Genomic DNA, 110,885 nt, shown 5'->3' on the forward strand with positions numbered 1-110,885 from the left:
GAATGTTTTCTAAGAGCCGCATCAACGAGCCGGGCCCGAAGGCCGAGGCCGAGAAGCCCAAAGCCCCGGAGACCCAGATGACCAAGCCCTCGATGGACTTCACCCCTTCGGCGCCGAAGGGCAAGGCCGCGGCCTCGGTCCTGTCCTCGGACCTGACGGTGGTGGGCAACCTGCGGACCACGGGCGACATCCAGGTCGAAGGCACGGTCGAGGGCGACATCCGCGCGCATCTGTTGACCGTCGGCGAAAGCGCGACAATCCGCGGCGAGATCGTGGCCGATGACATCGTGGTCAACGGCCGGGTGATCGGCCGGGTGCGCGGGCTGAAGGTCCGCCTCACCTCCACCGCCCGGGTCGAGGGCGACATCATCCACAAGACCATCGCGATCGAGAGCGGCGCGCATTTCGAAGGCTCGGTGCAGCGCCAGGAAGACCCGCTGGCGAACGGCCGTCCCACTCCGGCCGCCCCCGCGATGCCCGGCGTCGGCGACGGCGTCTGAGTTCACCGGACATGACCATTGCACGGGCATCGGGGCAAACCTCGGTGCCCGTTTCCTTTTGCGCCGAGGCTGACCGGCGCGTGATCCTCTGGGCGGCGATCCTGGCCTCCTCCATGGGGTTCATCGACAGTTCGGTCACGGCCATCGCCATGCCCGCGATGCGGGCCGCGCTGCACGCCAGCCTGGCCGAGGCGCAATGGATCAACACGGCCTATCTGCTGGCGCTCTCGGCGCTGGTGCTGGTCGGCGGCGCGGCGGGCGACCGATTCGGCATCGCACGGGTCTTCGTCGCCGGGATCTGGATCTTCGTCGCCGGATCGCTCGCCTGTGCCTTCGCACAGGACGCGGGCCAGATGATCGCGGCGCGTACGGTCAAGGGGATCGGCGCGGCGCTGATGGTGCCGGGCTCGATGGCCATGGTCTCGCGCGCCTGGCCGAGACAGCAGCGCGGGCAGGCCTTGGGGATGTGGGCGGCGGCCTCGACCATGACCACGGCGCTGGGGCCGGTCCTGGGCGGCGCGCTGATCACCTGGGGCGGAGAGTTGGGCTGGCGGCTGATCTTCGCGCTGAACCTGCCCTTGGGCCTGGCGGCGGTCTGGCTGATCCGGGGCCGCACGCCGGGCGACATCGGGCGGCCGGGGGTGCGGGTGGATGCGACGGGGGCGGTGCTGGCCTCGGTCGGGCTGGGGCTGCTGGCCTGGGCGCTGATCGCGCCGGGGGCGGGCTGGCCGGTCTGGACGCTGGCGCTGGCGGCGCTGGCCGGCTTCCTCGCCTGGGAGCGGGTGGCCCCTGCCCCGATGCTGCGGCTGGGCCTGTTCCGCAACCGGGTGCTGGCGGTGACCAACCTGGTCACTCTGGTCCTTTATTTCGCGCTGAACGGGGTGATGTTCTACCTGCCGATGGCCGCCGTCTCGGCCTGGGGGGTGAGCGAGCTGGAGGTGACCGCGGCCTTCCTGCCGATCTCGGTGCTGATCGGCCTTCTGTCGGCCCCGGCGGGGCGGATGGCGGACCGCTGGGGCGCGGGGGTGATGATGGCGGCGGGCTCGGGTCTGGTGGCCTGCGCCTATGCGGGGCTGTGGCTGGCGGCGCCGGGGGGCGCGTTCTGGGCGCATGTCGTGCCGCTGACGGCGCTGGCGGGGCTGGGCCTGGGGCTGGTCGTCGCCCCCCTGACCGCCGCCGCGATGCAGGGGGCCGAGGATGGCGAGCAGGGCGCGGCCTCGGGCATCAACAACGCGGTGGCGCGGGTCGCGGGGATGGTGGCGGTGGCGCTTCTGGGGCGGGTGGCGGCGCGGGCCTACGGGCCGGGCGCGCCGGGCTTTGGCCTGGAGGGAGATACGGCCACGCATCTGGCGGCGACGGGGGCGGCCTTTGGCAGCATTGCGCTGATCGCCAGCCTTGCAGCCGCGACTGCCGCCGTGCTGGCGCTGCTGGTGGCCCGTCCCGTCAGCTGATTGCGCGGCGGTAGAGATGCCAGCTGGCGTGCCCGAAAAGCGGCAGCACGACGAACAATCCCAGGAAGGCCGGGACCATGCCCGCAAAGAGGCAGACCGCGATCAACGCGCCCCAGCCCAGCATGATCCGCGGATTGGCCTGCACCAGCGCGAAGCTGGTCAGCATCGCGGTCACGAAATCCACCTCGCGGTCCAGCAGCATCGGCAGGCTGACCACGGTGAGGCAGAACAGCAGCGTCGCGAAAGCCGCCCCGACCGCCGTGCCGAAAGCCAGCATCGTCAGCCCCTCGGGCGTCAGGAACACCGCCAGCGAGGAGGAGACGTTGGTCATCGTCGCATTGCCGAGGAACAGCGCGAAGATCATGTGCGACAGGAAGTTCCAGAACAGGAAGTAGACCACGATCACCGCCGCGATGGCCGGGATCTGCCGGTCCTTCTGGCGCAGGATCACGCCGAAGACCTCGGCCGCGGTCAGGGGCTCCCCCGCCTCCAGCCGGCGCGAGATCTCGTAGAAGCCGCAGGCGATGAACGGGCCGAGGATCGGGAAGCCGGCGCTGGCGGGCAGGGTCCACCAGATCTGGCCGCTGGAGGTCATCGCCCAGGTGATCAGCCAGCCCCCCAGCACATAGACCGCCGCGAAGGCGAGGCCGTAAAGCGGCGCGCGGCGGAAGTCCTGCCAGCCAAGCGCGAGGCTGGCGCGCAGGTCCGATGGGTCGACCTCGTTGATTTCGGGCGTGGCGGGGGGATGGGTGGTGCTCATGCCGGAAGGTTAAGCGCGACAGGTTGTCGCAGGCAAGACAATTGCGGCGCTCCCCGCCCCGGCACTCAGCCGGGACTCCGGCCCGTATCGCCGACAAGGCGGCAGACGGACGCTCCCCGCAAGGGGGACGGACGCGCTCAGTCGACGTCGGCGAAATCGCCGCGTTTCTTGCCGGAGGCGTTCAGCGCCAGCGTCGCCGCCATGAACCCGTCAAGGTCGCCGTTCAGCACCCCTTGCGTGTCCGAGGTCTCATAGCCGGTGCGCAGGTCCTTCACCATCTGGTAGGGCTGCAGGACGTAAGAGCGGATCTGGTTGCCCCAGCCCGCGTCGCCCTTGTTCTCGTGCGCCTCGTTGATGGCCGCGTTCCGGCGGTCCAGTTCCTGCTGGTAGAGGCGCGACTTCAGCGCCTTCATCGCGATGTCGCGGTTCTGGTGCTGCGATTTCAGCGAGGAGGTGACCACGATGCCGGAGGGGAAGTGGGTGATCCGCACGGCGGAGTCGGTCTTGTTGACGTGCTGCCCGCCCGCGCCGGAGGACCGGAAGGTGTCGATGCGGATGTCCTTGTCCTGCACGTCGATCTCGATGTTGTCGTCGACCACCGGATAGACCCAGACCGAGCAGAAGCTGGTGTGGCGGCGGGCGGCGCTGTCATAGGGCGAGATGCGGACCAGGCGGTGCACCCCGGCCTCGGTCTTCAGCCAGCCATAGGCGTTCTTCCCGGAGATCTTGTAGGAAGCCGACTTGATCCCCGCGCCGTCGCCTTCGGATTCCGACTGCAGTTCCACGGTGAAGCCATGCGCCTCGGCCCAGCGGACATACATCCGCGCCAGCATCGAGGCCCAGTCGCAGCTTTCGGTGCCACCCGCGCCCGCGTTGATCTCGAGGAAGGTGTCGTTGCCGTCGGCCTCGCCGTCCAGCAGCGCCTCAAGCTCCTTCGCCTCGGCGACCTTGACCAGATCGGTCAGCGCGCCCTCGGCCTCGCGCACGATCTCGGCGTCGCCTTCCATCTCGCCCAGCTCGATCAGCTCGACATTGTCCTTCAGCCCGCCCGAGATCAGCTTGTAGGCGTTCACGGCGTCCAGCAGCGCCTGGCGGTCGCGCATCAGCTTCTGCGCCTTGGCGGGATCGTTCCACAGGTCTGGGGATTCGATCATCGCGTCGAATTCCTCAAGCCGGTGCGGCGCGGTTTCCCAGTCCATCCGCTGGGCGAGAAGCTTCAGCGTCTTCTCGATCGCCTCGATATTGGACTGGGTTTCGGCACGCATGGGTCGGTCCTGCTGGGTTGGTGCGGGCGGTCATAAGGGTTTGACCGCCGCACGGCAAGGTCAGTAGAGGCCGCCCGAGGAGACGGTGCCGAAATCGGCCTTCTTCGGCACCACCACGGTCTCGCCCTCGGAATTGGTGACGGTGGTGCCGCTGTCCGAGCCCTCGCCCTCGCCATAGGCGAACAAGGGCAGGTTGGAGCCCATGGCGAAACCGCCGTCCACCATCGCGCCAAGGCCGAAGATCGGCTCTTCGCCGTCGCGGAAATATTCGGCCACGACGTTGGGACCAGAGGCGTCGGGCGGCAGTTGCGCCCCGGTGAAACGGTCGATGTTGATGAAGTGGCCGCCGGGCGGGACCTGGAACTTGCCGCCGCCGTATTTCTTCACCGCATCTTCCATGAAGTCCTGGAAGACCGGAACGCAGAGCGTGCCGCCGAAGGCGCTTTCGCCCAGCGTCCGGGGCTGGTCGAAGCCGATGTAGCAGCCCGCCACAATGTTCGAGGAATAGCCGATGAACCACACATCCTTGGCGTCGTTCGTCGTCCCCGTCTTGCCCGCGATCGGCACCGGCAGGTCCAGACGGCTGGCCGAGCCGCGCTGCACCACGCCTTCCATCATGCTGGTCAGCTGATAGGCGGTGATCGCGTTCATCACCCGCTCGCGGTTCGAGGTGATGCGGACCCCCTGCCCCTCGGGCAGCATCGGGTCGGCGCAATCCTCGCAGGTGCGCTGGTCGTGGCGATAGATCGTGCGGCCATAGCGGTCCTGCACCCGGTCGACGAGGGTCGGCTCCACCCGCTCGCCGCCATTGGCGAACATGGCGTAGGCGGCGACCATCTTGAACAGCGTCGTCTCCTGCGCGCCCAGCGAGTTTGCCAGGAACGGCCCCATCCGGTCATAGACCCCGAAGCGTTCGGCATAACCCGCCACGGTCTGCATCCCGATCTCCTGCGCGATCCGGATCGTCATCAGGTTCCGGCTCTGCTCGATGCCGGTGCGCAGGGGCGTGGGCCCATAGTATTTGTTCGAGGCGTTCTTCGGCGTCCACAGACCTTGCGGCGTCTCGATCTCGATCGGGGCGTCGACGACGATGGTGGCCGGGGTGAACCCGCTGTCCAGCGCGGCGGCATAGACGAAGGGCTTGAAGCTGGAGCCCGGCTGGCGCGTCGCCTGGGTGGTGCGGTTGAAGACCGAATCCTGGTAGGAGAAGCCGCCCTGCATCGCGAGGACCCGGCCGGTGTTCACGTCCATGGCCATGAAGGCGCCCTGCACCTCGGGAATCTGGCGCAGCGACCAGCGTTTGAAAGTCCCATCTTCGTTCGTCACGGCGCGGACCAGCACCACATCGCCGACCGACAGCAGGTCGCCCGCGACCTTGGCCTTCGGGCCGCGCTTGCCGTCGGCCTGGAGCTTGCGCGCCCAGGTCACATCCTCGGCCGGGATGAAATGGCCGTCCTCGTCCTCGGCCACGCCCTCGATGCCGATGCGGGCGTCGTTCTCGCCGACCGACAGCACCACGGCCGGGAACCAGCTGGGAATGTCGCGCGGCACTTCCAGCGCGGCAAGTGCGGCACGCCAGTCGGCCTCGGAGCCCAGCTGCTCGGCCGGAAGGGTCTTGCCGGTGCCGCGCCAGAGGCCCTGGTTGCGGTCGTATTGCTCCAGCCCCTTGCGCAGCGCGGCGGCGGCATCATCCTGCAGGTCGGGATCGACGGTGGCGCGGATCGTCAGGCCGCCGGAGAAGAACTCCTCCTCGCCGAAGGTGCCCGAGAGCTGGCGGCGGATCTCGTCGGTGAAATAGCCGCGCGGGGGCAGAGATTCCCGGAACGCCTCGAAATCGCCGTTCTGCACCGTCTCCAGCGGGGCCGCGATCGAGGTGTCGTAGGTCGGCTGGTCGATGAACCCGTTGTCCAGCATCTCGCCAAGGACATAGTTGCGCCGGGCGATGGCGTCCTCTTTCTGGCGCACCGGATGCAGGTTGCCGGGACGCTGGGCGAGGGCCGCCAGATAGGCGACCTCGGCCGGGGAAAGCTGCGAGAGGGTCTTGTTGAAATAGGTCTGCGCCGCCGCCGCGACGCCATAGGAGTTCTGCCCGAGGAAGATCTCGTTCAGGTAGAGCTCCAGGATCTTCTCCTTGCTCATCGCGGTCTCGACCCGCGCGGCCAGGATGATCTCCTTGATCTTGCGCTCGGCCGTCCGGTCCGAGGACAGAAGGAAGTTCTTCATCACCTGCTGCGTGATGGTCGAGGCGCCCCTGACCCGCTCGCCCCGGGTGCGCACCGCCTCGACCAGGGCCGCGACCATGCCGCGGGTGTCATAGCCGTGGTGGGTGTAGAAGTTCTTGTCCTCGGCCGAGATGAAAGCCTGCTTCACCAGGTCGGGAATATCCTCGGCCGGGGCGAACAGGCGGCGTTCGCGGGCGAATTCGTCGATGATCTCGCCCTCGCCCGAGTAGATCCGGCTGATCGTGGCGGGGGTGTATTGCGCCAGGCTCTCGTGGCTGGGCAGGTCGCGGGAATACATGTAGAAGATGCCGCCGACCGTCAGCGCGGCAAAGACCATGCCCAGGGTCAGCGCGGTGAAGATGCCACCCAGTACATTGCCGACGAAACGTAGCACCCGCCACTCCCCTTGATTGCCGGTCCCGCAGTATACCAGACGCGCCCCAAGGTCAAAACCTTGGCCGGTCACATCCGGGTGCGGCAGCGGCCTTCCGCAATGGTCACGGCGCGGCGGCGGCGCGCAGGGTGGCGTCCTCCTCCGCCCAGGCCAGGATCGCCTGGCGCAGCGCCCCCACCATACGGGCGCGCCATTCGGGATCGTTCAGCCGGGCGTGATCGCGCTCGGAGGACAGGAACCCGACCTCGAGCAGGATCGAGGGGATGTCGGGCGATTTCAGCACTGAAAAACCGCCGGTCTGCGAGGGGTTGCGGTGCATGCGGATGTCGGCGCCCTTGATCGCGGCGACCATGGCCTGCGCCAGCCGGTCGTTCCGGGGCATGGTCTCGGTCCGCGCCATGTCCATCAGGACCTGCGCCACCACGTCGTCCTGGTCGGAGAGATCCACCCCGGCCAGAAGGTCGTCGCGGTCGTGCCGCTCGGCCAGGGCTTCGCTCGCGGCATCGCTGGCCTCCGCAGCCAGGGTGTAGACCGTCGCCCCCTGCGCCTCGCCCTCGGCCAGCGCGTCGGCGTGCAGCGAGAGAAAGAGATCGGCCCCGGCGGCGCGGGCGATCGAGGTGCGGGTCTCGAGCGGCACGAAGACATCCTCCTCGCGCGTCATCGCCACCGAGAAGCGGCCGTCGCGCAAGAGCGCCTCCTTCAGCTCGCGCGCGAAGGTCAGCATGAGCCCGGCCTCGGTCTGCCCGTCGCGTTCGGCGCCGGGGTCGATGCCGCCATGGCCGGGGTCGAGGACCACGGTGATCGGCCCGCCGCCCTGGGGCAGCGGGATCGGCAGCACGGCCGGATCGGGGGCGGCCCATTCCGGCAGGTCGGTACGCGCGGCCTCGGCGGCAAAACCGGCGGGATCGGTCGGGACCAGCGCCAGCCGGATCGCCGCGCCGCTGTCCCCGGTGACCATCTCGGCCGCCTCCAGCCGGCGCGGGCCGTCCAGTTCGACCACCAGCCGCGACCAGCCGGGGCGGAAGCCGCCCGCCCGCAGAGCGGCGACGCCGGGCGGCAGGGCCAGCGCCGCGGCCCCGGTCCAGTCGATCTCGCGCGCATCCAGCACCAGGCGCGGCGGCGCATCGAGAAAGCGGATGCGCCAGGGCGCGGGCTGGCTGAGGGCGAAGTCCAGCGTCAGCCGGTCGCCCTCGGCCGTGAGCGCCGAGGCGCCCGCGTCCAGCCGGGACAGCACCGACAACTCCTGCGCGGGGGCGGGCGTGGCAAGGGCAAGCAGGACGGAAAGAAGAAGCGCGCGCATGGGCCGCTTCATGCCCGCAGACGGCGGAGATGTAAATTCCGCGGCATCACAAACCGGCGAACTGCGGCGGGGCGGGTTGATCTTCCAGCCGCCCCGGCCCATCCTCGCGCCCGCATTCCAGAGGAGACCCCGATGCCCCCCATGCGCCGCCTTGCCGCGACGGCCCTTCTGACCACGGGCCTCGCGCTCCCCGCCCAGGCCGAGATGACGCCCGAGGAGCGCGCGGCCTTCCGTGAGGAGGTGCGGGCCTATCTCCTTGAAAATCCCGAGGTCCTGGTCGAGGCGATGGATGTCCTCCAGTCGCGCGAGAACGAGGCCGCCGCCAACCGCGACCTGCAGATGCTGGCCGACAACAAGGCCGCGATCTTCGAAAGCGCCGACGACTGGGTCGGCGGCAACCCGGAAGGCGACGTGGTGCTGGTCGAATTCATGGACTACCGCTGCGGCTATTGCCGCAAGGCCTATTCCGAGGTCGAGGAACTGGTGAAGTCGGACGGCAACATCCGCTTTGTCGTCAAGGAATTCCCGATCCTGGGCGAGGCCTCGCTCATGTCGTCGCAATTCGCCATCGCGGTGCGGCAGCTGCATGGCGACGCGGCCTACAAGTCGGTGCATGACGCGCTGATCGAGCTACGCGGCGAGCCGACAGTCGAAACGCTGACCCGGCTCGCGCAGGACCTCGGGCACGAGCCGCAGCCGATCCTCGACCGGATGAACGCGCCCGAGGTGATGTCGGTGATCCAGGCCAACCATGCGCTGGCCGACACGATGGAGATTTCCGGCACGCCGACCTTCGTGCTGAAGTCGATGATGCTGCGCGGCTATGTGCCGCTCGACTCGATGCGGCAGATCGTGGCCGAGGTCCGGGCTGAAGGCTGAGGGCTGGCCGCCCTCAGGCCTCGGCGAAGGCGGGTTCCGGGCGCAGCACATGCAGCGCCCAGAGCCCGCCCCCCAGCGCGATCAGCGCGCCGCCCACCACCGCGAAGGTCCCGGCCAGACCAAAGGCCGCCACCAGCGGCGCCGACGCCAGCGGCGAGGCGAACTGGCCCAGGAAGAAGGCCGTGGTCAGCAGGCCCGACGCCCTTCCCCGCATGGTCGCAGGCACCCGCGCCATGAACCAGGTCGTGTAGTTCGGCATCGATATCCCCATGCCCAGCCCCCCGATCATCGAGCCGGCCAGCACGCCCTGCCAGCCGCTTGCCGTGGCATGGGCCAGGAATCCGAGTCCGATCAGTGCGAAGCTCAGCCCGAAGATCACCATGGCCGACAGCCGCGCCCGGATCCGCCCGTACATCAGCGACATCGGCGCCGAGACTGCGACCAGCGCCGCCATCAGCGCCCCCACGACAAACGGGCTGGTGACCCCCAGCGCCTCGAGATGGAATGGGAGCCGGGTGGGTGTGACGTAGAAGGCGGTCTGGAACAGGAAGGCCAGGGGCGCGATGAAGGCATAGGCGGCCCAGGGGAAACGCGCGCTCGAGGTGCTGCGGTCGGCCGGGCGCCCCCGCGCGGCCTGCATCTGCCGGGCGCGGGGACCAAGGACGACGAAGGCCAGGGCCGCGATCGGCAGGATCAGCGCATAGACCGCGAAGGCCCCGCGCCAGTGCAGGCTGGCCAGCGCGCCTCCCGCCAGCATGAAGACGATCCCGGCGGCCGAGATCGCCGCTCCCTGCATCCCCAGGAACCGCGCCCGCGCCGGGCCATGCCAGAGGTCGCCGGCCCAGGTCATGCCCAGGTTCATCGTCCCCGCCACCCCCAGCCCCAGCGCCAGCCGCCCGGCCAGCATCCCCCACAGGCTTTCCGCCCAAAGGCCCGAGGTGCCCCCGATGCAATACAGCGCCGCCGTCAGGACCAGAAGCTTCTGCCGGTCCCAACGGTCGATCAACACGCCCATGACACCCGCGCTCAGCACGATGGCCAGCGACGGCAGCGTCACGATCAGCCCGGCCAGCGTGTCGATATGCGGCACGCCTGCGTAATGCTCACGCAGGCCCGGCAGCGACGAGGCCACCGTGGCATTCGCCATGATCGTCATCGACGCAAGGCCCAGAACGGCCGCTGTCACCGCCCCGCTGGGCGGCGTCTCTTGCGCATGGTCCATCTTCATTCCCCGAATTGCTTGCGGAAGGTGACAAAATCTATCAGGATGGACAAGACAGCCATTCATGCAAGGTGCGTCCAAAAATATGGACAAGGATCTCGACCTCTCCGCTTTGCGCGGCTTCCGCACCGTGCTGCGTGAAGGCTCGTTCTCGAGCGCGGCGCTGTCGTTGCGGATCCCGAAATCCACCCTCTCGAAACGCGTGGCCGACCTCGAGGCGGACCTTGGCGTCCGGCTGATCGAACGCTCGACCCGGACGCTGCGCCCGACGCAGGAGGGCGAGGTGCTCGCCGCCCGCGCCGACCGGCTTCTGGGCGAGGCCGAGGATATCCGCCGCGCGCTCGGCGAATCCGGCGGGACCCCGCGCGGGCATCTGCGGCTGGCGGTGCCGCAGGTGATCGGCAACCTCCTGATCGGCCCGGTCGCCGCCAGCTTCCGCGCCGCCCACCCCGAAGTGACGCTGGAGATCCACTTCCTCGACCGCGCCCCCGACCTTCTGGAGGAAGGTTTCGACGGCTGCATCCGGCTTGGCCCGCTGGAAGACAGCAGCCAGGTCGCCCGCCGTCTGCTGCATGGCCAGGGCTTTCTGGTCGCGGCGCCCGACTTGCCGGGGCTCGACCGGGTGCGCCAGCCGCAGGATCTGGCCGCCCTGCCCCAAGTCGGCCTCGCCGCGCCCTGGAACGGCGGGCTTGCCTTGCAGAATGGCGATGAGGAGGTGACGCTGATGCTGAACGCGCCCCTGCAGCTTGGCTCGCATATGGCGGTGCGGGATGCGGCGGTGGCGGGCGCGGGGGTCGCGATCCTGCCCCGGATGATCGCCCGGCCCGAGATCGCCTCCGGCAGGCTGGTGCGGGTCCTGCCCGACTGGGCCACGCCGCCCCGGGCGATTTCCTTCGTCTACCCTTCGGCGCAATCGGTCACCGCGCGGCTGCGCGCCTTCATCGACCATCTGGCGCGCGAGATCGGCGAGGATTAGCCCCCGGACCGCTCGTCGGGCACTTCGTGCACTCCTCGCCGACGAGTGCACGAAGTGCTCGAGGAGGGGCCGCCTATTCCGCCGCCAGCTTCTCGGCCGCCTCGATCTCCGCGGCCTTCTTCTCGACCAGTTCGACGATATGGTCGATCATCCGCTCATTGGACAGGGTATGGTCCTGCTTGCCGGCCATGTAGACCATGCCCTTGCCAGCCCCGCCGCCGGTAAAGCCGATATCGGTCATCAGCGCCTCGCCCGGGCCGTTCACCACGCAGCCGATGATCGACAGACTCATCGAGGTGGTGACATGCGCCAGCCGGTCCTCCAGCGCCGCGACGGTCTTGATCACGTCGAACCCCTGCCGTGCACAACTGGGGCAGGAAATGATCGTCACCCCCCGATGCCGCAGGCCCAAGGACTTCAGGATCTCGTAGCCGACCTTCACCTCCTCGACCGGATCGGCCGAGAGGCTGACCCGGATCGTGTCGCCGATCCCCATCCAGAGCAGGTTGCCGAGACCGATGGCCGATTTCACCGTGCCGGCCATCAGCCCGCCGGCCTCGGTGATCCCCAGGTGGATCGGCGCGTCGGTGGCCTCCGCCAGCTGCTGATAGGCCGCCGCCGCGAGGAAGACGTCCGACGCCTTCACGCTGATCTTGAATTCGTGGAAATCGTTGTCCTGCAACAGCTTGATATGGTCGAGGCCGGATTCCACCATCGCCTCCGGGCAGGGCTCGCCATATTTCTCCAGAAGGTGCCGCTCCAGCGAGCCCGCGTTCACCCCGATGCGGATGGAACAGCCGTGGTCCTTGGCCGCCCGCACCACCTCGGCCACGCGCCTGGCATCGCCGATGTTGCCGGGGTTGATCCGCAGGCAGGCCGCGCCCGCCTCGGCCGCCTCGATGGCGCGGCGGTAGTGGAAATGGATGTCGGCGACGATCGGGACCGGGCTTTCCGCCACGATCTCGCGCAGCGCCCGCGTCGAGTCCTCGTCCGGGGTCGAGACGCGGACGATATCCGCCCCGGCCACGGCGCAACGCTGGATCTGCTCGATGGTGGCGGTCACGTCGGTGGTCAGCGTGTTGGTCATCGTCTGCACGCTGATCGGCGCATCGCCGCCCACCAGCACCTTGCCGACCCGGACCTGCCGCGAAGGCCGGCGCTGGATGTTGCGCCAGGGGCGGACGGGGTTGTGGGTCATGGGTCAGGCTCCGCTGCGATGCGGCCACAAGAATAGGCGCCGCCAGGGACGGCGGCAACCTGCTGCGACGATTATTCCGTGACGGGGGTGTCCGGGGCCAGTCCCGCGGCATCCGCCGTGGCGAACCTGGCAAGGTCCGGGTCCTGCGTCAGGTCGGCCTGGGCGAATTTCTCCACCAGCGCCTCGGGCGAGAGCGCGATGTTCTTCACCACATTCGCCCCCGGCGCGGCCGGTCCGACCATGGCGCCATCGACCATGAAATAGACCGCGCCGGAATTGCCGGTGCGGAAGACGGCGGCCTCTTCCAGCGGCGGGACGGTGTAACGCTCGCCCGCGTCGAGGATCTTCTCGAACAGGACGGTGCCATCGGCCGCGTTGACCATGACCCAGGCCGGGCGCACCGCCAGCACCTCGACCCCCTGCTTGGCCTCGGCGACGACCTGGACCTCGGGCCCAAGCGCCGCGTCCAGCGCAAGATCCACCGCGGTGCCCGAGGGCGCATCCGCCAGAACCCCGGTCTCGCGCGGGTTGATCGCGGCGATCGGACCATCGCGCGAGGTCAGCACCGGCACGTCCAGCGCCTGCGGGCGATAGAGGCGGTCCATCACATCGGCGCCATCCGCCGTGTCGGCGGACCGGGTGCCGACCAGCGCCGGGGCGGCGCTGCCCGCATCCGACAGCGGGTCGATCTGGGCCACGACGCTGGGGGCCTCGTCCACCGGGGCCAGCTGGACGCGCTGCACCTCCTGCAGGACCGACCAGCCGCCATAGCCGATGGCCCCGATCAGCGCGACCAGCACCGCGATCGAGCCGATGGCCCCCGGCTCGACATGCGACCAGATCGCCTCGGCGCGCGGGATGAAGCTGGCGTTGGGATTGGCCAGCGGCTCGGCGAAGTCGGAGCGCCGCGATTTCACCGCCTGCTGCGGCGCCGAGATCGCAGAAAGACCATGCGCCACGGCATAGCCGGCCTCGTTGCAGAAGCGTTGGAAGGCCCATTCCGGGTCCATCCCCAGGTAACGGGAATAGGAGCGGACATAGCCGGCGACGAAACCGGGGGATTCGAAGGCCGAGAGATCCGCATTCTCGATCGCCGCGATATAGGTGGCCTTGATCTTCAGCTCTCGCTGGACGTCCAGCAGGGACTTGCCCAGCGTGGCGCGCTCGCCCCGCATCAGATCACCAAGCCGCAACTCGAAATCGTCAAAGCCTTTCGGCTTGTCTTCTTCGGTTGTCGAAGGTTTCGACCTCCAACCGATCATACTGGCCCCTGTCCCCTTCGGCGTATCCGCTGGCGTGAAGTCGCGCCACGCGCGACTCACCCTTCTTCGTGTTGGCGAAACGGTAACATACTTTCGTAGCGCCGAAACAGTGGCAGAGCGGGGGTCAGGCAACCGCCTCGGCGCGATTCAGCGCACACTGGCTCCACAGCCTGTCCATCGCCCGGACCAGCCGGTCGATCTCGCCCGGACCATGCACCGGCGAGGGGGTGAAGCGCAGCCGTTCCGTGCCACGCGGGACGGTCGGATAATTGATCGGCTGGACATAGATCCCGTGGTTTTCCAGAAGCATGTCCGACAGCATCTTGCAGTGCACCGGGTCGCCGACATGGACCGGGACGATGTGGCTGCCATGGTCGATGATCGGCAGGCCCATGGCCTTGAGCCGCGATTTCAGGATCCTGGCCTGGGTCTGGTGGCTTTCGCGCAGGCGCACGCCGCCTTCGCCCTTCAGGAAGCGAAGCGAGGCAGCCGCGCCGGCCGCCACCGCAGGGGGCAGCGAGGTGGTGAAGATGAAGCCCGGCGCATAGGAGCGGATCGCATCCACCATCTTGGCGCTGGCAGCGATATAGCCGCCGAAGACGCCGACGGCCTTGGCCAGCGTCGCGTTGATGATGTCCACCCGGTCCATCACCCCGTCGCGTTCCGCCACCCCTGCCCCGCGCGGGCCGTACATGCCGACGGCATGGACCTCGTCCAGATAGGTCAGCGCGTCGAATTCATCCGCAAGATCACAGATCTCCTTGATCGGGCCGAAGTCGCCGTCCATCGAATAGATCGATTCGAAGGCGATCAGCTTCGGCGCCTCGGGGTCGTCCTTGGCCAGAAGCTCGCGCAGATGCGCAAGGTCGTTGTGCCGGAAGATCCGCTTCTCGCCGCCGCCGCGCCGCACGCCCTCGATCATCGAGGCATGGTTCAGCGCGTCGGAATAGATGATCAGGCCGGGGAAGATCGCCCGCAGCGTCGAAAGCGTCGCGTCATTGGCGATATAGGCGCTGGTGAAGACGAGGGCGGCCTCTTTCCCGTGCAGGTCGGCCAGCTCGGCCTCCAGCCGCTTGTGCCAGACCGTCGTGCCCGAGATGTTCCGCGTCCCGCCCGAGCCCGCGCCGGTCGCGTCCAGCGCCTGATGCATCGCGCCCAGCACTTCGGGATGCTGACCCATGCCGAGGTAGTCGTTGCCGCACCAGACGGTGATTTCCTTCTGCGTCCCGTCCGGCCGGGTCCAGAGCGCATGGGGAAAATGGCCCTGCTGCCGCTCGATGTCGATGAAGGTGCGATAGCGGCCTTCGTCGTGCAGGCGTTTCAGGCTGGCGTCGAGCGCGCGTTCGTAATCCATGTCGTCGTCCTCGGTCCCTTTTGCGGCAGAATGACGATCTACCCGCATTGGTGCCTTGATTTCGGTCAAAGTCGCGGTTTTACCAAGGGGACGAATTGTCGCCCCGGCGTCTAGATAGCGCAGACCGGCTGCTCTGGACAGTCCCAAGCTGCCTGCTAGGTTGCATTTGATCACCTTTCCGGAGACTGCGATGACCCTCGATGCCGTCCTTGCCCGTATCGACGAGACCCTGCCCCAATCCATCGACCGGCTGATGGAGCTGTTGCGGATCCCCTCGATCTCGACCGACCCGGCCTATCGCGCCGATTGCGCCCGCGCAGCGGACTGGCTGGTCAAGGACCTGGAATCGCTCGGCTTCTCGGCCCGCGCCGCGGCGACTCCGGGTCATCCGATGGTCGTGGGCCATGGCGGCGAGGGTGGGCGGCACATCCTCTTCTATGGCCATTACGACGTGCAGCCGGTCGACCCGCTCGACCTCTGGGACCGCGACCCCTTCGATCCCGAGGTTCAGGACACGCCGAAAGGCCGGGTGATCCGGGCGCGGGGCTCGTCCGACGACAAGGGCCAGCTGATGACCTTCGTAGAGGCCTGCCGCGCCTGGAAATCCGTGCATGGCGCGCTGCCGGGCAAGCTGACGATCTTCCTGGAGGGCGAGGAGGAATCGGGCTCGCCCTCGCTGATCCCCTTCATGCGCGACAACGCGGCCGAGTTGACCGCCGAGCTGGCGCTGATCTGCGACACCTCGATGGTCTCGCCCGGCGTGCCTTCCATCGCCGGGCAGCTGCGGGGCATGCTGAAAGAGGAATTCACCCTGCACGGCCCGCGGATCGACCTGCATTCCGGCCATTACGGCGGCCCCGCGCTGAACCCGCTGCGCGAGATCGCGAGGATCATCGCCAGCTTCCACGACGAGACGGGCCGCGTCGCGGTGGAAGGCTTCTACGACGGCGTGCACGAGGTGCCCGAGGCGCTGAAGCGCCAGTGGGAGACCTGCGGCTTCGACGAGAAGGACTATCTGGAATCGGTCGGATTCACCCGCGCCCATGGCGAGGCGGGCTATTCCACGCTGGAGCAGCAATGGGCGCGCCCGACGCTGGAGATCAACGGCCTCTGGGGCGGCTACCAGGGCGCGGGGTCGAAGACCGTGATCCCGTCCGAGGCGCATTGCAAGATCACCTGCCGGCTGGTCGGCGACATGGACGCGGCCGATCTGCGCCGCAAGCTGCGCGCCCATGTCGAGGCACGCCTGCCGCAGGACGCCCGCATCACCTGGGATGGCCATCTCGACGGCGCGCCCGCCGCGGTGATGGACACCTCGCGCCCCGAGTTCGAGGCCGCGCGGCAGGCGCTGTCCGACGAATGGCAGCGCGAGGCGGTGATCGTCGGCATGGGCGGCTCGATCCCGATCGCGGGGTACTTCAAGGAAATCCTCGGCATGGACGCCATGTTGATCGGCTTTGCCAACGACGACGACGCCATCCACTCGCCGAACGAGAAATACGACGTGGAAAGCTTCCACAGGGGCATCCGCAGCTGGGCCCGCATCCTGGCCCGGATCGCATGACGGTAGAGCTTCGCGCCGCAACCCCTTCGGACCAAAGCGATTTCCGCCGCCTCTGGCAGGGCTTCTGCGACGGCTATGGCCTGACGCTGGCGCCGGAGGTTACGGATTTCACCTGGGGCCGCCTGATGGACCCGGGAAACGCGTTGACCCTGCGGCTGGCCTGCCTGGATGGCCGGCCGCAGGGCTTTGCCATCCACCAGCACCACCCCTCGACCTGGGTTCTGGGCGACGACGGCTATCTCGAGGACCTCTACGTCGCGCCCGAAGCGCGCGGCCGGGGCCTCGGGCGCGCGCTGATCGAGGATCTGGTGGCGATCGGCCGCGCCAGGGGCTGGCGGCGCCTCTACTGGCTGACCGAGATCGAGAACGCCGCCGCGCGGCGGCTTTATGACCAGTTCTGCGACAACGACGGCCATATCCGCTACCGGATGACGCTCTGACCGCTCCTCCCCGTTCGACTCCGTCTCCTCGTCGGCGGGCGAGGAGTGACGAAGTCATCGACGAGCCGCCCTACCCCCGCGTTGCCCGCATCCGCGCCAGTTTCCCCAGCAGCAGGACCCAGGGCGCGGCATGCAGCACGAGGTCGAAGATGTCGATCGGCCGCACCAGCCCGCCCGCGGCCAGGAGCTTCAGCTTCTCCCACAGATGCGGCTCGGGGGCGAACGGGGCCAGGCCCAGGGTCAGCGACGCGAGCACGAGCAACGCGAGCGGCAGCTTGTCGAGAAAGGACAGCATCGGCAACGCCTCCGGGCCGGATCCGCCAGGACGAAAGGCCATGATGTTCCCGCAGGCAAGCGACCCTATATGACCCGGCTTGGAAGAAATGGCGCGGTGGACGGGGCTCGAACCCGCGACCCCCGGCGTGACAGGCCGGTACTCTAACCGACTGAGCTACCACCGCGCATGGGCGACCGGGACTTGGGGAAGATCTGGCGCGGTGGACGGGGCTCGAACCCGCGACCCCCGGCGTGACAGGCCGGTACTCTAACCGACTGAGCTACCACCGCGCAATCTTCCATCCGGTCCCCCGGACGTGGGGGCCTGATACTGAACCCCTCGGCCGCCGTCAATGGCTACCGAGGGGAAAAATCACCGATCCGGTGCCGGGATGAATTCGGCGTCGTCGCCCGGCGGCAGGCGGAAGCGGCCGTGCTGCCAGTCGCCGGCGCGCCAGGCCTCTTTCGCGGCCTCGATCTTCTCGCGCGAGGAGGCGACGAAATTCCACCAGATGAAGCGCGGCCCCTCCATCGTCGCCCCGCCCAGGAGCATGATCCGCGCGCCCTGCGCCCCGGCCCGGACCGAGACCCGGTCGCCCGGCCGGAAGACCAGCATCCGCCCGGCCTCGAAGTTTTGGCCGCCGCTGGCGACCTCGCCATCCAGCACATAGACGCCGCGATCCTCATGATCGTCGGGCAGGGGAATCGCCGCGCCGGGTGCCAGGCGGGCATCGGCGTAGAAGACCTCGGAGGGCATATCGAGCCCCACCCGCTCGCCCCAGGCATTGCCCAGGATCAGCCGGACCTCCTTGCCCTCGCCCTGCAGTTCGGGCAGGTCCTCGCGCCCGAGATGCGCGAAGGCCGCGGCCTCCTCCTCGCGCCGTTCCGGCAGCGCAAGCCAGGTCTGCAGCCCGAAGAGCGCATGCGGTGCGCGGCGCACCTCGCCGTCGGTGCGCTCGGAGTGGGTGATCCCCTGCCCTGCCAGCATCCAGTTCACGGCGCCGGGCTCGATCCACTGGTCGGTGCCGAGGGAATCGCGGTGATGCAGCCGCCCCTTCATGAGATAGGTGACCGTCCCCAGCCCGATATGCGGATGCGGCCGGACGTCGATACCCTCGCCGGTCAGGAACTCGGCCGGGCCCATCTGGTCGAAGAAGATGAAGGGCCCGACCATCTGCCGCTTGGCCGAAGGCAAGGCGCGGCGGACCTCGAAACCGCCGAGGTCGCGGGCGCGCGGGACGATGACGGTCTCGATCGCGTCCACCTGATCGCCGATCGGGACCTGCGGGTCCAGGATGGGATTCCAGCTCATGATGGTGCTCCTTTGCCGGAAAAGGTAGTCCTTCCCGCCCCGCGATGCACCCCGTTCCCGCCGCGCCGGGCCTGTGCGGTGGCGAACAGCCGCGCGGCGCGATTGCGCGCGGGCGGCGGGCGCGCTATCCCGGATCCCGAAGTGGTTTTCCAGGGGGCAAGCATGAGCCGCGCATTCGTCTTTCCGGGCCAGGGGGCCCAGGTGATCGGCATGGGCCGCGCCCTGGCCGAAGCCTATCCCGCCGCGAAGGCCGTCTTCGACGAGGTGGACGCCGCCCTTGGCGAAAAGCTCTCGGCCCTGATCTGGGAGGGCGACATCGCCGAGCTTACCCTGACCCAGAATGCCCAGCCCGCGCTGATGGCCACTTCCCTCGCCGCCTTCCGCGCGCTCGAGGCCGAGGGGATGGGCCTCGACCAGGTCGCCTTCGTCGCCGGGCACAGCCTTGGTGAATATTCCGCCCTCTGCGCCGCCGGGTCGCTGAGCCTCGCCGATACCGCGCGCCTCCTGCGCATCCGCGGCCAGGCGATGCAGGAGGCAGTGCCGGTGGGCGTGGGCGCCATGGCCGCCCTTCTGGGCCTCGATTTCGAGACCGCCATCGCGGTGGCGCAAGAGGCCGCCCAGGGCGAGGTCTGCCAGGCCGCGAACGACAACGACCCGGCGCAGGTGGTGGTCTCGGGCCACAAGGCGGCGGTGGAACGCGCGGTCGAGATCGCCAAGGCGAAGGGCGCGAAGCGGGCGCTCATGCTGCCGGTCAGCGCGCCCTTCCATTGCGCGCTGATGCAACCCGCCGCGCATGTGATGGCCGAGGCGCTGGCCGCCGTGCCGATCTCGAATCCCGCCGTCCCGGTGGTGGCCAACGTCCGCGCCGAGGCGGTGACAGAGGCCAACCGGATCGCCGACCTCCTGGTCGCGCAGGTCACCGGCTCGGTCCGCTGGCGGGAAAGCGTGCTCTGGATGGAGAAGGCCGGGGTCACGGAATTCTGGGAAATCGGCGCGGGCAAGGCGCTTTCGGGGATGATCAGGCGCATCGCCCCCGGTGCCGCGACCCGCGCCATCGGCACGCCCGAGGATGTGGCGGCGGCAAAGGCATAGGAGAGACGGATGTTCGACCTGACAGGCAAGACCGCGCTGGTGACCGGCGCTTCCGGCGGGATCGGCGCCGACATCGCCCGCACCCTGCATGCGGCGGGGGCGACGGTGGGGCTTTCGGGCACCAGGACCGAGCCGCTGCAGGCCCTGGCCGCGGAACTGGGCGCGCGGGCGCATGTCCTGCCCTGCAACCTCTCGGACCCGCAGGCGGTCGAGGGGCTGGTGAAGCAGGCGGCCGAGGCGATGGGCGCGGTTGACATCCTGGTGAACAACGCCGGCATCACCCGCGACGGGCTGGTGATGCGCATGTCGGACGAGGACTGGCAGGCGGTGATCGACGTGAACCTGACCGCGACCTTCCGGCTCTGCCGCGCGGCGATCCGGGGCATGATGAAGGCCCGCTGGGGCCGGATCGTCAACATCTCCTCGGTCGTGGGCCAGACCGGCAACGCGGGCCAGGTGAACTATGCCGCGTCGAAGGCCGGGATGGTGGGCCTGTCGAAATCGCTCGCGGCCGAGGTCGCAAGCCGCGGCATCACCGTGAACTGCGTCGCCCCCGGCTTCATCGAGACCGCGATGACCGGCAAGCTGAACGAGGCGCAGCGCGCCGGCATCCTGGGCGCGGTCCCGGCCGGACGCATGGGCCGGCCCGAGGAGATCGCGGCGGCGGTCCTCTACCTCGCCTCGCCCGAGGCGGGCTATGTCACCGGGGCCACGCTGCATGTCAACGGCGGCATGGCGATGGTCTGACCGCGCGCGCGGCGGCGAGGTTAAAGGGTTTGCCATGCGCCCCGACCCTTGCTATAGGCGCGTCAATTCCGCCCGGGGTGCGCTTCGTGCCCCCGGTTGGCAACCGGCCCGGCAACGGGCAGCTACAGAAAGGCCGGGGCCAATCCCTGCCAAGATAGAGGAACGGACATGAGCGACATCGCTGATCGCGTGAAGAAGATCGTCGTCGAGCACCTGGGCGTCGAAGAGGACAAGGTGACGGAATCGGCCTCGTTCATCGACGACCTGGGCGCGGATTCGCTCGACACCGTGGAACTGGTCATGGCCTTCGAGGAAGAGTTCGGCATCGAGATCCCGGACGATGCCGCCGAGACGATCCAGACCTTCGGCGACGCGGTCAAGTTCATCTCGGAAGCCGCCTGAGGCATTTCTTCCCTTGCGGGAACGCGGGGCATCTTTCGGGGTGCCCTTTGCTTTTGGACCAGCAAGGTGGGCGGATCGCCCACCCTACACCGCACTCCGGCGGCCAGCGGCACCCGACGCACGGCCCTTGGCACCCTCGCCCGGCCAGCACCGCGCCCCTGCCCGTCCTTGCTCTTCCAAATACTCCCGCCGGAGGCTCCGACCCCTCCCGCCCTTCGCACCTCCGGCTCGAAATCCTGGCGCAAGGTGGGCGATTCACCCACCCTGCCTTAAAGACACCCCCGCCTTGCGCCGCCGCCCGATATGTGTATAAGGCCGCATCCTTTCCGCTTATCCATGAACCGGCGATGCCTCTCGTGGACGGGCTGCGGAAAGGCTCTTGCCCGTCCTGTGAAGCCGCCCCGACACGAAGGAAGCCCGCATGCCTCTTTACGAGCATGTCTTCATCGCGCGCCAGGACCTGTCCAACGCGCAAGCCGAAGGCCTCATCGAGCACTTCTCCACCGTCCTCGCGGACAACGGCGGCAAGGTCGTTGAAAACGAGTACTGGGGCGTCAAGACGATGGCCTACAAGATCAACAAGAACCGCAAGGGCCACTATGCCTTCCTGAAGTCGGACGCGCCCGCCGCGGCCGTGCAGGAGATGGAGCGCCTGATGCGGCTGCATGACGACGTGATGCGCGTGCTGACCATCAAGGTCGACAAGCATGCCGAAGGCGTCTCGGTCCAGATGCAGAAGCGCGAAGAGCGTGACGGCGACCGCGGGGATCGCGGCGACCGTGGCGGCTTTGGCGGCGAACGCCGCGAGCGGCCGAGCTTTGGCGGCGACCGTGGCGAGCGCCCGTCGTTCGGCGCCCCGCGTCGTTGATCTGAGAAAGGACACATACCATGGCGAACAAGCCGTTTTTCCGCCGCCGCAAGGTCTGCCCGTTCTCGGGCGACAACGCTCCGGCGATCGACTACAAGGACACCCGCCTCCTGCAGCGCTACATCTCCGAGCGCGGCAAGATCGTCCCGTCCCGCATCACCGCAGTCTCGGCGAAGAAGCAGCGTGAACTGGCCCAGGCCATCAAGCGCGCCCGCTTCCTGGCCCTGCTGCCCTATGCCGTGAAATAAGGAGCGACGCAGATGCAAGTCATCCTTCTGGAACGTGTGGCCAAGCTTGGCCAGATGGGCGAGGTCGTGAACGTCAAGGACGGTTACGCCCGCAACTTCCTGCTGCCCCAGGGCAAGGCGCTGCGCGCGAACGACAACAACATCAAGTCGTTCGAGGCGAAGAAGGCCCAGCTGGAAGCCACCAACCTGGAAACCCGCAAGGAGGCCGAGTCGGTCGGCGCCAAGCTGGACGGCCAGGTCTTCATCGTGATCCGCTCGGCCTCGGACGCCGGTGCGCTTTACGGTTCGGTCACGCCCCGCGACGCCGCGGACGCCGCGACCGAGGCCGGCTTCACCGTGAATCGGGCCCAGGTCGTGCTGGACAAGCCGATCAAGGATCTCGGGCTGCACACCGTTTCGGTGAAGCTGCACCCGGAAGTCGCGGTCAAGATCAAGCTGAACGTCGCCCGTTCGGTGGAAGAGGCCGAGCTTCAGGCTTCGGGCAAGTCGATCCAGGAACTCGCCGCCGAGGCCGAAGCCCAGGCCGAGTTCGAGATCGCCGAGCTCTTCGACGAAGTCGGCGCGGCCGCTTCGGAAGAATAAGTCTTTCCCGTCAGGGAATTGCAAGCCGCGCCCGGGAGACCGGGCGCGGTTTTTCCATGCCGGGATGCGTACGCGCCCCTTGCCCGCCGCGCGAATTGCCGCGCGTTGACAAGGCGCTGTCGGGGGCAGGACAGCCGCCCCCCGCCCGATCGCTAGCCTCCCGGCCCATGCGCATGTCGTCCACCACCCAAGGTATCCTCGCCCTCGTCCTGGGGATCGCCGTCTTTTCGGTCCAGGACCTGATCCTGAAGCAGCTGTCGGGCGACTACCCGCTGCACCAGGCCATGGTCCTGCGCAGCCTGGTCGCCCTGCCCTTCCACCTGGCGATCGTCTGGTGGTTCGACGGCCGGCTCGGCACCATCGTCTCGCCGGGCTGGAAGAAGATGCTGGCGCGCGGGCTGCTCGGATTCGTGGCCTATACCGCCTATTACCTCGGCCTGGCCGCCCTTCCGATCGCCGATTCGGTGGCGCTGTTCTTCACCGGGCCGCTGTTCATCACCCTTGCCGCCGCGCTGTTCCTGGGCGAGACGGTGCGCCTTCCCGCCGGGCTGGCGGTGGCGGCCGGATTTCTGGGCGTCCTGCTGATCGTGAAGCCGGGGGCCGAGAGCTTCGACCTTGCCGCCATACTGCCGATCCTCGGCGCGTTGGGCTATGCCCTGTCCATGGTCGCCGCCCGGCCGCTCGGCCGGACCGAATCGGCCGCCGCGATGGCCTTCTGGAGCAATGTCTGCTTCCTGTTCTGCGCGCTCGCGCTTTCAGCCCTCTTCGGCAGCGGCGAATACGGCGGCGCGGCGCATCCCTCGCTGGCCTTCCTCACCCGCGGCTGGGTGATGCCGCCCATGACGGATGTGGCGCTGATGGCCGCCTGCGGCGTGATCGCGGCGGTGGGCCTCACGCTTCTGACCCAAGCCTACCGCATCGCGCCCGCGACTACGATCGCGCCCTTCGAATACAGCTTCATGTTCTGGGCCGTGCTCTGGGGCTGGCTCGGCTGGCGCGACCTGCCCGACATGCTGGGCTGGCTGGGGATCGCCGTCATCATCAGCGCCGGGATGATCGTGATCCGCGCGCCGCAGGAGCAACCGGCCGGCGCCTAGACCCGCCGGGGCGCCTTGTTCATCGGATGGCTCTCCAGCCAGCGCCCCATCGCCCGCGCAAGCACCGGGTCGCCGTCGATCTGCACCTTCCGGGCCGCCATCTCCTGCTGCAACCGGCTGAGCCCCATCCAGACCGACGTGACCGAGCGCAGCGACCCCGTGACCAGAAGGTCGATGTCATTGCCCGGATCGACCCGGCAAAGCTCCACATCGCTGCCCTCCAGCACCAGCCACCAGTTCCGGTCGGCCTGAGACAGCTCGGGATAAAGAAACTGCACCGTCCTCCGTGCGGGCAAGGGTGGATCGGGTCGGATGCCGCGGCGGATGTCCCACATCAGCAGCGAGGGGTCGAGCTGGCCCAGCGTCACCTCCTTGTCCACCCAGGCATGGCCCCACAGCATCATCGCCTCGACAAAGGGACGCAGGTCCTGCCCGGCGGCGGTCAGGCGATACTCCGGCCCGCCGTCCCCGCGCCGGACCTCGACCACGCCGGTCTCCTCCAGCTCCTTCAACCGCCGCGAGAGCAGCGCCGGCGACATCTTCGGCAGCCCCCGCCGCAGGTCGTTGAACCGGGTGCTGCCGCACAGAAGCTCGCGCAGGACAAGTGGCGTCCAGCGCGTGCATATGATCTCGGCCGCCATGGCCAGCGGACAGAACTGGCCGTAGCTCATGTTCGTCATTCGACCCTCCCCGCGATACAGTCCGTGAACTGGACCGACTCGGGCGCTTGCCCGACCCTGTGGCCACATTCAGCCCAAAGCCACAGGAGAGAACCCGATGTCACTGGCTACCGACATGATCGACCGGCCCGGCCGGCCCCCCAAGGAGACCCTGGCACAAGCAGCAGACCGCCTGGCCCGGGATTTCGCGGCGCGCGCCGACCGCCACGATACGGAAGGCTCATTCGTAGCAGAAAACTACGCAAAACTGAAGGACGCGGGCCTGGTCGAGGCCGGCGTGCCTGCCGAGCTTGGCGGCGGCGGGGCCGATGTGGCCGGGCTGGCCGACATGCTCCGCCGCCTGGCCCATGGCTGCGGCTCCTCGGCGCTGGCCTTCGCCATGCATAGCCATCAGGTCGCCATCCCCGCCTGGCGCTGGCAGAACCAGCCGGCCGCGAAGGCCGCCGTCGAACCGCTCCTGCGCCGCATCGCGACCGAGCGGATCGTGCTGATGTCCTCGGGCGGTTCCGACTGGGTCGGCGGCGCGGGCAAGGCCGAGCGGGTCGAGGGCGGCTACCGCATCCATGCGACGAAAAGCTTCGCCTCGGGGGCGCCCTTCGGCTCGCTCATCATGACCACCGCCGTCGCGGACGAGGCCGAGGGCCCCACGGTCCTGCACTTCGGCCTGCCACTGACCGGGCCAGGCGTACGGGTGGACGAGGTCTGGAATGCCATGGGCATGCGCGGCACCGGCTCGCAGCACCTGGTACTGGACGGCGTGGTCGTTCCCGACGACAAGGTCGCGCTGAAGCGCCCGGCGGGCCAGTGGCATCCGCTGTTCCAGATCATCGGCACCATCGCCATCCCGCTGATCTATTCCGTCTACCTGGGCCTCGCCGAATCCGCCCGCGACCGCGCGCTGGAACTGAACGCCGCCCGCCGCAACCCGCGCCTTGCCGGAGAGATGGAGACCCGCCTCCATGCCGCCCGCCTGGCCCATCGCGACATGGTGGCGGTGATTTCCGAGATGCCCCCTTCGGCGCAAAGCATCGACCGCGTGATGCGGGGCCGCGCGCTTCTGGTCGAGGCGGCGCTTGCCACCGCGTCGCTGGCGATGGACCTGGCGGGCGGAGAGGGCTTCCTGCGCAAGGCGGGACTGGAACGGATCTTCCGCGACGTCCAGGGCGCGCGCTACCATCCGATGCGGGCCGACCAGCAGCAGCTTTACACCGGCACGCTGGCGCTTGGCGGCGACGTCTCGCGCATCTTCTGAAACGAAAAGGCCGCACCCGAGGGTGCGGCCTGATCCTGTGCCTTGCGGCTGGATCACATCTCGTCCAGCGCCTCGACGGCCTTCTGCAGATCGTCCTTCGAGACTTCCTTCTCGGTCACCTTGGCCTGGGCCACGATGTGGTCGACGACCTTGTCCTCGAAGATCGGCGCGCGCAGCTGCTGCTGCATCTGGGCGTTCTTCTGCACGAATTCGAAGAACTGACGCTCCTGCCCCGGATACTGGCGGGCAGCGGCCAGGACGGCCTGGGTCATCTCGGCGTCGGTGACGGTCACCTCGGCCTTGCGGCCGATCTCGGCCAGCAGCAGGCCCAGGCGGACCCGGCGCTCGGCCAGCTTCTTGTGCTCGTCCGTCGGGTCGATCTGGCCATGGGCATGGCCATGATCGTCCGGGTGCTCCTCGTGGTAGAGCTGGTGCGCGATCTGGGCCGCCTCGGCCTCGACCAGGTTCTGGGGCAGGTCGAACTTGACCATCCCGTCCAGCTGGTCCAGCAGCGCACGCTTCAGCACGGCACGGGCAGCGCCCGAGTATTCGGCTTCCAGACGTTCGGAGATCTGGCCCTTCAGCGCGGCCAGGTCGTCCGCGCCGAACTTCTTGGCCAGCTCGTCGTCGATCTCGGCCGCCTTGGCCTCCTTCACCGCCTTGACGGTGCAGGCAAAGACCGCGGCCTTGCCGGCCAGGTGCTTGGCGCCATAGGTCTCGGGGAAGGACACGTTGACGCTGACTTCCTCGCCGACCTTCGCGCCGACCAGCTGCTCCTCGAAGCCCGGGATGAACGAGCCCGAGCCCAGCACCAGCGGGTAATCCTCGGCCGAGCCACCCTCGAACAGCTCGCCGTCGACCGAACCCTTGAAGTCGATCACGACCTGGTCGCCGTCCTTGGCTTTCGAGCCTTTCTTGCGGTCGTCATAGGATTTGGCGGTGCCGGCCAGGTTGTCCAGCGCCTCGGCCACGGCCTTGTCGTCGGCCTTGACGATCAGCCGCTCGAGCGTGACCTTCGAGGCATCGACCTCCGGGATCGGGGGCAGAGCGTCATAGCTCATCTCGACCACGACATCCTGGCCCTCTTTCCAGTCCTCGCCGCCGACCATCTTGACCTCGGGCTGCAGCGCCGGACGGTCGCCGGTCTTGTCGAAATGGTCGCGCATGGCGGCGTCGATGGCTTCCTGCATCGCATCGCCCAGGATGCGCTGGCCGAACTGCTTCTTCAGGATCGCCAGCGGCACCTTGCCCTTGCGGAAGCCCTTGATCTCGACCTCGGGCTGGGCCTCCAGCAGCTTTTCCTGGACCTTGGCATCCAGTTCGGCCGCCGTGACCGTGATGGTGTAGCCGCGCTTGAGGCCTTCGTTCAGGGTCTCGGTGACCTGCATTCTGGGATGTCCTTCCTCGATCGTTCTGGCGCCGGGGCGCAATAGTTCACGGACGCGAAGGCAAGGCCCCGCGCGGTATCGCGCGCCTTCTAGCAAAGCTTTCCCGCCGGTGTAAGGGGAAAATCGCCGCCGCTGCGGCCGGAACTGGTGCGGGTGAAGGGACTTGAACCCCCATGCCTTGCGGCGCCGGAACCTAAATCCGGTGCGTCTGCCAGTTTCGCCACACCCGCACGCAGCGCCTTCTAGCAAACCCCCGCCCCGGGCGCGAGGGCCAATCGCCGCATTGCTGACACAACCCCTGCGCGATCACGCCACATCTGCCGCGCATAAACCAAAGAGTAACCGCATGCCGGTCAAGATGCGATGCGACAAGACCCTGGGTGCAAGGCGGGTATGCGACCATGAATACGTCAGTGCGGATCGAAACCGGCAACAGCTCAGGGGTGCAGCCTTCGGGGCTGATGGCCGGGACCCTGGTCCGCACGCTGGACGGCATCCTGCCGGTCGAATTCCTCGAGCCCGGCGACCGGATCGTCACCCGCTCGGGCGCGCGGCGGCTGGGCTCGGTCTCGGTATCGAAGCGGCGGATGCTGCGCGTGGTGCGGATCTCGGCCTCCTCGCTTGGCCATGACCGGCCGGAACACGATCTCCTCCTCGCCCCCGGCCAGCCTGTCGTGATCCGCGACTGGCGCGCCACCGCCATCTACGGCACCCCCATCGCCGCGATCCCGGCCGAACGCCTGGTCGATGGCGACTTCATCCGCGAGGAGATCCTGCCCGAGGCCCGCCTTTTCACCCTCCGCTTCGCCGAGGATGAGGTGATCTGGGCCGAAGGCCTGGAAATCGGCTGCCCCGCGATGGAAACCGAACCCGTCCTCTAACGTCCCCAGGCCACGGCATTCTCGTGCCGCTTGATCAGGTGCTTCAGGTCCTCGAAGGCCGTGGTCAGGTGCAGCGCCAAACGCTCCGCCGCCTGCGACCGCGCCCGCCCGGTCCGGCGCAGGATGCCAAGTCTCCGGTTCGGCTGCGGCAGCTCCAGCGGCAGGGCGGCGATCCGGTTCTCCGTGCGCTGCGCAACGACCACCGAGAAGGGCAGCACCGCCAGCGCATTGGTCTCGGACATGTAGTTGATCACGCTCATCAGGCTGCCGCCGGAATAACGGATCGTGACCTCGGAGAGACCGATGGTCAGCAGGATCGAATGCAGGTCCGACCGCAGCGGCGATCCCGGCAATGGTGCCACCCAGGGCGATTCGGTCAGGTCCGACAGCTGCAACCGCCGCTTGCGCGTCAGCGCATGGCCGGTGCGGCAGGCCACGACATTGCGGCCGGGCAGAAGCTCCAGGAACTCGAACTCCGGCCCGGCCTCGATATGGCCGATCGGCACGATGGCAAGGTCGATCAGGTCATCCTCCAGCGCCGCCATCAGGTCGGGCAGGTTGCCATAACTCTGCTGCACCGAGACATCGGGCTCGACGTTCTGGAACCCCGCCACCATCCGGCTGATCATCGCATCCATGAAGAAGGGGACACCCCCCACCCGCACCAGCCCGCGCGTGCCGGTCAGGAAGCCCTTGACCGTATCCGTCGCCCGGCGCGAGGCGACCAGCATCGCGCGCCCATGCGCCGCCAGCGGCGTCGCCTGCAACGGCCGCTTGCCCTTGACGAACAAGGGCTGGCCGATCCGCGCCTCCAGCATCGCCAACGAGCGGCTCACCGCCGGCTGCGTCGCCCCAAAGCCTGCGCGCCGCCGCTGATCGTGCCCGCGTCCAGCACCGCCGCCAATTGCATGAGATGGGATTCGTTCAGTTTCATACCAACATGGTATGATACTCGGCGCAGATTTCATCGCCCTTCCTGCGCCGCCGCGTCATCTTTCCTTTCGCGGGAAGTGGAGGCCCGCGCCCACCATGCAGGCAAAGCCAGCCGACGATACCGTCTCCGGGGCCTTCGCCCGACGTCTCGGCCCCAGCCGCGAGGCGCGGCTTGGCGCGGCGGTGCTGGCCGTTGTCGGCCGGGCGCATGACCTCGTAGCCGAGCTGAAGCCCACCCCGGCCGAATTCCGCGCGCTGGTGGATTTCCTGACCGAGCTTGGCCATGCCTCGGATGCCCGGCGGCAGGAATGGGTGCTCCTGGCCGATGTGACCGGCCTCTCCACCCTGGTCGAGGAGCAGAACACCCCCTGCCCGCCCGGCACGACCCCTGCAACCCTGCCCGGCCCGTTCTACCGCGACGACGTGCCCGAGCTTCCCGCCGGCGCCAACCTGTCGCGCGATGGCCTGGGCGAGGCGCTGGCGGTCTCGCTCCGTGTCACCGATCTGGACGGCGGCCCGGTTCCGGACGCGCTGGTCGAGGTCTGGCAGGCCAATGCTTGCGGCCGCTACGAGAATCAGGACCCCGACCGCCAGCCCGAGTTCAACCTGCGCGGCCGGTTGCGCAGCGATGCCATGGGGCGGCTCTCCTTCCGCAGCGTGAAGCCGTGCGGCTATGCCCTGCCCGAGGATGGCCGCGTCGGCCGCCTGATGTCCGCGCTCGGCCTCAGGCTGGAACGCCCGGCGCACATCCATTTCAAGGTCACCGCCCCCGGTTTCCGCACCCTGGTCACCCATGTCTTCGACCGCGACGATCCCGCGATCCGCCGCGATGCGCTTTTCGGCGTCCGGCCCGAGCTTCTGGCCGAATTCTGTCGCCTGCCCCCCGGCGGCCCCGCCCGCCACGCGCTGGACCTGACCCTGGTCCTCGTTCCCGCCGCAGAGGAGATCCCCCGATGACCCGCGCCTTCACCTTTCCCGGCATCACCACCCGCGTCGTCTTCGGCGCCGGCACGCTCGCCCGGACCGGCGAGGAGCTTGCCCGCCTCGGCCATTCCCGCGCGCTGGTGCTCTCGACGCCGAACCAGCGCCAGGACGCGCAGGCCCTGGCCGAACGCCTGGGTGACAAGGCCGCCGGCGTCTTTGCCGGGGCCAGGATGCACACGCCGGTCGAGGTGACGGAAAAGGCGGTGCAGGCCTTTCTCGACACCGGCTCGGATTGCGTGATCTCGCTTGGCGGCGGCTCGACCACCGGGCTCGGCAAGGCTATCGCCGTGCGCACCGGCGCCGACCAGATCGCCATTCCCACCACCTATGCCGGCTCCGAGATGACCGACATCCTGGGCGAGACCGCGAGCGGCGAAAAGACCACCCGCCGCGAGGCCGCGATCCGGCCCGAGGTGGTGATCTACGACGTCGACCTCACCCTCTCGCTGCCGCTCGGCCTGACCGTGACCTCGGCGCTCAATGCCATCGCGCACGCGATGGAGGCCTTCTACGCCCCCGACCGCAACCCGGTGATCGAGGCGATGTGCCGCGACGCGATGCGCGCCTTCCAGAGCGCGATCCCCCGGCTGGTCCAGGACCCCGCCGACCGCGAGGCCCGGGGCGAGGCGCTTTATGCCGCCTGGTGCTGCTCGACCGCGCTTGGCCAGGTCTCCATGGCGCTGCACCACAAGCTTGCCCATGTCCTCGGCGGCAGCTTCGACCTGCCCCATGCCGAGACCCACGCCATCCTCTTGCCCCATACCACCGCCTTCAACGCCGCCGCCGTCCCCGACCTCCTTTCCCCGATCGCCGGGGTCTTCGGCGCGCCCGCCGGGGCGGGCCTGTGGGACTTCGCCAAGGCCTCGGGCGCACCGATGCGGCTGGCCGACCTCGGCCTTGCCAAGGCCGACCTGCCCCGCGCCGCCGCCATCGCGATGAAGAACAAGTATTGGAACCCCCGCCCCTTCGACGAGGCCGCGATCCTGACCCTGCTGCAGGCCGCCTGGGCAGGCACCCGCCCCGCAAGCTGATTCCCCCCCCGCGGGAGGCGGGGTCATCCATGACCGGGCGAAACGCCCGGCGAAACTCAAGGGAGAGAAGTGATGGCAGACATCACGACCGACGTTCTTGTGGTGGGCTCCGGGCCCGCAGGCTCGGCCACGGCGGCGCTTCTGGCGTCCTGCGTGGTCGAGGTCCTGGTGATCAACCGCTACCGCTGGCTGGCCAACACCCCACGCGCCCATATCACCAACCAGCGCACGATGGAGGTGCTGCGCGACCTTGGCCCCGAGGTGGAATCCGAGGCGATGAAGCACGCCACCCATCAGGAGCTGATGGGCAACAACGTCTTCTGCGAAAGCCTCACCGGCGAGGAACTGGGCCGGATGCAGTCCTGGGGCACCGCGCCCGCATCCAAGGCCCGCCACCAGCTCGCCAGCCCCTGCGAGATGAACGACCTGCCCCAGACCTTCATGGAGCCGATCCTCTTCGGCACGGCCTGCCGGCGCGGCGCGCAGTCGCGCATGTCCACCGAATACCTCTCCCACGTCCAGGATGACGAGGGCGTCACCACCACCTGCCGCGACCGGCTGACCGGCAAGGACTTCACCGTGCGGTCGAAATACCTGGTCGGCGCGGATGGCGGCAACAGCCTCGTCGCCGAACACCTCGGCCTGCCGTTCGAGGGCAGGATGGGCGTCGGCGGCAGCATGAACATCCTGTTCCGCGCCGACCTGTCGAAATACGTCGCGCACCGGCCTTCGGTCCTCAGCCCGGCGCCGATGTCGGCGGCATCGGCATGGGCCTCGTGCGTATGGTCCGACCCTGGAACGAATGGCTGATCGTCTGGGGCTATGACATCACCCGGCCCGCTCCGGTGGTGGACCATGCCCTCGCCATCCAGGTCGCGCGCCAGCTGGTCGGCGCCCCCGATCTCGAGATCGAGCTTCTGGTCGCCAATACCTGGACGGTGAACAACTGCTTCGCCACCCGGATGCAGAAGGGCCGCGCCTTCATCATGAGCGACGCCGCGCACCGGCATCCGCCCTCGAACGGGCTCGGCTCGAACACCTCGATCCAGGACGCCTTCAACCTCGCCTGGAAACTCGCCACCGTGATCAAGGGCCAGGCCAGCCCGAGACTCCTGGACAGCTACAGCGTGGAACGCGCGCCCGTCGCGCGCCAGATCGTCACCCGCGCCAACCAGTCGATCACCGAATTCGGCCCGATCTTCGAGGCGCTCGGCATGGACGGCGGCATCGACCACGAGAAGATCCAGCGCAACATGGCCGCCCGCTGCGACGCAACCCCCGCGGCCGAGGCGCAGCGCGAGGCGCTCCGCAAGGCCTTCGAGTTCAAGAAATACGAATTCGACGCACGGGGTCGAGATGAACCAGCGTTACGCCTCCGGCGCGATCCTGACCGACGGCCAGACCCCGCCCGCGCCAAACGCCGACATGCAGCTTTACTACCAGCCCACCACCTTCCCCGGCGCGCGCCTGCCGCATGTCTGGCTCTACGACCGGCAGGGCGGGAAACACTCCAGCCTCGACCTCACCGGCAAGGGCCGCTTCACCCTGCTGACCGGGATCGGCGGCGAGGGCTGGATCGCGGCCGCCGAACAGGTCGCGGCCGAACTCGGCCTGCCGATCCATTGCGTCAAGATCGGCCCGCGCTGCGCCTATGAGGACCACATGGGCGACTGGGCCCGCGCGCGTGAGGTGACCGACGCCGGCTGCGTCCTCGTCCGCCCCGACCACCACGTCGCCTGGCGCAGCCCCACCGCCAGCACCGACCCACGGGCCGAACTGACCCGCGCCCTGCGCGCCGTCCTCGGCCGCTGACCTCCCGGCCCGCGCGCACCTCTCCGCGCGGGTCCTCCCGAAGCCCCCTTCATACTGGCCGAATATCCCGCCGGAGGCCGCCCGAGGGCTTTTGCGTCCTTCACGCAAAAACCCGAGACAAAAGGAACGCGGAACGCGCTCATCTTGACAGACGTCCCGCACCCGCGCGCCGCGAGGCCCGGAATTCCTCTCCCTGTCACACAGCTTTTACATTCCCGATAAACAAGCGTCACAACCGACGACTAGAGCCGGACGCACGCTGCCACATTCGGCCGCACGTCAAGCAGGAGTGACCCAATGACCCCCGTCCACCTGACCGTCTCGGTCCTGGCCTTCGCCGCCGCCTCGGCGCTGCCCGCCATGGCCCGCGACCAGATCCAGATCACCGGCTCGTCCACCGTGCTGCCCTATGCCACCATCGTCGCCGAGGCCTTCGGCGAGAATTTCGACTTCCCCAGCCCGGTCGTGGAAGGTGGCGGTTCGGGTGCGGGCCGCAAGAAGCTCTGCGAAGGCGTCGGCGAGACCACCGTAGACATCGCCAACTCCTCCAGCCGCATCTCGCAGTCGGACATCGACCTCTGCGCCAAGAACGGCGTGGCCGAGGTGATGGAAGTCCGTTTCGGCTATGACGGCATCGTCTTCGCCTCGGACGTGAACGGCGCCGATTTCGCGCTGACCCCGGCCGATGTCTACAACGCGCTGGCCGCCAGGGTCGCCAAGGACGGCGCGCTGGCCGACAACGCCACCGCCCAATGGGTCGACGTGAACGCCGGACTGCCCGCCCAGGCCATCCTCGCCTACATCCCCGGCACCAAGCACGGCACCCGCGAAGTCTTCGACGTCAAGGTGCTCGAGGCGGGCTGCAAGGACAGCGGCGCCTATGACCTGTTCCTCGCCGCTGCCGAAGGCGCGGACGACAAGGAAAAGGACGGCAACGCCAAGAAGGCCTGCATCGAGCTGCGCAAGGACGGCAAGTCGGTCGACATCGACGGCGACTACACCGAGACCCTGGCCCGCCTCGACGCCGACAAGAACGCGGTCGGCATCTTCGGGCTGTCCTTCTACCAGAACAACACCGACAAGCTTAAGGTCGCCACCATGTCGGGCGTCGTCCCCTCCGTGGAGAGCATCGCCTCGGGCGACTATCCGGTGTCGCGCCCGCTCTACTTCTACGTCAAGAAGGCGCATATCGGCGTGATCCCCGGCCTGAAGGAATATATCGAGTTCTTCGTCTCCGACGACATGGCCGGCCCCGAGGGCCCGCTGGCGGAATACGGCCTCGTCTCCGACCCCGAGCTTGCCGCGACCCAGGCGGCCGTTGCCGCCGAGACCCCGATGGGGCCGCTGGAATAAGCCGACACCGGGCGGGGCCTTCCGGCCCCGCCTTTCCCTTCCCGACCGGAACCCCCCGATGTCCGTCCCGATGACCCTCGCCGCCGTCCTGGTCCTGGCCCTCGCCGGTTTCCTTCTGGCCCGGCACAGGGCGCTGGCCACCGCCGGCGGCAACCCCCGGCTCCTCCATTCGCTTCCGGCCTATTACGGCTGGTTCGGCGCGATCCGGGTCCTCGTCCCCGGTCTCGTCACGCTCTCGCTCTGGCTGGTACTCCAGCCCCTGGTGATCGAAAGCCGCATCGCCGCAACCCTCCCGCCGGCCCTGAGCGCCGATCCCGCCGTACGGGAACTCGCCCTCACCGACATCCGCCGCCTGGCCGAGGGCCTGGATATCGCCGTCGCCGCCGGCGCGCTGACCCCTGGCGCCGCCGCCGCCCTTTCCCCGCCCGAGGCCCGCGCCAGCCTCGCCGCCATCGGCGTCGCGCTCGGCTCGGACGTGACGCCCGAGGTCCTGGCCGCGGCCCAGGACTACCGCACCGCCGCCGCCCGGGGCGCGATGCTGCGCACCGCCCTCACCCTTGCCGCCGCCCTCGCCGGCCTCCTCTCCGCCTTCCGCCGCAGCCACAAGGACTTCCGCGCCCGCAACAGCGTCGAGCGTGTGGTCCTTTGGCTGCTGATCGCCGCCTCCTCCATCGCGGTCCTGACCACCGTGGGCATCGTCTGGTCCATGGTCTCCGAGACCTTCGACTTCTTCGCGAAATACCCCGCCAAGGACTTCTTCTTCAGCCTCACCTGGTCGCCGAACTTCCGCGGCGGCTCGGATCTCGGGATCGTCCCGCTGATCTGGGGCACGCTCTACATCACCCTGATCGCGATGCTGGTCGCCGTCCCGATCGGCCTTTTCGCCGCGATCTTCCTGGCCGAATATGCCACGCGCCGCACCCGCGCCTGGGTCAAGCCGCTGATCGAGATCATCGCCGGCATCCCCACCGTCGTCTTCGGCATCTTCGCCCTGATCACCGTCGGCCCCGCCTTGCGCGACTGGTTCGCCCAGCCGCTCGGCCTCGGCAATTCCGGTTCCTCGGTCATGACCGCCGGCATCGTCATCGGCATCCTGAACATCCCCTTCATCTCCTCGCTGTCCGACGACATCATCAACGCCGTGCCGCAATCCCTGCGCGACGGCAGCCTCGGCCTCGGCGCGACCCGGTCCGAGACGGTGAAACAGGTCATCCTTCCCGCCGCCCTCCCCGGCATCGTCGGCGCCGTCCTCATGGCCACCTCCCGCGCCATCGGCGAGACGATGATCGTCGTCATGGGCGCCGGCGCCGCCGCCAAGCTCTCGCTCAATCCGTTCGAGGCGATGACCACGATGACGGTCAAGATCGTCGGCCAGCTGACCGGCGACACCGATTTCGCCTCGCCCGAGACCCTGGTCGCCTTCGCCCTCGGCATGACGCTCTTCGTCATCACCCTCGGCCTCAATATCTTCGCCCTCTGGATCGTCCGCAAATACCGCGAGCAGTACGAATGACCGACCTTTCCGTCTCCCTGCCGCAGGCAAGGCCCTCGCTTCTCGCCCCCTCCGCGCGGATGCGCCGCCGCAACGCGGCCGAGCGGCGCTTCCGCCTCTACGGCCTGGCCGCGATTGCCGTCTCGCTGGCGATCCTCGCGATCATGTTGGCCACCATCCTGCGCGACGGGGTCTCCTCCTTCACCCAGGCCCGGCTTTCCTTCCCGGTCACCCTCCCGGCCGAGGTTCTCGACCCCAAGGGCAACCGCGACCCGGCCGAGATGGGCAAGGTCACCACCATCGGCTATGGCAAGGTCCTCACCGCCGCCTTCCTGGCCGAGCTCGAGCGTCGCGGCATCGCCGAAGACGGGGTCGGCGCCAAGAAGGTCGCCGAACTGATCTCGAAGGACGCCCCCGGCACGCTCCGCGCCCGCGTCCTTGCCGACCCCGCGCTGATCGGCGGCACCATCGACGCCAGCGTCTTCGCCTCGGGCCGGATCGACGGCTACCTCAAGGGCCGCGTCACGCTGGAAAGCGCCGAACGCGACAGCAACATCAGCCCCGGGCAGCTCCGCCTCGCGCAGAAACTGGTCGAGGCGGGGATGCTGACCTCCGGTTTCAACTGGTCCTTCCTGACCAACCCCGACGCCTCCGACCAGCGCCCCGAGGCCGCGGGCCTCGGCGTCGCGATCCTCGGCTCGCTCTACATGATGGTCCTCGTGCTGATCATGTGCGTGCCGGTCGGCATCGCGGCCAGCATCTATCTTGAGGAATTTGCCCCGAAGAACCGCTGGACCGACGCGATCGAGGTCAACATCTCCAACCTCGCCGCCGTCCCCTCCATCGTCTACGGCATCCTCGGCCTGGCGATCTTCATCAACTTCGCCGGCCTGCCGCAGTCCTCCTCGCTCGTCGGCGCGCTGGTCCTGTCGCTGATGACCCTGCCCACCATCATCATCGCCACCCGCGCGGCCATCCGCGCCGTGCCGCCCTCGATCCGCGACGCGGCCCTGGGCGTCGGCGCCTCGAAGATGCAGACCGTGTTCCACCACGTCCTGCCGCTGGCCATGCCCGGCATCCTGACCGGCACGATCCTCGGCCTTGCCAGCGCCCTGGGGGAAACCGCGCCGCTTCTCCTGATCGGCATGGTCGCCTTTGTCGACAACTATCCCGCCGCCCCGCCCGAAGGGATCCTCGACCCCGCCACCGCGCTGCCGGTGCAAGTCTACAGCTGGGCCAGCCGCTCGGACCCGGCCTTCATCGAGCGTTCGAACGGCGCGATCATCGTCCTCCTCGTCTTCCTCGTGGCGATGAACGTGGCCGCGATCCTGTTGCGCCGCCGCTTCGAGCGGCGCTGGTAAGGGGACCCGGCCCGGAAAGGCCAAAATCGCCGCGCTTCGCGTCGCTACCGATCTTTCGCCCTCCGGCCATTTCGGGCAGGGTTGCCGGATCAGTGACAAGAGGCCCCGATGACGCATTTCCGGCACCGCAAGTTCAACACGCGCGACACCTACCCCGAGCAGAAGCTCGACAACGACCTCGCGCAGGCCGTGGTCGCCCGCGGCCGCACCGTCTTTCTGCGCGGCCAGTGCCCGCAGGACCTGGACACCGCGCAGGACATCGGCAGCCACGACCCGGTCGAGCAGACCCACAAGGTTATGCAGAACATCCGGCAATTGCTGGAAGAAGTCGGCGGCAAGATGGAGCACCTGTGCAAGATCGTCGTCTACCTGACCGACGTCCGCCACCGCGAGGCCGTCTACCGGACCATGGGCGAATACATCAAGGGCGTGCATCCGGTCTCGACCGGAGTGGTGGTCAGCGCCCTTGCCCGCCCCTCCTGGCTGGTCGAGATCGACGGCACCGCGGTGATCCCGGACGACGAAGCATGACCTTCTCGCTCGTCGCCCGCTGCGCCCGGACCGGGCAGTTCGGCATGGCGATCTCCTCCTCCTCGCCCGCCGTCGCCGCGCGCTGCGTGCATCTGCGCCCCGGCGTCGGCGCGGTGGCCAGCCAGAACATCACCGACCCTGCCCTCGGGCCGCTGATTCTCGACCGGCTGGAATCCGGCCTCTCCGCCACCCAGGCGCTGGCCTCGGTGCGCGAGCGGCGGGCGCATATCGACTATCGCCAGCTTCTCGTCGTGGATGCGCGGGGCGAGACCGCCGTGCATTCCGGCCGTCAGGTCCTCGGCCTCTGGGGCGAGGCTCAGGGCAAGTACTGCGCCGCCGGAGGCAATCTTCTGGCCGACGCGGGGATTCCCGCCCTGATGGTCGCCGCCTTCGAGGCCGCCTCCGGCGACCTGGCCGAGCGGCTGATGCAGGCGCTCGAGGCCGGGCTTGCCGCCGGGGGCGAGGCCGGGCCGGTCCATTCCGCCGGCCTGCGTGTCGTCGACCGCCTCTCCTGGCCGATCGTGGACCTGCGCATCGACTGGGCCGAGGATCCGATCGGGATGCTCCGCGCCGCCTGGGACGTCTACGCCCCGCAGATCGCCGCCTATGTCCAGCGCGCCGAGGACCCGACCCGCGCCCCCTCCTACGGGGTGCCGGGCGATGAATGACGGGCCGGGAGTGATGAACGATCCGTTAAGGCCCGCAGGCAAGCCGTTGATTTCAAAAGCAGGGAAACATGGGCCACGCGTGGCCAGCACCCTTCTCCAGGACTTCCATCCATGACCCAGACCCTCCACACCCTCGTCATCGGCGGCGGCCAGGCCGGCATCGCCACCTCGACGCACCTGCAGAAGCAGGGCGTCCCCCACCTCCTCCTGGAACGCGCCCGCCTCGCCGAACGCTGGCGGAGCGAACGGTGGGACAGCCTCGTCGCCAACGGCCCCGCCTGGCACGACCGCTTCCCCGACGCCGAATTCCGGGACACGGCCCCCGACGCCTTCGCACCGAAAGAAAGCGTCGCCAGCTATTTCCAGACCTTCGCCGAGAGCCGCGACCTGCCGGTCCGCACCGGGGTGGAGGTCACCGGGCTGACCCGCGAGGGCGACCTGTTCCTTGCACAGACCTCGGACGGCCCGGTCGCGGCCCGCAACGTCGTCGTCGCGACCGGCCCATTCCAGAAGCCGGTGATCCCCACCACGATCTCCGACCCCGGCATCACCCAGCTCCATTCGAACGCCTACCGCAACCCCGCCCAGCTGCCCGAGGGCGCGATCCTCGTGGTCGGCGCCGGCTCCTCGGGCGCGCAGATCGCCGAGGAACTGGTCCGCGCCGGCCGCCGGGTCTACCTCTCGATCGGCCCCCACGACCGCCCGCCCCGCCGCTACCGGGGCCATGATTTCGTCTGGTGGCTGGGCAAGCTGGGCAAGTGGGACATGAAGACCCCCACCCCCGGCACCGAGCACGTCACCATCGCCGTCAGCGGCGCCTATGGCGGCCATACGATGGACTTCCGCCGCCTCGCGAGCCTGGGCGTCACCCTTCTGGGCCGGGCCGGTGAGTACCGCGACGGCGCGCTCCACTTCGCCCCGGACCTGGCCGCCAACATCGCGGCGGGGGACCGCAACTACCTCTCGGTCCTGGACGAGGCCGATGCCTTTGCCACCGCGCAGGGCCTGGACCTGCCGCCGGACCCCGGCGCGCGCGACCTCCTGCCCCTACCGCCTGAGGTCGCGGACCCGATCCTGACCCTCGACCTGCGCGCGGCGGGGATCAGCACGGTGATCTGGGCCACCGGCTTCAAGCTGGACTTCGACTGGATCGACCTGGACATCTTCCGCCCCGACGGCCGCCCCCGCCATGTCGAGGGAGTGGTCGAGGAGGTGCCGGGCCTCTACTTCGTCGGCCTGCCCTGGCTGTCGTGCCGGGGCTCCTCGTTCATCTGGGGCGCCTGGCGCGACGCCGAGCGGCTGGCCGCCCACATCGCCCGACGCTGAAAGGCGGCGGCGGGCGAGCTCAGGTTGTCTCTGAAGGCTCGCCCGCAGCTACCTGTTTCTCAAGCGTTCCGGGCGATCACGCCAGCCGCCGCCGCCAGAGCCCCCACGCCATGGGGGATGTCCAGCGCGACCAGCCCCGCCTCCATCACCGCCAGCGCGCCCAGCGTCATATGGGCGTTGACATGGCCCATATGTCCGACCCGCAGGAAGCCGTGATAGGCCGGCTCGGTCGAGGCGGCCATACCGAGGCCGATGCCAAGCGTCACGCCCGCCCTGGTCTCGCACCATTCCCGCAGCCGCGTGGCATGGGGCGCGCCGAAGCGGGCGGCGGTGACCGACCAGCCGCGATGGACGGGGTCGGCCACGTTCAACCCGATCTGCGGATTGCCCGCGCCCCAGGCGTCGAAGGCGGCCCAGACGGTGCGGGCCAGCGTGTGGTGGCGATGCCAGACCTGCGGCATCCCCTCCTCGCGCAGCATGTCCAGCGCCTCGCGCAGGCCGTAAAGGTGGTTCGTGGGCGCCGTGCCGTCCCAGTGCTGCCAGAAATCCTCGGGCTGGGCGCGGGGCCCCCAGGCCCAATAGGGCGTGGCAAGGTCGGAATGGCCGCAGCGCAGGCGGGCGGTCTCCGAGAACCAGACGAAGGCCAGGCCGGGCGGCGTCATCAGGCCCTTCTGGCAGGCCGCGACCATCACGTCGACGCCCCAGTCGTCCATCCGGAACTCGTCGCAGCCGAGGCTCGCGATACAGTCCACCGCCAGCAGCGCGGGGTGCCCGGCCGCATCCATCGCCGCCCGCAGCGCCGGAATGTCGGTCTTGATCGAGCTTGCGGTATCGACATGGGTGGTCAGGACCGCCTTGATCCGATGGCCCGCATCGTCCCGCAACGCCGCCTCGACCCGGTCGAAATCGACGGGGGAGGACCTGCCGAAATCCAGCACCTCGACCTCGATACCCATGGCGCGTGCGCTTTCGGCCCAGCTCAGCCCGAACCGGCCCGTGGCCAGAACCAGCGCCTTTTCGCCCCGGCTGAACAGGTTGGCATTGGCCGCCTCCCAGCCGCCATGGCCGTTGCCGATGTACATCGCCACATGCCCCGTGGTCCCCGCCACCATGCGCAGGTCGGGCCAGAGGCTTGCGACCATCTCGATCAGCGGACCCTCGTAGATGTTGGGCGAGCCGCGGTGCATGGCGCGGAGCACCCGGTCAGGGATCACCGAGGGGCCGGGGATGGCCAGATAGGGGCGGCCGCTGGCAAGGCTCATGCATCTCTCCATTGCTGTCGGACAATGGCTAGGCCGGGCCGTGCCATGCGTCAATCCGGCGCGGCTTGAGACGCCCGGCCTTTCCCGGTAAACCCCGGAAGGTCCGACCGAAAGGCCCCCAGCCCTTGCAGCCCACCCGCGCCTATCCGTCCCGCCAGCTTTTCACCCGGTTCTGGCGCGCCTATCTGCGGCCGCATCTTGGGCTGATGGCCCTGGCCTTCCTGATGATGGTGCTGGAAGGCTCGACGCTGGGTCTCCTCAGCTACATGATCGAGCCGCTGTTCGACCGCGTCTTCGCCCCCGGCGGCGCGGGGGCGCTGATCTGGGTGGGCGGGGGCATCCTGGCGCTGTTCCTGGCACGGGCGGTGACCTCGATCCTGGGGCGCTGGCTTCTGGCCAAGGTCAACCAGTCCAGCGCCGGGGCGATGCAGGGGGATCTCCTGGGCCACCTCCTGACGCTGGATTCGCGCTTCTTCCAGGAAAACTCTCCCGGCCAGCTGATCGAGCGGGTGCAAGGCGACACGCTGGCCGTGCAGGGCGCGGCGACGATGGTGATCGGCGGGATCGGGCGGGACGTGGTCTCGCTGGTTGGGCTGTTCGCGGTCACCCTGATGATCGACCCGGTCTGGACCCTGGCGGCGCTGGTCGGGGCCCCGCTTCTCCTCTTGCCGGCGCTGGTGCTGCGCCGCTACCTGCGCCGCAAGGCGATGCACACGAGGCAACAGGCGGGCCTGCGCGCCACCCGGCTGGACGAGATCTTCCACGGCATCCAGGCGGTCAAGCTGAACCGGATGGAGGGCTACCAGACCGCCCGCTTCCGGCGCATCGTCGACACGATCGTCCGGGCCGAGGTCAAGACGGTGGTCGGACGTTCGGCCATGCCCGCCCTGGTGGATGTGATCACCGGGCTTGGCTTCTTTGCCGTCCTGATGCTGGGCGGCAGCGAGGTGGCGGCGGGCGAGCGCACCACGGGCGAGTTCATGTCCTTCTTCACCGCCATGGCGCTGACCTTCCAGCCGATCCGTCGCCTTGGCGATCTGGCGGGCCAGTGGCAGGTGGCCGAGGCGAGCCTTGAGCGGGTCTACACGCTGTTCGACACCCGGCCCTCGGGCAGCCGCCCGGCGCTCAGCCGCGCCCGCCCCGCGCCCGGCGCACCGGAGATCCGGTTCGAGGGCGTCTCCTTCACCTATCCCGACCGGCCGGTGCTGGAGAATCTGAGCTTCACCGCCGAGGCCGGCAAGGTCACCGCGCTGGTCGGCGCCTCGGGCGCGGGGAAATCCACCGTGTTCCAGCTGATCGCCGCACTGGCCGAGCCGCAGGCGGGCCGCATCCTGATCGGCGGCGTGGATGTGCAGGAGATGAGCCTGGCCGACCAGCGGGCGCTGCTGGCCTCGGTCACGCAGGATTCGGCGCTGTTCGACGAGACGCTGCGCGAAAACCTGCTTCTGGGCCGGGCGGACGTGGACGAGGCCCGGCTGACGGCCGCCCTCGCCGATGCCGAGGTCGCGGGCTTCACCGACAGCCTGCCGCTGGGGCTGGAGACCCCGGCGGGTCCGCGCGGCTCGGCCCTGTCGGGGGGGCAGCGGCAGCGGATCGCGATCGCGCGGGCGCTATTGGCCGATGCGCCGGTGCTGCTGCTGGACGAGGCGACCTCAGCTCTGGACACGCGGACCGAGGCCGCCGTCTCGGCCGCGCTGGCCCGGGCGCAGGCGGGGCGGACGACGCTGGTGATCGCGCACCGGCTTTCGACGGTGAAGGGGGCGGACCGGATCCTGGTGCTGGACCATGGCCGCCTGATCGAGGAAGGCACCCATGACAGCCTGATGGCGCGGGGCGGGGCCTATGCGCAGCTGCAGCAGGCGCAGTTGCGCGACTGACCCTTTCCCCTTCCCGCGCCTCTGCCTATGTTTGACGGCATGATGGACCCGACCCTGGGCGAGGCCGCCCCGAACCGCACCGTGATCGCCCTGACCGGCAAGGACGCCCTGCGTTTCCTGCAGGGGCTGGTGTCGAACGACGTCCGCCCGCTGGAGCATGGCCCGGGCCTGGTCTGGGCGGCGCTCCTGACGCCGCAGGGCAAGTATCTGGCGGATTTCTTCATTGCCCGCGATGCCGAGGGGCAGCTTCTGCTGGACATCGCGACGCCGCTGGCCGCCGACACGCTGCGGCGGCTGGCGATGTACCGGCTGCGGGCGGATGTGCAGTTGCAGCCGACAGAGTTGCAGGTCCTGCGCGGGCTGGGCGATGCCCCGGAGGGCGCCCTGCCCGACCCGCGCCACCCCGCGCTTGGCTGGCGCGGGTTCAGCACCCTGCCGGGCCAGCCGCCGCGGATCGACTGGGACGCGATCCGGGTCGCGCATCTGATCCCCGAAAGCGGCATCGAACTGGTCCCCGACGACAGCTATATCCTGGAGCACGGGTTCGAGCGGCTGCATGGGGTGGACTTTCGCAAGGGCTGCTACGTCGGCCAGGAGGTCACTGCGCGGATGAAGCACAAGACCGAGTTGCGCAAGGGCCTCGTCCGGGTCGAGGTCGAGGGCTCGGCCCCGGTCGGCAGCGAGATCCTCGCCGACGGCAAGCCTGCCGGGGTGCTTTACACCCAGGCGGGCGGCCAGGGGATCGCCTATCTGCGCCACGACCGGGCCGGGGGCACATTGACCGCCGCAGCCGCGCGGCTGCGGCTGGCATGAGCCGGCTGCAAAGATCCTTGACGAAATCCTAACGCAAAGGTTGAAATCGGCGGACGGGCCCCTAAATCTCGTGATGGTCTGCCGGGGCCAACGACTAGATGCTGAGGGCGCAAATTCAGCCATGCACCAGGCGCATGGCAGTCATTCCAAACCGGAAGCCCCCGAATCGCATACAAATCGTTACAACCCCTCGGACGCGAGGAATTACAAGAGCAATAAAAAGGAAAGCCGATGCTCGACACCATCGACAGCACCGCCTTCAACTTCGAGCAGGGCCAGCGTGCGCGCAAGCTGTTCGCGGCCGTCGTGCTTGCCGCCTTGGACGATGCCATTGCCGACGACAAGAAGTATGGCAACGGTCCCGACCAGATCGCCCGCTGGGCCCGTTCGCGCGACGGGCGCGAAGTCCTGTCCTGCGCCGGGATCGACCCGAACGAGCGGGTGGTCAAGGGCCTGATGGAATTCGTGTCGAAGGGCATCCGCACCAGCGTCGCGCTCTCGCGCGAGGAATCCGAGCGTCGCCACGCGCTTGAGGCCGAACAGGCCGAAGCCGCCTGATCAGGTCCGGCAAGGACCTAGACGAAACGCGCCCCCAGTGGGCGCGTTGTCATTTCCGGGGTCGGTTTCCGGGGCTCAGTCCAGGGAGCGAGCGGCGAGTGCCCGGTTCACCTCGGCCCGGACCAGCTTGCGGACGTTGCGGGTGATCCTCTCGCCAAGGCTGCCCTGCAACTCCTGGCGGAGGATCTCGCGGACAAGATCGTGCAGCTCGGCCTCGTCCATCACCCGCAGGTTCTCGTCCTCCAGGACGGCGGCGGTCAGGACCTCGGCCACGTCGATCTCATCCTCATTCTCGGCCACAGGTTCGGCCTCGGCAGGAGCAGCGGCGGAGGGAAAGGCGACCACGGGACCCTCGCCCTGAAGGGCCTCCTCCTCCTCGACCTCGGGCCACATCGGCGCTTCGGCCACCAGTTCGGCCTCTTCCACGCCAAGCGCGATCTCGGCCAACGGGGCCTCGGGCGCGGACCAGATCGGCTCTTCCCAATCGGCATCGACCAGAACGGCTTCCTCCGGCGCCAGGTCGCTGCCGGTCAGGATCAGCGGCGCGACGGGCGCGGCCTCGGGGACCACGCGCAGCGAGGGAGTCAGGAGGAGCTTTTCCCCCGGTTCGGGGTCATGGGGGCATCGGTCGGCAGAGACCAGCCTGCGCACAGAGGACACCAGATCCTCGACCCCGTTCGATGTCAGCGATCCCGGCATATCCGGCCTTCCGTCCAAGCCACGCGAACCCGCCGGATGAGCCTACTCTGGCAAGCCCATGTCCGGCAACAGTTTTCGCGCCGGACGGCCCCTGCTCAATTGCCGATCTTTTCCAGAATCCGGTCCAGAGCCTTGCCCTGCGCGCTGTGCGCGGGCGCACGCTCGACCGATTTGTAATAGGCTTCGGGATCGTAGGTCGGGATGCCGAGCTGCAGATGCTCGACGGTCAGCAGGCCCATGGTCGAGAGCACGCGGTAGACGCTGACGTAACGCTGCGCCTCGGCCTGGAGGCGGGCGTTGCGGGCATCCAGAAGCTCCTGCTCGGCGTCCAGCACGTCCAGCGTGGTCCGCGCGCCCAGTTGCGCCTCTTCGCGCACGCCGTCGAAGGCGGTTTGCGCGGCGCGGATCTGGCGGTCGGAAGCCTCGATCGAGGCGTTGGAGACCAGAAGCCCGGCCCAGGCGACGCCGACCGATTGCAGCACGTTCACCGTGGTCTGCTGCAGGCCCGCCCGCGCCCGGTCATTGCCCGCGATCGCCTGGCGCAGCAGCGCCGCCAGCTTGCCGCCGGCATAGAGCGTCTGGTTCCACACCAGCCCGACCGAGGCGCTGTCCAGCCCGTCGTTGTCGGTCTCGAGGCTGGCCTGGGCGCCCAGCGTCGGCTTCATCCCGGCGCGGGCCAGATCGACCTGCAACCCGCCGATGGTCACGAGATGCTGCGCCTGGCGGATCAGCGGATGGGACTTGCGCGCGACCGACTGCGCCTCCTCCAGCGACTTCGGCAGGGCCGGAGCCCTGGGCGGGGCCGCAAGGTTGCCGGGATAGGCGCCGGTCGCGGCCTTGTAGGATTCGCGCGCGACCATCAGGTCGCCCTCGGCCGCCGAAAGCGCCGAGCGCGAGGCCGCCAGCCGCGCCTCGGCGATGGCTACGTCGGTGCGGGTGATCTCGCCCACGTCGAAACGGTCCTGGGCGGCGCGAAGCTCCTGGGTGATGAGCCGCAGGTTGCTTTGCCGCAGCGCCACGACATCCAGCGCCAGCCGCACATCGACATAGGCCTGGACGGCGGCAAGCAGCACCTCCTGCTCGACCTGGACCAGCGCCTGACGGGTGGCCAGCACGCTTTCGCGCGCGAGCTCGATCCCGAAATGGCGGCGGCCGAAATCCAGAAGCAGCAGGTCGGCCGACAGCGACAGCGAGGCCGAGGTGCCCTCGACCGTGGCCGGGACCGGCGAAGAGACATCTGCCCGCCGCCAGCCGGCGGTCGCGGTATAGGCGATCACCGGCCGCAACGACGAGACGGCGACCGCCACATCCTCATCCGCGGCGCGCAGCACCGCGCGGTTCTGGTCCAGGAGATTCGAGTTGCGATAGGCCGCGATCAGCGCATCCGTCAGCGTCTCGGCCCCTGCCCCGGCCGCCGACCCAAGCGCCGCCGCCGCCACCACCACCGCTCGAAGCCAGGACCGCATCCGTTCCGCCTTTCCCACGCGCGGCCATGGCCGCCCGCCTTGTTGCACCTTCGCCGGAAGCCCCGGCATGGCCCCGAGGGCCGCTACAGGACGAACCCGCGCGCGCGGGCGAAACCGTCCAGCACCGGGGCGGCCGCGTTGAACACCGGGCGCCAGCTGACGCGGCCCTCGCTCTTGACCCCGATCCGCGCGGTGCCGATCGCCCCGTCCATGAAGATCGCACCGATCCGGCCGCCGTCCTTGAGCTGCGCCAGCAGCGTCGCGGGCAGTTCCTCGACGCCGCCCTCGACGGTGATCACGTCATAGGGCGCATGGCGGGCCGCGCCGTCCTGCAGCGGGCCGGCGACGACGATGGCATTGTCCACGCCCTCCTCCGACAGAAGCCGCCCGGCCTCGGCGGCCAGGGTGGCATCCGCCTCGACCGCGACCACCGTTTCGGCCAGCCGGGCCAGGACCGCGGCCGAATAACCAAGCCCGCAGCCCAGATCCAGCACCATCTCGCCGGGCTGCACGTCCAGCACATCCAGAAGCTTGGCCAGCGTCCGCGGCTCCAGCAGGACACGGCCGGGGGCCAGGGGCAGGTTCTCGCCGATATAGGCCGTCTCGCGCCGGTCCTCGGGCACATAGACCTCACGCGGGACGGCAAGCATGGCGTCGATGATCGGGAATTTGGTCACATCCGAGGGGCGGACCTGCGTATCCACCATCATCTCGCGGCGGGTGGCGAATTCGCTCATTCTGAACTCATCGGTTTGCTTGCGTCACCCGGCAGTCTTGCCACAGAACCCCATGGCCCGCAACGGCCTTCGCCGCGATTTCGCCGGCGTGACGGCGCGGCCACGGACCGCTCTGCCCCATCCGGTAAAATTCGACTAAAATTGCGCTTCCTCTTGGCAAAAATACTCAAATCCGGAGGTTGCAGCGGGCGGCAGGCCGAAAGAGGGGAATGGTGGGCGGTGAGGGATTCGAACCCCCGACATTCTCGGTGTAAGCGAGACGCTCTACCAGCTGAGCTAACCGCCCCTGCCCCGGTCCCTACCCCGCCGGCTTTGCGCTGGCAAGGCGTCGCAATGACGAAAGCGCGCCGATGGGGCGCGCTTTCGGGAATGATGGTGGGCGATAACGGATTTGAACCGCTGACATCTTCGATGTGAACGAAGCGCTCTACCGCTGAGCTAATCGCCCGGTGAGGGGGCTTTTAGTCGTCCTCTCCGTCCTCCGCAAGGGGCTTCGCACCGGCTTTTTCGCTACCCTTTCCGGCCTCGCCGCGCCGCAGCTTCAGTGTCATGACCGCGCCCGCCGTCCGCGCGACGCGCAGCTTGCCCAAGGGCGGCAGCGCCAGCGTGGCGCCCGCCTGCAGCGCGGCGGAGATTGCGACCAGGGTAGCCTCGACCGACTTCTTCGCCTCGGGCTTCCTCGCCCCGGTGGCGCCGGCGACGCGATCGACGAGATCCCGCAGCCGGAGCACGGCCGCCTTTCCCTCGGCCGCCAAGGGCGCCGGCGGTTCGACCACCTTCAGCGTTGGCTTGAGGTTGACGGCCTTCGGCCCGGGTTTGGCTGCCCTGGTCCTTGCGGGCTTAACCGGGGAGGTGTCGCCGGGCGATTTCGGGGTCGTGGCCATGGTTACCCTTTGGAAATTGTCACGCATCGCCGCAACCATAATGCTGCGACCCAAGGCCCACCAGCGGTTTCCACTTTTCCTCGCCGGTTCCCGAAAGCCTGCCCGGCTGGGCAAATCAATGGTTTCGCCCGAATGAGGAAGGCGCGCCCCGAGGGGCGCGCCTTCGTGCTTGTGCTGCAGCTCAGTGCGCGGTCTGCACGGGCTTCTCGGCCTGGGCCGCGCGGGCGGCCGCCGCGGCCTCTTCCGCCGCCTCGTCCCATTCCACGGGTTCCGGCTGGCGCACCAGCGCCTGGGCCAGGACCTCGCGGACATGGGTCACGGGGATGATCTTCAGGCCCTGCTTCACGTTCTCGGGGATTTCCGCCAGGTCCTTGGCGTTCTCTTCCGGGATGAAGACGGTCTTGATCCCCCCACGCAGCGCGGCGAGCAGCTTCTCCTTGAGGCCGCCGATGGGCATGGCATTGCCGCGCAAGGAAACCTCGCCAGTCATGGCGATGTCCTTCCGCACCGGAATCCCGGTCAGGACCGAGACGATGGAGGTCACCATCGCCAGGCCCGCTGACGGCCCGTCCTTCGGCGTGGCACCATCCGGGACGTGGACGTGGATGTCGATCGCGTCGAACTTCGGCGGCTTCACCCCGATCTGGGGCGAGACCGAGCGGACATAGCTGGCCGCCGCGTCGATGGATTCCTTCATCACCTCGCCCAGTTTCCCGGTCGTCTTCATCCGGCCCTTGCCCGGCAGCTTCAGCGCCTCGATCTGCAACAGATCGCCACCGACACTGGTCCAGGCCAGGCCCGTCACCACGCCGACCTGGTCCTCCTTCTCGGCCAGGCCATAGCGGTGGCGCTGGACGCCCAGGTATTCCTCGACCTTGGCCGGGTCGATCTCCACCTTCTTCGTCTTGCCCTTCAGGATGTCGGTCACGGCCTTGCGGGCCAGCTTGGCGATCTCGCGCTCCAGGTTCCGCACCCCCGCCTCGCGGGTATAGTAGCGGATGACATGGTTCAGCGCGTCGTCGCTGACGCTGAATTCGCCCTTCTTCAACCCGTTCGCGGCGATCTGCTTCGGCAGCAGGTGGCCGCGCGCGATCTCGCGCTTTTCATCCTCGGTGTAGCCCGCCAGCGGAATGATCTCCATCCGGTCCATCAGCGGCCCCGGCATGTTGTAGGAGTTCGCCGTGGTGATGAACATCACGTTGGACAGGTCGTATTCCACCTCGAGATAGTGGTCGATGAAGGTGTTGTTCTGTTCGGGGTCCAGCACCTCGAGCAGCGCCGAGGCCGGGTCGCCGCGGAAGTCCTGGCCCATCTTGTCGATTTCATCCAAGAGGATCAGCGGGTTGGTGGTCTTGGCCTTCTTCAGCGACTGGATAATCTTGCCGGGCATCGAGCCGATATAGGTCCGCCGGTGGCCGCGGATCTCGGATTCGTCGCGAACCCCGCCCAGCGAGATGCGGATGAACTCGCGCCCCGTGGCCTTGGCCACCGACCGCCCCAGCGAGGTCTTGCCCACGCCCGGAGGGCCGACGAGGCAGAGGATCGGCCCCTTCAGCTTGGTCGAGCGCGCCTGCACCGCCAGATATTCGACGATCCGCTCCTTGACCTTCTCGAGGCCGTAGTGATCGGCGTCCAGCACCTTCTGCGCCGCGCCCAGATCCTTCTTGACGCGGGACTTGACGCCCCACGGCACGCCCAGCAGCCAGTCGAGATAGTTGCGCACGACGGTCGCTTCCGCCGACATCGGCGACATCGACTTCAGCTTCTTCAGCTCCGCCTCGGCCTTCTCGCGCGCTTCCTTGCTGAGTTCGGTCTTGCGGATGCGCTCTTCCAGCTCGGCGACCTCGTTCTGGCCGTCCTCGCCGTCGCCGAGCTCCTTCTGAATGGCCTTCATCTGCTCGTTCAGATAGTACTCGCGCTGGGTCTTCTCCATCTGCGTCTTCACGCGCGACTTGATCTTCTTCTCCACCTGAAGGACGGACAATTCGCCCTGCATGTGGCCATAGACCTTCTCCAGCCGCTCGGCGACGTCCAGCGTCTCCAGGATCGCCTGTTTCTGGCCCACGTCCACACCCAGATGGCCCGCCACCAGGTCGGCCAGCCGCGCCGGCTCGCGGGTATCCGAGACGGCGGCCAGAGCCTCCTCGGGGATGTTCTTCTTCACCTTGGAGTAACGGTCGAACTCCTCGGACACCGCGCGGACCAGCGCCTCGACGGCGGTCTCGTCGCCGGGGGTCTCGTCCAGCTGCTCGGCCGTGGCCTCGAAATAGGCGGGGTTGTCAAGGAAGCCGGTGATCTTCACCCGCGCCTTGCCCTCGACCAGCACCTTCACGGTGCCGTCGGGCAGTTTCAGAAGCTGCAGCACATTGGCCAGGACGCCGGTGCGGAAGATGCCATCGGCGTCGGGATCGTCGGCGGTGGGATCCTTCTGCGAGGACAGGAGGATCTGCTTGTCGTCCTGCATCACCTCTTCCAGGGCGCGGACCGATTTCTCGCGGCCGACGAAGAGCGGCACGATCATGTGGGGGAAGACCACGATGTCGCGCAGGGGCAGGACGGGATAGCTTTGGATGCTCATATGTCTACCTTCGTTCGCGGCCGCGTCGCGGGGTCCCGACCATCGGCAACCCTGCCCGCTCCGCCTTCAGTCCGTAATCTGTGGTCCCGGGTGAAGGGATTCAAGTTACAGGTTGGTTCGCCAGAATGAACCTCTGCGTGAAGCGGTGCAAGATGCGAAACGACGGCGGCGGACCCGGTGGGCGAGATCGGCGCGAGACAGAGACTCTGCCATCGGGGCCGGATCCTGCGGCACCGGCTTCGGCAGGCGACAGGACACCGGGAGAGCCGGGGGATCCCGGGCGGCGCGGGTTGCCGGGAGGGGACGGGCCTCGCCATGCCCGCCGAGATCAAGGCCCGACAGGCTGCGCAATCGCGGCTATTCCGTGCTGCGGACAGCAGTCGACGGACGCGTATTGTTCCTGCCGGGCCCGGTCAGGCCGTAATCGCTTGCGCTGGCCGGGCAATGCGGCGCCTCGCGTGACAGCTGGCGCATGAGGACCGCCGCTTCGGAGGATTTCAGCGTGGGCAGCGCGTCGGGGCGCGCCAGGATCGCCTCGGCCCCCAGCGCCTCCAGCGTCTGCAGCAGCGAATTCCGCACCGGCCCGGCCATCAGCCCGACCATCCGCCGCGCGGGCTGGAAGCTCTCCGCAGGCAGGCCCTCGGCCAGAAGGATCTCGTGCCGCTCGAGCAGGAGATGGACATAGCACACGCCCTCGCCTTCCTGCGGGACATGGGCGAGCGTGCCGAGAAGATGCCGGGCGGTCACGAACACGCGCGGTGCGCCGAAGAATAGGTCGCAGGCCGGATCCTCCAGCACGACGCGGTGCTGCGGCGAGAGGTCGAGGTCGCGTTCCGGCAGGCCGGGCGCGAAAGCATGGGCCGGGATGCGGACCGGGCGCAGCGCGGGATCGGCGGCAAGTGCGGCGGCGCTGTAGCTGGAGAAGCCGATCCAGGCGAGGGGCACGGCACGGCCGTCCTCGGTCAGGACCGTCTCGCCGGGACGCAGGGTCTCGACCGCGCGGCGGCCCGATGGGGTGTCGATCAGGGTGCCCGCGCAGAAGCAGATCGGCGGCGGATCCAGGTTCACGCCGCTCAGCGGGATCGCGCCGTTGCCGAACGCGTTCATCTCCGCCTGGGTCGCGGGCGGTTCGCCCAGAACGTAGAAATATTCGTGCGCCTTGCCGTTGATCACGACCTCGAGCAGCACCACACTGCGCCCGACCAGACCGCCGGGAACCTGCGAGTTCCCCGCCGGCAACGTGCCGGTCAGCCTGACCGTGAAATTGTAGGCCACATTGTTGATGATGACCTGGGTATCCGGGTCCGGCAGGCCGTTGCTGGCATCGAGAGAGAGATCGCCGGTGCCATTGTCGGTAAAGGTCAGCAGCGTGGCCGGTGCGTGGTTGGTGCCGATCGGGTTCAGCGACTGGTTGCCGGCAGTCGTCGAATCTTCCCGCGCCCAGACCGAAAACGTCGCCATACCCGCACTCACATCTTTAATAATTTGTTAAGGAATTCGACGTATCGGCGGATCTGTCAAGGCTAACCCGCGCCCTGCCCCCGATGGCGGAAGCGGGTGGCCTCCTTGTCACGGTCGCGACGGCAGGGGCCGCCCTCACACGGGGGGAATGTCGCCTTCCGCCCGCTTCGCATGGAACCCGGCCACGAACCCCGCCAGCCGCCCCGCTGCGATCGCCTCTCGCAGCCCCTGCATCAGCACCTGGTAGTAATGCAGGTTGTGCCAGGTCAGCAGCATCGAGCCGATGATCTCGTCCGCCTTCACCACATGATGCAGGTAGGCGCGGCTGTAGCCCCGGCAGGCCGGGCAGGCGCAGCCCTCCTCCAGCGGCCGGGGGTCGTCCTTGTGCCGCGCATTGCGCAGGTTGACCTGTCCCCGCGCCGTCCAGGCCTGCCCCGTCCGGCCCGAGCGCGAGGGCAGCACGCAATCCATCATGTCCACGCCCCGCTCCACCGCCCCCACGATGTCGTCGGGCTTGCCCACCCCCATCAGGTAGCGCGGCTTGTCCTGCGGCAGGAATCCCGGCGCATAGTCGAGGACGGAGAACATCGCCTCCTGCCCCTCGCCCACCGCTAGGCCGCCGATGGCATAGCCGTCGAAGCCGATGCCCTTCAGCGCCTCGGCGCTTTCCTGTCGCAACTCCCGCGTGACGCCGCCCTGCATGATGCCGAACAGCGCATGTCCCGGCCGGTCGCCGAAGGCATCGCGGCTGCGCTGCGCCCACCGCATCGACAGGCGCATGGATTTCGCCACCACCGCCTCGTCCGCCGGCAGCGCCGGACATTCGTCGAAGCACATCACGATGTCCGACCCCAAGAGGCGCTGGATCTCCATGCTGCGTTCCGGCGTCAGCATGTGGCGCGAACCGTCGAGATGCGAGGCGAAGCGCACCCCCTCCTCGGTCAGCTTGCGCAGGGGGCCAAGGCTCATCACCTGGAAACCGCCGGAATCGGTCAGGATCGGGCGCGGCCAGTTCATGAACCTGTGCAGCCCGCCAAGCGCCGCGATCCGCTCGGCCGTGGGGCGCAGCATCAGATGATAGGTGTTGCCCAGCAGGATGTCGGCCCCGGTCGCGCGCACGCTGTCGGGCAGCATCGCCTTGACCGTGGCTGCAGTGCCGACCGGCATGAAGGCAGGGGTGCGGATCTCGCCCCGTGGCGTCTGGATCACCCCGGTCCGCGCCGCCCCGTCCCTTGCCGATATCGTGAAGCCGAAGCCCGTCGCCATGGCGCATCCATCCCCTTGCCTGCCGCGTCTTTGGGCCAAATCGACGAAAAAGCCAAGCACCCGGCCTGCCCCGCCATCATTCTGCTTGACCTTTGCCGCGACCTCTCTATTTGCGCGAATGAACGTTCATTCGCATCCGGTATCCCATGCCCGCCATCCCCGCCCCCGCAGTCCCCGACCGCAGCCACGAGATCCTGGCCTCGATCCGGCAGTCCTTTGCCGAAAAGGGCTTCGACGGGGCCTCGATGCAGGACCTGGCCCGCGCGGCGGGGATGAGCGTGGGGAACTTCTACCGCTATTTCCCCTCGAAGATGGCGATCGTGCAGGCGATGTGCGGCTATGACCTGGCCGAGATCCAGGGCGAGTTCGCCGAGATCCAGAAGTCCGACACGCCCATGGCCTGCCTGCGCGCCCGTATCCTTGCGCATTTCGACGAAGAGCAGATGAAGGACGGCCAGCTCTGGGCCGAGATCACCGCCGCCGCGATCCGCAAGCCCGAGATCGGCGAGGCCGCCCGCGAGATGGAGGAGACCATCGTCCGGCTGCTGGCCACGATCTTCGCCCGCGTCACCGGCCGCGACCCCGAGGCGGCGCGCCAGCGCTATGAGGGCCAGGCGCAGATGCTGGTGATGCTGGTCAAGGCCATGGCGATGCGCACCGCGCAATTCGGACCGGCCAGCCCGGCGCTCGAACGACAGGTCCATGCGGTGATCGACGGCCTCCTCGCGGACATTTCCACCGATACGGCAGAAGGCTGACCCCGATGCGCGCGACCCCGACCCTGATGCTTGCGGCCGCCCTGGCGCTGGGGCCCGCCCTGCCCCTGCCCGCCGAAGAGACTGCCATTGCCCCAGCGGCCGAGGCGCTGCCCGCGATCACCGTCTCGCAGGTGGTTCCCCTGCCGCTGGCCGAGAGGATCATCGCCTCGGGCCTGGTCGCGGCGGTCGAGGAGGTGCAGGTCGCCCCCCTGATCGAGGGCCAGCCGCTCGAGGAGCTTCGCGCCGACGTCGGCGACATGGTGGCGGAGGGCCAGGTGCTTGCCGTCCTGTCGAAATCGACGCTGGAACTGCAGCGGGCCGAAGCCGTCGCCTCGCTGGCGGCGGCGCGGTCCGGCATCGCGCAGGGCGAGGCGCAACTGGTCGAGGCCGAGGCGGCGGCGGCCGAGGCGGGGCGGGTGGCGGAGCGGACGCTGAAGCTGCGCGAACAGGGGACGGCGGCGCAGGCCCAGGCTGATGCGGCCAGCGCCAATGCGACCTCGGCCACGGCGCGGGTGACGGTGGCGAAGCAGGCGCTGGAGGCGGCGCGTGCCCAACTCGCCCTGGCCGAGGCGCGGCTGGAGAATGTGGACCTCCAGCTCAGCCGGACCGAGGTGAAGGCCCCGGTCGCCGGCGAGATCGTGGCCCGCAACGCCCGGATCGGCGCGATTGCCACGGCGGCGGGCCAGCCGATGTTCGTCATCACCCGCGACGCCGCGCTGGAACTGCGCGCCGACGTGGCCGAGGCCGATATCCTGCGCCTTGCCCCCGGCCAGAAGGCCCGCCTCCGCGTGGTGGGCATGACCGAGCCGCTGGAGGGCGTCGTGCGCCTGGTCGAACCCGTGATCGACGCGGCCACCCGCCTTGGCCGCGCCCGGATCTCGGTCGAGGCCGAGGGCCTGCGCCCCGGGATGTTCGTCGAGGCCGAGATCCTGGTCGCCGAGCGCGAGGGGCTGGCGGTCCCGGTCTCGGCGCTCGGCTCGTCGCCAGAGGGGGCGGTGGTGATGCGCGTCCGGGACGGAGTGGTCGAGCGCGTGGTGGTGACGACCGGGATCCGCGACGGCGGGCTGGTCGAGATCGCCGAGGGCCTTGCCGCCGGCGACACGGTCGTCACCAAGGCCGGCGCCTTCGTGCGGGCGGGCGACCGGATCAACCCGGTCCCGGCCGTGACCGACTGAGGGGGGCCGGCGCATGAACTTTTCCGCCTGGTCGATCCGCAACCCGGTCGCGCCGCTGCTGGCCTTCTTCCTGCTGCTCGTTCTGGGCTGGCAAAGCTTCAACAGCCTGCCGATCACCCGTTTCCCGAACATCGACGTCCCCCTCGTCGCCGTCGCCGTCGCCCAGTCCGGCGCCGCCCCCGCCGAGATGGAGACCCAGATCACCAAGGAGATCGAGGATGCCGTCGCGGGCCTGACCGGGGCCAAGCGCGTGACCTCGAACGTGACCGACGGGCTGTCGACCACGGTGATCGAATTCCGCATGGAAGTGCCGACCGACAAGGCGGTGCAGGACGTGAAGGACGCCGTGGACCAGATCCGCGGCGACCTGCCGGGCGGGATCGAGGCCCCCATCGTCTCGCGCATCGACGTCGAGGGCCAGGCGATCATGACCTTTGCCGTCGCCGCGCCGAACCGCACGATGGAGGAGCTGAGCTGGTTCGTCGACGACACCGTGACCCGCGCCTTGCAGGGCAAGCCCGGCATCGGCCGCGTCACGCGCGTCGGCGGGGCCGACCGCGAGATCCGTGTCGAACTGGACCCGGTACGGCTGGACAGCCATGGAGTCACCGCCCAGGCGGTCAGCGCCCAGATCGCGGCGACGAACACCAACCTCGGCGCAGGCAAGGTCAACCTCGGCGAGGGCGAGCAGGTGATCCGCACGCTCGGCGACCAGGGCACGGTCGAAAGCCTTGCCGCGATGACCATCGCCCTGCCCTCGGGCCGCTTCGTCCGGCTTACGGACCTCGGGCAGGTGGTGGACAGCTATGAGGAGCTGAAGAGCTTTGCCCGGATCGACGGCGAGACCTCGGTTGCCTTCCTGGTCTTCCGCTCGAAAGGAGCCTCCGAGGTCAGCGTGGCCGAGACCACGAATGCCGTGGTCGACGCATTGCGGGCCGAGAACCCGGACGTCGCCATCACCATGGTCGACGATTCCGTCTTCTACACCTACGGCAATTACGAGGCCGCGATTCACACCCTGCTGGAAGGCGCACTGCTGGCCGTGCTGGTGGTGCTGGCCTTCCTGCGCAACTGGCGCGCGACGCTGATCGCGGCGGTCGCCCTGCCGCTGTCGGCGGTGCCGACCTTCTGGGTGATGCAGCAACTCGGCTTCTCGCTGAACCTGGTCAGCTTCCTGGCCCTGACGCTGGCCACCGGGATCCTGGTCGACGACGCCATCGTCGAGATCGAGAACATCGCCCGCCATATCCGCATGGGCAAGACCCCCTTCCGCGCGGCGATCGAGGCGGCGGACGAGATCGGCCTGGCGGTCATCGCCACCACCTTCACCATCGTCGCGGTCTTCGTCCCCGTCTCGTTCATGCCGGGCATCCCGGGCCAGTATTTCCGCCAGTTCGGCCTTACCGTGGCGATTGCCGTCCTCTTCTCGCTGCTGGTCGCCCGCCTGATCACCCCGATGATGGCGGCCTATTTCATGCGCGCCAAGGATGCCGTCGGCCATGACGAGGGCCACGGCGACGGCCTGATCATGCGGGGCTATCTGCGGGTGGTCCGCGCCACGACCAAGGTCCGCCGCTCGGCAAGACGGCGCTGGCTGGCGCTGCCGACCTATTACCTCACCCTCGTCGTCGCCATCGGCGTCGTGATCCTGTCGGTCCTCGCCATGCTGCAGGTGCCGGGCAGCCTGTTCCCGCCCGAGGATGAAAGCCGGATCGTGGTCTCGGTCGAACTGCCGCCGGGCGCGACGCTGGAGGACACCGTCGCCACCACCGACCGGATGCGCGAGGCGGTGCGCGGAATCAAAGGCGTGCAATCGGTGCTGGTGATCGGCGGCTCGACCCCGCTGGGCGACCGCGACATCCGGCGCGCGACGTTCACCATCATCCTCGACCGGCTGGACAATGGCCTGGCGCGCAAGCTTTCGGACCTGGGCCAGAACCTGCCGCTGGTCGGCCACCTCCTGCCCGAAGCCCCGGTCCAGGGCCGCATCCGCCCGCAGTCCGAGATCGAGACCGAGGTCTTCGCCGCCCTGCGCAAGGTTCCCGACCTGCGCGCCTACAAGGCGGCGGCGATGGGCGGCGGTGCGCGGCCCTTCAGCTATGACATCCTCTCGGCCGACGAGGGCGACCTTGACGCGGCGATCCGCAAGATCGACGCTGCGCTGCGCGACGAGCCGATGTTCCTGAACGCCTCGACAGAGGCCGCCCTGCCCCGGCCGGAAATCCAGATCACCCCCCGACCGGAAGAGGCCGCCCGGCTGGGCGTGACCGTCAGCCAGATCGCCACCCTGGTCCGCGTGGCGACCATCGGCGATGTCTCGGCGGCGCTGGGGAAGCTTTCGATCGACAACCGCCAGGTGCCGATCCGGGTGCAGCTGGACGCGGTCTCGCGCGATGACCTTGCCCGGATCGCAGCGCTGAAGGTGACGACCGCCGCCGGTCCGGTGCCCCTGTCCTCGGTGGCGCGGATCGAGGTGGCCGAGGGGCCGTCGGTCGTCAAGCGGCTGAACCGGCTGCGGGTGGCAACCCTGGGGGCCGACATCGCGCCGGGCTTCGTGCTGGACCAGGCGACCGCCCGCTTCCAGGAGATCCTGCCGGGACTGGATCTGCCGCCTTCGGTCCAGGTCACCCCCTCGGGCGACGCCGAGGTCCAGGCCGAGCTGCTGGGCAGTTTCCAGAATGCGATGATCCTGGGCGTGCTGCTGATGATGTTCGTCCTGATCCTGCTGTTCCATTCGGTCCTGCAGCCGGTGACGATCATCTTCTCGCTCCTGCTGTCGGTGGGCGGCGTCGCGGCGGCGCTGATCATCACGCAGAATCCGCTGTCGATGCCGGTGCTGATCGGCATCCTGATGCTGATGGGGATCGTGGCCAAGAACGCGATCCTGCTGATCGACTTCGCGATCGAGATGCGCACGCGCGGCTTCACGCGAATCGAGGCGGTGATCGAGGCCGGCCACAAGCGCGCCCGCCCGATCGTGATGACCTCGATCGCCATGTCGGCCGGCATGCTGCCCTCGGCGCTTGGCGTGGGCGAAGGCGGAGCGTTCCGCGCGCCGATGGCGACGGCGGTGATCGGCGGGATCATCGTCTCGACCGTGCTCAGCCTCGTGGTCGTGCCGTCGATGTATCTGGTGATGGACGACCTGTCGCGCGCGCTCTCCTGGGTGCTGCGCCGCTTCATCGGCCGCAAGGAAGCCGAGCCCGAAAGCCCCGAGGCCCATGTCCTGGCCGAACGGATCGAGGCGGGCCGCGCGGAGATCGCGCGGATGGAGAAGCGGCTGGCGGGGCTGGAGGCCGGTCTCGCCCTGCGCGCCGGGTCCCACGCGGCGGAATAGGCGCGACCTTGGGGCCGGGGCCAATTTTCTTGGAAGAAAATTGCAAAATTCTTCGAAGAATTTTGGCCCCCGGTTCAACAACCGCAGCGCAAACCTGCAGAATGAACCCCCTCGGGGCGCCCAGCCAAGGTGGACCCTTTCGAAACCTCCGGCCGCCGGGTGGCGGCGTTCGGTTCACACCCCGACATAGGTGCGGAAAGCCGGATCGTCCGCTGCCAGCCCCCTTGTGTCCCGCACCTCCTCGACCCGGCCCGCGACCATGAATGCCACCCGGTCGGCCAGCCGCAGCACCGCGTCCACCCGCTGCTCGACCAGCACGACCGCCACGCCCTGCCCTTTCAGCACCACCACCGCCTCCTGGATCAGCGCGATGATCGAGGGTTGCAACCCCTCGGTCGGTTCGTCCAGCAGCAGGACCTTCGGCTCCAGGCAGAGGGCGCGGGCGATGGCCAGCATCTGCTGCTCGCCGCCCGAGAGCGTGCCCGCGACCTGTGCGAGCCGGTCGCGCAGGCGGGGAAAGAGGTCCAGCACCCGCTCCAGCACCGCCGGATCGTTGCCGCGCACGAGGCCACCCACGGCAAGGTTCTCGGCGACCGTCAGCGGCCCGAACAACCGGCGGCCCTGCGGCACATAGGCCAGACCGCGCTTCGGCACCTGATGCGCGGGCAGGCCCTGCAGCGCCACGCCGTCCAGCGTGATCGTCCCCGTGCCGACGGGGATCAGCCCCATCAGCGCCTTGAGGAAGGTGGACTTACCCACCCCGTTCCGCCCCATCAGGCAGGTGATCCGCCCCGCCTCGGCCCGGAAACCGAGGCCGCGCAGCACGGTGACCGGGCCATAGCCCGCCGTCAGGCCCTGGACCTCAAGCGCCAAGATAGGCCTCCTGCACGGCCGGGTTGGCGCGGATCGCAGCGGGCGTCCCGCTGGCCAGCACCCGGCCGAAGGTGAGGACCGTGATCCGGCTGGCAAGGTCCATCACCACCTCCATGTTGTGCTCGATCAAGAGGACCGTGGTCTCCGGCACCAGGCTGCGGACCAGCGCCTTGAAGCCCTCGATCTCGCTGGCGGCGAGGCCCTGCGTCGGCTCGTCCAGGATCAGGAGACGCGGCTTCAGCGCCAGGCCCATGGCCAGTTCCAGTAGCCGCTGATGTCCGTAGGACAGCGTTCCGGCCTCCTGCTCCTCCAGCCCGTCCAGCCCGACGCGGGCCAGTGCCGCGCGGGTCCTGTTCTCCAGGTCGCGGGTGCCTTGCGCCTGCACGGCAAGGGCCACGTTGTCAAAGACGCTGAGGCGGGGGAATATGCTGGTGATCTGGAAGGTATAGGCGATGCCCTTCCTGACCCGCAGTTGGGCGGGCAGCCGGGTGATGTCCTCGCCCGCCAGCAGGATCCGGCCCGACTGCGGCAGGCGGCGGCCGGAAAGAAGGCTCACGAAGCTGGTCTTGCCCGCACCGTTCGGGCCGATAAGCGCATGGATCTCGCCCGCCTCCAGGGTGAAATCGACGCCATCCACCGCCTTCAGCCCGCCGTAATGCAGGGTCAGCCCCCGCGTCTCGATCAGGGGAGCCATCACGGCAGCCATTTGGCCCACCTTTCCCGGACCGTGCCCAGGATGCCCTTCGGCGCGAACAGGACCAGCGCCACCAGCGCCGCGCCGATGATGAACTGGTGCGCGGTGGTCAGGCCGGTCGCGGCCTCGACCAGCGCGAACATCAGAAGGGCGCCAAGGAAGGGGCCCAGCGTGGTCCCCGCGCCGCCCATCAGGACATAGAGCATCGGCAGGATCGAATACTGGATCGTGGCGAAACTGGCCCCGACATAGCCGAAAAGGAGCGCATAGGCCGCCCCGGCCGCGCCCGCGTAAAGGCCGGAGAGGGTCAGAGCCGCCAGTTTCACCGTGAAGGGATTGTAGCCGAGCATGCGGCTGCGCTCCTCGTTCTCGCGCATGGCGATCATGGTGCGGCCGAAGGGCGAGCGCATCAGGGCCAGGCTGACCAGAAGGCCCGTGGCGAAGATCGCGAAGGCGGCAAGAAAGCGCGGCGTGTCGGTCGAGAGGTCGAAGCCGAGAAAGCTCCGGCTGGCGGCGGCAACGGCAAATCCGTCGTTGCCGCGGGTGACCGGGGCGAAATAGAGCAGCGTCAGGAAACCGGCCTGGGCGAACATCAGCGTCACGATCATGAAGCTGACCCCGGCCGTGCGCAGCGCCAGAAGGCCAAGCACGGCGGCGACCAGACCGCCCCCGGCAAGCCCCGCGATGAAGGCGGGCCCCGCACTCCAGCCCCAGAGCAGCGCGGGCAGGCCCGCGGCATACATCCCCGCGGCGAGAAGGAGGGCGTGCCCGAGGCTCAGGAGCCCGGTATAGCCGAAGGCCAGGTTGTAGCCCATGGCGAAGACCGCCAGCACCATGATCCGGGCCAGATTGGTGGCCAGATAGGGCGAGAGCCAGAACTGCGCCGAGGCCAGCACCGCCAAAAGCGCCAGGTGCAGCGCCCAGACGCGCAGGCCGTTCCGCCTCATGCCCTGGCTCCGAACAGGCCCTGCGGGCGCAGGACCAGCACCATGGCGACCAGGAGCGTCGCCAGGATCTTTGCCAGCGTGGGCGAAAAGAACATCGAGATCACCCCGTCCGAAAGCCCGATCACCACCGCCGCAACCAGCGTGCCGCGCAAGGACCCGAGCCCGCCGATGATCACCACGATGAAGGACAGGAGCAGCGGGTCATGCCCCATCAGATATTGCGCCTGCTGGATCGGCACGACCAGGACTCCGGCCAGCGCGGCGAGGCCCGCGCCAAGCGCGAAGGTGCCCATGTAGACCCGGTCGACATTGATGCCGAAGGCTTGGGCGGTCATCCGGTCCACTTGCGTCGCGCGCATGATCAGCCCCGCCCTGGTGCGCGACAGGAAGGTCCAGAGCGCCAGAAGCACCGCCAGCGCGGCGAGGACGACGAAGAGCTTGTAGCCGGAATAGCCGAACCACGGCAGCTGGATGCGCCATTCGAAAGGAGCGGGCACGGGGTTGGCGTTCGGGCCGTAGAGGGACAGCGCGGCCTGCTGCAGGATGTAGAGAAGGCCGATGGTGGCGACGATCGTGGCCTCGGGGTCGTAGTTCAGCCGCTTCAGGATCAGCCCGTCGGCCACCGCCGCCAGGGCCGCGACCAGCACCGGCGCGATGATCAGTGCGGCAAGGAAGGTCAGCGCGGCGGGCCCCGGGATCATGCCGGTCACCGCCCAGGCAAGGACCGCGCCCAGCATGTAGAACTCGCCATGCGCGACGTTGACCACGCGCATGACCCCGAAGACGAGCGACAGCCCTGCCGCCGCCAGCGCCAGGACGGCGGCGGTCACGAGGCCCTCCATCAGGGCAAGAAGCAGGAAGGGTCCGAAAGCCATTGGGTTCCGTGGGTGAAGGAAAAGCTGGGTGAATCACCCACCCTACCTGTAGGGTGGGCAATCTGCCCACGCGGCTCAGAAGGACATCGTCGTGTAGTCGACCGCGTCCTCGTAAAGCCCCTCCTCGATCGTCGTGGTGTGCACTTTCACCAGCTTGCCGCCCTGCACCTGGCTGATCGACTGCGTGCCGAAGACCTGGTGCGTCTTGCCGTTGAAGCGCTTGGCCCCCTGCGGCCGTTCGATGCCATAGGGCAGGTCCGAGATCGCCTCCATCGCCTCGACCAGCTTCTGCCGGTCGGCCGGGCCGGCGTAGCCCGAGGCCTCCATCGCCTGCTTGATGAAATAGAGCGTCTCCCAGGTGCTGAACATGTGGCTGTAGGTCGAGATGTCCTTGGCGTCGCTGACAGATGCGCCGTTGTCGTCCACCCCCACCGCGGCGCGATAGGCGGCCTCATGCTCGCCCGCGTCGGCGGGTTTCACCCTTGGATGCGCCTCCCAGAAATGGCTGCCTTCCAGGAACTCCAGCCCCGGCGTCGCGGTGTCCACCGCCTCCAGGCTGTCGACGAAGCCGAAGAGCGCGGGCTTGGCGCCGGTGCCGTAGAACTCGCCCAGTTCCTTGACGAAGGTCAGGACGGCCGGTCCGACCATGACGTGATACAGGACCTCGGTCTCGGCCGGGATCTGCGGGAAATAGCGGGTGAAGCTGGTTTCCGTCGGGGGCACGGCGATCTGGGCGATGACCTCGCCGCCCTGCTCGGCAACCGCCTTGGTGAAGAAGTCGCGGTGGTCGTGGCCGAAGGCATAGTCCGGGAAGACCATGGTGACCTTCTTGCCAAGGTTCGCCGCCACCCACGGCGCCATGGTCGAGATCTGCGCCCGCACATCGGTGATGCCGGGCTGCAGCGTCCAGCGGTTCAGCGCGCCCGAGGCGACGTGATAGCCCTCGGAGCAGACGAGGTAGGGCACCTTCAACTCGCCCGCCCTTGGCGCGGAGCCCATGACGACATGCGAGAACAGCGTCCCCATCACCAGGTCGCAGCCATCCGCCTGGGTCAGCTTGTCCACCACTTCCGAGCCGCGCTTGGGGTCGGTCGCGTCATCCTCGAACAGGATCTCGACCGGCCGGCCCGCGATCCCGCCCGCGTCGTTGATCGCCTTCAGCGCGGCCTGGGTGGTCCGTTCGTACCAGCGTCCGTAGGCGGCGCCGATGCCGGTGCGGTGCAGCTGGAAGCCGATCCTGATCGGGGCGGCCTGCGCGGCGACATGGCCCGGCAGCGCCGCAGTCAGCAGCCCCGCGCCTCCGGCCAGAAGAAGGCCGCGGCGGGTAGGGTGAAGCAATCCGTTCGACATCTCCGTCTCTCCACTGTTGCGGCCTCTGGTTCGGGCCATTGCGTTCGATTAAGGGGGCGTAACCCCCGGTTTGTCCAGTCGTTTCACCCGGTCCTTGCGGTGGACAGCAGCCACAGCCCCAGCACCGTGTACCCCACCATCAAGGCCGTCATCGGCAGATGCGCGATTCCCCGTGCCCCCTGGCCCGCCAGTTTCAACCCCAGAAGCACCGCCAGAAGATGCGCCGCAAGGATCGCGGCGAACTGTGCGGCATAGATCAGCGGCATCACCCGCGGGTCGGTGAGAAAGCCGAAGGAGACGAAGAAGGGCGGCAGACCCAGCCAGCTATCGCCCCGCATCAGGGGATCGTTCAGCGCGGCGAGCGTATATTGCCCCGCCGTCAAGAGCATCACCAGGTAATGCGCCGCATGGTATCCCGCCGCGATGGCGAGGAACGAGAGCATCACCGGCCCGGTGGCGAAACCGCCGCCGATCCGGCGGCCAAGGGTGATCGCCGTCAGGATCAGGGCCAGCGTCAGCAGCCAGACCGCGACCAGACCCGCCGTGTTCTGCACCACCACCGCGCTGCGCCCGGTGGGCTCCAGCGGGTTCTCCCCGATCAGGGCCTGCCACCAGAAGGTCTCGACCAGCCCGTCGAAGGTCAGCGCCGCCAGCGAAAGGCTGACGAACACCACGGCCGAGGGTGTCAGCGGCGGCATCGCCAACACCTGCGTGCCGGGCCAGCCGAGCATCAGCCGGGTCCGGCTTCCTTGCGTCTCGTGCCAGAGCGGCGCGACCTTGGCGATGAGGCCGAAGAGGACGGTCAGGAACTCGCCCCGCTCCAGCCAGTCCTCGCCGTCCAGCACGGCAAGCAGGAAGATCGCCAGCCAGTAGGCCAGCGCGACCGCGGCCAGGACGGCAGGATCGTCGGGGTAGAGCGAGACCATCTGGAACCAGACGAAGCCCGCGTAGCCGGCAACGGCGGGCCAGTGGCCGAGGCGGGCAAGACCGATCCCGCCCTTTCGGCCCAAGAGCGTGCGGGCAATGCGGACGGGGCCGGTCCACGGGTTCAGTCCGCGCCAGAGGTTGCCGAAGAGCATCGAGCCAAGGGGCACGACAATCCAGACCCCGGTCCAGAACACCAGCGTCATCAGGTTGTGCATCGGGTCGCGTGCGCCGAACAAGCCGACGAAGACCAGGGCGAGGAAGGCAAGGAAGGACAGGTAGGAGGTCAGGCCGACCGGCAAGATGACCCGCCGCGCGCCGAGCAGGCGCGGCTCCATCGCGGGCAGGCGGTGGGCGGCGGCGCCCATCAGCGCGGTCAGGGCCACGGTCAGGGCGGCGGCGGTGATGTAATGCCCCGTGGGCAGGGTCAGGATGACCGAGGGCGGCAGGGCGCAGGCGAAGGCACGGCCGGGGGTCAGAAGCACGGCCAGCACGGCGAGCCCCGGAATCTTCGAAAATTCCGGACAAAATTCTTCGAGGAATTTTGGACCCCGCCGCAGCCTCACCGCTTGTCGTCCTCTCTTGCATCCCTGTCGGGGGCGCGCCTTGCGTAACCCTGCCGGAAAAGCGCCGTCCCTGCAATCGATGTGCCCATGGCTGCGGTGCGGCAGCGCGTCAGTCGCCGGCCCGGGCCGGGTGCCGGGCCTCGAAGGCGGCGATCTCGGCGGCGGTGGGGGCGACGCCGGAGAAGGTCAGCACATAGGCCGGGTTGCGCGCCATGCGGATGGCATGGCTTTCATCGGACCGAAGCGCGATATAGCCGACCTGGGTCAGATAGAGCGTGCGCGCGCGGGTGTCGGCCTCGGCCTCGCCATAGCCGAAGCGGCGGAAAAGCCGGGTGATGGCGGCAACCCTCGTGGCGTCGGCCTCGCCCATCGCCGCCGCGACGGCAGGGTCGGTCAGCGACCAGGTCCGCATCGCGAATTCCAGGCGGCTGTCGAACAGGTCGTCGTCATACCAGCAGTCGAAGAGGTTCAGCGTCGCCTCGGCGATCGTCGCGGCCGGAGCTTCACAGCGCGCCACCAGATTGCCGGTGTTCTTGGCCCGCCACCGCTCAACCAGCCCCGCAAGAAGCGCCTCGCGGTCGGGGAAATGCCAGTAGAAGCTGGTGCGCGACAGACCCACCCGCTCGGCCAGGGGCATGACCTTCACCGCCTCGACCCCGCCCTCGACCAGAAGGTCGTAGGCCGCATCCAGCCAGAGATCCGGCGTTCCCCGCCATCCGCGCTCGGTCTTTTGCCTGTTCATGCCGCCGACCTAACCATCCGCGCCGATCCGGCACAAGCAGATCGAAACAAAACTCGACACATGTGTCAAGTTTTGCGATACTGCGTCACAGAAGCGATTCACCCCAATAGCGATCCACCCCAACCAAGGTCCGGCCCCATGTCGAACGATCCGCTCCTCCAGCCCTACAAGTTGAAACACCTCACCCTCCGCAACCGGATCATGACGACCAGCCATGAACCGGCCTATGGCGATGACGGGATGCCCAAGGACCGCTACCGGCTTTACCACCTGGAACGCGCCAAGGCCGGGGTCGCCATGGTGATGACCGCGGGCTCGGCCAGCACCAGCCGCGACAGCCCGCCGGTCTTCTCGAACCTCCTGGTCTGGAAGGACGAGATCGTGCCGTGGATGAAGCGGCTGACCGACGACTGCCACGAGGCGGGGGCGGCGGTGATGATCCAGCTTTCGCACCTTGGCCGCCGCACACGCTCGGACAAGGGCGACTGGCTGCCGGTGGTCTCCTCCTCGGGGATACGCGAACCCGCGCACCGCGCCTTTCCGAAACAGGCCGAGGACTGGGACATCGCCCGCATCATCCGCGACTACGTGGACGCGGCCGAGCGGATGCATGCGGCGGGCGTCGACGGGATCGAGTTCCTCTGCCACGGCCACCTGCTTGACCAGTTCATGTCGCCGCTGACCAACACGATGGATGCCCCCTATGGCGGCAGCCTGGAAAACCGCGCCCGCCTGACGCTGGAGATCGTCGAGGCCGTGCGCAAGCGGATCGGCAACCACATCATCCTGGGCCTGCGCTACGGCGTGGACGAGATGGAGCCGGGCGGCATCGACATCGAGGAAGGCGTCGCCCTGGGCAAGATGTTCCGCGATTCGGGCATGGTCGACTACCTGAACATCAACCGCAGCCGGATCCATACCGATCCGGCGATGACCGACATGATCCCGATCCAGGGCATGCGGTCCGCGCCGCACCTGGATTTCGCCGGTCGCATCCGGGCCGAGGTCGGGATGCCCACGCTCCATGCCGCCCGCATCGCCGACGTTGCGACCGCGCGGCACGCGGTGGCGACGGGCCAGGTCGACATGGTGGGGATGACCCGCGCCCACATGGCCGACCCGCATATCGTCCGCAAGATCGTCGAGGGCCGCGAGGACGACATCCGTCCCTGCGTCGGCGCGACCTATTGCCTGGACCGGATCTACCAGGGCGGCATGGCGCTTTGCATCCACAACCCCTCCACGGGCCGCGAGCAGACGATGCCGCATGACATCGCCCCGGCCGGGGTGAAGAAGAAGGTCGTCGTGGTCGGCGCCGGCCCGGCCGGCCTGGAAGCCGCCCGCGTCGCGGCCGAGCGGGGGCATTCGGTCGTCGTGTTCGAGGTCGCCGACCAGCCCGGCGGCCAGGTCCGCCTGACCGCGCAGACCAAGCGCCGGGCCGAGATGATCGGCATCGTCGACTGGCGCATGGCGCAATGCACCGCGAAAGGGGTGGAATTCCGCTTCAACACCTGGGCGGAAGCCTCTGACGTCCTTGCAGAAAACCCAGATGTGGTGGTGATCGCGACGGGTGGCCTGCCCAACACGGAAGTGCTGGCCAAGGGCAACGACCTGGTGATCTCGACCTGGGACATCCTCTCGGGCGACGTGAAGCCGGGCGCCAACGTCCTTCTCTACGACGACGCGGGCGACCATGCCGCGCTGCAGGCCGCGCAGTTGATCGCCGAGGCGGGCTCGAAGGTCGAGGTGATGACCCCCGACCGCACCTTCGCGCCCGAAGTCATGGCGATGAACCTGGTGCCCTACATGCGGGCGATGCAGGACAAGGACGTGACCTTCACCGTGACCTACCGCCTCCTGGAGGTCGAGAAGGCCGGCAACCAGCTGAAGGCGACGATCGGCTCGGACTACATGAAACTCGACAAGACGGCGGTCTACGACCAGGTTGTGGTGAACCACGGCACCAAGCCGCTGGCCGAGATCTATTTCGAGCTGAAGCCGCTTTCCGCCAACAAGGGCGCGGTGGACTATGGGGCGATGATCGACGGCCGGCCCCAGCCCGCGGCCGAGGGCTTCCAGCTCTACCGCATCGGCGACGCGGTGGAGGCGCGGAACACCCATTCCGCGATCTATGACGCGCTGCGGCTGGTGCGGACGGTCTGAGGGGCAAGTTTGCGGTTGATTGTCATGGGCCTTGCCATATCTGGTGGGGCCCATGACATTGCCCGCCATGCCCGACGGAACCAGCGTGACCGAAACGACTTTTCTCCCCGCCGACCCGCGCGCCCTGCGCGATGCCTTCGGCCGCTTCGCGACCGGGGTGACGCTTGTCACCACCCTGGGGCCCGAGGGGCCGGTGGGTTTTGTGGCCAACAGCTTCGCCTCGGTCTCGCTCGACCCGCCGCTGGTGCTGTGGTCGCCCGCCCGCGCCTCGCGCCGGTTCGGGATCTTCGCGGAGGCGGCGCATTTCGCGATCCATGTGCTTGAGGCGGGTCAGCGCGAGTGGCTGGCCCGGTTCACGCGTGGTGGGGCGGGCTTCGACGGGCTGGACCATTCCGTCACCACCGAGGGCCTGCCCGCGCTGAGCGGAGCGCTGGCCCGTTTCGACTGCGCGTCCCACGCGGTGCATGACGGGGGCGACCATGCGATCGTGGTGGGCCGCGTCCTGCGGGTGACGGTGCGGGCGGGCGAGCCGCTGCTCTTCAGCCAGGGGCGCTATGGCCGCTTCGAGGGCTAGGTCTTCTTCCGGCAGTACAGTTCCATCCGGTGATGGACGATCTCGAAGCCCAGCTCGGCCGCAATCTCGCGTTGCAGCTGCTCGATCTTCTCGGATCGGAATTCGGTGATCTGGCCGCTGTCGAGGTCGACGATGTGGTCGTGGTGCGGGGCGTCCGCGACCTCGTAGCGGGCACCGCCGTTTTCCAGCGGCAGCCGCAGGACCACTCCTTCCCGCTCCAGCACCGAGAGGGTGCGATAGACGGTGGCCAGCGACAGGCTGTCGTCCAGGGCACGGGCGCGGCGGTGGAGTTCGGCGGCGTCGGGGTGATCGGCGGCCTCGGTCAGGACCTTCAAGAGCGCCTCGCGCTGGCGGGTCACGCGGACACCGCCGTCACGGAGGGCCTGGGTCATGCGGCGGGCGGGGTCGGAGGTCATGCGGCCATGGTAGACCAGGGCGGGCGGCGGGGTCAAATGCGGGCTGCTCGCGCGCGGGCAGAATGAGGGCTGCTGGAAATTCAAAGGCTTGGCCGTGGACGTTTACCAACAGGTAATCATGCTTGGCTGCAACGCGGAGGAAGCGGATTCCAGGCCGGAAGACCGAGCGGATCGGGCGCGGCTACCTTTCGGTCGCGCCCTTTCCGGCAAGGATCTTCGCGCGGCCTTTTTCGATCCGGGACAGCCGCGTCGCCGAGGTCTTGGCATCTCCAAGGAACAGCGCCCAGCTTTTCCGGCGCCCCGGCGTGAGCGCCTGGAAGGCCTCGGCCAGTTCGGGATCGGCATCCAGCGCCTCGACCAGTTCCTCGGTCAGGTCGGGCTGGCTGCTGTCCTTCGGCGGCAGGAGTCCTGCTTCGGCATAGCCCATCGCCTCGGCCAGATAGGCCTTGATCAGCGGGGCCATCTTGTCGGGCGCGGCATTGTCCGTGAAGCGCAGGCAGTCCGGGTGCCGGGTGTTGGGACCCTGGCGTTCCAGCACCCCTTCCGGGTCGTGCATCAGGGCGGCGTTGAAGAAGGTCAGACGGAAATCGCCCCGGAAAGCCCCCATGATCGCGATGTTGCGACCGGCGTGCATGTAGCAAGGATGGCCCCATTTCGCCACCTCCTCCAGCCCCACCTCGCGGCAGAGGCGGCGCAGCGTCATGAGGCCCTGAAGCCAGAGCCGTGTGGAGCAGTCGGGGGTCGCGAAGCGTTCGCACCGGCCGCAACCGAGGGAGAAGAAGTCCTCGACATCGGTGATCATGGCGGGGCCGGGCATGTCGGTTCCTTTCACAAGACCCTGGGGTTCTTCCCGCCCTCGCGCCAGATCGGGTTCGACCAGGCGCGTTTGCCGGCGGCGTCGATCGCCGCAACCCGGATCCAGGGCGAATTGTTCAACCGCTGCAGCGGGACGGCGGCGCGGGTCATCGAATGGCCGTGCACCGCCTTGGCCCCGGTGCCATGCCCCATCGCCACCACCGAGACCACGGCGGAGCTTTCGACGACGACATGGTCGCCCTCCAGCCGGACGTCGCGCAATTCGGGCCCCTGGCTGGAGTAGAAGGCCCCCGCCTTCAGGGCGGCAAGCAGCGCCCCGGGCGTGTTCTCGGGGGCCTTCACCATGACCCAGCCGCCGAAATGGTCGGGTTCAGAGAAATGCGCGTCGTCGGTGGCGATCAGCGAGAGCTTGCGGCCTTCGGTCAGGAGGAGATCGGCGATGGCCGCGCCGTCGGGCCGGTCGCAGCCGGCAGCGCAGCCGTGGTTGTAGATCTCGACCGCATGGGCGGCGGTGATGGCGCGGGCGTCGGCCAAAGTCAGGCCGGACCATTGCGGATGGGCGATGGCGACGAAGGCTCCGGCCGCGACCGCGCGGGCCGCGATCTGGGCGCCGGTCTCCTGCTCCGCCACGGGAACGAAGGTCGGCGCATTCGGGGGCGGGAAATCCGGCGGCAGGCCCACGGCGAGGATATGCCAGAGCTCGCCATTGGCCATGGCGCCGGAATGGAGCTCGGCCCCGAGGATGGTGGTGAAGCCCTCGGCGCGGAACGGCGTGGTGTCGACGATCGGATAGCCGTAGCTGCCGATGAAATGGTCGGTCAGCGCCAGGAAATCATAGCCTTCGGCCCGATAGCGGCGGCAGACCTCTTCGGGGGGCAGGACCCCATCGGAGCGGGTGGAATGCGTATGCAGATTGCCGCGCCAGAAGCGGCCAGGGGCGGTGAAGGCAAGCGGGCGGGTCATCTGGACAGGATCCTTTCGGGCGGTTCCCGGGGCAGCACGCGGTTTCCCGGCGGATCGGCAGGGTTGCGCCGAGGCGAAGGGACGAAGTGACACCGCTTCCGCCGATCCTTGCCCGGAGTCCGGGCCGGAGCAAGAGGGGCCTCGCCGACTTGCGCAAGTGCTGATATGTTGAATCAATCTAGCGTTGTATGGAGTGCCCCAGTGATGTCGCTCGACCGTTCCCCTACCGAGACCCCGTCCATTGCCGTCTGCGCCCCCGAGGCGGCGGCCTTCCTGAAGGCGCTTAGTCACGAAGGCCGTCTGACGATCCTGTGCCGCCTCGCCGAGGGCGAGCGGTCGGTGACCGAGCTGGAACGGCTGCTCGGCTCGCGGCAGGCGGCGGTAAGCCAGCAGCTCGCGCGGCTGCGGCTGGAGGGGATGGTCACCACCCGGCGCGAGGGCAAGGCGATCATCTACGCGATCCAGGACCCGAAGGTGCTGGAGACGATCCGCCTGCTGCAGGGGCTTTATCCCGACGCCGCCTGAGGTCAGCCGCGCCCGATGAAGGGCATGTCGCGCGCCATGATGGTGACGAAGGGGGTGTTCACCTCCAGGGGCAGGCTGGCCATGTGCAGCACCATGCGCGCGACGTGATCCACGTCCATCACCGGCTCGGCCCTTGTGCTGCCGTCGGCTTGGGGCACGCCTTTCGTGAAGCGGGCGGCCATGCCGGTCAGCGCGTTGCCGATGTCGACTTGCGCGCAGGCGATGTCGAAGGCGCGGCCGTCGAGGCCGAGGGTGCGGGTCAGGCCGGTCACGGCATGTTTCGACATGGTGTAGGGGGTCGAGCCGGGGCGCGGGACATGGGCCGAGATCGAGCCGTTGTTGATGATCCGGCCGCCGCGGGGCGACTGGCGGCGCATCAGGCCGAAGGCCGCGCGGGCGCAGAGGAACATGCCGGTGATGTTGGTGCGGCTGACCTCGAGCCATTGGTCGACCGGAATCTCGTCGATGGGCGCGGCGGGGGCCGAGATTCCGGCATTGTTGAACAGGACGTCGAGGCGGGTCAGTTGGGCGAAGGCGGCATCGACCCCGGCCGGATCGCCCACGTCGCAGGGGATGATCCGGGCGGCCTGCCCGGCGGCGGTCTCCTCCAGCGTCTCGCGGCGGCGGCCGAGGAGCGTGACCTCCCAGCCTTCGGAGAGAAACAGGCGCGCGGTGGCGCGGCCGATTCCGGCGCCGGCGCCAGTGATGAGGATGGATCTCATGGGGCTTCCTCCAGGAAGTGATATTTGAGCAGCCAGGCGGTGGCGCGGGCGATGCTGGCGGGGGCAAGGCCGGTGGCGGCGGCGACGGCCTCGGCTGTGGCCTCGGGCGCATAGGCGGCGAGGATCGCCCGCAGGCGGGCCGGGTCTTCAACGAAGCGGCGGGCGAAGCGGTAGTCGCGCAGCGCGAAGGTTCGGGGCAGGTCGGGACGGGTGCCGAGGGGCACGGGGCGCAGGCGGCGCGTGCCGGGCTGGAAGGCCGTCGGGTAGGCGGCGAACATCAGGTCCGGCGCGGGGCCGGTGGGGATCAGCGCGGCGTCGAGGGGCGCGTGGCGGGGATCGGGGCGGCGACGGGCATGGGCCAGCATCGCCACCTGCTCGGCCCAGAGCGCCTGGATCTGCGGGATCACCACACGCCAGTCGTAAAGCGCCCGCGCCCGCGCGCGGCCTGCCGCCCCCATCCGGGCGCGGAGATCGGGATCGGTGGCGAGGGCCGTCAGCGCCCCGGCCAGCGCGCCCACGTCCAGCCGGGTCAGCGCGGCCAGTTGCCCGACATATTGCACATAGTCGTCCGTCCCGCCGAGGTGCCGCTGGCTGAGATGGGTCAAGGCCCCCTGCCCCGGCAGCTCGGTCGGGATGCGGAAGCCGGTCTCGGGCGTCACCGTGTCCTTCAACCCGTCCCAGTCCGAGACCACCACCGGCAGGCCCGCCGCCATCGCCTCGACCGGGGCAAGGCCGAAGGTCTCCTGAACGTTGTCGATCGGGAAGACGAAGATGTCGGCGGCGGAAAGCGTGGCCCTGCGCTCGGCCGCGTTGCCGCCGTCAAGGAGGTGGTAGCCGCAGGAGGGCATCAGCTGCGCGGCGCCGTTCCGGAACACCTCGTTCCAGTGGCTGACGCGGAACTGGCCGCAGAGGATCAGGTGCATGCGGCCGCCCCCGGCTGCGCTCAGCCGGGATTGGGCTTCCTGCATGGCGAGGAACAGGGGGAAAGGGTCGAACTTCTCGTCCGGGGTCAGGCGGGCGATGGTCGCTGCGACCACATCCTCCGGCGCGATGCCGAGGCGGGCGCGCAGCCCGGTGCCTGCAGCGGGATCGGGGGCGAATTCGTCGCAATGGACGCCCAGCGGGATCACCGGCAAGAGCGGACGCGCGGGCAGGACCGCGCCGGGGAAGCGGCGGGCAAGCTGGTCCTCGCCCAGCTCCATCAGGCGGCGGACGGCGGCTTGCACGGCATGGGAGGTGCAGATCAGCGCGTCCCAGGGCATCTGCGGCGCGGAGCGCAGCTCGAAGAGGCATCGCATCACGGCGTTGGTCGAGATCGTGTGGGTGATCCCGGTCAGCGCCCAGGCCGCCCCGCCATGCGGCGCGCGACGCCAGCATTCCACCGGATCGAGCGGCGCGGGGTAGCTCACCACTTCGACCGGGCGCATCGCGGCGGGGGCGTCCAGCCGCACGGCGCGCAGGGGCCGCGTCACCCCGGCGGCGCGGGCCATGGCGGCAAAGGCGGCGTGATCGGCGCTGGCATGGGCGAGGCTGACAAACTCCTCGACCGCGCCATGGGCGAAGAAGCCCCGCAGGAAGCTCTCCCCCGCGACACGGCGGCCGTTGATCCCCCTGGCGGCGGGGTCGTAGCCATCGGCGGCGAACCAGATCGCGGCATTGGCAGGCATTCGGTGAGGGCTCCCAGGGCGCTGATGGCCTCATGGGTAGAGACTGGCCCGAGGTTCGGCAAGGGATCAGCGGGCGCGGCTCAGGGCGAGGCGGCGCAGGAAGGCAAGGAGGAAAAGCCCGGTCAGGATCAGGATGATCGTCGGCGCGGGGGCGCTGTCGAGATGGAAGCTGGTCCAGATCCCGGCAAGCATCGCGCCCGTGCAGATCAGCGTGGCGATGATCAGCATCGCGCCGAAGCTGCGGGTGAGAAGGAAGGCGATCGCCCCCGGCGCGATGAGAAGACCGATGGCGAGGATCAGGCCGACCGAGGAGAGCGTGGCGACGATGGTCAGCGCGAGGATAGTGAGGAGGCCGTAGTGCAGAAGCAACACCCGCAGGCCCGAGACCTGGGCCTGGGCCGGGTCGAAGGCATGGAGCATCAGGTCGCGCCATTTCAGCGCGAGGACAAGGGTCACGGGGATCGCGATAAGCGCGGCGGTGGTGAGGTCGCCCTGCCCCACCCCCAGCATGTTGCCGAAGAGGATATGGTCGAGGTGGACATCGGTCGGGAAGGCGGTGATCAGCACGACTCCGCTGGCGAACATCGCGGAAAAGACCACGCCCATCACCGTGTCGCGCTTGATGCGGCTGTTGTCGGCAAGCCAGCCGGTCAGGAGCGCCGAGCCGAGGCCCGCGACGAAGGCGCCGATCAGGAGCGGCAGGCCGGCCATATAGGCCAGCACGATGCCGGGCAGGACGGCATGGCTGACCGCGTCGCCCATCAGCGCCCAGCCCTTCAGCACCAGGAAGCAGGAGAGAAGCGCGCAAGGCGGAGCCACGATCAGCGCGATCAGGAAGGCGTTCTGCATGAAGGGGAACTGGAAGGGTTGCAGCAGGACCTCGGTCATGCGCTTGCCCTCCGCTTCGCTGCGAGGAGGCCGTGTTTCGGGGCGAAGACGAAGGCCAGAGCGAAAAGGGCAGTCTGGAGGAGGACGATGATGCCGCCGGTGGCGCCATCGAGAAAGTAGGAGAGATAGGCTCCGCTGAAGCCGGTGACGGCCCCTATGGTGGCGGCAAGCGTCAGGAGCCGGGGAAAGCGGTCGGTCAGAAGATAGGCGGTCGCGCCGGGGGTGACGACCATCGCGACGACGAGGAAGGCCCCCACGGTCTGCATGGCGGCCACGGTAGAGGCGGAGAGGAGGGTGAAGAAGACCACCTTCAGCAAGTCGGGGCGCAGGCCGATGGTGCGGGCATGGGCCTCGTCGAAGAAGGTGACCATCAGATCCTTCCAGAGAAGCAGCAGGACGGCGGCCGAGACCCCGCCGATGATCACCAGTTGAGCCGTGTCGCCGGGCGAGATGGCGAGGATATTGCCCATGGTGATGGTCTGGATCGAGACCGAGGTCGGGTAGATCGAGATCAGGAACAGGCCGAGGCCGAAGAAAGAGGTGAAGATCAGGCCGATCACCGTGTCGGTCTTGAGCCCGGTGCGGTTCGACAGGAACAGCATGGCGGCGGCGGCGAGGCCGCCCGACAGGAAGGCGCCAAGGGCGAAGGGCAAGCCGAGGATATAGGCGCCCGCCACGCCGGGGACGACGGAGTGCGAGAGCGCGTCGCCGATGAGGGACCAGCCTTTCAGCATCAGATAGGCCGAGAGAAAGCCGCAGACGCCACCGACCAGGGCCGAGACCCACATGGCGTTGGTCATGTAGCCGTAGGCGAAGGGCTCAAGCATGGGGGCGTACTCCCGGGCCGGCGCCCCCCCACCCCATCCCTCCCCCACGGCGGGGGGAGGGAGGCGCGGAACGGGATGCGTTGGCGCGCAACCGTGGGGCGGGTCGGTTTCCCTTCTGCGGCGTCGGGAGCGGGTGGACGGTGCAGGCGGTGATGGTGAGCGTGAATCTCCGGTGTCCGGTCGCCCCACCCCGGTCCTCTCCCACAGAGGGGGGAAGGAGGTGCTGAATGGTCCGCGTTGGCGCAGAACGGCGGGCCGGGACTATTTCCCTTCCGCAGCGCCGGGAGCGGGGGGAAGGTGCAGGCGGTGATGGTGGACGCGACTCTCCGGCGTCCGGCCCCCCCACCCCGGCCCTCCCCCACGGAGGGGGGAGGGAGGTGCCGGATGGCAGCCGGTGGCGCAACGGCATGGGTGGAGCGGCCCCCCTCCCCCGCGTGGGGAGGGGATGGGGGTGGGGGGCGGCGGGAAGGCTGAGAACCCGGGCGGCGCTGCGGGGGTCGGGGCGGTTTTCAGATTGAGCGGCTGCGCCGCAAGCCTTTTGTCTCGCCTCTGCGCGCGAAGGGCGCGCAACCGGCTCGGACGAAGGGCTCGCCGCGCGGTGGATATCTTGGCAGATGTGACTGGCGGGACGGGTCATCTGTCGCCCTTCCGGCCGTATTGCACGAAAGGGCGTTCGTCGTCGGTCAGGATGCTGATCTCGCGGGTATCGTCGTCCTCGTGCAGGTCGGGGCCGCCGAGGGTGAAGTGGCGCAAGACGCCGCCGAAGGCGCGTTCCAGGTTCTCGCGGGTGAAGGTGGTCTCGGTCGGGCCATAGGCGAGGACGGTGCCCTTCACCAGCACGGCGCGGTCGCAGAAATCGGGGACCGAGCCGAGGTTGTGGGTCGAGACCAGCATGACATGGCCCTCGTCGCGGAGCGTACGGAGAAGGGCGATGATCTGCTCCTCGGTCTTGACGTCGACGCCGGTGAAAGGCTCGTCGAGGAGGATGATCCGCCCCTCCTGCGCCAGCGCGCGGGCGAGGAAGACGCGCTTCTTCTGGCCGCCCGAAAGCTCGCCGATCTGGCGGTGGCGCAGGTCGGTCAGGCCCACCCGCCCCAGCGCCTCATCTACCTTGGCGCGGTCGGTGGCGGAGGGGCGGCGGAGCATCCCCATATGGCCGTAGCGGCCCATCATCACCACGTCCTCGACCAGGACGGGGAAGGACCAGTCCACCTCCTCGGCCTGGGGGACGTAAGCCACGAGATTCCGGCGCAGCGCCTCGCGCACCGGCAGGCCGAGCAGGCGGATCGTACCGCGGGCGACGGGGACGAAACCCATGATCGCCTTGAAGAGAGTGGACTTGCCCGCGCCGTTCACGCCGACAAGGGCGGTGATCGTGCCTTTCGGGATGGCGAAGCTGGCGTCGGTCAGCGCGGTCAGCCCGTTGCGGTAGGTGACGGTGACGCCTTCGGCGAAGATGCCTTCGGTTGCAGGGGCGTCGCGCATCGGGGCCTCACTTGGCCGGGGTCAGGCCCCGGGCGATGGTTTCGGTGGTGACCTTCAGAAGGTCGAGATAGGTGGGCACCGGGCCGTCCTCGGCCGAAAGGCTGTCGACGTAGAGGATTCCGCCGAAGGCCGCGCCGGTCTCGCGGGCGACCTGTTCGGCGGGGTCGGCGGATACGGTGCTTTCGCAGAAGACCGCGGGGATCTGATGCTCGCGCACCCCGTCGATCACGGCGCGGACCTGGCGGGGGCTGCCCTGCTGGTCGGCGTTGATCGGCCAGAGATACAGTTCCTGCAGCCCGAGGTCGCGGGCGAGGTAGGAGAAGGCGCCCTCGCAGGTGGCGAGCCAGCGGTTGCCTTCGGGCAGTGCCGCGATCTCGGCTTGCAGCGGGTCGAGGGCGGCGGCGAGCCGGGCCTTGTAGGCCTCGGCATTGGCGGCATAGGTCGCGGCATTGGCGGGATCGGCCTTCGCCAGCGCCGCCGCGATATTGTCGACATAGGTGAGCGCGTTGGAGATGCTCATCCAGGCGTGGGGGTTGGGCTTGCCGTCGTAATCGCCGCCGGTGATCGAGATCGGCTGGATCCCGTCGGTCAGCGTGGCCGAGGGCACCTCGCCCAGGTTGGCCAGGAACTGCTCGAACCAGCGTTCGAGGCCAAGGCCGTTGCGCAGGATCAGGTCGGCATCCGCGGCGGCGACGATGTCCTTGGGCGTGGGTTCGTAGCCATGGATCTCGGCGCCGGGCTTGGTGACCGAGACGACCTCCACCCCCTCTCCGGCCACATTGCGGGCCATGTCGGCGATCACGGTAAAGGTGGTGACGACCTTGAGCCGGTCCTGCGCCTGCGCCGGAAGCGCGGCCAGAAGGGGGACTAGCAGAAGGAGACGGCGGGTCAGATTCATGGGGACCTCGAAAGGCTTCGGATGCAGTAGAGTGTAAATGAGAAGCATTTGCAAGAAGGCAAGAGCCAAGGGCGCGATCCCGGCCGAAACCGCCCTGCCCCGCGCCTGCCGTTCAGTCCTGCGGCGGCAGGACCCGAGCCAGAATGGGCGCCAGGACGATGACGACCAGGATCCGCGCCACATGATGCAGCGCGACGAAGGCCACATCGGCATGGATCGCCAGCGCGATCAGCCCCATCTCGGTCAGCCCGCCCGGTGCCAGCGCCAGCAGGGCCTGGTCGAGCCCCACTCCCGCCCAGGCACGCATCGCCAGCCCCGCGACCAGCGCGAGCGCGAGCGTCAGGAGCGTGGAGCCGAGGCTGAGGAGCCCGGCCTTCCACAGCATCACCGGCCGGATCCCGAGGAAGCGGCAACCGAGGATCGTGCCAAGCGCGACCTGGGCCGCGATGATCAGGACCGTCGGCGGCGCCCCGGCGGTAAGGCCGGTCATATGCGCCAGGGCCGACAGGAGGAGCGGGCCAAGGAAACTGGGCGCGGGGAAGCGCGCCCAGGTGCCGAGGGCCGCCCCCAGCACCGCCGAGGCCATCAGGATCGCCGCGTCGATGATCCCGAGCGGCGGGCCGGAGGCGGAACTGGCCGCGGCCCCGACGTCGTGGCCCAGGACCACGCGAAAGAGGAAGGCCATCAGCGCGATGGTGACGACGATGCGCAGCGAATGGGCCAGCACGATCGCCGCGACATTGGCGCCGCGCGCCTCGCCGAACTCGATCATCTCGGACAGGCCGCCGGGCATCCCGGCGAAATAGGCGGTGGTCCAGTCCTGCCGTCCGGCGAAGCGGTAGAAGGGCACGACAACCGCGCCCACGGCCAGGAGATAGGCCAGCAGGATCGCCAGCGTCACCGCCGCCTCACCCGCCTGCCCCAGCACCTCGGGCGAGAAACGCGAGCCGAGCAGGACGCCGATCACCGCCACGATGGCGGGGCGCATCCGCGCCGGACCCGCAACCGGGAAACCGGCGACCGCGGCCACCATGGTCAGGAACAGGGGACCCAGCATCCAGGGCAGCGGCAGCGAGAGCGCGTGGAAGGCGACGCCTCCCAGCGTACCGAGCGTAAGGCCGGCCGCCAGTCGGGCCAGGGGCGGAAGGGATCGGTCCTGCATCATGCTTGCCCGAGGTATGGCGCGGGCTCCGGGGCAATGTCCAGAGGCACCGGCGCGCGGCAGGATGCCGTCTTGAGCCGGGCCGCGCCGCTGCTATCTTCTGCCGTGGGTGATACCTGCCGACTGGCGGCGGGCTGGCCATGGCCCGGGCGGCAATCGGGAAGGTCTGCGGATGAGCGAGCGGCAGCGGGAGATCGAGGCGGTGCTGGGCCTGGGGCGACCGCAGAGAGGCCGGATATGGTGGGCGCTGGCGGCGGTTCTGGCCCTGGGCGGGCTTGGCGCCTGGTATCTGGCGCAGAGGAGCGCGGGCGTGGGCATCGCCTATGCCACGCAGGCCGTCGTCCGCGGCGATCTGGTGGTCACGGTCACCGCCACGGGGTCGGTCGAGCCGACGAACATGGTCGATATCTCGAGCGAGCTGTCGGGGACGCTGAAAGAGGTTCTGGTGGATTTCAACGACCGGGTCGAGACCGGGCAGGTCCTGGCGCGGCTGGACACGGCGAATCTCGAGGCGAAGGTGGCGGTGCAGCGCGCCAACCTGCGCGCGGCCGATGCGCGTGTCGCAAGGGCACAGGCGACGCTGAACGAGGTCGAGACGAATTTCGACACCTCGCGCCAGCTGGACGAACGCGGTGTCACCAGCCGGCAAAGCCTGGACACCGCCCGCGCGGCGCTGGACCGGGCGCGGGCCGATCTGGAGATCGCCGAGGCGGATGTGGCGCTGTCCAGCGCCAACCTGCGGCTGGCCGAGACCGAACTGGCCAAGGCCTGCATCTGCTCGCCCATCACCGGCGTCGTGCTGGACCGGCAGGCGGATACGGGCCAGATTGTCGCGGCCTCGCTGTCGGCGCCGGTCCTGTTCACCGTGGCCGAGGATCTGACGCGGATGGAACTGCAGGTCGCGGTGGACGAGGCCGATATCGGCAGGCTGGAGATCGGCGATGCGGCGACCTTCACGGTCGATGCCTATGACACCCGCACCTTCCCCGCCGAGATCGCCCGGATCCGCTATGCGCCGCAGACGGCCGAGGGCGTAGTGACCTATCTCGCCACGCTGGACGTGGACAATTCGCATCTCGCGCTGCGGCCCGGCATGACCGCAACCGCCGAAATCGTGGTGAGCAAGGTGGGCGATGCGCTGCTGGTGCCCAATGCGGCGCTGCGGTTCCGTCCGGCGGTGACGGCGGCCGAGGAGGAGGAGGGCGGCGGCAGCGGGCTTCTCGGGCTGATCATGCCGCGCCGCCCCAGCCTTCCCGATGCGCCGCGTGCGGCGGATGCGGTCTGGGTCCTGCGCGCGGGCCAGCCGGTCGAGGTGGCGATCGAGCCCGGCGACAGCGACGGCCAGCTGACCGAGATCCGCAGCGGCGGGCTAACCGAGGGCGATCTGGTGATCATCGGGCAGGACGGCTGATGGCCGGGGATCCGCCGCTGATCCGGCTGCGCGGCGTCACCCGCCTCTATGGTCAGGGCGCCGCCGAGGTGCGGGCGCTGGACGGGGTCGATCTGGACATCGCGCGGGGCGAGTTCGTCGCGATCATGGGGCCCAGCGGCTCGGGCAAGTCGACGGCGATGAACGTGATCGGCTGCCTGGACCGGCCGACCTCGGGGCAATACCTGTTCGAGGGGGTCGAGATCGCGGGGCTGGACCGCGACCAGCGCGCGCTTCTGCGGCGCAACTACCTGGGTTTCATCTTCCAGGGCTACAATCTGCTGCCGCGGACATCGGCCCTGGACAATGTGGAATTGCCATTGATCTACAAGGGGATGCCCCGCGCCGAACGGATCGCGCGGGCCCTGGAGGCGCTGGAGATGGTCGGGCTGAAGGGGCGCGAGCATCACGACCCCTCGCAGCTGTCCGGCGGGCAGCAGCAACGGGTGGCGATCGCACGCGCGCTGGCGGGCGACCCGCGGGTGCTTCTGGCCGACGAGCCCACCGGGAACCTCGATACCCGCCGCTCGGTCGAGATCATGGACCTACTGGTCAGCCTGCGCCGCCAGCGCGAGTTGACCATCGTCATGGTCACGCATGAGGATGACATGGCCGCCTATGCCGACCGCATCATCTGGATGGTCGACGGCCGCATCGACAGCGAGCGCCGCAACGGGAAGGTGGCCTGAGATGCTGTGGGAAACGGCCCGGCTGGCGCTCAGGGCGATCCTGCGCAATGCGCTTCGGTCCTTCCTGACGGTGCTGGGCATCGTGATCGGCGTGGCCTCGGTGATCGCGATGGTCACCGTGGGCCAGGGCTCGCAGGCGCAGGTGACGGCCGATGTCGCAAAGCTCGGGACGAACATCCTGATGCTGCGGCCGGGCGGGCGCGGGATGGCTCCCGGCCCCGGTGGCGGGGCCAGCGTGGCGCGGCCCTTCGACCTGCGCATGGTCGCGCGGCTGGAGCACGGGCTGGACGAGATCGAGACCGCCGCCCCCGTCTCGAACGGCACGGCGACGGTGGTGGCGGGGGGCGAGAACTACCGCACCCAGATCACCGCGACCGATGCGCGCTATCTGGAGGCGGCGAACTGGCCGCTGGTGGCGGGCCGCAACTTCACCGAGGCCGAGGCACGCTCGGGCGCGGCAGCCTGCATCCTGGGCGAGACGGTGCGGCGCGAGATCTTCGGCGGCCTGGATCCGATCGGCCAGTCGCTGCGGCTGGAGGCGATGAGTTGCAAGGTGATCGGCCTGCTTGCCGCCAAGGGCGCCTCGTCCTTCGGCAGCGACCAGGACGACGTGGTGCTGATGCCGATCCGCACCTTCCAGCGCCGTATCGCGGGCAATGACGATGTGGGAACGGTCTATATCCGTGTCGCAGACGGGGTGGCGACCGAGGATGCGGCGGTGGCGATCACCTACCTCATGCGCGAGATCCGCCGCATCGGCCCCGAGGAAGAGGACGATTTCGACGTCATCGACATGAAGCAGCTGGCCTCGATGCTGACGCAGATCACCGGGGTGCTGAGCGGGCTTCTGGCGGCGGTGGCGGCGGTCAGCCTGCTGGTGGGCGGCATCGGCATCATGAACATCATGCTGGTCAGCGTCACCGAGCGCACCCGCGAGATCGGCATCCGCCTGGCGGTGGGGGCGCAGGCGCGGCAGGTGCTGATGCAGTTCCTGGTCGAGGCGATCGTGCTGTCGCTGATGGGCGGGGTCCTCGGGATCGTGCTGGGCCTCGGCCTTGCCGCCGTCGCGGCGCGGTTCATGGCGATCCCCTTCACGCCCGATCCGGCCGTGGTCCTGCTGGCCTTCGCCTTCTCGGCGCTGGTCGGCGTCATCTTCGGCTTCTTCCCCGCCCGCGCCGCCGCAAGGCTGGACCCGATCGAGGCGCTGCGCCACGAATGACGGCGTTCCGAAAGTGACAGGCTGCCCTTCATCCGCTAGCCTTCCCGATACCCGGGGAGGGGACGCATGGCGACCGGATTCGTCTTTCACGAACTTTACCTTTGGCACGACACGCAGAACTGGGCGCTGATCTTCCCGCCGGGACTGACGATCCAGCCCGGCGAACATGCCGAAAACCCCGAGACCAAGCGTCGTCTGAAGAACCTGATCGAGGTCTCGGGCCTGATCGACCACCTGACGCCGATCAGGCCGCGTCCGGCGACCGAGACCGAGATCCTGCGCTTTCACACCGCCACGCATCTGGAGAAGATCCGCAGCATGAGTGCCTCGGGCGGCGGCGATGCCAGCGAGCTGACCCCCTTCGGCACCGGCAGCTACGAGATCGCGCTGCTGGCGGCGGGCGGCACGATCGAGGCGATGGATGCGGTCCTGGCCGGCCGGGTGCATAATGCCTATGCGCTGGTGCGCCCGCCGGGACATCATGCGACGCAGGACGTCGGGATGGGCTTTTGCCTTTTCGGCAACGTGGCCATCGCGATCATGCATGCCCGGTCGCAGCGTGGGCTGGGGCGCGTCGCCACGGTGGACTGGGACGTGCATCACGGCAACGGCACGCAGGCGGCCTTCTATGACACGCCCGAGGTGCTGACGATCTCGCTGCACCAGGACAGCCTGTTCCCCGTCGGCTCGGGCCGCCTGGCCGAGCGCGGTGCGGGCCGGGGCGAGGGCTACAACCTGAACATCCCCCTGCCCCCGGGCTGCGGCGATGGCGCCTATCTCGAGGCGATGCGGCGTGTCGTCATCCCGGCGCTGGACCGCTACCGGCCCGAGGTGATCGTCGTTCCCTCGGGGTTCGATGCCTCGGGCGTCGATCCCCTGGGGCGGATGATGGTCTCGGCCGAGGGCTACCGCCAGATGACCCGGCTGCTGATGGAGGCAGCCGACCGGCTCTGCGGCGGGCGGCTGATGATGTCGCACGAGGGCGGCTATTCGGCGATGTATGCGCCCTACTGCGGGCTGGCGGTGCTGGAGGAGATGTCGGGCCACCGCACGGGGGTGGAAGATCCCTGGGGGCCGCATATCGCGCATTGGGGCCAGCAGGACCTGCAACCGCACCAGAGCGCGGCAATCGACGCCGCCGCGGCGCTGCTGGAAGCCATCCGCTAGGCACCGCCGCGCTGGTATCTTCAAGGGCTCGCTGGCGCACCAGAGAGGATGAAACTTGGCACCTCTATGTCATTGTAGATGCTTTATAATTTTGGTGGATACAGCCTCCTCCAAAGAGGAAAGGCGATCGGAGGTTGGGTCGATTTTCCAGAAGGGCTGTCTCGCCTAATCCACGAGCATTGTTCTCGTGCGCAAGGGCCCGGCGAACCGAACGCCGTCGAAGAATCCTGTTTACTGGATGAAAAAATCCAATATACTGGAGTGATGGATTTAGATGCTCTCATCGCAATGCGGGTGCGCGAACTACGAAAGGCTCGCGGTCATTCACTCGATACTCTAGCCGATCTAAGCGGGGTCAGCCGTTCGATGATCTCTCTCATCGAGCGCGGAGAGACGAGTCCGACCGCCGCTGTATTGAATAGGCTAGCGAACGCGCTTGGCGTGACTTTGGCCTCGCTCTTTGCCGAAGAAGCTGGAACCGCTCCGGTGCCGCTTTCACGTCTCGCGGATCAACAAGTGTGGAAAGACCCTGCTACCGGCTACGAGCGCCGACACGTTTCGCCGAGCGGCTACGCAACGCCCATCGAGCTTGTCGAGGTCGCCTTTCCGGCTGGCGAGACCGTCACTTTCGAGACCATCATCCGCAACGTAGTGACTCATCAACAGGTGTGGGTACTCGAAGGCGAAATGATCGTGACCGTGGATGGTGACGCATCCCACCTGCGGGTCGGCGATTGTCTCGCCATGGTGCTCGGGCAGCGGATCACCTTCCACAACCCGACGAAAAAGTTAGCGCGCTATGCGGTCGTGCTGACCACAACCTCCAACACTTCAAGGAAACAAGGATGAGTGAGCCGATTATCGTTCAGTGCTCGTACGAGCGCCATGCCGCCGCGATCTTGGAAATCTTTAATGAGGCGATACAAACATCGACGGCGCTTTTCGATTACAGGCCCCGCGCTCCGGGGAGCATGGTCGGATGGTTTGACGCCAAGCGCGCAGGAAACTTCCCTGTCGTCGGCGTCGAAGATGCGCAAGGAACACTGCTCGCCTTCGGCAGCTATGGCACGTTCCGCGCGTGGCCGGCCTACAAGTATTCAGTCGAGCACTCCGTCTACGTCCACAAGGATCATCGTGGCAAAGGTCTCGGCAACGTCGTCATGCGCGAGATGATCGGCGCCGCTCGGGAGAACGACAAGCATGTGATGATCGGCGGCATCGAGGCGACAAATACCGGCAGCATCGTATTGCACGAGCGGCTTGGCTTTAAGCACACCGGCACGCTGCCGCAGGTTGGTTTCAAGTTCGGCCGTTGGCTTGATCTCGCTTTCTATCAACTCGTGCTGCAAACCCCTGCGCAGCCTGTAGACGGCTAAGATGAGCGCGCCCCTAACCCTAGCCCTACTAACAGCGGCCGGTGCTGCACTCGTGATTCAAAATCTGCTGATGGTGCGGATAACGGAAGCTGCATCGACCGTTCTCATTGCCCTCGTGCTGAATTCAAGTGTGGGATTGCTTTTGCTCGGAGGAACGCTGTTCGCGCGCCATGGCGTGGCCGGAATTGCAGAGATGATCGGGACGTTGCGGCCGTGGGCGATCTTGCCCGGGTTGCTCGGCTCGTTCTTCGTCTTTGCCGGCATCTTGGGCTATCAGCGGGTCGGCGCGGCTACAACGATCGCGGTTCTCGTCGCGAGCCAGCTTGTCGCGGGCATCGCGGCCGACGCCTTGAAATCCGATGCGGTTCAAACACGCCCCAGCCTTTTGACACTCGCAGGGGCAGTGCTGTTGATCCTGGGCGCTGTCATGGTGGCGCGAGAGCGCGCCTAACACGCGCGCTCGCGATGAGAGCGAACGCCAGCAGTTCAGACCACTCTCGAAGGCTCGGAGTCCGCGCAATTCGGAAATCGCCCCCTAGTGCCCGCCTTTGTTCTAGAATGGTAGAAATTTGGCGCACCCGACAGGATTCGAACCTGTGACCTCTGCCTTCGGAGGGCAGCACTCTATCCAGCTGAGCTACGGGTGCCTGGACCTGTCCTTAGCCGAAGCCCGCGGGGGTTTCAACGCCAAAGGAAAGAACTTCCGCCCCGCAACCCGCGAAAATGCGGGGCTCTGCCCGGCCCTCGTGGCGCTGCCGACGCTTGACCAAATCCCCGGCGCGGGATGGACTGGGCGCATGTCCGCTTCCGCCAGGTTCCTGCCATGATTTCTGCCCCCTCCGCCCCGCACACATCCCGTCTTGCGGGCCTCTGGGCCTCGCTCTCCTGCCTGGCTCTGCTGGCGGGCTGCGGTGGTGGCGAGGGGGAGGACCCGCTGGAGGAGTTCTACACGATCAGCGGCAATCCGGGGGGCTCGGGGATCTTCGGGGCGTATTTCATGCAGTCGATCACCCAGGAATGGCGCGATGCGGCGGCGAGCTTCCGCGACAACAACCCGCGCTACAAGGTGCAGGACGGGACCTTCGCCATTGGCGGCAGGACGGTCTTCGCCAATCCGCTGCACTCCTCGCGGATGGACTATGCCCATGCCCTTGGCCTGACCGGCACGGGTGCGGTGATCGCGGTGGTGGACAATGGTTTCCTCCGCACCCACGAGACCTTTGCCGGAAAGACGGTCACCCATACAGGGGATACAGCGGTCGACGACGGTTCGCAGGTGCCTTCCCATGGCACGACGGTCGCCTCGATCGCGGCGGGAGAATCTTCGACCATGGTCGGCGTCGCACCGGGGGCGGATCTGGTCTTCAGCTCCTGGGATGTCCTTGATCTGGCCGCCGCCGCCGACGAGGCCCGCAGGCGGGGGGCGGTGGCGCAGAACAACTCATGGGGATTCGTGGACAGGCCGATCACGCAGGCCAGCCATGAGTCCATCTTCGGCATCCCGGCCTATGCCGCCTGGCTGGCGGCCCTGAAGCTTTATGCCGCGGACGGGGTCGTGGTCTTCGCGATCTCGAACGAGGAGGACGCCGCGACCGCCGGCCTGATGGAGGCGCTGCCCCTGCTCGAGCCCGATCTGGAAACGGCCTGGATCGCGGCGGGCAATGCGGTGCCGGTCTTTGACGACGACGGGGTCAGCGCGGTTGCCCTGCGCCTGTCGGCCGGCTGCCTCGAAGCCGCGCGCTGGTGCCTGATGGCGGATGGCAGCTGGTATGCGGCCATGGCGGGGTCGAACAGCGCCTATGGCTCGGCCACCGGATCGTCCTTCGCGGCGCCGCAGGTTTCTGGCGCGCTGGCGCTTCTGGCCGAGGCCTTCCCGCACCTTGCCCCGCACCAGTTGCGCGCGCGGCTGCTGGCGTCGGCGGACAACACGTTCACCGGCTTTACCGCGGCGGGAAGCATCGACCTGCTGGAGGGAGACGAGACCTTCCTGCACGCCTATTCGACCGAATTCGGCCATGGGTTCCTGGACATAAGGGCGGCGCTGTTGCCGATCGGGACGCTGACCATGACCATGGCCGACGGCGGTGCGGTCGCGGTGACGGAACTGGGCTTCGCGACCGGCGGGGCGATGGGCGATGCGGTGGTGCGCGGGCTTGCGGGGGTGGACCTTGCCGCCGAGGACGCGCTGGGGGGCGGGTTCGACGTGGCGGCGAAGTCCTTTGCCACCGAAGCGGCGGTCGAGCCCCTGGCCGAGACGGTCGCGGCACGTGCGCTTGGCAAGGATTTCGCCCGCGCGCGGACCGCGCCGATCAGCCCGCTGGCCCGCAGCTTCGAGGCCTTTCCCGGCCGGACGCTGGAGCTGACCGGCCCCGATGGAGGAAGCGCAGTGGCGCTCATGCTGGGCGGGGGCGAGAGTTACGGCATCGCGCTGTCGCGGCGGGTGGCCGAGGGGACGTTGAACCTGGACCTGGGGCTGAAGCTTTCGCGTGACGATGGCAGTCTGATGGGTTTTGCCGATGCGACGGGCGGGGGCGCGGCGATGGCTGCGCTGACGGTCAGCCTGTCGCATGACCTTGGTTCCGGCAGCTTCTTCGCGCTGTCGGGCGAGATGGGCCTGGCCGACCTTACCACGCCGCGGGCGCTGTCCGGCGTCACGACCGCAAGCTTCGACAGCCTGAGCCTGGATGTCGGCACGCGCAATGTCCTGGCCCGTGGCGACCGGCTGGCGGTCGGCGTCTCGCTGCCCATGGCGGTCACCGCCGGGCAGGCCGAGATGGTGGTGCCGGTCGCACTGGGTCAGGGCCGGTCCGAGATGCGTAGTCTTGCCTTCGACCTTGCCCCGAGCGAGCGGCAGGTGGACCTCTCCGTCAGCTATCAGGCGTCGATGGGCGAGAACTCGGAGCTGCTGGTCGAACTGGTCCATGCGCAGAATTACGGCAACCGCGCCGGGATAACGGACAATGCGGCAGTTCTGGGGATGAGGTGGAGTTTCTGACGCCTCAGGCAAAAAGCTCGTGCGCAAGCTCCAGTGCCGAGACCAGGACGTCGACCTCCTCGACCGTGTTGTAAAGCCCGAAGGAGGCCCGGCACGAGGCGGTGATGCCGAGATGCGTCATGAGCGGCATGGCGCAATGGGTGCCGGCGCGGACGGCGATGCCGCGCTTGTCCAGGATGGTGGAGATGTCGTGGGCATGGGCCGCGCCCTGCATGGTGAAGGAGAAGATCGCCCCCTTCCCCGCCGAATTCCCCTGCACGTTCAGCCAGTTGAGGCCCTGAAGCCGGTCACGCGCATAGTCGCGAAGGCTGCGCTCATGCGCGGCGATATTGGCCATGCCGAGGCCCATGAGGTAATCCAGCGCCACGCCAAGGCCGATCTGCTGCACGATGCCGGGGGTCCCGGCCTCGAACTTCATCGGCGGGTCGTTCCAGGTGACGGTGTCGCGGGTCACCTCGCGGATCATGTCCCCGCCGCCAAGGAAGGGGCGCATCTCGGCCTGGCGCTCGCGCGAGATCCAGATCGCACCCGAGCCGGAGGGGCCGTAAAGCTTGTGCCCGGTGATGGCGTAGAAATCGCAGCCGATGGCCTGCACGTCGACCGGCATGTGCACCGAGGACTGGCTGCCGTCGACGAGGACGGGCACCCCCTTCTCACGCGCACCCCGGCAGATCGCGGCGACATCGACCACGGTGCCAAGGACGTTCGACATCTGGGTCACGGCGACCAGCTTCGTCCGGGGGCCGATGGCGTCGATCACCGCCTGCGGATCGAGGTCGCCATTGCCGTCCACCTCGACCCATTTCAGGACCACGCCCTGCCGCTCGCGCAGGAAGTGCCAGGGGACGATGTTGGCGTGATGCTCCATCACCGACAGCACAATCTCGTCACCCGGCTGCAGGCGCGGGGCGGCCCAGGCGTAGGAGACGAGGTTGATCCCCTCGGTCGTGCCGGTGGTGAAGACGATCTCCTCCTCGGACGCTGCATTCAGGAAGCGGGCGATGGTGCCGCGGGTGGATTCGTACTTCTCGGTCGCGAGGTTCGACAGGTAGTGCAGGCCGCGATGGACGTTGGCGTATTCCTCGGCATAGCCCCGCGTCACCGCGTCGATCACCACTTGCGGCTTCTGCGCGCTGGCGCCGTTGTCCAGATAGACCAGCGGCTTGCCGTTCACCTGGCGCGACAGGATCGGGAAATCGGCGCGGATCTTGGCGAGATCATACATTGGACAGGGCCTCCGGCCCGAGGATGAGGCCCATGAGCAACGCTGCCAGCAGGGCCGCGGCGAAGGCCGTGGCGATCATTCCGGCAAAGACCGCTCCGAGCGATTTGAAGCCGTGCAGTTCGGCGATGAAATTGACCGAGAGCCAGAGGAAAAGGCCGAAGCCCACAAGGCCGATCAGCCCGGCGAAGGGCGGGATCAGCACGAAGGCCACCAGTTGCAGGACTTGCACGCCCAGCATCAAGAGTTGCAGCCAGACCACGACCAGCAGCGAATCCGGAAGGCTTCCGCTGCCGCCGAAGGCGCGGCCGACGCGATAGGTCAGGACGGCGGTCAGGATCAGGATCAGCCATTGCACGACCGCGGTGCGGACCGGGCTGGAGGCAAGGAAACCCGCCATCGGCTCGTCTCCCGGCGGGGCGAGGGCGAAGCTCGCCTGCAGCATCAGCGTCGAAAGGACCGCCATCAGCAGAAGCCCGGCCGACCGCGCCGAGAGCGGCACGCCCTCGGCCAGAAGCGCGCGGGTGGCGGCGCGGGGATTGCGCAGGGACAGGCGCGCAAGGTCGCGGATGCGGGCGGGCAATCCGGTCATGCCGCACCCCCGACCTCGGCCTCGTGCAGCATGGTGAGCCAGAGCCAGAGGAACCCCAGGCCCACCAGCGCCCGCACTGAGGTGAGAGCGGTACCGGGGCCGATCATGCCGGCCACCAATCCTTGAAGGAGCATCAGCGGGCTGACGGTCGCCAGCGCCCAGAACAGCGCGATCCGCGCAGCAAACCAGTTGCCCTGCCCGCCTAGCGCCCGCGCGACCAGATGGCTGAGGGCCGCCAGCCCATACCAGAGCGGGATCGTCGCCAGCACGGCCAGTCCAAAGGCCAGGATGCGGGGGGCGGCCGAGGGCTCTCCCGCAAGGAAGGCGTCACGCGCGGCGACGGGCCACAGGCCGACGAAGGCCAGGATCAGGAAGACGAGGAGCAGCGTGAAGGCAAAAGCCTCGGAGCGGCCGCGCGCCAGATGGCGGCGCAGCGCCGCACGCGGCGCGCGCCAGGTCGCGACCAGTTCCGTCGAGACGGTCATCGCCCCGCCTTCGCCGCGTGGCGCGCGAGCCATGCCTCCAGCCGGCCGCGGATGTCCTCGGCGATGGTCTCGTCGGCGATCTCCTGGATCGATTCGGCGAGGAAGGCCAGGACCAGCAGCGCCTGCGCCACGGTGCGCGGCACGCCCCGCGATTGCAGGTAGAAAAGCGCCGTCTCGTCGATCGCACCCGAGGTCGAGCCATGGCTGCATTTCACGTCGTCGGCGTAGATCTCCAGCTCGGGCTTGGCGAGGAACTGGCTGTCCTCGTCCAGAAGCAGGCTCTGGCTGATCTGGTAGCCGTCGGTCTTCTGCGCGCCGGGCTTCACCAGGATCTTGCCCTGGAAGACGCCCGTCGCGCCGTTCATCAGCACCTTCTTGAACACCTGCCGGCTTTCGCAGGCTTCGGCGGCATGGGTGACGAAGACGGTGTCGTCGTGGTGGAAATCGCCGTCCCCGACCGCCGCCCCGGCGACATGGGCGCGAGCCTCGTCGCCGGTCAGCTCCAGCACCGCCTCGTTCCGGGTCATCCGGCCGTTGGCGGTCAGGGTGAAGGAGCGGAATTCGGACCTCGCACCCAGGCGGGCGAAGATGTGGGTGGCGGCGCGGCGCTCGTGGTCGCGGCCCTGGACGCGGATATGGTGGAACTCGGCCCCGTCGGCAACCTCGACCTCCAGCACCTTGGTCAGGCGCGCAGCCCCCGGACCGCTTTCCAGAAGCGTCAGCGCGGCCCCGGCCTCGACCTTCACGCAATGATGCAGGATCGCGTCAGAAGTATTTGATTCATGGACATAATGCAGCGCCACAGGGCGCGTGGCGCGGCCCGTCACCCGGATCAGGACGCCATCGGTCGCCTCGGCCGTGGCAAGCGCCGCCAGCGGGCGCTGCACCGGGGTCTGGCCCCGCGCCTCGAGCACGCCATAGACGCCTTGCGCCCAGTGGATGTCCTTGCCTCCGGCCTCGGCCAGCCGCTCGATCTCGACCCCGGCGAGGGCCGGGTCATCGGATTGCGCCGGGTCGAACAGGCCATCGACGAAGACGAGATTCAGCCGGTCGATCCCGTCGAAGATCGGCGTCTCGTCACCTGCCGCGAAGGGCGCGGCAGCGGAGACTTCGGGCGAGATCAGGCCCGCCGGATCGGTATAGCGCCAGTATTCGTCGCGCCGCGCGGGCAGGCCCATGGCCGCAAGCCGGGCCAGCGCCTCGGCCCGCGCCCCGGCCAGCCAGCCCTTGCCCGCATGCTCCGGCATGACCGCCAGCCGCGCCGCGAGCGCGTCTTCCTTGACCTTCGGCAGTGCCATCAGCCCACCTCGTTCAGAATGTCGGCATAGCCGTTGGTTTCGACTTCCAGCGCCAGCTCCGGCCCGCCGGTCTTGACGATCCGCCCCGCCGCCATGATGTGCACCACGTCCGGCTTGATGTGATCGAGAAGCCGCTGATAGTGGGTGATGACCAGGAAGGACCGCCCCGCGCTGCGCAGCGCGTTCACGCCGTCCGAGACCAGTTTCATCGCATCCACGTCGAGGCCCGAGTCGGTCTCGTCCAGGATGCACATCCGGGGCTCCAGCATGGCCATCTGCAGGATTTCGTTGCGCTTCTTCTCGCCGCCCGAGAAGCCGACATTGACCGGGCGCTTCAGCATCTCGGCGTCGATCTTCAGCGCCTTGGCCTTCTCGCGCACCAGTTTCAGGAAGTCGCCGGCGGAAAGCTCCTCCTCGCCGCGCGCCTTGCGCTGCGCATTCACCGCGGTGCGCAGGAAGGTCATGTTGCCGACGCCCGGGATCTCGACCGGATACTGGAAGGCCAGGAACAGGCCGGCCGCCGCGCGCGCCTCGGGCTCCATCTCCAGAAGCTCCTGCCCGTCCAGCGTGGCCGAGCCCGCCGTCACCTCATAGCCGTCGCGACCCGAAAGCACATAGGACAGCGTCGACTTGCCCGAGCCGTTCGGCCCCATGATCGCATGGACCTCGCCCGGACCGATCTTCAGGTCGACACCGCGGAGGATCACCTTGTCCTCATCTTCAAGTTTGACGTGCAGGTTGTTGATTTCAAGCATTTTTCTTTTCCTGTATTCCGGCGTCAGCGCGGGTCCTGGAACCAGCCGATGACCTGGGTGAGCATTTCGGGCGGGATCGGTCCCGGCGTGACGGTGAAGCGCGCCATGCGGCCGACCACCTCATCCTTGCGGGCCAGTTTCTCGACCGCGTGATAGTATTTTCGGTCCACGTAATCGTCAAAAAGCACCGTGGTCGGCCGCCGCGCGCGCAGGCGCACCGCCGCCAGGCAGGCAGCACGGAACCGGCCGTCGATCAGCACGAGGTCGGGCTCGCCCAGATCGGGGCGGTCCCAGACCGAAAGCGCGTAGCGCGGAAAGCGGGCGTGCTGCGTGGCGGTGCGGGGATAACCCCACTCCTTGGTCGGGCCGATGTCGACATGGTGGACGCGGGCCCTGTCCGATATTCCGGCCAGCGCCTCGGCCAGCCTTCCGGCCCAGTCGGGATCGCTTTCCACGCTGACGACCTGCGCCCCGCCCCGCGCGGCCAGCATGGTGGACCCGCCGCTGCCATATTCAAGCACGTTGCGCGCCCCGGCATAGGCCTTGGTCACGAAGGCGGCCTCGAGGTCCGGGAAGGTCAACTCGAACGCAGGCGCAGCCACCTCGGCACTCGCGGGTTCCGCCTGCGCCGGCATTTCGGCGCTCTCCCTCGGCAGCGCCGCCAGCAGCTTCTGAACCAGGCCGTCCGAGGTCGCCTTCGCCCGGGCCACGGCGGGACGAGCAAGCAGACGCTCGATCTCGAGGGTCACCGCGTCCTGCCAATACAGGATCGAGCGGTCCTCCTCCTCATTGCGATCATGCTCGCGGAAGAATACGCCATTGTGCCGGTCATTCGCCGGGCCAACCGCGTCAGCCTTGTAGCCGCGCCCGCGCTGCTTCTTCAGGGCAAAGAACTCGGGGGTGCGCACGACGTAATGGTTGATCTGCGCCAGGGCCCAGCCGGCTTCCCTGGGCGTCACGGCGTTTGTCCGGCCAAGGGGGGCGCCCCGGCTCCAAAGCAGTTGCCGGCGCCCCGTGCTGCCCGGCTTTCCCGAGCCGGTCAGCACCGCCGCCAGATCCAGCCCCACCTCGGCGTTGACGAGAGGACGGTGAATTCCAACGCTGGCGAAACCCGCAATCGAGGCTGTCTTCCGAAACAGCGACTTCACCTCGAGATTGCCTTTGAACGGCAGGCCGGATGCCCGTTCGAAGGCAGGGCTCAGGAACCGACCGGGAAAGGTCGCATGCCCGTTGCTGCCGAAGATGCGCCAGTTGATCAGAAAGCACTGGGCCGCGCCCATGGCCTCGATCAACGCGTCAAGATTGCGGTCCCCGACGTGGACATTCAGGAATTCGTCCGCATCCAGCCACATGTACCAGTCACCATCGCGGTATCCGATCTCATGCGTAAAAGCGGCCGATGCGACAGTCTGAGGCGATTGTCCCGCTTCGACGGAAGTCCGCAGATGCCGGATCTCGTCCGCCTCGGCCAGTGCAGCCAGCAATTCCTCCATACCGTCATTGGACGGATTGGAGCAGATCACGATCTCGTCGAAACCGATGGCCTTGTGATAGGCTACCCATTCCAGAAGGAACGGCGCCTCGTTCTTCATCGCCGAGAACAGCACCTTCCTTGTCGCGGCAACCGGATGGCCGACGACCTCGGCCAACCCCGCAAGGGCCGCAGAGTTTGCCGGCGCGTCCATCACCCGACCGAGCCTTCCAGGCTGATCGCGACCAGGCTTTGCGCTTCCATGGCGAATTCCATCGGCAGGGCCTGCAGCACCTCCTTGCAGAAGCCATTCACCACCAGAGCGACGGCCTCCTCCTCATCCATGCCACGGCTGCGACAGTAGAAGAGCTGGTCGTCGTCCACCTTGGAGGTGGTCGCTTCGTGTTCGACCCGTGAGGAATTGTTGCGCACTTCGATATAGGGCACGGTATGCGCCCCGCATTTGTCGCCAATCAGAAGACTGTCGCACTGGGTATAGTTGCGGCTGTCCTTGGCTTTCGGATGCATCGACACGAGGCCCCGATAGGTGTTCTGCGCCCGGCCGGCGCTGATCCCCTTCGACACGATCCGCGATTTCGTCCGCTTGCCGAGGTGGACCATCTTGGTCCCGGTATCGGCCTGCTGGGCGTTGTTGGCGATGGCGATCGAGTAGAACTCGCCCTGCGCGTCGTCGCCGCGCAGGATGCAGGAAGGATATTTCCAGGTGATCGCCGAGCCCGTTTCGACCTGCGTCCACATCACCTTGGCCCGGTCGCCCCGGCAATCCGCGCGCTTGGTGACGAAGTTGTAGATCCCGCCGACCCCGTTCTCGTCGCCCGGATACCAGTTCTGCACCGTGGAATATTTCACCTCGGCGTCCTTCAGGATCACGATCTCGACCACAGCGGCGTGCAACTGGTGGATGTCGCGCTTGGGCGCGGTGCAGCCTTCCAGGTAGCTGACGTAAGAACCTTCGTCGGCGATGATCAGCGTACGCTCGAACTGGCCGGTGTTCTCGGCGTTGATGCGGAAATAGGTCGACAACTCCATCGGGCAGCGGGTGCCCTTGGGGATGTAGACGAAGGAGCCGTCCGAGAACACCGCCGAGTTCAACGTGGCGAAGAAGTTGTCCGACTGCGGGACGACGCTGCCCAGATACTGCTTGACCAGATCGGGATAGTCGCGGATCGCCTCCGAGATCGGGCAGAAGATCACCCCGGCCTTGGCAAGTTCCGCCTTGAAGGTGGTCCCCACGGAAACCGAATCGAAGACCGCGTCCACCGCCACCTTGCGCGGCTCCGCCTCACCTTCGACTCCGGCCAGAAGCATCTGTTCCTTCAGCGGAATCCCGAGTTTCGCATAGGTGGCCAGAAGCTTCGGATCGACCTCGTCCAGGCTCTTCGGCTTCGAGGCCATGCTCTTCGGCTTGGCGTAGTAATACTGGTCCTGATAGTCGATCTCGGGATAGTTCAGCATCGCCCAGCGGGGCTCTTCCATCTGCACCCAGCGCCGATAGGCGGCGAGACGCCAGTCCAGCATCCATTCCGGCTCGCCGTTCTTCTGGCTGATCAGGCGGACGATGTCCTCGCTGATGCCTTTCGGCGCATATTCGGTCTCGATCTCGGTTTCCCAGCCGTACTTGTACTTGCCGGCCATCGCCTGCACGGTCTCGATCGTCTCGCGGTCGACGCCCTCGCGGATATCCTGGCTCGTCTCGAGAATGGCGGTCATCGGCGTTTCCTTTCAGACGGCCCGGGTTCGGGCCTTGGCATAGGCGGCGGTCCAGGCTTTTGCAAACCGCTGCACGTCATCTTTCGTCACCCCGGGCCCGATCGAGACCCGGATCGCCTGCGCGGCAAGGGCCTCGTCGAAGCCCATCGCCGTCAGCACGCGGCTGGCCCGCACCTTGCCGCTGGAACAGGCCGAGCCCGCCGAGACGGCGAACCCCGCAAGGTCCATCGCCATGACCTGAGTCTCGCCCTTCCAGCCGGGAGCGATCAGGCACAGCGTGTTCGGCAGTCTAGGCGAACCATTTCCGACCGAAATAGTCTCTTTTGTCGCAGCAGACAACTCCGATTCTAGAATATTTCTAATCTGGGCGACGCCCTCCCAGATCCCGGCCGCCAGATCGCGCTGCGCGGCCTCGGCGGCGGCGGCGAAACCGGCGATGCCGATCAGGTTCTCGGTCCCGGCCCGGCGGCCCATCTCCTGCCCGCCGCCCTTGAGTTGCGCGGGAACCTCGATCCCCTGCCGCACCACCAGCGCGCCGATGCCCTTCGGCCCGCCCAGCTTGTGCGCCGAGATCAGCCCCATGTCGCAGCCCAGCCAGTTGAAGGCGAAGGGCACCTTGCCGAAGGCCTGCGTCAGGTCGCTGACCGCCAGCCCCTGCGGCAGGTCCTGCAACACCCCGGTCTCGGAGTTCGCCAGTTGCAGCGCGCTGCGCCCCGGATCGGAGACCGTCACCCCGCCCTGCCCGTCCACCGGCAACCCGGTCGAACACCAGGCCGCGACCGCATCATGTTCCACGGCCGCACAGGCCAGACCCCGCCCCGCGCAGGCCAGGGCCGCCGCCTCGGTCGCGCCCGAGGTAAAGACCACATCCGCCCCCTCGGCCCCCAGCGCCGCCTCGATCTTCGCGCGGCTGCGCTCCATCAGCGCCTTCGCCGCCCGCCCCTCGGCATGGACCGAGGACGGGTTGCCCACCACCTCCATCGCCGCGATCATCGCCGCCCTGGCCTCGGGCCGCAAAGGCGTGGTCGCGTTCCAGTCGAGATAGAGCCGGGTCATGCCGCTTCCTCTTGGCGGAAATACTCCACGGGAGGTCCGGAGGGTGTGAAACCCTCCGGGGCCGGGCCGAGGCACCGTATCGTCATTCCTCGTCCACCACGCGGAACAGGCTCGGCACCGCCGGGCATGGCGTCAGGTCGTTCTTCACCACATCCGACAGCCGCACCTGGTGCAGGAAGACATAGACATTCGCCGACAGGCTTTCCCACAGCCGGTTGGTCAGCGACTGCGCCCGGGTGCCCGACAGCCCGCCCGAGGCCCCCGCCCCGGTGTGCATCGCATCCACCGTCTCCTCGACCGCCTGCATCACATCCGAGATGCGGATCTGGTCCGGCGAGCGGGCCAGCTTGTAGCCGCCGCCCGGGCCGCGCACCGCCTCGACCAGGCCGGCGCGGCGCAGCTTGACGAATAGCTGCTCCAGATAGGGCAGCGAGATGTCCTGGCGCCGGGAAATCTCGGCCAGCGAGACCAGATCGTCGCCGCCCGCCTTCGCCTCGGCCAGCGCCAGGTCGGCCAGCGCCACCATCGCGTAACGTCCCTTGGTCGAAAGCTTCATCGGCCCCTCCTGCCTTACCCGCGCGGGCATGACCCCATGCCAAGCCGATTGACGACGCGCGCCGCGAGCATTACCTGAAACCCGACCCCTCGAACAGGCGGCCCGGCCGTCTTTAGAATGGTTCTATTTTACCCGAGCGAAAGCGTCAAGAAACCGCGCGCTCCCGCATGAGAAGAGGCCCATGCCCGAGGTTATTTTTGCCGGCCCAGACGGTCGCCTGGAAGGCCGCTATCATCCGCAGAAGGAACGCGACGCGCCGATCGCCATCGTGCTGCATCCGCATCCCGCCTATGGCGGGACGATGAACAACAAGGTCGTCTACAACCTGCATTACGCCTTCTACAACCTGGGGTTCACCGTCCTGCGCTTCAACTTCCGCGGTGTGGGGCGCAGCCAGGGCGAGTACGACCAGGGGATCGGCGAGCTGTCCGATGCGGCCTCGGCGCTGGACTACCTGCAGTCGATGAACCAGAACGCCAAGCATTGCTGGGTCGCGGGCTTCTCCTTCGGGGCCTGGATCGGCATGCAGCTCCTGATGCGCCGGCCCGAGATCACCGGCTTCGTCTCGGTCGCGCCGCCGGCGAACCTCTACGACTTCAGCTTCCTGGCGCCCTGCCCCTCCTCGGGGCTGATCATCAACGGCACCGCCGACAAGGTGGCTCCGCCCAAGGACACGCGGGCGCTGGTCTCCAAGCTGCACGAGCAGAAGGGGATCACCATCACCCATGCCGAGATCGAGGGCGCGGACCATTTCTTCAAGGACGAAGAGGCGCATATGCAGCCGATGATCCAGACGGTCAGCGACTATGTCCGCCGCCGCATGGGCGAGGCCTCGCGCTGAGATGAGCAAGCTTCAGGACCTCGCCGACCAGCTGGCCGAAGATGTCCTCGCCGCCGAGGCCGAGCTGGACGACGACCGCTTCTACGAGAAGGTGGCCAAGGTGCTGATGGCGGCCTCGCCCACTTTCCAGGAAGCCTACATCACCTCGATCCGCGTCCGCCTGGCCGAACGCCGGGGCCGCGAGTTCCTGGAAAGGGCGCTGGCGGCCAAGCGTGGCGAGATCGCGGAAGAGCCCGTGGCCCCGGTCGATTTCGGCGGCATGGGCCATTGAGCGAGCGGCTGGAAGCCCAGTTCGCCTTCCTGAACGAGGCCGACCGGCTGAAATCGGTGCTGCGCGCGACGACCCTGGTCGATGGCTCGCGGCCGGAGAATTCGGGCGAACATTCCTGGCACCTGGCGCTTTACGCGCTGGTTCTGGCCGACCAGGCCGGGCCGGGGGTCAGCATCGACCGGGTGATCCGGATGCTGATCCTGCATGACCTGGTCGAGATCGACACCGGCGACGTGCCGATCCATGCCCGGAACGGCCAGGCCCATGCCAGCCCCGAGACGCTGGCCGCCGAGGCGAAAGCCGCCGACCGGATCTTCGGCCTGCTGCCCTCCGACCTTGGCGACAGCCTGCGCACGCTCTGGGAGGAGTTCGAGGCGGCCGAGACGCCTGACGCCCGCTTCGCCAAGTCGCTGGACCGCGTGCAGCCGGTGATGGCGAACCTGATGTCGGGCGGCGGGACCTGGGCCACCTACGAGGTCACCTATGGACAGCTGGAATCGCGGGTGGGCACGAAGATCGCCCGCGGCGCGCCGGCACTCTGGGACTGGGTGAAGGAAAAGGCCCGGCCCTGGTTCGGCTGACCCCTCCTCGTTCGACTGCGTCTCCTCGTCGGCCGCGCGGCGAGGAGTGACGAAGTCATCGACGAGCGGATCGGCAGGACCTCGGTATACAATCGCATACCGCACTTCCCAAGCCTGCGCTTTTCCGCTAAGACAGCCGCAATCGAATCCCCTGACCGGAGAAACCCATGTCGAAGATCAAGGTAGCCAACCCCGTCGTCGAACTCGACGGCGACGAGATGACCCGGATCATCTGGGACTTCATCAAGCAGAAGCTGATCCTGCCCTACCTCGACATCGACCTGAAATACTACGACCTCGGGATCGAGGAGCGCGATCGCACCGACGACAAGATCACCGTCGACGCAGCGGAAGCGATCAAGAAATACGGCGTCGGCGTGAAATGCGCGACGATCACCCCGGACGAGGCCCGGGTCGAGGAATTCGGCCTGAAGCAGATGTGGAAATCGCCGAACGGCACCATCCGCAACATCCTCGGCGGCGTGATCTTCCGCGAGCCGATCATCTGCAGGAACGTCCCCCGCCTGGTGCCGCACTGGACCCAGCCCATCGTCGTCGGCCGCCACGCCTTCGGCGACCAGTACCGCGCGACGGACTTCAAATTCCCCGGAAAGGGCAAGCTGACGATGAAATTCGTCGGCGACGACGGCACGGTGATCGAGCGCGACGTCTACTCGGCGCCATCGGCCGGCGTCTACATGGGGATGTACAACCTCGACGACTCGATCACTGACTTCGCCCGCGCCTCGCTGAACTACGGGCTGGTGCGCAACGTGCCGGTGTATCTGTCGACGAAGAACACCATCCTCAAGGCCTATGACGGCCGCTTCAAGGACATCTTCCAGCAGGTCTTTGAAGCGGAATTCGCCGAGGAGTTCAAGAAGCGCGGCCTGACCTACGAACACCGCCTGATCGACGACATGGTCGCCTCGGCGCTGAAATGGTCGGGCGGCTATGTCTGGGCCTGCAAGAACTATGACGGCGACGTGCAGTCCGACATCGTGGCGCAGGGGTTCGGCTCGCTGGGCCTGATGACATCCGTGCTGATGACGCCGGATGGCAAGATCGTCGAGGCGGAGGCCGCCCACGGCACCGTGACCCGCCACTTCCGCGAGCACCAGAAGGGCAAGCAGACCTCGACCAACTCCATCGCCTCGATCTACGCCTGGACCGGGGGACTGAAGCACCGCGCCAAGCTGGACAACAACGACGCGCTGATGCGTTTTGCGACGACGCTGGAGAAGGTGACCGTCGATGCCGTGGAAGACGGCCACATGACCAAGGACCTGGCGCTTCTGGTCGGGCCGGACCAGAAGTGGCTGACCACGATGGGCTATCTGGAAAAGGTCGACGAATACCTGAACAAGGCGCTGAAGGGGTAAAGGTGCGCTGTAGCGCACCCTACGCTACTTCGCCGGCTTCAGACGGGCGCGGGACTGGGTTCCGCGCTCTTCCATTTCAAGGTCTGGGCGTTTCCTGCACCCGTCCAGCCGTGAGGCGGGTTACCTAATCCAGCTTCGGCCTTCCACCAGGAAGGCATTGCGGCCGCCGGATACCAAGGGTTCCTGCTGCTCCGCCTTGACCGAAGTCGGCGCAACCATGCGCGAGGAGGCGGGCAGATACCACATGCGTACCGATCATGGAGTGGGCAATATCGCCACCTCACCCGCCTCCCGCCCCGCCGTTTCCGCTGCGCATCATGCCCCTTCCGTCCTCACGCCCGCTCGGCTATGTCGGCGCGGATGACCGATGCGCGCCGCCACAGCCTGATCGATGATGCCCAGGGCATCGCCTATGGCGCGACCATGGCCGCCTTCGGCATCGTGATCCTGACGCATCTCGGCCTCGTCACCGGACAGACGGCGGGGCTGGCGGTGCTGATTTCCTATGCAACCGGATGGAATTTCGGGCCGGTCTTCTTCGCGATCAACCTGCCGTTCTATCTTCTGGGCTACCTGCGCATGGGACCGGGCTTCACCGTCAAGACCTTCCTTGCGGTCGGCCTCCTCTCGGCGCTCAGCCTCTGGCTGCCGGGACAGGTCGCCTTTGCCACGCTGAACCCTTGGCTGGGCGCGGTGCTGTTCGGCTTCGTCTCCGGCTCGGCCTTGCTGGCGCTTTTCCGCCACGGGGCCAGCCTGGGCGGGATCGGGATCGTCGCCGTCCTGTTGCAGGACCGGCTGGGCTGGCGGGCGGGCTGGGTGCAGCTTGCCTTCGACGCCGTGCTCTTCGCGGTGGCCTTCCTGGTGATCGAGGCGCGGCTGGTCTTGATCAGCTTCCTCGGCGCTTTGGTGGTGAACCTGGTCATCGCGATCAACCACCGCCGCGACCGCTATGTGGTGGCCTGACCGGGCTCCCTCTGGCGGCCTGAGCAAAAACCCTGTAAGGCCGCGCCAATCTCATTGGAAACCGGACCCCATGGACCTGCGAAACATCGCGATCATCGCCCACGTCGACCACGGCAAGACCACGTTGGTGGACGAGCTTCTGAAGCAGAGCGGGTCCTTCCGCGACAACCAGGCGCTGACCGAACGCGCCATGGACTCGAACGACATCGAGCGCGAGCGCGGGATCACCATCCTGGCCAAGGCGACCTCGGTCGAGTGGAAAGGGATGCGGATCAACATCGTCGACACCCCCGGCCACGCCGATTTCGGCGGCGAGGTGGAGCGGATCCTGAACATGGTCGACGGGGTCTGCCTGCTGGTCGACGCCGCCGAGGGCCCGATGCCGCAGACCAAGTTCGTGCTGACCAAGGCGCTGGCGCTGGGGCTGCGCCCGATCGTGGTGCTGAACAAGGTGGACAAACCCGACGCCGAGCCCGACCGCGCGCTGAACGAGGTCTTCGATCTCTTCGCCAACCTCGGCGCCACGGACGAGCAGCTGGATTTCCCGCATGTCTATGCCTCGGGCCGCTCGGGCTGGGCCGACCTGGAGCTTGACGGGCCGAGGAAGGACCTTTCGGCGCTGTTCGAACTGATCGTCCGCCACGTCCCTGCCCCGAAGCAGATCGCGCGCCAGGAAGAGCCGTTCTCGATGCTGGCGACGACGCTGTCGGCGGATCCCTACCTTGGCCGGATCCTGACCGGCCGGGTGGAATCGGGCAAGATCACCACCGGGACCACGCTGAAGGCCCTGTCGCGCACCGGCGACCGGATCGAACAATTCCGCGTGACCAAGATCCTCGCCTTCCGCGGCCTCTCGCAGCAGCCGATCGACGAGGCGGTGGCGGGCGATATCGTGACGCTCGCCGGCATGACCAAGGCCACCGTGGCCGATACGCTCTGCGCGCTGGAGGTCGACACCGCCCTTCCCGCCCAGCCGATCGACCCGCCGACGATCACCGTGACCTTCGGCATCAACGATTCTCCCCTTGCGGGCCGCGACGGCAACAAGGTGCAGTCCCGCGTGATCCGCGACCGGCTGCTCAAGGAAGCCGAGGTCAACGTGGCGATCAAGGTCGCCGACACGCCCGGCGGCGAGGCCTTCGAGGTCTCGGGCCGGGGCGAACTGCAGATGGGCGTCCTGATCGAGAACATGCGCCGCGAGGGTTTTGAACTCTCGATCTCGCGCCCCCGCGTGATCATGCAGGAGGAAGGCGGCGTCCGTCAGGAGCCGATCGAGGAGGTCATCGTCGACGTGGACGACGAATACTCCGGCGCGGTCATCGACAAGCTGACCGGCGAGCGCAAGGGCGATCTGGTCGAGATGAAGCCCGCGGGCGTCGGCAAGACCCGGATCATCGCTCATGTTCCCTCGCGCGGGCTGATCGGCTATCAGGGCCAGTTCCTGACCGACACGCGCGGCACGGGCGTGCTGAACCGGATCTTCCACGGCTGGGCGCCGCACAAGGGCCCGATCCAGGGGCGGCGGCAGGGGGTGCTGATCTCGACCGAAAGCGGCGTTTCCGTCGCCTATGCTTTGTGGAACCTCGAGGACCGGGGCCGGATGTTCATCGGGCCGCAGGAACAGGTCTATGTCGGCATGATCATCGGCGAGCACAGCCGGGACAACGATCTGGAAGTGAACCCGCTGAAGGGCAAGAAGCTGACCAACATCCGCGCTTCGGGCACGGATGAAGCCGTCCGCCTGACCCCGCATATCAGGATGAGCCTGGAAGAGGCGATCGCCTATATCGACGACGACGAACTGGTCGAGGTGACGCCGAAGATCATCCGGCTGCGCAAGCGCGAGTTGGACCCGAACGAGCGCAAGCGCGCCTCGCGCAAGGAATGAACGGGGACAGGTGGGGACAGGTAGGGTGTGCTACAGCGCACCATCCGAGTGGGCAACGCAGACAGGTTGCCGCTGGGTGGCCGCAAAAGACGGTGCGCTGTAGCGCACCCTACGCGGCAGCGGCGAGTCGGCAGGGCAGGAAATCCTCCACCATCGCGGTTTCGCCGTCGAAGGTGCAGAAGCTGTAAGGCGGAACCTCCTCCCAGCCGTGCTCCTCGGCCTCCAGCGGTTCCGAGACCACCGCCCGGCCATGGCGCGTGTCGGACCAGCGGTGATAGAGCGAGGGCGCCGCAGCATCCGTCGCGTAGCGCACCGCATAAAGCCGCTGACCATCCGACAGGGCCGCCGTCATCCGCAGATGCGGCCCCTGCCCCTTGGCCCGCGCCAGCCGGATGAACCGCGCCGCCGCCCGCTCCAGCGCCCCGCGCGGGTCGTCGTCCAGACCCTCGGCCAGGGCCACCAGGAACAGGGCCTCGCTGTCGGTCGCGCCCTTGCGGTGGGGATAAAGCGTCTCGGGGATCATCATGTCGGCATCGCGGCGGAAGGCGTCATAGCCGCCCACCTGGCCATTGTGCATGAAGCTCCAGCGCCCGTGGGTGAAGGGATGGCAGTTGTTGCGGCTGGTGGCGGTGCCGGTCGAGGCGCGAACATGGGCGAGGAAGAGATGCGACCGGACCTGTGCGGTCAGGCTTTTCAGGTTCGGATCCGACCAGGCCGGCAGTACGTCGCGGAACAGCCCCGGCTCCGGCTTCGCGCCATACCAGGCGATGCCGAACCCGTCGGCATTGATCGCAGTGTGGCATTGCGTGGCGCAATGGCTTTGATGGATCAGGGAATGGCCTGGGCGGCTCACGATCTCCTCCAGGAAGATCGGCGCCCCGGTATAGGCGGCCCAGCGGCACATCAGCGTGCCCCCGTAGGAATAAGGATCATCTGCCCGGCCCTTCGCGTTTCCTGTCATATTAGCAGAAAGCCAACGGGCCGGGGAAGATAATCCCGATAATTCGGCCAAAATCGGAAGGAAAACCCTATTCGATCTCCTCGACCACCATCAGGTCGCGCAGGCTTGCGCCTTTGGCATGGGCAAGCGCGGCCTGATAGGCGGGCGAGTTGTAGCATTCCACCGCCTTTTCCAGGCTCGGAAAGCGGGCGACCACGTTGCGAGCGCGGTCGTTGCCCTCAAGCTGCACATAGCGGCCGCCGCGGGCAAGGAAGACCCCGCCATGCGCGGCAATCGCGGGTCCGGCCTCCTTGGCATAGCGGCCATAGGCCTCGGCGTCGGTGACATGGACATGGGCAATCCAGAGCGCGGTCGGCATCCTATCCTCCAATCGCGGCTTCCGCCGCCTTGATCGCAGCCTCGGCCTGGGCAATGTCGGCGCCCCCGGCTTGGGCCATGTCGGGCCGCCCGCCGCCGCCCTTGCCGCCCAGGGCCTCGGCCGCAGCCTTGACCAGGGTGACGGCAGAGAGCTTGCCGGTCAGGTCGGCGGTCACCCCCGCCGCGACGGCCGGCTTGGCGCCGGTGTCGGCGATCAGGAGCACCGCGCCCGAGCCGAGGCGGGCCTTCATCTCGTCGATCAGGGCCGGCAGATCCTTGCCAGAGACGCCCGAAAGCACTTGAGCCATGAACTTCACGCCATTGATTTCCTTGGCCTCCGGGCCAGCGGCCTTGCCGCCCATCGCCACCTCGCGGCGCAGTTGCGCGACCTCGTTCGCCAGCGCCTTGCGCTCATCGAACAGCGCGCGGATGCGGTCGGCAAGCTCGGCCGCCGGCGCCTTGATGATCGCGGCGATGTCATTGAGCCGCGTATCCTGCTGGCGCAGATGGTCCAGCGCCGCCTGCCCGGTCAGCGCCTCGATGCGCCGCACGCCCGCGCTGGAGGCGCTTTCCGACAGCAGCACCATCGCGCCGATGTCGCCGGTGCGCTTCACATGCGTGCCGCCGCACAATTCCAGGCTGTAGGTCTTGCCATCGCCGCCCTTGCCCGACCCCTCCAGGGTGCCCATCGAGACGACGCGGACCTCTTCGCCGTATTTCTCGCCGAAGAGCGCCTGCGCGCCGATGGCGCGGGCGTCGTCGGGAGTCATGATCCGGGTCTCGACCGGCGAGTTCTGGCGGATGAAGGCATTCACCTCGGCCTCGATGGTCGAGAGGTCCGGGCCGGAAATGGCGGCCGAATGGCTGAAGTCGAAGCGCAGACGGTCGGCGGCGTTGAGGCTGCCCCGCTGGGCGACATGATCGCCGAGCGTCCGCCGCAGCGCCTCGTGCAGCAGGTGCGTCGCCGAGTGGTTGGCGCGGATCGCCGAGCGGCGGTGGTGCGCAACCTCCAGCTTCGCCGGTTGCCCTTTGATCACAGTGCCTTGCGTGACCTTCGCAATGTGGATGAAGACCCCGGCGGCCTTCTTCACGTCACTCACTTCCGCCATGCCGGTCGCGGTGCGGATCAGGCCTGCATCGCCGACCTGGCCGCCGGATTCGGCGTAGAACGGGGTCTGGTTGACGACGATCTGGACGCTCTCGCCCTCCGCCGCCTGGCCGATCCCGGCCCCGTCGCGGACCAGTGCGGTGATCACGCCTTCCGCGGTCTCGGTATCGTAGCCGAGGAATTCCGTGACCCCGTGCTCTTCGGCAAGGTCGAACCAGATCTTCGCATCGCCCGCCGCCCCGGTGCCTGACCATGCGGCGCGGGCCTTGGCCTTCTGCTCGGCCATGGCGGCGTCGAAGCCTTGCACGTCGACCTCGCGCCCCTTCTCGCGGAGCGCATCCTGGGTGAGGTCGAGCGGGAAACCGTAGGTGTCATAGAGCTTGAAGGCTGCGGCGCCAGGCAGCGCCGCCCCTTCGGCGAGGCCGGAAAGCTCGTCGTCCAGAAGCCGCAAGCCCCGGTCGAGGGTTTGCTTGAACTTGGTCTCCTCGGTCCGCAGCGTTTCTTCGATCAGCGCCTGGGCTCGCGAAAGCTCCGGATAGGCCCCGCCCATCTGCCGCACCAGCGCCGGAACCAGCCGGTGCATCACCGGGTCCTGCGCGCCGAGCATATGGGCGTGGCGCATCGCGCGGCGCATGATCCGGCGCAGGACATAACCCCTTCCCTCGTTCGAGGGCATCACCCCGTCGGCGATCAGGAAGGAGGTCGAGCGCAGGTGGTCGGCGATCACCCGGTGGTGGATTTTCCCCGGCCCGTCAGGGTCCTGGCTGGTGACGTTCGCGCTGGCTTCGATCAGGCTGCGCATCAGGTCGGTGTCGTAGTTGTCGTGCTTGCCCTGCAGCAGCGCCCCGATCCGCTCCAGCCCCATGCCGGTGTCGATCGACTGCATCTCCAGCGGAACCAGCCGCCCGTCGGCGAACTGCTCGTTCTGCATGAAGACGTTGTTCCAGATCTCGATGAAACGGTCGCCGTCCTCCTGAGCCGAGCCGGGTGGGCCGCCCCAGATCGAGGGGCCGTGGTCGTAGAAGATCTCGGTGCAGGGGCCACAGGGGCCGGTCGGGCCCATGCGCCAGAAGTTGTCATCGGATGCGATGCGGATGATGCGGTCGTCGGTCAGGCCCGAGACCTTTTTCCAGATCGTCGCCGCCTCATCGTCGGTGTGGTAGACGGTGACCAGAAGCTTGTCCTTGGCCAGGCCGAAATCCCTGGTCAGAAGCTCCCAGGCGAAAGCGATCGCCTGGTCCTTGAAATAGTCGCCGAAGCTGAAATTCCCCAGCATTTCGAAGAAGGTATGGTGCCGCGCGGTATAGCCGACGTTGTCGAGGTCGTTGTGCTTGCCGCCCGCCCGCACGCATTTCTGGGCCGTCGTCGCGCGCTTGTAATCCCGCGTCTCGACCCCGGTGAACAGGTTCTTGAACTGCACCATGCCGGAGTTGGTGAACATCAGCGTCGGATCGTTCCGCGGCACGAGGGGCGAGCTATCGACCACCCGGTGATCGTTGCGGCGGAAGAAGTCGAGGAAGGTCGAGCGGATGTCGTTCAGCGAGGCCATGTGGGGGCGGTCCTTAGCCAGATCGGGGGCGAAAGCAGGAATTCGGCCCCCATGTAGCCCCCCGCGAGGGGGCTGTCCACAGTCGCGCCCGCAGCACAGGAAAAAAGGCCGGAGGCGGTTGCCTCCAGCCCTTTCTGCCGCAGCCTCGTGCCGGGTTCAATCGTCCAGGACGTCGCTTTCTTCGCCGGCCATGGTGAAATCAAGGCCGTTCGCCGCGCGGATCTTATCCTCGATCTCCATCGCGACAGAGGGGTTCTGCTTCAGGAAGGACTTGGCATTCTCGCGGCCCTGGCCGATGCGCTCGTCCCTGAAGGAATACCAGGCGCCCGACTTCTCGACCACGCCGGCCTTGACGCCGATGTCGATCAGCTCGCCGGTCTTGGAAATGCCTTCGCCATACATGATGTCGAATTCCACCTGCTTGAACGGCGGCGCGACCTTGTTCTTCACGACCTTGACGCGGGTGGAATTGCCCACGACCTCATCCCGGTCCTTGATCGCCCCGATGCGGCGGATGTCGAGGCGGACGGAGGCGTAGAACTTCAGCGCATTGCCGCCGGTGGTGGTTTCGGGGCTGCCGAACATCACGCCGATCTTCATCCGGATCTGGTTGATGAAGATCACCATGCAGTTCGAGCGTCCGATGCTGGCCGTCAGCTTGCGCATGGCCTGGCTCATCAGCCGGGCCTGGCTGCCCATCTGCATGTCGCCCATGTCGCCCTCGATCTCGGCCTTGGGCACCAGGGCCGCGACCGAGTCCACGACGACCAGGCTGACCGCGCCCGAGCGGACCAGCGTGTCGACGATCTCCAGCGCCTGTTCGCCGGTGTCGGGCTGGCTGATCAGCAGCTCATCCAGGTTGACGCCCAGTTTCTTGGCGTATTGCGGGTCCAGCGCGTGTTCCGCGTCGACGAAGGCGCAGACGCCGCCCTTCTTCTGCTCCTCGGCCACGACATGCAGCGTCAGCGTGGTCTTGCCCGACGATTCCGGCCCGTAGATCTCGATGATGCGGCCCTTGGGCAAGCCGCCGATCCCCAGTGCGATGTCGAGACCGAGCGAGCCGGTGGAGGTGGCCTCGATCTCCATCGCCGGGCTGTCGGCGCCAAGCTTCATGATCGAGCCCTTGCCGAACTGTCGCTCGATCTGCGCCAGAGCGCTTTCCAGAGCCTTCGCCTTATCCATATCCCGCTTGCTCCCGAGGTCGAGAAGGTTTGCCGCCGCCATGTCCGTCTCCTTATTCCACAGCCGCCGGGGAGCGGCAATCCTGCCCGATGTTCGCCAAGTGTTCCCGTCGTTATGAGCACAAAGGCGGAACATTTCAACCGATTTCTCTGCAAGACCAGCTTTTGCCCGCTTTGGTTAAGGGATAGTTTACGCCGTCGCCCGAAAGCGGGCGGGATGCGGGATTCTTTGCCGGGAGGTGCTGATTTGCTGGTGTTCTGGGAGCAAAGGCTTGCCTTTCTGGCCACGCCAAAGACCGGATCGACGGCGATTGCCGCCGCGCTCGAATCGCTGGCTTCGGTGTCGATCCAGCGCCCGCCGCTTCTGAAGCACACCACGGTGCATCGCTACCGCCGCTTCATCGGACCCTATCTGGAGGCCGCGTCGAAGGACACGTTCACCCTGGTCGCGCTGATGCGCGAGCCGCGCGACTGGCTCGGCTCCTGGTACCGCTTCCGGCAGCGCGAGGAGACGCCGGCCGAGAAATCCACCGCCGGGATGAGCTTCGACGATTTCGTGCAGGCCTGGTGCCGGGACCCGCGGCCGGAGGTGGCGGATGTGGGCAGCCAGGCCCGCTTCCTGCGGCCGCGGCAGGGAGTCGGGGCGGACCGGCTCTTCCGCTATGAGGAGATCGACGCCTTCGTGCATTTCCTCGAGGACCGGCTGGGCTGCGAGATCATCCTCCCCCGGCTGAACGTCTCCCCCCCCGGCGCGACCGAGCTTTCGCCCGCGACCAATGCCCTGCTGCAGGAGGTTGCGGCCGAGGATTTCCGGCTTTACGGCTCGCTTCCCGGCTAGGCGCGCAGGTGCCGGCCGGTGCATCGGGACATGACAGGCAGCGGGAAAAGGGGTATCCCTTGGGCAAGGGGCCGCGAGACCCCATGAGGCAGAAAGGGCGGACAGATGGACCTTCAGGACGGATTTTCCCGGCGCGGGCTTCTCATGGGCATGGGGGCGCTGGCGCTCTCGGCCTGCAACAACGGGGTGGGATCGAACGGGGCGGCGCAGATCGACGCGCGGGTCGAGGCGACGCAGAACTTCCTCTTCAGCCGCTACCCCGGCACGCAGGACCTGGCGAGCCGGGCCAATGGCGTGCTCTACATGCCGCTGATGACCGAGGCGGGTTTCGGGATCGGCGGGGCCTTCGGGCGGGGTGCGCTGCGGATCCGGGGGGTGACGGTCGACTACTATTCGGCCGCGAAGGGGACGATCGGCTTCCAGATCGGGGCGCAGCAATATGCCCACGCCCTGTTCTTCATGACCCCCGAGGCGCTGGAGCAGTTCCGGCGCGGGCCGGGCTGGGCGGCGGGGGCGGAAGTGCGCTATGCGACGCCCGAACAGGGGGCCTCGATCGGGAAGGAGACGACCGAGCTTGACCCGGTGATCGCGCTGATCTTCGGCCAGCAGGGGCTGATCGCGGGCGCGACGCTGGGTGGGGTGAAATACACCCGGATCATCCCCTAGGCGCGGAAAACCCTGCCGCATTTCCCATGCTTGCGGATTTCCTGCCGCCGGCAGCGGCGGGTGAGGGCCTCCCGACGTGACGGAAGGGCGGAACAGGCGTATCCTGATCCGCCAAGTCATTTTTGATGGAGTCATTCGATGGCGGGTCCTGCGACGGTCCTGAAGGGCTCGGTCGGATTCGGCGGCAAGAACCTGCGCGGCGATGTGCTGCTGGTCCAGGCGATGTTGAATGCGCTGCCCGCGACGCGGGGCGGGGCGGTCCCCGCGCTCGCGACGGACGGCATCTGCGGGACGATGACCAACAGCGCCATCAAGCGGTTCCAGGCCGGCAACCAGTGCTATGCCGACGGCCGCGTCGATGCGGGCGCCAAGACCGAGCGGACGCTCCTGGAGCTTCTGCAGCGGCTCGGCAAGCTTGCCGCGGTGCTGGGGGCGGCTGCGGCCGCGGCCCCTGCCCCGACCGGCCCGACGGTGGCGGGGCCGAACTCTCCCGTGCGGCGGAAGTATGTGCAGACGGCGAAGACGCTGGTGCCGCCGGCCGGGCTGACCACGGGCGGCAGCGGGCCGAAGGGCGCGACGGGCTGCGGCGAGTTCCCGGGCCGGGTCTTCGCCAGGCTGCCGGTGATCCCGCCCGGCCAGCCCGGAGCGTTCAAGGTGCATGTGGCGGGGGCCGGGACGATGTATCTGACCTCGCCCACGACCTGGTGGGAGCAGTTGGCGCAGGCGGTGGACAAGCAGCATGCGCCCGCGCGGAAATGCTGGGTGCCCTTCGTCGGCGGCAACCGGCCGCTGCCGGGCGACATCTATCTTCTGGCACAATACGACAACCCGGCCATGTTCCAGCATGTCGGCGTGGTGCTGGATGCCTCGGGCAGCGAATGGACGACCTGCGACGGCGGCCAGGGGAACGGCTGGCAGTCGGGGATCGTGAAGCGACAGTTCCAGCCGGACGGCGTGATCGCCGGCGAATTCGGCAACAGGGCGCGGCTGAAGGGCTGGGTGGACCTGGACAACCTCTATGCCGTGGCGCAGGCGAGCTTTCCGGCGCTGGGGTAAGGCGGCTGGCGGATGGTGCGCTTTAGCGCACCCTACTTCAGTCGGCGGATCAGGCTGGAGGTGTCGTTCCGGCCGCCGCCCATCAACTGCACGTCCTTGTAGAACTGGTCCACCAGCGCCGTCACCGGCAGCCGCGCGCCGATCTCCTCGGCGGTGTCGAGGCAGATGCCGAGGTCCTTGCGCATCCAGTCCACCGCGAAGCCGAAGTCGAATTCGTCGGCCAGCATGGTCTTGTGCCGGTTCGCCATCTGCCAGCTGCCCGCCGCGCCCTGGCTGATCACCTCCACCACCTTCTCGCCGTCGAGCCCGGCCTTCTGGCCGAAGGCGAGCGCCTCGCTCAGGCCCTGCATCAGGCCGGCGATGCAGATCTGGTTCACCATCTTGGCAAGCTGCCCCGCCCCGGTCGGCCCGATCAGCCGGCAGATCCGGGCATAGGCCGCCATCACCGGCTCGGCGCGCGCGTAGTCCGCCGGATCGCCGCCGCACATGATCGAGAGCTGGCCGTTCTCGGCCCCCGCCTGCCCGCCCGAGACCGGCGCGTCGACGAAGGCAAGGCCGGTGGCTGCAGCCTGGGCGGCCAGCTTGCGCGTCACCTTCGCCGAAACCGTGGTGTGGTCGACGAGAATCGCCCCCGGCGTCATCCCGGCGAAGGCTCCGTCCGGCCCGGCGCAGACCGCGCGCAGGTCGTCGTCGTTGCCGACGCAGGCAAAGACGAACTCGGCCCCCTTCGCCGCCTCGCGCGGGGTGGGCAGGCTGCGGCCCCTGTGGCGGGCGGTCCAGGCCTCGGCCCGGCCGGGGCTGCGGTTGTAGACCGCCACGTCATGCCCCTTGGCCGCCAGATGCCCGGCCATCGGAAAACCCATCACGCCAAGCCCCAGAAACGCAACTTTCGCCATGCCGATTCCCCGCTCATTGCCCTTGACTGGGTGATGGACTAGGAACCGATCCCATCCCTGCCGTCAAGAACAGGACAAAGATGCTGACCGCCTTTCGCTGGCTGATCCGGATCGTCTCGGGGCTGATCGTCCTGGGGGTGGTCTTCGTGCTGCTGGCCTATTGGATCCTGTCGCGGTCGCTGGTGGATTATGACGAGGATTTCACCCTGGCCGGGATCAGCGCCCCGGTCGAGATCGTGCGCAACAACGACAACG

106 protein-coding genes, 6 tRNA genes and 1 pseudogene (2 of these 113 running past the window's edge) are annotated in these 110,885 nt (G+C 68.1%); 54 read left to right on the plus strand and 59 right to left on the minus strand.

Going from position 1 to position 110,885, the window contains the following annotated elements; genetic code table 11:
* The 3 genes in view from I7S92_RS01330 to I7S92_RS01340 are tightly spaced (at most 44 nt apart) and all read left to right on the plus strand, a layout consistent with a single transcriptional unit that may run on beyond the window.
* Window positions 1–13, plus strand: the end of a protein-coding gene (locus I7S92_RS01330) for a DUF5930 domain-containing protein (RefSeq protein ID WP_197641668.1). The gene continues 1,325 nt to the left of window position 1, outside the view; 13 of the gene's 1,338 nt are visible here — the last part of the coding sequence; its start codon lies off the left edge, out of view; its stop codon occupies window positions 11–13.
* Entirely contained in the window at window positions 3–500 is a 498-nt protein-coding gene (locus I7S92_RS01335; RefSeq protein WP_197641669.1) for a bactofilin family protein, read from the plus strand. Before I7S92_RS01330 ends, I7S92_RS01335 begins: the two co-directional genes overlap by 11 nt.
* Before the next feature lie 44 nt (window positions 501–544).
* A complete protein-coding gene (locus I7S92_RS01340) occupies window positions 545–1,951 on the plus strand; it encodes an MFS transporter (RefSeq protein ID WP_197641670.1) in 1,407 nt (468 codons plus the stop codon).
* Here the strand turns inward: I7S92_RS01340 and I7S92_RS01345 are convergent.
* From I7S92_RS01345 to I7S92_RS01360, 4 genes are all read right to left on the minus strand, one after another.
* Complete coding sequence (locus I7S92_RS01345; protein WP_197641671.1) at window positions 1,944–2,711, minus strand: DUF2189 domain-containing protein; 768 nt, start codon at window positions 2,709–2,711, stop codon at window positions 1,944–1,946. The genes I7S92_RS01340 and I7S92_RS01345 overlap by 8 nt on opposite strands.
* A 137-nt stretch (window positions 2,712–2,848) precedes the next feature.
* Window positions 2,849–3,976 (minus strand): peptide chain release factor 2, encoded by a 1,128-nt coding sequence (gene prfB / locus I7S92_RS01350; RefSeq protein WP_197641672.1) that lies wholly within the window; start codon window positions 3,974–3,976, stop codon window positions 2,849–2,851.
* A gap of 60 nt (window positions 3,977–4,036) precedes the next feature.
* A complete protein-coding gene (locus tag I7S92_RS01355; protein ID WP_197641673.1) occupies window positions 4,037–6,592 on the minus strand; it encodes a penicillin-binding protein 1A in 2,556 nt (851 codons plus the stop codon).
* A gap of 103 nt (window positions 6,593–6,695) precedes the next feature.
* Window positions 6,696–7,892, minus strand: a complete 1,197-nt coding sequence (locus tag I7S92_RS01360) for an N-acetylmuramoyl-L-alanine amidase (protein ID WP_197641674.1) — start codon at window positions 7,890–7,892, stop codon at window positions 6,696–6,698.
* A 132-nt stretch (window positions 7,893–8,024) separates the two neighbouring features.
* Between I7S92_RS01360 and I7S92_RS01365 the strand changes: the two genes are divergently transcribed.
* Window positions 8,025–8,771, plus strand: a complete 747-nt coding sequence (locus tag I7S92_RS01365) for a DsbA family protein (protein ID WP_242070004.1) — start codon at window positions 8,025–8,027, stop codon at window positions 8,769–8,771.
* 13 nt (window positions 8,772–8,784) lie between these two features.
* Here the strand turns inward: I7S92_RS01365 and I7S92_RS01370 are convergent, their stop codons facing one another.
* A complete protein-coding gene (locus tag I7S92_RS01370) occupies window positions 8,785–9,999 on the minus strand; it encodes an MFS transporter (RefSeq protein WP_197641675.1) in 1,215 nt (404 codons plus the stop codon).
* Between the two features lie 79 nt (window positions 10,000–10,078).
* On the opposite strand from I7S92_RS01370, the gene I7S92_RS01375 reads away from it, so the two are divergent.
* Window positions 10,079–10,969 carry a LysR family transcriptional regulator gene (locus I7S92_RS01375; protein ID WP_197641676.1) on the plus strand — a complete coding sequence of 297 codons (891 nt, stop codon included), beginning with the start codon at window positions 10,079–10,081 and terminating at the stop codon, window positions 10,967–10,969.
* 73 nt (window positions 10,970–11,042) lie between these two features.
* Here I7S92_RS01375 and ispG read toward each other — a convergent pair whose 3' ends face one another.
* The 3 genes from ispG to hemA all read right to left on the minus strand — a co-directional run bounded on the left by ispG (window position 11,043) and on the right by hemA (window position 14,783).
* Window positions 11,043–12,167 (minus strand): flavodoxin-dependent (E)-4-hydroxy-3-methylbut-2-enyl-diphosphate synthase, encoded by a 1,125-nt coding sequence (ispG, locus tag I7S92_RS01380; RefSeq protein ID WP_197641677.1) that lies wholly within the window; start codon window positions 12,165–12,167, stop codon window positions 11,043–11,045.
* A 71-nt stretch (window positions 12,168–12,238) separates the two neighbouring features.
* A complete protein-coding gene (locus tag I7S92_RS01385) occupies window positions 12,239–13,429 on the minus strand; it encodes a helix-turn-helix domain-containing protein (protein ID WP_197641678.1) in 1,191 nt (396 codons plus the stop codon).
* Between the two features lie 124 nt (window positions 13,430–13,553).
* Complete coding sequence (hemA, locus tag I7S92_RS01390) at window positions 13,554–14,783, minus strand: 5-aminolevulinate synthase (protein ID WP_197641679.1); 1,230 nt, start codon at window positions 14,781–14,783, stop codon at window positions 13,554–13,556.
* A 190-nt stretch (window positions 14,784–14,973) separates the two neighbouring features.
* Between hemA and I7S92_RS01395 the strand changes: the two genes are divergently transcribed.
* Together I7S92_RS01395 and I7S92_RS01400 are read left to right on the plus strand one after the other, a co-directional pair.
* Entirely contained in the window at window positions 14,974–16,347 is a 1,374-nt protein-coding gene (locus I7S92_RS01395) for a M20/M25/M40 family metallo-hydrolase (protein ID WP_197641680.1), read from the plus strand.
* Window positions 16,344–16,787, plus strand: coding sequence for a GNAT family N-acetyltransferase (locus I7S92_RS01400; protein ID WP_197641681.1), 444 nt, complete (start codon window positions 16,344–16,346; stop codon window positions 16,785–16,787). The genes I7S92_RS01395 and I7S92_RS01400 overlap by 4 nt, the downstream gene beginning before the upstream one ends.
* A gap of 70 nt (window positions 16,788–16,857) precedes the next feature.
* Here I7S92_RS01400 and I7S92_RS01405 read toward each other — a convergent pair whose 3' ends face one another.
* The 4 genes from I7S92_RS01405 to I7S92_RS01420 all read right to left on the minus strand — a co-directional run bounded on the left by I7S92_RS01405 (window position 16,858) and on the right by I7S92_RS01420 (window position 18,375).
* On the minus strand, window positions 16,858–17,082 hold the full coding sequence (locus I7S92_RS01405; protein WP_197641682.1) for an RND transporter: 225 nt from the start codon (window positions 17,080–17,082) through the stop codon (window positions 16,858–16,860).
* 89 nt (window positions 17,083–17,171) lie between these two features.
* Window positions 17,172–17,248 (minus strand) — tRNA-Asp (locus I7S92_RS01410).
* Window positions 17,249–17,277: 29 nt separating this feature from the next.
* Window positions 17,278–17,354 (minus strand) — tRNA-Asp (locus I7S92_RS01415).
* Between the two features lie 82 nt (window positions 17,355–17,436).
* Complete coding sequence (locus I7S92_RS01420) at window positions 17,437–18,375, minus strand: pirin family protein (RefSeq protein WP_197641683.1); 939 nt, start codon at window positions 18,373–18,375, stop codon at window positions 17,437–17,439.
* Between the two features lie 162 nt (window positions 18,376–18,537).
* Here I7S92_RS01420 and fabD point away from each other — a divergent pair, with 162 nt between their 5' ends.
* The 7 genes from fabD (at window position 18,538) to I7S92_RS01455 (ending at window position 23,411) form a co-directional block, all read left to right on the plus strand.
* Window positions 18,538–19,467, plus strand: coding sequence for an ACP S-malonyltransferase (gene fabD, locus I7S92_RS01425; RefSeq protein WP_197641684.1), 930 nt, complete (start codon window positions 18,538–18,540; stop codon window positions 19,465–19,467).
* A gap of 9 nt (window positions 19,468–19,476) precedes the next feature.
* Window positions 19,477–20,214: a 3-oxoacyl-ACP reductase FabG gene (fabG, locus tag I7S92_RS01430; RefSeq protein WP_197641685.1), complete on the plus strand. Its 738-nt coding sequence runs from the start codon at window positions 19,477–19,479 to the stop codon at window positions 20,212–20,214.
* Between the two features lie 168 nt (window positions 20,215–20,382).
* Complete coding sequence (locus I7S92_RS01435) at window positions 20,383–20,616, plus strand: acyl carrier protein (RefSeq protein WP_103256210.1); 234 nt, start codon at window positions 20,383–20,385, stop codon at window positions 20,614–20,616.
* Between the two features lie 421 nt (window positions 20,617–21,037).
* Complete coding sequence (gene rpsF, locus I7S92_RS01440) at window positions 21,038–21,484, plus strand: 30S ribosomal protein S6 (protein WP_197641686.1); 447 nt, start codon at window positions 21,038–21,040, stop codon at window positions 21,482–21,484.
* 20 nt (window positions 21,485–21,504) lie between these two features.
* Entirely contained in the window at window positions 21,505–21,732 is a 228-nt protein-coding gene (gene rpsR / locus I7S92_RS01445; protein WP_103256213.1) for a 30S ribosomal protein S18, read from the plus strand.
* A gap of 12 nt (window positions 21,733–21,744) precedes the next feature.
* Window positions 21,745–22,314, plus strand: coding sequence for a 50S ribosomal protein L9 (rplI, locus tag I7S92_RS01450; RefSeq protein WP_197641687.1), 570 nt, complete (start codon window positions 21,745–21,747; stop codon window positions 22,312–22,314).
* Between the two features lie 167 nt (window positions 22,315–22,481).
* Window positions 22,482–23,411: a DMT family transporter gene (locus tag I7S92_RS01455; RefSeq protein ID WP_197641688.1), complete on the plus strand. Its 930-nt coding sequence runs from the start codon at window positions 22,482–22,484 to the stop codon at window positions 23,409–23,411.
* Here the strand turns inward: I7S92_RS01455 and I7S92_RS01460 are convergent.
* On the minus strand, window positions 23,408–24,091 hold the full coding sequence (locus tag I7S92_RS01460) for a winged helix-turn-helix transcriptional regulator (RefSeq protein ID WP_197641689.1): 684 nt from the start codon (window positions 24,089–24,091) through the stop codon (window positions 23,408–23,410). The genes I7S92_RS01455 and I7S92_RS01460 overlap by 4 nt on opposite strands.
* 97 nt (window positions 24,092–24,188) lie before the next feature.
* On the opposite strand from I7S92_RS01460, the gene I7S92_RS01465 reads away from it, so the two are divergent.
* On the plus strand, window positions 24,189–25,343 hold the full coding sequence (locus I7S92_RS01465; protein WP_242070005.1) for an acyl-CoA dehydrogenase family protein: 1,155 nt from the start codon (window positions 24,189–24,191) through the stop codon (window positions 25,341–25,343).
* Between the two features lie 53 nt (window positions 25,344–25,396).
* On the opposite strand, the gene tig is transcribed toward I7S92_RS01465, so the two are convergent.
* Both tig and I7S92_RS01475 read right to left on the minus strand, forming a co-directional pair.
* A complete protein-coding gene (gene tig / locus I7S92_RS01470) occupies window positions 25,397–26,731 on the minus strand; it encodes a trigger factor (RefSeq protein WP_197641690.1) in 1,335 nt (444 codons plus the stop codon).
* 145 nt (window positions 26,732–26,876) lie between these two features.
* Window positions 26,877–26,961 (minus strand) — tRNA-Leu (locus I7S92_RS01475).
* A 171-nt stretch (window positions 26,962–27,132) separates the two neighbouring features.
* On the opposite strand from I7S92_RS01475, the gene I7S92_RS01480 reads away from it, so the two are divergent.
* Window positions 27,133–27,612 (plus strand): Hint domain-containing protein, encoded by a 480-nt coding sequence (locus I7S92_RS01480; RefSeq protein WP_197641691.1) that lies wholly within the window; start codon window positions 27,133–27,135, stop codon window positions 27,610–27,612.
* Here the strand turns inward: I7S92_RS01480 and I7S92_RS01485 are convergent.
* A complete protein-coding gene (locus tag I7S92_RS01485; protein ID WP_354001291.1) occupies window positions 27,609–28,448 on the minus strand; it encodes a LysR family transcriptional regulator in 840 nt (279 codons plus the stop codon). The two genes, I7S92_RS01480 and I7S92_RS01485, sit on opposite strands and share 4 nt — an antisense overlap.
* Before the next feature lie 193 nt (window positions 28,449–28,641).
* Here I7S92_RS01485 and I7S92_RS01490 point away from each other — a divergent pair, with 193 nt between their 5' ends.
* The 4 genes and pseudogenes from I7S92_RS01490 to I7S92_RS23300 form a co-directional block, all read left to right on the plus strand.
* A complete protein-coding gene (locus tag I7S92_RS01490; RefSeq protein ID WP_197641692.1) occupies window positions 28,642–29,502 on the plus strand; it encodes a dioxygenase family protein in 861 nt (286 codons plus the stop codon).
* Complete coding sequence (locus tag I7S92_RS01495; RefSeq protein ID WP_197641693.1) at window positions 29,499–30,560, plus strand: maleylacetate reductase; 1,062 nt, start codon at window positions 29,499–29,501, stop codon at window positions 30,558–30,560. The genes I7S92_RS01490 and I7S92_RS01495 overlap by 4 nt, the downstream gene beginning before the upstream one ends.
* Before the next feature lie 72 nt (window positions 30,561–30,632).
* Complete coding sequence (locus I7S92_RS23075; protein WP_277922938.1) at window positions 30,633–31,370, plus strand: FAD-dependent monooxygenase; 738 nt, start codon at window positions 30,633–30,635, stop codon at window positions 31,368–31,370.
* Window positions 31,343–31,669 (plus strand): annotated as a pseudogene (locus I7S92_RS23300) (FAD-dependent monooxygenase); the annotation flags it as partial. The gene I7S92_RS23075 and the pseudogene I7S92_RS23300, both read left to right, overlap by 28 nt.
* A gap of 11 nt (window positions 31,670–31,680) precedes the next feature.
* Here the strand turns inward: I7S92_RS23300 and I7S92_RS23305 are convergent.
* A complete protein-coding gene (locus tag I7S92_RS23305) occupies window positions 31,681–31,815 on the minus strand; it encodes a hypothetical protein (RefSeq protein WP_277922942.1) in 135 nt (44 codons plus the stop codon).
* 101 nt (window positions 31,816–31,916) lie between these two features.
* Here I7S92_RS23305 and I7S92_RS23080 point away from each other — a divergent pair, with 101 nt between their 5' ends.
* The 7 genes from I7S92_RS23080 (at window position 31,917) to I7S92_RS01530 (ending at window position 39,103) form a co-directional block, all read left to right on the plus strand.
* Window positions 31,917–32,372, plus strand: a complete 456-nt coding sequence (locus I7S92_RS23080; RefSeq protein WP_242070031.1) for an aromatic-ring hydroxylase C-terminal domain-containing protein — start codon at window positions 31,917–31,919, stop codon at window positions 32,370–32,372.
* 297 nt (window positions 32,373–32,669) lie between these two features.
* Complete coding sequence (locus tag I7S92_RS01505; protein WP_197641694.1) at window positions 32,670–33,725, plus strand: PstS family phosphate ABC transporter substrate-binding protein; 1,056 nt, start codon at window positions 32,670–32,672, stop codon at window positions 33,723–33,725.
* 58 nt (window positions 33,726–33,783) lie between these two features.
* On the plus strand, window positions 33,784–35,238 hold the full coding sequence (pstC, locus tag I7S92_RS01510; protein ID WP_197641695.1) for a phosphate ABC transporter permease subunit PstC: 1,455 nt from the start codon (window positions 33,784–33,786) through the stop codon (window positions 35,236–35,238).
* Window positions 35,235–36,578, plus strand: coding sequence for a phosphate ABC transporter permease PstA (gene pstA, locus I7S92_RS01515; RefSeq protein ID WP_197641696.1), 1,344 nt, complete (start codon window positions 35,235–35,237; stop codon window positions 36,576–36,578). Before pstC ends, pstA begins: the two co-directional genes overlap by 4 nt.
* Window positions 36,579–36,686: 108 nt before the next feature.
* Window positions 36,687–37,109, plus strand: coding sequence for a RidA family protein (locus I7S92_RS01520; protein WP_197641697.1), 423 nt, complete (start codon window positions 36,687–36,689; stop codon window positions 37,107–37,109).
* Window positions 37,106–37,777 (plus strand): DUF1028 domain-containing protein, encoded by a 672-nt coding sequence (locus I7S92_RS01525; RefSeq protein WP_197641698.1) that lies wholly within the window; start codon window positions 37,106–37,108, stop codon window positions 37,775–37,777. The genes I7S92_RS01520 and I7S92_RS01525 overlap by 4 nt, the downstream gene beginning before the upstream one ends.
* A gap of 111 nt (window positions 37,778–37,888) precedes the next feature.
* The gene (locus I7S92_RS01530; RefSeq protein ID WP_197641699.1) at window positions 37,889–39,103 is read left to right on the plus strand and encodes a flavin-containing monooxygenase; all 1,215 of its coding nucleotides are present in this window, start codon (window positions 37,889–37,891) and stop codon (window positions 39,101–39,103) included.
* Window positions 39,104–39,162: 59 nt separating this feature from the next.
* Here I7S92_RS01530 and I7S92_RS01535 read toward each other — a convergent pair whose 3' ends face one another.
* A complete protein-coding gene (locus tag I7S92_RS01535; protein ID WP_197641700.1) occupies window positions 39,163–40,365 on the minus strand; it encodes a pyridoxal-phosphate-dependent aminotransferase family protein in 1,203 nt (400 codons plus the stop codon).
* A 206-nt stretch (window positions 40,366–40,571) separates the two neighbouring features.
* On the opposite strand from I7S92_RS01535, the gene I7S92_RS01540 reads away from it, so the two are divergent.
* The 3 genes from I7S92_RS01540 to I7S92_RS01550 all read left to right on the plus strand — a co-directional run bounded on the left by I7S92_RS01540 (window position 40,572) and on the right by I7S92_RS01550 (window position 43,613).
* A complete protein-coding gene (locus I7S92_RS01540) occupies window positions 40,572–42,242 on the plus strand; it encodes an ABC transporter ATP-binding protein (protein WP_197641791.1) in 1,671 nt (556 codons plus the stop codon).
* Window positions 42,243–42,281: 39 nt separating this feature from the next.
* Window positions 42,282–43,055, plus strand: a complete 774-nt coding sequence (gene ygfZ / locus I7S92_RS01545; protein WP_242070006.1) for a CAF17-like 4Fe-4S cluster assembly/insertion protein YgfZ — start codon at window positions 42,282–42,284, stop codon at window positions 43,053–43,055.
* 231 nt (window positions 43,056–43,286) lie between these two features.
* Window positions 43,287–43,613 (plus strand): DUF6280 family protein, encoded by a 327-nt coding sequence (locus tag I7S92_RS01550; protein ID WP_197641701.1) that lies wholly within the window; start codon window positions 43,287–43,289, stop codon window positions 43,611–43,613.
* Window positions 43,614–43,688: 75 nt separating this feature from the next.
* On the opposite strand, the gene I7S92_RS01555 is transcribed toward I7S92_RS01550, so the two are convergent.
* The 9 genes from I7S92_RS01555 to tgt all read right to left on the minus strand — a co-directional run bounded on the left by I7S92_RS01555 (window position 43,689) and on the right by tgt (window position 52,704).
* On the minus strand, window positions 43,689–44,312 hold the full coding sequence (locus I7S92_RS01555) for a hypothetical protein (protein WP_197641702.1): 624 nt from the start codon (window positions 44,310–44,312) through the stop codon (window positions 43,689–43,691).
* Between the two features lie 95 nt (window positions 44,313–44,407).
* Window positions 44,408–45,778, minus strand: a complete 1,371-nt coding sequence (locus tag I7S92_RS01560; protein WP_197641703.1) for a TolC family outer membrane protein — start codon at window positions 45,776–45,778, stop codon at window positions 44,408–44,410.
* 83 nt (window positions 45,779–45,861) lie between these two features.
* A complete protein-coding gene (locus I7S92_RS01565; protein ID WP_197641704.1) occupies window positions 45,862–46,515 on the minus strand; it encodes a protein-L-isoaspartate O-methyltransferase family protein in 654 nt (217 codons plus the stop codon).
* Window positions 46,516–46,725: 210 nt separating this feature from the next.
* Window positions 46,726–46,801 (minus strand) — tRNA-Val (locus I7S92_RS01570).
* Window positions 46,802–46,888: 87 nt separating this feature from the next.
* Window positions 46,889–46,963: transfer RNA gene (locus I7S92_RS01575), tRNA-Val, on the minus strand.
* A gap of 13 nt (window positions 46,964–46,976) precedes the next feature.
* Window positions 46,977–47,399, minus strand: a complete 423-nt coding sequence (locus tag I7S92_RS01580) for an HU family DNA-binding protein (RefSeq protein ID WP_197641705.1) — start codon at window positions 47,397–47,399, stop codon at window positions 46,977–46,979.
* Between the two features lie 181 nt (window positions 47,400–47,580).
* Complete coding sequence (gene lon, locus I7S92_RS01585) at window positions 47,581–49,977, minus strand: endopeptidase La (RefSeq protein WP_197641706.1); 2,397 nt, start codon at window positions 49,975–49,977, stop codon at window positions 47,581–47,583.
* A 357-nt stretch (window positions 49,978–50,334) separates the two neighbouring features.
* Entirely contained in the window at window positions 50,335–51,438 is a 1,104-nt protein-coding gene (locus I7S92_RS01590; protein ID WP_197641707.1) for a Hint domain-containing protein, read from the minus strand.
* A gap of 135 nt (window positions 51,439–51,573) precedes the next feature.
* Window positions 51,574–52,704: a tRNA guanosine(34) transglycosylase Tgt gene (gene tgt / locus I7S92_RS01595; RefSeq protein ID WP_197641708.1), complete on the minus strand. Its 1,131-nt coding sequence runs from the start codon at window positions 52,702–52,704 to the stop codon at window positions 51,574–51,576.
* Between the two features lie 146 nt (window positions 52,705–52,850).
* On the opposite strand from tgt, the gene I7S92_RS01600 reads away from it, so the two are divergent.
* The 3 genes from I7S92_RS01600 to I7S92_RS01610 are packed head-to-tail and all read left to right on the plus strand — an operon-like array spanning window position 52,851 to window position 57,974.
* Entirely contained in the window at window positions 52,851–53,462 is a 612-nt protein-coding gene (locus I7S92_RS01600) for a TetR/AcrR family transcriptional regulator (protein ID WP_197641709.1), read from the plus strand.
* Window positions 53,463–53,467: 5 nt separating this feature from the next.
* Window positions 53,468–54,637: an efflux RND transporter periplasmic adaptor subunit gene (locus I7S92_RS01605; protein ID WP_242070007.1), complete on the plus strand. Its 1,170-nt coding sequence runs from the start codon at window positions 53,468–53,470 to the stop codon at window positions 54,635–54,637.
* Window positions 54,638–54,650: 13 nt separating this feature from the next.
* Window positions 54,651–57,974, plus strand: coding sequence for an efflux RND transporter permease subunit (locus tag I7S92_RS01610; protein ID WP_197641710.1), 3,324 nt, complete (start codon window positions 54,651–54,653; stop codon window positions 57,972–57,974).
* 174 nt (window positions 57,975–58,148) lie between these two features.
* Here the strand turns inward: I7S92_RS01610 and I7S92_RS01615 are convergent, their stop codons facing one another.
* From I7S92_RS01615 to I7S92_RS01645, 7 genes are all read right to left on the minus strand, one after another.
* On the minus strand, window positions 58,149–58,850 hold the full coding sequence (locus I7S92_RS01615) for an ABC transporter ATP-binding protein (protein ID WP_386003964.1): 702 nt from the start codon (window positions 58,848–58,850) through the stop codon (window positions 58,149–58,151).
* The gene (locus I7S92_RS01620) at window positions 58,837–59,553 is read right to left on the minus strand and encodes an ABC transporter ATP-binding protein (protein ID WP_197641712.1); all 717 of its coding nucleotides are present in this window, start codon (window positions 59,551–59,553) and stop codon (window positions 58,837–58,839) included. Before I7S92_RS01620 ends, I7S92_RS01615 begins: the two co-directional genes overlap by 14 nt.
* Complete coding sequence (locus tag I7S92_RS01625) at window positions 59,541–60,488, minus strand: branched-chain amino acid ABC transporter permease (RefSeq protein WP_242070008.1); 948 nt, start codon at window positions 60,486–60,488, stop codon at window positions 59,541–59,543. The genes I7S92_RS01620 and I7S92_RS01625 overlap by 13 nt, the downstream gene beginning before the upstream one ends.
* Complete coding sequence (locus tag I7S92_RS01630; protein WP_197641713.1) at window positions 60,485–61,363, minus strand: branched-chain amino acid ABC transporter permease; 879 nt, start codon at window positions 61,361–61,363, stop codon at window positions 60,485–60,487. Before I7S92_RS01630 ends, I7S92_RS01625 begins: the two co-directional genes overlap by 4 nt.
* A gap of 75 nt (window positions 61,364–61,438) precedes the next feature.
* The gene (locus I7S92_RS01635) at window positions 61,439–62,713 is read right to left on the minus strand and encodes an ABC transporter substrate-binding protein (RefSeq protein ID WP_197641714.1); all 1,275 of its coding nucleotides are present in this window, start codon (window positions 62,711–62,713) and stop codon (window positions 61,439–61,441) included.
* An 83-nt stretch (window positions 62,714–62,796) separates the two neighbouring features.
* Entirely contained in the window at window positions 62,797–64,131 is a 1,335-nt protein-coding gene (locus tag I7S92_RS01640; protein WP_197641715.1) for a hypothetical protein, read from the minus strand.
* Between the two features lie 181 nt (window positions 64,132–64,312).
* Window positions 64,313–64,945 (minus strand): TetR/AcrR family transcriptional regulator, encoded by a 633-nt coding sequence (locus tag I7S92_RS01645; RefSeq protein ID WP_197641716.1) that lies wholly within the window; start codon window positions 64,943–64,945, stop codon window positions 64,313–64,315.
* 138 nt (window positions 64,946–65,083) lie between these two features.
* Between I7S92_RS01645 and I7S92_RS01650 the strand changes: the two genes are divergently transcribed.
* Window positions 65,084–67,108 carry an oxidoreductase gene (locus I7S92_RS01650; RefSeq protein WP_197641717.1) on the plus strand — a complete coding sequence of 675 codons (2,025 nt, stop codon included), beginning with the start codon at window positions 65,084–65,086 and terminating at the stop codon, window positions 67,106–67,108.
* Between the two features lie 67 nt (window positions 67,109–67,175).
* Complete coding sequence (locus tag I7S92_RS01655; protein ID WP_197641718.1) at window positions 67,176–67,682, plus strand: flavin reductase family protein; 507 nt, start codon at window positions 67,176–67,178, stop codon at window positions 67,680–67,682.
* On the opposite strand, the gene I7S92_RS01660 is transcribed toward I7S92_RS01655, so the two are convergent.
* The 3 genes from I7S92_RS01660 to I7S92_RS01670 all read right to left on the minus strand — a co-directional run bounded on the left by I7S92_RS01660 (window position 67,679) and on the right by I7S92_RS01670 (window position 69,877).
* The gene (locus I7S92_RS01660; protein WP_197641719.1) at window positions 67,679–68,098 is read right to left on the minus strand and encodes a Fur family transcriptional regulator; all 420 of its coding nucleotides are present in this window, start codon (window positions 68,096–68,098) and stop codon (window positions 67,679–67,681) included. The genes I7S92_RS01655 and I7S92_RS01660 overlap by 4 nt on opposite strands.
* 181 nt (window positions 68,099–68,279) lie before the next feature.
* Window positions 68,280–68,915 carry a YdeI/OmpD-associated family protein gene (locus I7S92_RS01665; RefSeq protein WP_242070009.1) on the minus strand — a complete coding sequence of 212 codons (636 nt, stop codon included), beginning with the start codon at window positions 68,913–68,915 and terminating at the stop codon, window positions 68,280–68,282.
* A gap of 11 nt (window positions 68,916–68,926) precedes the next feature.
* On the minus strand, window positions 68,927–69,877 hold the full coding sequence (locus I7S92_RS01670) for a PHP domain-containing protein (RefSeq protein WP_197641720.1): 951 nt from the start codon (window positions 69,875–69,877) through the stop codon (window positions 68,927–68,929).
* A 204-nt stretch (window positions 69,878–70,081) separates the two neighbouring features.
* Between I7S92_RS01670 and I7S92_RS01675 the strand changes: the two genes are divergently transcribed.
* Window positions 70,082–70,402: an ArsR/SmtB family transcription factor gene (locus I7S92_RS01675; RefSeq protein ID WP_197641721.1), complete on the plus strand. Its 321-nt coding sequence runs from the start codon at window positions 70,082–70,084 to the stop codon at window positions 70,400–70,402.
* A gap of 2 nt (window positions 70,403–70,404) precedes the next feature.
* Here I7S92_RS01675 and I7S92_RS01680 read toward each other — a convergent pair whose 3' ends face one another.
* The 7 genes from I7S92_RS01680 to I7S92_RS01710 all read right to left on the minus strand — a co-directional run bounded on the left by I7S92_RS01680 (window position 70,405) and on the right by I7S92_RS01710 (window position 78,051).
* Window positions 70,405–71,124 (minus strand): SDR family oxidoreductase, encoded by a 720-nt coding sequence (locus tag I7S92_RS01680; protein WP_197641722.1) that lies wholly within the window; start codon window positions 71,122–71,124, stop codon window positions 70,405–70,407.
* On the minus strand, window positions 71,121–72,791 hold the full coding sequence (locus tag I7S92_RS01685) for a glycosyltransferase family 4 protein (protein ID WP_197641723.1): 1,671 nt from the start codon (window positions 72,789–72,791) through the stop codon (window positions 71,121–71,123). Before I7S92_RS01685 ends, I7S92_RS01680 begins: the two co-directional genes overlap by 4 nt.
* A gap of 66 nt (window positions 72,792–72,857) precedes the next feature.
* The gene (locus I7S92_RS01690) at window positions 72,858–73,679 is read right to left on the minus strand and encodes a metal ABC transporter permease (protein ID WP_197641724.1); all 822 of its coding nucleotides are present in this window, start codon (window positions 73,677–73,679) and stop codon (window positions 72,858–72,860) included.
* Window positions 73,676–74,506 carry a metal ABC transporter permease gene (locus I7S92_RS01695; RefSeq protein ID WP_197641725.1) on the minus strand — a complete coding sequence of 277 codons (831 nt, stop codon included), beginning with the start codon at window positions 74,504–74,506 and terminating at the stop codon, window positions 73,676–73,678. The genes I7S92_RS01690 and I7S92_RS01695 overlap by 4 nt, the downstream gene beginning before the upstream one ends.
* A 633-nt stretch (window positions 74,507–75,139) precedes the next feature.
* Complete coding sequence (locus I7S92_RS01700; RefSeq protein ID WP_197641726.1) at window positions 75,140–75,991, minus strand: manganese/iron ABC transporter ATP-binding protein; 852 nt, start codon at window positions 75,989–75,991, stop codon at window positions 75,140–75,142.
* A gap of 7 nt (window positions 75,992–75,998) precedes the next feature.
* Window positions 75,999–76,889 (minus strand): metal ABC transporter substrate-binding protein, encoded by an 891-nt coding sequence (locus I7S92_RS01705; protein WP_197641727.1) that lies wholly within the window; start codon window positions 76,887–76,889, stop codon window positions 75,999–76,001.
* Between the two features lie 112 nt (window positions 76,890–77,001).
* Window positions 77,002–78,051 carry an AbrB family transcriptional regulator gene (locus tag I7S92_RS01710; RefSeq protein ID WP_197641728.1) on the minus strand — a complete coding sequence of 350 codons (1,050 nt, stop codon included), beginning with the start codon at window positions 78,049–78,051 and terminating at the stop codon, window positions 77,002–77,004.
* Between the two features lie 172 nt (window positions 78,052–78,223).
* Here I7S92_RS01710 and I7S92_RS01715 point away from each other — a divergent pair, with 172 nt between their 5' ends.
* The 7 genes from I7S92_RS01715 (at window position 78,224) to I7S92_RS01745 (ending at window position 84,382) form a co-directional block, all read left to right on the plus strand.
* Window positions 78,224–79,462 carry an efflux RND transporter periplasmic adaptor subunit gene (locus tag I7S92_RS01715; protein ID WP_197641729.1) on the plus strand — a complete coding sequence of 413 codons (1,239 nt, stop codon included), beginning with the start codon at window positions 78,224–78,226 and terminating at the stop codon, window positions 79,460–79,462.
* The gene (locus I7S92_RS01720) at window positions 79,462–80,169 is read left to right on the plus strand and encodes an ABC transporter ATP-binding protein (protein WP_197641730.1); all 708 of its coding nucleotides are present in this window, start codon (window positions 79,462–79,464) and stop codon (window positions 80,167–80,169) included. The genes I7S92_RS01715 and I7S92_RS01720 overlap by 1 nt, the downstream gene beginning before the upstream one ends.
* A gap of 1 nt (window position 80,170) precedes the next feature.
* Window positions 80,171–81,388 carry an ABC transporter permease gene (locus I7S92_RS01725; RefSeq protein WP_197641731.1) on the plus strand — a complete coding sequence of 406 codons (1,218 nt, stop codon included), beginning with the start codon at window positions 80,171–80,173 and terminating at the stop codon, window positions 81,386–81,388.
* Window positions 81,389–81,454: 66 nt separating this feature from the next.
* Entirely contained in the window at window positions 81,455–82,555 is a 1,101-nt protein-coding gene (locus I7S92_RS01730; RefSeq protein WP_197641732.1) for a class II histone deacetylase, read from the plus strand.
* A gap of 78 nt (window positions 82,556–82,633) precedes the next feature.
* A complete protein-coding gene (locus I7S92_RS01735) occupies window positions 82,634–83,404 on the plus strand; it encodes a helix-turn-helix domain-containing protein (RefSeq protein ID WP_197641733.1) in 771 nt (256 codons plus the stop codon).
* Complete coding sequence (locus I7S92_RS01740; RefSeq protein ID WP_197641734.1) at window positions 83,401–83,931, plus strand: GNAT family N-acetyltransferase; 531 nt, start codon at window positions 83,401–83,403, stop codon at window positions 83,929–83,931. Before I7S92_RS01735 ends, I7S92_RS01740 begins: the two co-directional genes overlap by 4 nt.
* A gap of 1 nt (window position 83,932) precedes the next feature.
* Window positions 83,933–84,382: a DMT family transporter gene (locus I7S92_RS01745; RefSeq protein WP_197641735.1), complete on the plus strand. Its 450-nt coding sequence runs from the start codon at window positions 83,933–83,935 to the stop codon at window positions 84,380–84,382.
* A gap of 119 nt (window positions 84,383–84,501) precedes the next feature.
* On the opposite strand, the gene I7S92_RS01750 is transcribed toward I7S92_RS01745, so the two are convergent.
* Window positions 84,502–84,578: transfer RNA gene (locus tag I7S92_RS01750), tRNA-Arg, on the minus strand.
* A 137-nt stretch (window positions 84,579–84,715) separates the two neighbouring features.
* On the opposite strand from I7S92_RS01750, the gene I7S92_RS01755 reads away from it, so the two are divergent.
* Entirely contained in the window at window positions 84,716–86,926 is a 2,211-nt protein-coding gene (locus tag I7S92_RS01755; protein ID WP_197641736.1) for a S8 family peptidase, read from the plus strand.
* A gap of 4 nt (window positions 86,927–86,930) precedes the next feature.
* Here I7S92_RS01755 and I7S92_RS01760 read toward each other — a convergent pair whose 3' ends face one another.
* From I7S92_RS01760 to iscR, 9 genes are all read right to left on the minus strand, one after another.
* Window positions 86,931–88,151 (minus strand): cysteine desulfurase, encoded by a 1,221-nt coding sequence (locus I7S92_RS01760; protein ID WP_197641737.1) that lies wholly within the window; start codon window positions 88,149–88,151, stop codon window positions 86,931–86,933.
* On the minus strand, window positions 88,144–88,740 hold the full coding sequence (locus tag I7S92_RS01765; RefSeq protein ID WP_197641738.1) for a YIP1 family protein: 597 nt from the start codon (window positions 88,738–88,740) through the stop codon (window positions 88,144–88,146). Before I7S92_RS01765 ends, I7S92_RS01760 begins: the two co-directional genes overlap by 8 nt.
* Window positions 88,737–89,225 carry a Yip1 family protein gene (locus tag I7S92_RS01770; RefSeq protein ID WP_197641739.1) on the minus strand — a complete coding sequence of 163 codons (489 nt, stop codon included), beginning with the start codon at window positions 89,223–89,225 and terminating at the stop codon, window positions 88,737–88,739. The genes I7S92_RS01765 and I7S92_RS01770 overlap by 4 nt, the downstream gene beginning before the upstream one ends.
* Entirely contained in the window at window positions 89,222–90,523 is a 1,302-nt protein-coding gene (gene sufD, locus I7S92_RS01775) for a Fe-S cluster assembly protein SufD (RefSeq protein ID WP_197641740.1), read from the minus strand. The genes I7S92_RS01770 and sufD overlap by 4 nt, the downstream gene beginning before the upstream one ends.
* Window positions 90,523–91,278: a Fe-S cluster assembly ATPase SufC gene (gene sufC, locus I7S92_RS01780; protein WP_197641741.1), complete on the minus strand. Its 756-nt coding sequence runs from the start codon at window positions 91,276–91,278 to the stop codon at window positions 90,523–90,525. The genes sufD and sufC overlap by 1 nt, the downstream gene beginning before the upstream one ends.
* Window positions 91,279–91,301: 23 nt before the next feature.
* Entirely contained in the window at window positions 91,302–92,963 is a 1,662-nt protein-coding gene (locus I7S92_RS01785) for a glycosyltransferase family 2 protein (RefSeq protein ID WP_197641742.1), read from the minus strand.
* Entirely contained in the window at window positions 92,963–94,480 is a 1,518-nt protein-coding gene (gene sufB, locus I7S92_RS01790; RefSeq protein ID WP_197641743.1) for a Fe-S cluster assembly protein SufB, read from the minus strand. The genes I7S92_RS01785 and sufB overlap by 1 nt, the downstream gene beginning before the upstream one ends.
* A 12-nt stretch (window positions 94,481–94,492) precedes the next feature.
* Complete coding sequence (locus I7S92_RS01795) at window positions 94,493–95,536, minus strand: cysteine desulfurase family protein (RefSeq protein ID WP_197641744.1); 1,044 nt, start codon at window positions 95,534–95,536, stop codon at window positions 94,493–94,495.
* A gap of 82 nt (window positions 95,537–95,618) precedes the next feature.
* Window positions 95,619–96,092 carry a Fe-S cluster assembly transcriptional regulator IscR gene (iscR, locus tag I7S92_RS01800; RefSeq protein WP_197641745.1) on the minus strand — a complete coding sequence of 158 codons (474 nt, stop codon included), beginning with the start codon at window positions 96,090–96,092 and terminating at the stop codon, window positions 95,619–95,621.
* Window positions 96,093–96,273: 181 nt separating this feature from the next.
* Between iscR and I7S92_RS01805 the strand changes: the two genes are divergently transcribed.
* The 6 genes from I7S92_RS01805 to typA all read left to right on the plus strand — a co-directional run bounded on the left by I7S92_RS01805 (window position 96,274) and on the right by typA (window position 102,018).
* Entirely contained in the window at window positions 96,274–96,933 is a 660-nt protein-coding gene (locus I7S92_RS01805) for an alpha/beta hydrolase (RefSeq protein ID WP_197641746.1), read from the plus strand.
* A gap of 1 nt (window position 96,934) precedes the next feature.
* Window positions 96,935–97,204, plus strand: a complete 270-nt coding sequence (locus I7S92_RS01810) for a hypothetical protein (protein ID WP_197641747.1) — start codon at window positions 96,935–96,937, stop codon at window positions 97,202–97,204.
* Window positions 97,201–97,785 carry an HD domain-containing protein gene (locus I7S92_RS01815; RefSeq protein ID WP_197641748.1) on the plus strand — a complete coding sequence of 195 codons (585 nt, stop codon included), beginning with the start codon at window positions 97,201–97,203 and terminating at the stop codon, window positions 97,783–97,785. The genes I7S92_RS01810 and I7S92_RS01815 overlap by 4 nt, the downstream gene beginning before the upstream one ends.
* Before the next feature lie 167 nt (window positions 97,786–97,952).
* Window positions 97,953–99,167 carry an NADP-dependent isocitrate dehydrogenase gene (locus I7S92_RS01820; RefSeq protein ID WP_197641749.1) on the plus strand — a complete coding sequence of 405 codons (1,215 nt, stop codon included), beginning with the start codon at window positions 97,953–97,955 and terminating at the stop codon, window positions 99,165–99,167.
* A 360-nt stretch (window positions 99,168–99,527) separates the two neighbouring features.
* Window positions 99,528–100,130, plus strand: a complete 603-nt coding sequence (locus I7S92_RS01825; RefSeq protein ID WP_242070010.1) for a YitT family protein — start codon at window positions 99,528–99,530, stop codon at window positions 100,128–100,130.
* A gap of 70 nt (window positions 100,131–100,200) precedes the next feature.
* A complete protein-coding gene (typA, locus tag I7S92_RS01830; RefSeq protein ID WP_197641751.1) occupies window positions 100,201–102,018 on the plus strand; it encodes a translational GTPase TypA in 1,818 nt (605 codons plus the stop codon).
* Window positions 102,019–102,127: 109 nt separating this feature from the next.
* On the opposite strand, the gene I7S92_RS01835 is transcribed toward typA, so the two are convergent.
* The 4 genes from I7S92_RS01835 to recA form a co-directional block, all read right to left on the minus strand.
* Window positions 102,128–102,922, minus strand: a complete 795-nt coding sequence (locus tag I7S92_RS01835; RefSeq protein WP_197641752.1) for a class II glutamine amidotransferase — start codon at window positions 102,920–102,922, stop codon at window positions 102,128–102,130.
* 124 nt (window positions 102,923–103,046) lie between these two features.
* On the minus strand, window positions 103,047–103,337 hold the full coding sequence (locus I7S92_RS01840) for a DUF1330 domain-containing protein (RefSeq protein WP_125323858.1): 291 nt from the start codon (window positions 103,335–103,337) through the stop codon (window positions 103,047–103,049).
* A gap of 1 nt (window position 103,338) precedes the next feature.
* Entirely contained in the window at window positions 103,339–105,993 is a 2,655-nt protein-coding gene (alaS, locus tag I7S92_RS01845) for an alanine--tRNA ligase (protein WP_197641753.1), read from the minus strand.
* Between the two features lie 156 nt (window positions 105,994–106,149).
* The gene (gene recA / locus I7S92_RS01850) at window positions 106,150–107,217 is read right to left on the minus strand and encodes a recombinase RecA (RefSeq protein ID WP_197641754.1); all 1,068 of its coding nucleotides are present in this window, start codon (window positions 107,215–107,217) and stop codon (window positions 106,150–106,152) included.
* 204 nt (window positions 107,218–107,421) lie between these two features.
* Here recA and I7S92_RS01855 point away from each other — a divergent pair, with 204 nt between their 5' ends.
* The 3 genes from I7S92_RS01855 to I7S92_RS01865 all read left to right on the plus strand — a co-directional run bounded on the left by I7S92_RS01855 (window position 107,422) and on the right by I7S92_RS01865 (window position 109,734).
* A complete protein-coding gene (locus tag I7S92_RS01855) occupies window positions 107,422–108,012 on the plus strand; it encodes a sulfotransferase family 2 domain-containing protein (RefSeq protein WP_197641755.1) in 591 nt (196 codons plus the stop codon).
* A 105-nt stretch (window positions 108,013–108,117) separates the two neighbouring features.
* Window positions 108,118–108,678, plus strand: coding sequence for a lipid-binding SYLF domain-containing protein (locus I7S92_RS01860; RefSeq protein WP_197641756.1), 561 nt, complete (start codon window positions 108,118–108,120; stop codon window positions 108,676–108,678).
* A gap of 138 nt (window positions 108,679–108,816) precedes the next feature.
* Window positions 108,817–109,734 (plus strand): peptidoglycan-binding domain-containing protein, encoded by a 918-nt coding sequence (locus I7S92_RS01865; RefSeq protein WP_197641757.1) that lies wholly within the window; start codon window positions 108,817–108,819, stop codon window positions 109,732–109,734.
* Window positions 109,735–109,766: 32 nt separating this feature from the next.
* Here I7S92_RS01865 and I7S92_RS01870 read toward each other — a convergent pair whose 3' ends face one another.
* Complete coding sequence (locus I7S92_RS01870; protein WP_197641758.1) at window positions 109,767–110,630, minus strand: NAD(P)-dependent oxidoreductase; 864 nt, start codon at window positions 110,628–110,630, stop codon at window positions 109,767–109,769.
* A gap of 80 nt (window positions 110,631–110,710) precedes the next feature.
* Here I7S92_RS01870 and I7S92_RS01875 point away from each other — a divergent pair, with 80 nt between their 5' ends.
* On the plus strand, window positions 110,711–110,885 hold the start of the coding sequence (locus tag I7S92_RS01875; protein WP_197641759.1) for a penicillin acylase family protein. 2,291 nt of this gene lie beyond the right edge of the window; the window shows 175 of its 2,466 coding nt (coding positions 1–175); its start codon is at window positions 110,711–110,713; the stop codon falls past the right edge of the window.

It is taken from the genome of Tabrizicola soli (genome assembly GCF_015999335.1).
Classification (GTDB): domain Bacteria; phylum Pseudomonadota; class Alphaproteobacteria; order Rhodobacterales; family Rhodobacteraceae; genus Tabrizicola; species Tabrizicola soli.

Bases quoted from the DNA above. Each gene is read 5' to 3' on its own strand.
- I7S92_RS01715 (WP_197641729.1), top strand. From the start codon at position 78,224: ATGAGCGAGCGGCAGCGGGAGATCGAGGCGGTGCTGGGCCTGGGGCGA.
- I7S92_RS01635 (WP_197641714.1), bottom strand. From the start codon at position 62,713: ATGTCGAACGGATTGCTTCACCCTACCCGCCGCGGCCTTCTTCTGGCC.
- I7S92_RS01630 (WP_197641713.1), bottom strand. From the start codon at position 61,363: ATGGCTTTCGGACCCTTCCTGCTTCTTGCCCTGATGGAGGGCCTCGTG.
- I7S92_RS01805 (WP_197641746.1), top strand. From the start codon at position 96,274: ATGCCCGAGGTTATTTTTGCCGGCCCAGACGGTCGCCTGGAAGGCCGC.
- ispG (WP_197641677.1), bottom strand. From the start codon at position 12,167: ATGACCCACAACCCCGTCCGCCCCTGGCGCAACATCCAGCGCCGGCCT.
- I7S92_RS01645 (WP_197641716.1), bottom strand. From the start codon at position 64,945: ATGAACAGGCAAAAGACCGAGCGCGGATGGCGGGGAACGCCGGATCTC.
- I7S92_RS01730 (WP_197641732.1), top strand. From the start codon at position 81,455: ATGGCGACCGGATTCGTCTTTCACGAACTTTACCTTTGGCACGACACG.
- I7S92_RS01565 (WP_197641704.1), bottom strand. From the start codon at position 46,515: ATGAGCGAATTCGCCACCCGCCGCGAGATGATGGTGGATACGCAGGTC.
- I7S92_RS01525 (WP_197641698.1), top strand. From the start codon at position 37,106: ATGACCTTCTCGCTCGTCGCCCGCTGCGCCCGGACCGGGCAGTTCGGC.
- I7S92_RS01335 (WP_197641669.1), top strand. From the start codon at position 3: ATGTTTTCTAAGAGCCGCATCAACGAGCCGGGCCCGAAGGCCGAGGCC.
- I7S92_RS01530 (WP_197641699.1), top strand. From the start codon at position 37,889: ATGACCCAGACCCTCCACACCCTCGTCATCGGCGGCGGCCAGGCCGGC.
- I7S92_RS01560 (WP_197641703.1), bottom strand. From the start codon at position 45,778: ATGCGGTCCTGGCTTCGAGCGGTGGTGGTGGCGGCGGCGGCGCTTGGG.
- I7S92_RS01725 (WP_197641731.1), top strand. From the start codon at position 80,171: ATGCTGTGGGAAACGGCCCGGCTGGCGCTCAGGGCGATCCTGCGCAAT.
- tgt (WP_197641708.1), bottom strand. From the start codon at position 52,704: ATGGCGACGGGCTTCGGCTTCACGATATCGGCAAGGGACGGGGCGGCG.
- I7S92_RS01695 (WP_197641725.1), bottom strand. From the start codon at position 74,506: ATGCTTGAGCCCTTCGCCTACGGCTACATGACCAACGCCATGTGGGTC.
- pstC (WP_197641695.1), top strand. From the start codon at position 33,784: ATGTCCGTCCCGATGACCCTCGCCGCCGTCCTGGTCCTGGCCCTCGCC.
- fabD (WP_197641684.1), top strand. From the start codon at position 18,538: ATGAGCCGCGCATTCGTCTTTCCGGGCCAGGGGGCCCAGGTGATCGGC.
- I7S92_RS01605 (WP_242070007.1), top strand. From the start codon at position 53,468: ATGCGCGCGACCCCGACCCTGATGCTTGCGGCCGCCCTGGCGCTGGGG.
- I7S92_RS01740 (WP_197641734.1), top strand. From the start codon at position 83,401: ATGAGTGAGCCGATTATCGTTCAGTGCTCGTACGAGCGCCATGCCGCC.
- I7S92_RS01360 (WP_197641674.1), bottom strand. From the start codon at position 7,892: ATGCGCGCGCTTCTTCTTTCCGTCCTGCTTGCCCTTGCCACGCCCGCC.
- pstA (WP_197641696.1), top strand. From the start codon at position 35,235: ATGACCGACCTTTCCGTCTCCCTGCCGCAGGCAAGGCCCTCGCTTCTC.
- I7S92_RS01675 (WP_197641721.1), top strand. From the start codon at position 70,082: ATGTCGCTCGACCGTTCCCCTACCGAGACCCCGTCCATTGCCGTCTGC.
- I7S92_RS01820 (WP_197641749.1), top strand. From the start codon at position 97,953: ATGTCGAAGATCAAGGTAGCCAACCCCGTCGTCGAACTCGACGGCGAC.
- I7S92_RS01745 (WP_197641735.1), top strand. From the start codon at position 83,933: ATGAGCGCGCCCCTAACCCTAGCCCTACTAACAGCGGCCGGTGCTGCA.
- sufD (WP_197641740.1), bottom strand. From the start codon at position 90,523: ATGGCACTGCCGAAGGTCAAGGAAGACGCGCTCGCGGCGCGGCTGGCG.
- I7S92_RS01765 (WP_197641738.1), bottom strand. From the start codon at position 88,740: ATGACCGGATTGCCCGCCCGCATCCGCGACCTTGCGCGCCTGTCCCTG.
- I7S92_RS01700 (WP_197641726.1), bottom strand. From the start codon at position 75,991: ATGCGCGACGCCCCTGCAACCGAAGGCATCTTCGCCGAAGGCGTCACC.
- I7S92_RS01840 (WP_125323858.1), bottom strand. From the start codon at position 103,337: ATGCCGACCGCGCTCTGGATTGCCCATGTCCATGTCACCGACGCCGAG.
- I7S92_RS01665 (WP_242070009.1), bottom strand. From the start codon at position 68,915: ATGCCCGGCCCCGCCATGATCACCGATGTCGAGGACTTCTTCTCCCTC.
- I7S92_RS01660 (WP_197641719.1), bottom strand. From the start codon at position 68,098: ATGACCTCCGACCCCGCCCGCCGCATGACCCAGGCCCTCCGTGACGGC.
- hemA (WP_197641679.1), bottom strand. From the start codon at position 14,783: ATGGATTACGAACGCGCGCTCGACGCCAGCCTGAAACGCCTGCACGAC.
- I7S92_RS01705 (WP_197641727.1), bottom strand. From the start codon at position 76,889: ATGAATCTGACCCGCCGTCTCCTTCTGCTAGTCCCCCTTCTGGCCGCG.
- I7S92_RS01755 (WP_197641736.1), top strand. From the start codon at position 84,716: ATGGACTGGGCGCATGTCCGCTTCCGCCAGGTTCCTGCCATGATTTCT.
- I7S92_RS01555 (WP_197641702.1), bottom strand. From the start codon at position 44,312: ATGCCGGGATCGCTGACATCGAACGGGGTCGAGGATCTGGTGTCCTCT.
- I7S92_RS23080 (WP_242070031.1), top strand. From the start codon at position 31,917: ATGAACCAGCGTTACGCCTCCGGCGCGATCCTGACCGACGGCCAGACC.
- I7S92_RS01400 (WP_197641681.1), top strand. From the start codon at position 16,344: ATGACGGTAGAGCTTCGCGCCGCAACCCCTTCGGACCAAAGCGATTTC.
- I7S92_RS01785 (WP_197641742.1), bottom strand. From the start codon at position 92,963: ATGGACGCGCCGGCAAACTCTGCGGCCCTTGCGGGGTTGGCCGAGGTC.
- I7S92_RS01365 (WP_242070004.1), top strand. From the start codon at position 8,025: ATGCCCCCCATGCGCCGCCTTGCCGCGACGGCCCTTCTGACCACGGGC.
- I7S92_RS01710 (WP_197641728.1), bottom strand. From the start codon at position 78,051: ATGCAGGACCGATCCCTTCCGCCCCTGGCCCGACTGGCGGCCGGCCTT.
- I7S92_RS01620 (WP_197641712.1), bottom strand. From the start codon at position 59,553: ATGGCTGCCGTGATGGCTCCCCTGATCGAGACGCGGGGGCTGACCCTG.
- typA (WP_197641751.1), top strand. From the start codon at position 100,201: ATGGACCTGCGAAACATCGCGATCATCGCCCACGTCGACCACGGCAAG.
- I7S92_RS01505 (WP_197641694.1), top strand. From the start codon at position 32,670: ATGACCCCCGTCCACCTGACCGTCTCGGTCCTGGCCTTCGCCGCCGCC.
- prfB (WP_197641672.1), bottom strand. From the start codon at position 3,976: ATGCGTGCCGAAACCCAGTCCAATATCGAGGCGATCGAGAAGACGCTG.
- tig (WP_197641690.1), bottom strand. From the start codon at position 26,731: ATGCAGGTCACCGAGACCCTGAACGAAGGCCTCAAGCGCGGCTACACC.
- I7S92_RS01810 (WP_197641747.1), top strand. From the start codon at position 96,935: ATGAGCAAGCTTCAGGACCTCGCCGACCAGCTGGCCGAAGATGTCCTC.
- I7S92_RS01405 (WP_197641682.1), bottom strand. From the start codon at position 17,082: ATGCTGTCCTTTCTCGACAAGCTGCCGCTCGCGTTGCTCGTGCTCGCG.
- I7S92_RS01735 (WP_197641733.1), top strand. From the start codon at position 82,634: ATGCTTTATAATTTTGGTGGATACAGCCTCCTCCAAAGAGGAAAGGCG.
- I7S92_RS01540 (WP_197641791.1), top strand. From the start codon at position 40,572: ATGGCCCTGGCCTTCCTGATGATGGTGCTGGAAGGCTCGACGCTGGGT.
- I7S92_RS01655 (WP_197641718.1), top strand. From the start codon at position 67,176: ATGCCCGACGGAACCAGCGTGACCGAAACGACTTTTCTCCCCGCCGAC.
- I7S92_RS01870 (WP_197641758.1), bottom strand. From the start codon at position 110,630: ATGGCGAAAGTTGCGTTTCTGGGGCTTGGCGTGATGGGTTTTCCGATG.
- I7S92_RS01375 (WP_197641676.1), top strand. From the start codon at position 10,079: ATGGACAAGGATCTCGACCTCTCCGCTTTGCGCGGCTTCCGCACCGTG.
- alaS (WP_197641753.1), bottom strand. From the start codon at position 105,993: ATGGCCTCGCTGAACGACATCCGCTCGACCTTCCTCGACTTCTTCCGC.
- I7S92_RS01460 (WP_197641689.1), bottom strand. From the start codon at position 24,091: ATGACGAACATGAGCTACGGCCAGTTCTGTCCGCTGGCCATGGCGGCC.
- I7S92_RS01670 (WP_197641720.1), bottom strand. From the start codon at position 69,877: ATGACCCGCCCGCTTGCCTTCACCGCCCCTGGCCGCTTCTGGCGCGGC.
- I7S92_RS01690 (WP_197641724.1), bottom strand. From the start codon at position 73,679: ATGACCGAGGTCCTGCTGCAACCCTTCCAGTTCCCCTTCATGCAGAAC.
- I7S92_RS01550 (WP_197641701.1), top strand. From the start codon at position 43,287: ATGCTCGACACCATCGACAGCACCGCCTTCAACTTCGAGCAGGGCCAG.
- I7S92_RS01420 (WP_197641683.1), bottom strand. From the start codon at position 18,375: ATGAGCTGGAATCCCATCCTGGACCCGCAGGTCCCGATCGGCGATCAG.
- I7S92_RS23305 (WP_277922942.1), bottom strand. From the start codon at position 31,815: ATGTTGCGCTGGATCTTCTCGTGGTCGATGCCGCCGTCCATGCCGAGC.
- I7S92_RS01610 (WP_197641710.1), top strand. From the start codon at position 54,651: ATGAACTTTTCCGCCTGGTCGATCCGCAACCCGGTCGCGCCGCTGCTG.
- I7S92_RS01520 (WP_197641697.1), top strand. From the start codon at position 36,687: ATGACGCATTTCCGGCACCGCAAGTTCAACACGCGCGACACCTACCCC.
- I7S92_RS01495 (WP_197641693.1), top strand. From the start codon at position 29,499: ATGACCCGCGCCTTCACCTTTCCCGGCATCACCACCCGCGTCGTCTTC.
- recA (WP_197641754.1), bottom strand. From the start codon at position 107,217: ATGGCGGCGGCAAACCTTCTCGACCTCGGGAGCAAGCGGGATATGGAT.
- I7S92_RS01455 (WP_197641688.1), top strand. From the start codon at position 22,482: ATGCGCATGTCGTCCACCACCCAAGGTATCCTCGCCCTCGTCCTGGGG.
- I7S92_RS01490 (WP_197641692.1), top strand. From the start codon at position 28,642: ATGCAGGCAAAGCCAGCCGACGATACCGTCTCCGGGGCCTTCGCCCGA.
- I7S92_RS01385 (WP_197641678.1), bottom strand. From the start codon at position 13,429: ATGATCGGTTGGAGGTCGAAACCTTCGACAACCGAAGAAGACAAGCCG.
- rplI (WP_197641687.1), top strand. From the start codon at position 21,745: ATGCAAGTCATCCTTCTGGAACGTGTGGCCAAGCTTGGCCAGATGGGC.
- I7S92_RS01395 (WP_197641680.1), top strand. From the start codon at position 14,974: ATGACCCTCGATGCCGTCCTTGCCCGTATCGACGAGACCCTGCCCCAA.
- I7S92_RS01590 (WP_197641707.1), bottom strand. From the start codon at position 51,438: ATGGCGACGTTTTCGGTCTGGGCGCGGGAAGATTCGACGACTGCCGGC.
- I7S92_RS01435 (WP_103256210.1), top strand. From the start codon at position 20,383: ATGAGCGACATCGCTGATCGCGTGAAGAAGATCGTCGTCGAGCACCTG.
- I7S92_RS01465 (WP_242070005.1), top strand. From the start codon at position 24,189: ATGTCACTGGCTACCGACATGATCGACCGGCCCGGCCGGCCCCCCAAG.
- I7S92_RS01770 (WP_197641739.1), bottom strand. From the start codon at position 89,225: ATGACCGTCTCGACGGAACTGGTCGCGACCTGGCGCGCGCCGCGTGCG.
- I7S92_RS01580 (WP_197641705.1), bottom strand. From the start codon at position 47,399: ATGGCCACGACCCCGAAATCGCCCGGCGACACCTCCCCGGTTAAGCCC.
- rpsF (WP_197641686.1), top strand. From the start codon at position 21,038: ATGCCTCTTTACGAGCATGTCTTCATCGCGCGCCAGGACCTGTCCAAC.
- fabG (WP_197641685.1), top strand. From the start codon at position 19,477: ATGTTCGACCTGACAGGCAAGACCGCGCTGGTGACCGGCGCTTCCGGC.
- lon (WP_197641706.1), bottom strand. From the start codon at position 49,977: ATGAGCATCCAAAGCTATCCCGTCCTGCCCCTGCGCGACATCGTGGTC.
- iscR (WP_197641745.1), bottom strand. From the start codon at position 96,092: ATGAAGCTTTCGACCAAGGGACGTTACGCGATGGTGGCGCTGGCCGAC.
- I7S92_RS01865 (WP_197641757.1), top strand. From the start codon at position 108,817: ATGGCGGGTCCTGCGACGGTCCTGAAGGGCTCGGTCGGATTCGGCGGC.
- I7S92_RS01825 (WP_242070010.1), top strand. From the start codon at position 99,528: ATGACCGATGCGCGCCGCCACAGCCTGATCGATGATGCCCAGGGCATC.
- I7S92_RS01625 (WP_242070008.1), bottom strand. From the start codon at position 60,488: ATGAGGCGGAACGGCCTGCGCGTCTGGGCGCTGCACCTGGCGCTTTTG.
- ygfZ (WP_242070006.1), top strand. From the start codon at position 42,282: ATGATGGACCCGACCCTGGGCGAGGCCGCCCCGAACCGCACCGTGATC.
- I7S92_RS01480 (WP_197641691.1), top strand. From the start codon at position 27,133: ATGAATACGTCAGTGCGGATCGAAACCGGCAACAGCTCAGGGGTGCAG.
- I7S92_RS01600 (WP_197641709.1), top strand. From the start codon at position 52,851: ATGCCCGCCATCCCCGCCCCCGCAGTCCCCGACCGCAGCCACGAGATC.
- I7S92_RS01835 (WP_197641752.1), bottom strand. From the start codon at position 102,922: ATGTGCCGCTGGGCCGCCTATACCGGGGCGCCGATCTTCCTGGAGGAG.
- I7S92_RS01685 (WP_197641723.1), bottom strand. From the start codon at position 72,791: ATGCCTGCCAATGCCGCGATCTGGTTCGCCGCCGATGGCTACGACCCC.
- I7S92_RS01860 (WP_197641756.1), top strand. From the start codon at position 108,118: ATGGACCTTCAGGACGGATTTTCCCGGCGCGGGCTTCTCATGGGCATG.
- I7S92_RS01650 (WP_197641717.1), top strand. From the start codon at position 65,084: ATGTCGAACGATCCGCTCCTCCAGCCCTACAAGTTGAAACACCTCACC.
- I7S92_RS23075 (WP_277922938.1), top strand. From the start codon at position 30,633: ATGGCAGACATCACGACCGACGTTCTTGTGGTGGGCTCCGGGCCCGCA.
- sufB (WP_197641743.1), bottom strand. From the start codon at position 94,480: ATGACCGCCATTCTCGAGACGAGCCAGGATATCCGCGAGGGCGTCGAC.
- I7S92_RS01760 (WP_197641737.1), bottom strand. From the start codon at position 88,151: ATGTATGATCTCGCCAAGATCCGCGCCGATTTCCCGATCCTGTCGCGC.
- I7S92_RS01535 (WP_197641700.1), bottom strand. From the start codon at position 40,365: ATGAGCCTTGCCAGCGGCCGCCCCTATCTGGCCATCCCCGGCCCCTCG.
- I7S92_RS01720 (WP_197641730.1), top strand. From the start codon at position 79,462: ATGGCCGGGGATCCGCCGCTGATCCGGCTGCGCGGCGTCACCCGCCTC.
- I7S92_RS01795 (WP_197641744.1), bottom strand. From the start codon at position 95,536: ATGACCCGGCTCTATCTCGACTGGAACGCGACCACGCCTTTGCGGCCC.
- I7S92_RS01345 (WP_197641671.1), bottom strand. From the start codon at position 2,711: ATGAGCACCACCCATCCCCCCGCCACGCCCGAAATCAACGAGGTCGAC.
- I7S92_RS01680 (WP_197641722.1), bottom strand. From the start codon at position 71,124: ATGAGATCCATCCTCATCACTGGCGCCGGCGCCGGAATCGGCCGCGCC.
- sufC (WP_197641741.1), bottom strand. From the start codon at position 91,278: ATGCTTGAAATCAACAACCTGCACGTCAAACTTGAAGATGAGGACAAG.
- rpsR (WP_103256213.1), top strand. From the start codon at position 21,505: ATGGCGAACAAGCCGTTTTTCCGCCGCCGCAAGGTCTGCCCGTTCTCG.
- I7S92_RS01370 (WP_197641675.1), bottom strand. From the start codon at position 9,999: ATGAAGATGGACCATGCGCAAGAGACGCCGCCCAGCGGGGCGGTGACA.